The sequence below is a fragment of the Ekhidna sp. genome (assembly GCF_965228795.1).
In the GTDB taxonomy this organism is placed as follows: domain Bacteria; phylum Bacteroidota; class Bacteroidia; order Cytophagales; family Cyclobacteriaceae; genus Ekhidna.
Genome location: NZ_OZ245839.1, coordinates 3,782,501 through 3,897,843, shown reverse-complemented (window position 1 = coordinate 3,897,843; position 115,343 = coordinate 3,782,501). Strand labels below are relative to the sequence as shown.

Annotated in this window: 101 protein-coding genes, 1 tRNA gene and 1 riboswitch (2 of these 103 running past the window's edge); of the genes, 54 read left to right on the top strand and 48 right to left on the bottom strand. The window is 39.3% G+C overall.

Annotated features, from left to right (window positions below; all coding sequences use genetic code 11):
- Window positions 1–197, bottom strand: the 5' portion of a protein-coding gene (locus ACQK2H_RS17560; RefSeq protein ID WP_425392683.1) for a CopD family protein. 337 nt of this gene lie to the left of the window's left edge; the window shows 197 of its 534 coding nt (coding positions 1–197); the start codon lies at window positions 195–197; its stop codon lies off the left edge, out of view.
- 75 nt (window positions 198–272) lie between these two features.
- Between ACQK2H_RS17560 and ACQK2H_RS17555 the strand changes: the two genes are divergently transcribed.
- The 5 genes from ACQK2H_RS17555 (at window position 273) to ACQK2H_RS17535 (ending at window position 6,238) form a co-directional block, all read left to right on the top strand.
- Complete coding sequence (locus tag ACQK2H_RS17555) at window positions 273–953, top strand: Crp/Fnr family transcriptional regulator (protein ID WP_425392682.1); 681 nt, start codon at window positions 273–275, stop codon at window positions 951–953.
- A gap of 116 nt (window positions 954–1,069) precedes the next feature.
- Window positions 1,070–1,405: a PadR family transcriptional regulator gene (locus tag ACQK2H_RS17550; RefSeq protein ID WP_350206709.1), complete on the top strand. Its 336-nt coding sequence runs from the start codon at window positions 1,070–1,072 to the stop codon at window positions 1,403–1,405.
- Window positions 1,402–4,074, top strand: a complete 2,673-nt coding sequence (locus tag ACQK2H_RS17545; protein WP_425392681.1) for an ABC transporter permease — start codon at window positions 1,402–1,404, stop codon at window positions 4,072–4,074. The genes ACQK2H_RS17550 and ACQK2H_RS17545 overlap by 4 nt, the downstream gene beginning before the upstream one ends.
- A 71-nt stretch (window positions 4,075–4,145) precedes the next feature.
- Complete coding sequence (locus tag ACQK2H_RS17540; protein ID WP_425392680.1) at window positions 4,146–4,997, top strand: hypothetical protein; 852 nt, start codon at window positions 4,146–4,148, stop codon at window positions 4,995–4,997.
- Window positions 4,994–6,238: a hypothetical protein gene (locus ACQK2H_RS17535; RefSeq protein WP_425392679.1), complete on the top strand. Its 1,245-nt coding sequence runs from the start codon at window positions 4,994–4,996 to the stop codon at window positions 6,236–6,238. The genes ACQK2H_RS17540 and ACQK2H_RS17535 overlap by 4 nt, the downstream gene beginning before the upstream one ends.
- Window positions 6,239–6,626: 388 nt before the next feature.
- On the opposite strand, the gene ACQK2H_RS17530 is transcribed toward ACQK2H_RS17535, so the two are convergent.
- From ACQK2H_RS17530 to ACQK2H_RS17455, 16 genes are all read right to left on the bottom strand, one after another.
- On the bottom strand, window positions 6,627–7,253 hold the full coding sequence (locus tag ACQK2H_RS17530; RefSeq protein WP_425393146.1) for a TIGR04282 family arsenosugar biosynthesis glycosyltransferase: 627 nt from the start codon (window positions 7,251–7,253) through the stop codon (window positions 6,627–6,629).
- A 33-nt stretch (window positions 7,254–7,286) separates the two neighbouring features.
- Complete coding sequence (locus ACQK2H_RS17525) at window positions 7,287–7,778, bottom strand: rhodanese-like domain-containing protein (protein WP_425392678.1); 492 nt, start codon at window positions 7,776–7,778, stop codon at window positions 7,287–7,289.
- 34 nt (window positions 7,779–7,812) lie between these two features.
- Window positions 7,813–9,054, bottom strand: a complete 1,242-nt coding sequence (locus ACQK2H_RS17520) for a hypothetical protein (RefSeq protein ID WP_425392677.1) — start codon at window positions 9,052–9,054, stop codon at window positions 7,813–7,815.
- 212 nt (window positions 9,055–9,266) lie between these two features.
- The gene (locus ACQK2H_RS17515; protein ID WP_425392676.1) at window positions 9,267–10,724 is read right to left on the bottom strand and encodes a cellulose synthase family protein; all 1,458 of its coding nucleotides are present in this window, start codon (window positions 10,722–10,724) and stop codon (window positions 9,267–9,269) included.
- A gap of 2 nt (window positions 10,725–10,726) precedes the next feature.
- A complete protein-coding gene (locus ACQK2H_RS17510; protein ID WP_425392675.1) occupies window positions 10,727–11,419 on the bottom strand; it encodes a glycosyltransferase family 2 protein in 693 nt (230 codons plus the stop codon).
- Between the two features lie 161 nt (window positions 11,420–11,580).
- Complete coding sequence (locus tag ACQK2H_RS17505) at window positions 11,581–12,024, bottom strand: DUF6265 family protein (protein WP_425392674.1); 444 nt, start codon at window positions 12,022–12,024, stop codon at window positions 11,581–11,583.
- Between the two features lie 59 nt (window positions 12,025–12,083).
- A complete protein-coding gene (locus ACQK2H_RS17500; RefSeq protein ID WP_425392673.1) occupies window positions 12,084–12,884 on the bottom strand; it encodes an AraC family transcriptional regulator in 801 nt (266 codons plus the stop codon).
- Window positions 12,885–12,902: 18 nt separating this feature from the next.
- Window positions 12,903–14,435 carry an alkaline phosphatase D family protein gene (locus ACQK2H_RS17495; RefSeq protein ID WP_425392672.1) on the bottom strand — a complete coding sequence of 511 codons (1,533 nt, stop codon included), beginning with the start codon at window positions 14,433–14,435 and terminating at the stop codon, window positions 12,903–12,905.
- A 77-nt stretch (window positions 14,436–14,512) separates the two neighbouring features.
- Window positions 14,513–14,830: a TfoX/Sxy family protein gene (locus tag ACQK2H_RS17490; protein ID WP_425392671.1), complete on the bottom strand. Its 318-nt coding sequence runs from the start codon at window positions 14,828–14,830 to the stop codon at window positions 14,513–14,515.
- Between the two features lie 42 nt (window positions 14,831–14,872).
- On the bottom strand, window positions 14,873–15,754 hold the full coding sequence (locus ACQK2H_RS17485) for a hypothetical protein (RefSeq protein WP_425392670.1): 882 nt from the start codon (window positions 15,752–15,754) through the stop codon (window positions 14,873–14,875).
- Complete coding sequence (locus ACQK2H_RS17480; RefSeq protein ID WP_425392669.1) at window positions 15,738–16,406, bottom strand: Ig-like domain-containing protein; 669 nt, start codon at window positions 16,404–16,406, stop codon at window positions 15,738–15,740. The genes ACQK2H_RS17485 and ACQK2H_RS17480 overlap by 17 nt, the downstream gene beginning before the upstream one ends.
- Before the next feature lies 1 nt (window position 16,407).
- A complete protein-coding gene (locus ACQK2H_RS17475) occupies window positions 16,408–18,177 on the bottom strand; it encodes a 4Fe-4S binding protein (protein ID WP_425392668.1) in 1,770 nt (589 codons plus the stop codon).
- A gap of 46 nt (window positions 18,178–18,223) precedes the next feature.
- Window positions 18,224–19,609, bottom strand: coding sequence for an NAD(P)/FAD-dependent oxidoreductase (locus ACQK2H_RS17470; RefSeq protein ID WP_425392667.1), 1,386 nt, complete (start codon window positions 19,607–19,609; stop codon window positions 18,224–18,226).
- A gap of 205 nt (window positions 19,610–19,814) precedes the next feature.
- A complete protein-coding gene (locus ACQK2H_RS17465) occupies window positions 19,815–20,552 on the bottom strand; it encodes an ABC transporter ATP-binding protein (RefSeq protein WP_425392666.1) in 738 nt (245 codons plus the stop codon).
- Window positions 20,552–21,607: an iron chelate uptake ABC transporter family permease subunit gene (locus tag ACQK2H_RS17460; RefSeq protein WP_425392665.1), complete on the bottom strand. Its 1,056-nt coding sequence runs from the start codon at window positions 21,605–21,607 to the stop codon at window positions 20,552–20,554. The genes ACQK2H_RS17465 and ACQK2H_RS17460 overlap by 1 nt, the downstream gene beginning before the upstream one ends.
- Window positions 21,604–22,677, bottom strand: coding sequence for an ABC transporter substrate-binding protein (locus tag ACQK2H_RS17455; protein ID WP_425392664.1), 1,074 nt, complete (start codon window positions 22,675–22,677; stop codon window positions 21,604–21,606). Before ACQK2H_RS17455 ends, ACQK2H_RS17460 begins: the two co-directional genes overlap by 4 nt.
- A gap of 36 nt (window positions 22,678–22,713) precedes the next feature.
- Window positions 22,714–22,942, top strand: a riboswitch (cobalamin riboswitch).
- 70 nt (window positions 22,943–23,012) lie between these two features.
- On the opposite strand from ACQK2H_RS17455, the gene ACQK2H_RS17450 reads away from it, so the two are divergent.
- A complete protein-coding gene (locus ACQK2H_RS17450; RefSeq protein WP_425392663.1) occupies window positions 23,013–24,854 on the top strand; it encodes a TonB-dependent receptor plug domain-containing protein in 1,842 nt (613 codons plus the stop codon).
- Here the strand turns inward: ACQK2H_RS17450 and meaB are convergent.
- Entirely contained in the window at window positions 24,847–25,836 is a 990-nt protein-coding gene (meaB, locus tag ACQK2H_RS17445; protein WP_425392662.1) for a methylmalonyl Co-A mutase-associated GTPase MeaB, read from the bottom strand. The two genes, ACQK2H_RS17450 and meaB, sit on opposite strands and share 8 nt — an antisense overlap.
- A gap of 137 nt (window positions 25,837–25,973) precedes the next feature.
- Between meaB and ACQK2H_RS17440 the strand changes: the two genes are divergently transcribed.
- The 3 genes from ACQK2H_RS17440 to ACQK2H_RS17430 all read left to right on the top strand — a co-directional run bounded on the left by ACQK2H_RS17440 (window position 25,974) and on the right by ACQK2H_RS17430 (window position 29,080).
- Window positions 25,974–27,221 carry a CHASE2 domain-containing protein gene (locus tag ACQK2H_RS17440; protein WP_425392661.1) on the top strand — a complete coding sequence of 416 codons (1,248 nt, stop codon included), beginning with the start codon at window positions 25,974–25,976 and terminating at the stop codon, window positions 27,219–27,221.
- Between the two features lie 36 nt (window positions 27,222–27,257).
- Window positions 27,258–28,202, top strand: coding sequence for a hypothetical protein (locus ACQK2H_RS17435; RefSeq protein WP_425392660.1), 945 nt, complete (start codon window positions 27,258–27,260; stop codon window positions 28,200–28,202).
- A 110-nt stretch (window positions 28,203–28,312) separates the two neighbouring features.
- Window positions 28,313–29,080, top strand: coding sequence for an SOS response-associated peptidase (locus ACQK2H_RS17430; RefSeq protein ID WP_425392659.1), 768 nt, complete (start codon window positions 28,313–28,315; stop codon window positions 29,078–29,080).
- 59 nt (window positions 29,081–29,139) lie between these two features.
- Here the strand turns inward: ACQK2H_RS17430 and ACQK2H_RS17425 are convergent, their stop codons facing one another.
- From ACQK2H_RS17425 to ACQK2H_RS17415, 3 genes are read right to left on the bottom strand one after another with little or no spacing between them, the layout of a single operon-like run.
- Window positions 29,140–33,342 carry a CHAT domain-containing protein gene (locus ACQK2H_RS17425; RefSeq protein WP_425392658.1) on the bottom strand — a complete coding sequence of 1,401 codons (4,203 nt, stop codon included), beginning with the start codon at window positions 33,340–33,342 and terminating at the stop codon, window positions 29,140–29,142.
- Between the two features lie 45 nt (window positions 33,343–33,387).
- A complete protein-coding gene (gene scpA, locus ACQK2H_RS17420; protein WP_425392657.1) occupies window positions 33,388–35,391 on the bottom strand; it encodes a methylmalonyl-CoA mutase in 2,004 nt (667 codons plus the stop codon).
- Window positions 35,391–36,263, bottom strand: a complete 873-nt coding sequence (locus ACQK2H_RS17415; RefSeq protein WP_425392656.1) for a methylmalonyl-CoA mutase family protein — start codon at window positions 36,261–36,263, stop codon at window positions 35,391–35,393. Before ACQK2H_RS17415 ends, scpA begins: the two co-directional genes overlap by 1 nt.
- Window positions 36,264–36,505: 242 nt before the next feature.
- On the opposite strand from ACQK2H_RS17415, the gene dnaA reads away from it, so the two are divergent.
- Window positions 36,506–37,894 (top strand): chromosomal replication initiator protein DnaA, encoded by a 1,389-nt coding sequence (dnaA, locus tag ACQK2H_RS17410; RefSeq protein WP_425392655.1) that lies wholly within the window; start codon window positions 36,506–36,508, stop codon window positions 37,892–37,894.
- On the opposite strand, the gene ACQK2H_RS17405 is transcribed toward dnaA, so the two are convergent.
- Window positions 37,891–39,327 (bottom strand): trypsin-like peptidase domain-containing protein, encoded by a 1,437-nt coding sequence (locus ACQK2H_RS17405; protein WP_425392654.1) that lies wholly within the window; start codon window positions 39,325–39,327, stop codon window positions 37,891–37,893. The genes dnaA and ACQK2H_RS17405 overlap by 4 nt on opposite strands.
- A 125-nt stretch (window positions 39,328–39,452) precedes the next feature.
- On the opposite strand from ACQK2H_RS17405, the gene ACQK2H_RS17400 reads away from it, so the two are divergent.
- Window positions 39,453–40,607 carry a 1-deoxy-D-xylulose-5-phosphate reductoisomerase gene (locus ACQK2H_RS17400; RefSeq protein ID WP_425392653.1) on the top strand — a complete coding sequence of 385 codons (1,155 nt, stop codon included), beginning with the start codon at window positions 39,453–39,455 and terminating at the stop codon, window positions 40,605–40,607.
- Window positions 40,607–41,920: an RIP metalloprotease RseP gene (rseP, locus tag ACQK2H_RS17395; protein WP_425392652.1), complete on the top strand. Its 1,314-nt coding sequence runs from the start codon at window positions 40,607–40,609 to the stop codon at window positions 41,918–41,920. Before ACQK2H_RS17400 ends, rseP begins: the two co-directional genes overlap by 1 nt.
- Here rseP and ACQK2H_RS17390 read toward each other — a convergent pair.
- On the bottom strand, window positions 41,917–43,917 hold the full coding sequence (locus ACQK2H_RS17390; RefSeq protein WP_425392651.1) for an OmpA family protein: 2,001 nt from the start codon (window positions 43,915–43,917) through the stop codon (window positions 41,917–41,919). The genes rseP and ACQK2H_RS17390 overlap by 4 nt on opposite strands.
- Before the next feature lie 422 nt (window positions 43,918–44,339).
- Here ACQK2H_RS17390 and lon point away from each other — a divergent pair, with 422 nt between their 5' ends.
- From lon to hslU, 3 genes are read left to right on the top strand one after another with little or no spacing between them, the layout of a single operon-like run.
- Window positions 44,340–46,808 (top strand): endopeptidase La, encoded by a 2,469-nt coding sequence (gene lon, locus ACQK2H_RS17385; RefSeq protein ID WP_425392650.1) that lies wholly within the window; start codon window positions 44,340–44,342, stop codon window positions 46,806–46,808.
- Complete coding sequence (porQ, locus tag ACQK2H_RS17380; RefSeq protein ID WP_425392649.1) at window positions 46,805–47,797, top strand: type IX secretion system protein PorQ; 993 nt, start codon at window positions 46,805–46,807, stop codon at window positions 47,795–47,797. The genes lon and porQ overlap by 4 nt, the downstream gene beginning before the upstream one ends.
- On the top strand, window positions 47,794–49,182 hold the full coding sequence (gene hslU / locus ACQK2H_RS17375) for an ATP-dependent protease ATPase subunit HslU (RefSeq protein ID WP_425392648.1): 1,389 nt from the start codon (window positions 47,794–47,796) through the stop codon (window positions 49,180–49,182). Before porQ ends, hslU begins: the two co-directional genes overlap by 4 nt.
- Here the strand turns inward: hslU and ACQK2H_RS17370 are convergent.
- Genes ACQK2H_RS17370 through ACQK2H_RS17360 form a run of 3 tightly spaced genes read right to left on the bottom strand, consistent with a single transcriptional unit; the run spans window position 49,179 to window position 51,046 of the window.
- Complete coding sequence (locus ACQK2H_RS17370; protein WP_425392647.1) at window positions 49,179–49,547, bottom strand: VOC family protein; 369 nt, start codon at window positions 49,545–49,547, stop codon at window positions 49,179–49,181. The genes hslU and ACQK2H_RS17370 overlap by 4 nt on opposite strands.
- Before the next feature lie 24 nt (window positions 49,548–49,571).
- On the bottom strand, window positions 49,572–50,057 hold the full coding sequence (locus ACQK2H_RS17365; protein WP_425392646.1) for a SixA phosphatase family protein: 486 nt from the start codon (window positions 50,055–50,057) through the stop codon (window positions 49,572–49,574).
- On the bottom strand, window positions 50,057–51,046 hold the full coding sequence (locus ACQK2H_RS17360) for a glycosyltransferase family 9 protein (protein WP_425392645.1): 990 nt from the start codon (window positions 51,044–51,046) through the stop codon (window positions 50,057–50,059). The genes ACQK2H_RS17365 and ACQK2H_RS17360 overlap by 1 nt, the downstream gene beginning before the upstream one ends.
- Window positions 51,047–51,149: 103 nt before the next feature.
- On the opposite strand from ACQK2H_RS17360, the gene ACQK2H_RS17355 reads away from it, so the two are divergent.
- The 5 genes from ACQK2H_RS17355 (at window position 51,150) to ACQK2H_RS17335 (ending at window position 55,058) form a co-directional block, all read left to right on the top strand.
- A complete protein-coding gene (locus ACQK2H_RS17355) occupies window positions 51,150–51,557 on the top strand; it encodes an EVE domain-containing protein (protein ID WP_425392644.1) in 408 nt (135 codons plus the stop codon).
- A 31-nt stretch (window positions 51,558–51,588) separates the two neighbouring features.
- A complete protein-coding gene (locus ACQK2H_RS17350; protein WP_425392643.1) occupies window positions 51,589–53,154 on the top strand; it encodes a hypothetical protein in 1,566 nt (521 codons plus the stop codon).
- Between the two features lie 34 nt (window positions 53,155–53,188).
- Window positions 53,189–53,731 (top strand): bifunctional pyr operon transcriptional regulator/uracil phosphoribosyltransferase PyrR, encoded by a 543-nt coding sequence (gene pyrR, locus ACQK2H_RS17345; RefSeq protein ID WP_425392642.1) that lies wholly within the window; start codon window positions 53,189–53,191, stop codon window positions 53,729–53,731.
- The gene (locus tag ACQK2H_RS17340; protein ID WP_425392641.1) at window positions 53,728–54,651 is read left to right on the top strand and encodes an aspartate carbamoyltransferase catalytic subunit; all 924 of its coding nucleotides are present in this window, start codon (window positions 53,728–53,730) and stop codon (window positions 54,649–54,651) included. Before pyrR ends, ACQK2H_RS17340 begins: the two co-directional genes overlap by 4 nt.
- A gap of 92 nt (window positions 54,652–54,743) precedes the next feature.
- Complete coding sequence (locus ACQK2H_RS17335) at window positions 54,744–55,058, top strand: hypothetical protein (RefSeq protein ID WP_425392640.1); 315 nt, start codon at window positions 54,744–54,746, stop codon at window positions 55,056–55,058.
- Window positions 55,059–55,101: 43 nt separating this feature from the next.
- On the opposite strand, the gene purB is transcribed toward ACQK2H_RS17335, so the two are convergent.
- Window positions 55,102–56,445 (bottom strand): adenylosuccinate lyase, encoded by a 1,344-nt coding sequence (gene purB / locus ACQK2H_RS17330; protein ID WP_425392639.1) that lies wholly within the window; start codon window positions 56,443–56,445, stop codon window positions 55,102–55,104.
- A 131-nt stretch (window positions 56,446–56,576) separates the two neighbouring features.
- On the opposite strand from purB, the gene ACQK2H_RS17325 reads away from it, so the two are divergent.
- Complete coding sequence (locus ACQK2H_RS17325; protein WP_425392638.1) at window positions 56,577–57,647, top strand: 2Fe-2S iron-sulfur cluster-binding protein; 1,071 nt, start codon at window positions 56,577–56,579, stop codon at window positions 57,645–57,647.
- Here ACQK2H_RS17325 and ACQK2H_RS17320 read toward each other — a convergent pair.
- The 6 genes from ACQK2H_RS17320 to ACQK2H_RS17295 all read right to left on the bottom strand — a co-directional run bounded on the left by ACQK2H_RS17320 (window position 57,644) and on the right by ACQK2H_RS17295 (window position 62,912).
- Window positions 57,644–59,863, bottom strand: coding sequence for a tetratricopeptide repeat-containing sensor histidine kinase (locus ACQK2H_RS17320; protein ID WP_425392637.1), 2,220 nt, complete (start codon window positions 59,861–59,863; stop codon window positions 57,644–57,646). The genes ACQK2H_RS17325 and ACQK2H_RS17320 overlap by 4 nt on opposite strands.
- A 426-nt stretch (window positions 59,864–60,289) precedes the next feature.
- Complete coding sequence (locus ACQK2H_RS17315) at window positions 60,290–60,448, bottom strand: Arc family DNA binding domain-containing protein (RefSeq protein WP_425392636.1); 159 nt, start codon at window positions 60,446–60,448, stop codon at window positions 60,290–60,292.
- A complete protein-coding gene (locus ACQK2H_RS17310) occupies window positions 60,441–60,950 on the bottom strand; it encodes a hypothetical protein (RefSeq protein WP_425392635.1) in 510 nt (169 codons plus the stop codon). The genes ACQK2H_RS17315 and ACQK2H_RS17310 overlap by 8 nt, the downstream gene beginning before the upstream one ends.
- Window positions 60,951–60,959: 9 nt before the next feature.
- Entirely contained in the window at window positions 60,960–61,112 is a 153-nt protein-coding gene (locus ACQK2H_RS17305; protein ID WP_425392634.1) for a hypothetical protein, read from the bottom strand.
- 2 nt (window positions 61,113–61,114) lie between these two features.
- Window positions 61,115–61,972 carry an SPFH domain-containing protein gene (locus ACQK2H_RS17300; RefSeq protein ID WP_425392633.1) on the bottom strand — a complete coding sequence of 286 codons (858 nt, stop codon included), beginning with the start codon at window positions 61,970–61,972 and terminating at the stop codon, window positions 61,115–61,117.
- A 4-nt stretch (window positions 61,973–61,976) separates the two neighbouring features.
- A complete protein-coding gene (locus tag ACQK2H_RS17295) occupies window positions 61,977–62,912 on the bottom strand; it encodes an alpha/beta hydrolase (protein WP_425392632.1) in 936 nt (311 codons plus the stop codon).
- Window positions 62,913–63,008: 96 nt separating this feature from the next.
- Between ACQK2H_RS17295 and ACQK2H_RS17290 the strand changes: the two genes are divergently transcribed.
- Entirely contained in the window at window positions 63,009–63,497 is a 489-nt protein-coding gene (locus ACQK2H_RS17290) for a hypothetical protein (RefSeq protein WP_425392631.1), read from the top strand.
- Between the two features lie 49 nt (window positions 63,498–63,546).
- Here the strand turns inward: ACQK2H_RS17290 and ACQK2H_RS17285 are convergent, their stop codons facing one another.
- The 4 genes from ACQK2H_RS17285 to ACQK2H_RS17270 all read right to left on the bottom strand — a co-directional run bounded on the left by ACQK2H_RS17285 (window position 63,547) and on the right by ACQK2H_RS17270 (window position 66,241).
- Window positions 63,547–64,683: a hypothetical protein gene (locus ACQK2H_RS17285; protein WP_425392630.1), complete on the bottom strand. Its 1,137-nt coding sequence runs from the start codon at window positions 64,681–64,683 to the stop codon at window positions 63,547–63,549.
- Window positions 64,684–64,694: 11 nt separating this feature from the next.
- Entirely contained in the window at window positions 64,695–65,402 is a 708-nt protein-coding gene (locus ACQK2H_RS17280) for a hypothetical protein (RefSeq protein WP_425392629.1), read from the bottom strand.
- Window positions 65,383–65,970: an RNA polymerase sigma factor gene (locus ACQK2H_RS17275; protein WP_425392628.1), complete on the bottom strand. Its 588-nt coding sequence runs from the start codon at window positions 65,968–65,970 to the stop codon at window positions 65,383–65,385. Before ACQK2H_RS17275 ends, ACQK2H_RS17280 begins: the two co-directional genes overlap by 20 nt.
- Before the next feature lie 121 nt (window positions 65,971–66,091).
- The gene (locus tag ACQK2H_RS17270; RefSeq protein WP_425392627.1) at window positions 66,092–66,241 is read right to left on the bottom strand and encodes a hypothetical protein; all 150 of its coding nucleotides are present in this window, start codon (window positions 66,239–66,241) and stop codon (window positions 66,092–66,094) included.
- A 327-nt stretch (window positions 66,242–66,568) separates the two neighbouring features.
- Here ACQK2H_RS17270 and ACQK2H_RS17265 point away from each other — a divergent pair, with 327 nt between their 5' ends.
- Together ACQK2H_RS17265 and ACQK2H_RS17260 are read left to right on the top strand one after the other, a co-directional pair.
- On the top strand, window positions 66,569–67,030 hold the full coding sequence (locus tag ACQK2H_RS17265; RefSeq protein WP_425392626.1) for a helix-turn-helix domain-containing protein: 462 nt from the start codon (window positions 66,569–66,571) through the stop codon (window positions 67,028–67,030).
- A 129-nt stretch (window positions 67,031–67,159) separates the two neighbouring features.
- Window positions 67,160–67,933, top strand: coding sequence for a helix-turn-helix domain-containing protein (locus ACQK2H_RS17260; protein WP_425392625.1), 774 nt, complete (start codon window positions 67,160–67,162; stop codon window positions 67,931–67,933).
- 102 nt (window positions 67,934–68,035) lie between these two features.
- Here ACQK2H_RS17260 and ACQK2H_RS17255 read toward each other — a convergent pair whose 3' ends face one another.
- The 4 genes from ACQK2H_RS17255 to ACQK2H_RS17240 form a co-directional block, all read right to left on the bottom strand.
- Window positions 68,036–69,685, bottom strand: coding sequence for a RagB/SusD family nutrient uptake outer membrane protein (locus ACQK2H_RS17255; RefSeq protein ID WP_425392624.1), 1,650 nt, complete (start codon window positions 69,683–69,685; stop codon window positions 68,036–68,038).
- Window positions 69,686–69,705: 20 nt separating this feature from the next.
- Complete coding sequence (locus tag ACQK2H_RS17250) at window positions 69,706–72,822, bottom strand: SusC/RagA family TonB-linked outer membrane protein (protein WP_425392623.1); 3,117 nt, start codon at window positions 72,820–72,822, stop codon at window positions 69,706–69,708.
- A gap of 162 nt (window positions 72,823–72,984) precedes the next feature.
- Window positions 72,985–73,251 (bottom strand): hypothetical protein, encoded by a 267-nt coding sequence (locus tag ACQK2H_RS17245; protein WP_425392622.1) that lies wholly within the window; start codon window positions 73,249–73,251, stop codon window positions 72,985–72,987.
- A 72-nt stretch (window positions 73,252–73,323) separates the two neighbouring features.
- A complete protein-coding gene (locus tag ACQK2H_RS17240) occupies window positions 73,324–76,071 on the bottom strand; it encodes a putative LPS assembly protein LptD (protein WP_425392621.1) in 2,748 nt (915 codons plus the stop codon).
- A 166-nt stretch (window positions 76,072–76,237) separates the two neighbouring features.
- On the opposite strand from ACQK2H_RS17240, the gene ACQK2H_RS17235 reads away from it, so the two are divergent.
- The 7 genes from ACQK2H_RS17235 (at window position 76,238) to ACQK2H_RS17205 (ending at window position 84,234) form a co-directional block, all read left to right on the top strand.
- Window positions 76,238–77,038, top strand: a complete 801-nt coding sequence (locus tag ACQK2H_RS17235; RefSeq protein WP_425392620.1) for an N-acetylmuramoyl-L-alanine amidase family protein — start codon at window positions 76,238–76,240, stop codon at window positions 77,036–77,038.
- Window positions 77,039–77,050: 12 nt separating this feature from the next.
- On the top strand, window positions 77,051–77,968 hold the full coding sequence (locus ACQK2H_RS17230; RefSeq protein WP_425392619.1) for an MlaD family protein: 918 nt from the start codon (window positions 77,051–77,053) through the stop codon (window positions 77,966–77,968).
- An 11-nt stretch (window positions 77,969–77,979) separates the two neighbouring features.
- The gene (locus tag ACQK2H_RS17225; RefSeq protein WP_425392618.1) at window positions 77,980–79,608 is read left to right on the top strand and encodes an acyl-CoA carboxylase subunit beta; all 1,629 of its coding nucleotides are present in this window, start codon (window positions 77,980–77,982) and stop codon (window positions 79,606–79,608) included.
- Between the two features lie 13 nt (window positions 79,609–79,621).
- On the top strand, window positions 79,622–80,473 hold the full coding sequence (locus ACQK2H_RS17220) for a transglutaminase-like domain-containing protein (protein WP_425392617.1): 852 nt from the start codon (window positions 79,622–79,624) through the stop codon (window positions 80,471–80,473).
- Between the two features lie 31 nt (window positions 80,474–80,504).
- On the top strand, window positions 80,505–81,185 hold the full coding sequence (locus ACQK2H_RS17215) for a DNA alkylation repair protein (RefSeq protein ID WP_425392616.1): 681 nt from the start codon (window positions 80,505–80,507) through the stop codon (window positions 81,183–81,185).
- A gap of 110 nt (window positions 81,186–81,295) precedes the next feature.
- The gene (locus ACQK2H_RS17210; protein WP_425392615.1) at window positions 81,296–81,634 is read left to right on the top strand and encodes a PadR family transcriptional regulator; all 339 of its coding nucleotides are present in this window, start codon (window positions 81,296–81,298) and stop codon (window positions 81,632–81,634) included.
- A complete protein-coding gene (locus ACQK2H_RS17205; RefSeq protein ID WP_425392614.1) occupies window positions 81,631–84,234 on the top strand; it encodes an ABC transporter permease in 2,604 nt (867 codons plus the stop codon). Before ACQK2H_RS17210 ends, ACQK2H_RS17205 begins: the two co-directional genes overlap by 4 nt.
- Here the strand turns inward: ACQK2H_RS17205 and ACQK2H_RS17200 are convergent, their stop codons facing one another.
- Window positions 84,235–84,840, bottom strand: coding sequence for a 4'-phosphopantetheinyl transferase family protein (locus ACQK2H_RS17200; protein ID WP_425392613.1), 606 nt, complete (start codon window positions 84,838–84,840; stop codon window positions 84,235–84,237).
- Between the two features lie 29 nt (window positions 84,841–84,869).
- On the opposite strand from ACQK2H_RS17200, the gene ACQK2H_RS17195 reads away from it, so the two are divergent.
- The 4 genes from ACQK2H_RS17195 to ACQK2H_RS17180 are packed head-to-tail and all read left to right on the top strand — an operon-like array spanning window position 84,870 to window position 87,535.
- The gene (locus ACQK2H_RS17195; protein ID WP_425392612.1) at window positions 84,870–85,775 is read left to right on the top strand and encodes a WD40 repeat domain-containing protein; all 906 of its coding nucleotides are present in this window, start codon (window positions 84,870–84,872) and stop codon (window positions 85,773–85,775) included.
- On the top strand, window positions 85,772–86,746 hold the full coding sequence (locus ACQK2H_RS17190; RefSeq protein ID WP_425392611.1) for a DivIVA domain-containing protein: 975 nt from the start codon (window positions 85,772–85,774) through the stop codon (window positions 86,744–86,746). Before ACQK2H_RS17195 ends, ACQK2H_RS17190 begins: the two co-directional genes overlap by 4 nt.
- Window positions 86,747–86,750: 4 nt before the next feature.
- Entirely contained in the window at window positions 86,751–87,101 is a 351-nt protein-coding gene (gene folB, locus ACQK2H_RS17185; RefSeq protein WP_425392610.1) for a dihydroneopterin aldolase, read from the top strand.
- A gap of 56 nt (window positions 87,102–87,157) precedes the next feature.
- Window positions 87,158–87,535 carry a hypothetical protein gene (locus ACQK2H_RS17180; RefSeq protein ID WP_425392609.1) on the top strand — a complete coding sequence of 126 codons (378 nt, stop codon included), beginning with the start codon at window positions 87,158–87,160 and terminating at the stop codon, window positions 87,533–87,535.
- Window position 87,536: 1 nt separating this feature from the next.
- Here ACQK2H_RS17180 and ACQK2H_RS17175 read toward each other — a convergent pair whose 3' ends face one another.
- On the bottom strand, window positions 87,537–87,818 hold the full coding sequence (locus tag ACQK2H_RS17175) for a HesB/IscA family protein (protein ID WP_425392608.1): 282 nt from the start codon (window positions 87,816–87,818) through the stop codon (window positions 87,537–87,539).
- A 170-nt stretch (window positions 87,819–87,988) separates the two neighbouring features.
- Here ACQK2H_RS17175 and ACQK2H_RS17170 point away from each other — a divergent pair, with 170 nt between their 5' ends.
- The 15 genes from ACQK2H_RS17170 to ACQK2H_RS17100 all read left to right on the top strand — a co-directional run bounded on the left by ACQK2H_RS17170 (window position 87,989) and on the right by ACQK2H_RS17100 (window position 105,518).
- Window positions 87,989–88,507, top strand: coding sequence for a hypothetical protein (locus ACQK2H_RS17170; protein WP_425392607.1), 519 nt, complete (start codon window positions 87,989–87,991; stop codon window positions 88,505–88,507).
- A 3-nt stretch (window positions 88,508–88,510) separates the two neighbouring features.
- Entirely contained in the window at window positions 88,511–88,906 is a 396-nt protein-coding gene (locus ACQK2H_RS17165) for a YkvA family protein (RefSeq protein ID WP_425392606.1), read from the top strand.
- A gap of 34 nt (window positions 88,907–88,940) precedes the next feature.
- Window positions 88,941–89,612: an NAD-dependent epimerase/dehydratase family protein gene (locus tag ACQK2H_RS17160; protein WP_425392605.1), complete on the top strand. Its 672-nt coding sequence runs from the start codon at window positions 88,941–88,943 to the stop codon at window positions 89,610–89,612.
- Entirely contained in the window at window positions 89,609–90,061 is a 453-nt protein-coding gene (gene dtd / locus ACQK2H_RS17155; RefSeq protein ID WP_425392604.1) for a D-aminoacyl-tRNA deacylase, read from the top strand. The genes ACQK2H_RS17160 and dtd overlap by 4 nt, the downstream gene beginning before the upstream one ends.
- A gap of 119 nt (window positions 90,062–90,180) precedes the next feature.
- A complete protein-coding gene (gene lepA, locus ACQK2H_RS17150) occupies window positions 90,181–91,968 on the top strand; it encodes a translation elongation factor 4 (RefSeq protein ID WP_425392603.1) in 1,788 nt (595 codons plus the stop codon).
- Window positions 91,969–91,982: 14 nt separating this feature from the next.
- Window positions 91,983–92,351: a four helix bundle protein gene (locus ACQK2H_RS17145; protein WP_425392602.1), complete on the top strand. Its 369-nt coding sequence runs from the start codon at window positions 91,983–91,985 to the stop codon at window positions 92,349–92,351.
- A gap of 4 nt (window positions 92,352–92,355) precedes the next feature.
- The gene (locus tag ACQK2H_RS17140; RefSeq protein ID WP_425392601.1) at window positions 92,356–93,258 is read left to right on the top strand and encodes a bifunctional 5,10-methylenetetrahydrofolate dehydrogenase/5,10-methenyltetrahydrofolate cyclohydrolase; all 903 of its coding nucleotides are present in this window, start codon (window positions 92,356–92,358) and stop codon (window positions 93,256–93,258) included.
- Window positions 93,242–93,859, top strand: coding sequence for a 7-carboxy-7-deazaguanine synthase QueE (locus ACQK2H_RS17135; RefSeq protein ID WP_425392600.1), 618 nt, complete (start codon window positions 93,242–93,244; stop codon window positions 93,857–93,859). Before ACQK2H_RS17140 ends, ACQK2H_RS17135 begins: the two co-directional genes overlap by 17 nt.
- Window positions 93,814–95,808 (top strand): OmpA family protein, encoded by a 1,995-nt coding sequence (locus ACQK2H_RS17130; RefSeq protein WP_425392599.1) that lies wholly within the window; start codon window positions 93,814–93,816, stop codon window positions 95,806–95,808. The genes ACQK2H_RS17135 and ACQK2H_RS17130 overlap by 46 nt, the downstream gene beginning before the upstream one ends.
- A gap of 246 nt (window positions 95,809–96,054) precedes the next feature.
- Window positions 96,055–99,153 carry a SusC/RagA family TonB-linked outer membrane protein gene (locus ACQK2H_RS17125; protein WP_425392598.1) on the top strand — a complete coding sequence of 1,033 codons (3,099 nt, stop codon included), beginning with the start codon at window positions 96,055–96,057 and terminating at the stop codon, window positions 99,151–99,153.
- 18 nt (window positions 99,154–99,171) lie between these two features.
- Window positions 99,172–100,623: a RagB/SusD family nutrient uptake outer membrane protein gene (locus ACQK2H_RS17120; protein WP_425392597.1), complete on the top strand. Its 1,452-nt coding sequence runs from the start codon at window positions 99,172–99,174 to the stop codon at window positions 100,621–100,623.
- A 12-nt stretch (window positions 100,624–100,635) separates the two neighbouring features.
- Window positions 100,636–101,487 (top strand): hypothetical protein, encoded by an 852-nt coding sequence (locus tag ACQK2H_RS17115; RefSeq protein ID WP_425392596.1) that lies wholly within the window; start codon window positions 100,636–100,638, stop codon window positions 101,485–101,487.
- A gap of 98 nt (window positions 101,488–101,585) precedes the next feature.
- The gene (locus ACQK2H_RS17110) at window positions 101,586–102,458 is read left to right on the top strand and encodes a hypothetical protein (RefSeq protein WP_425392595.1); all 873 of its coding nucleotides are present in this window, start codon (window positions 101,586–101,588) and stop codon (window positions 102,456–102,458) included.
- 69 nt (window positions 102,459–102,527) lie between these two features.
- Window positions 102,528–103,211: a hypothetical protein gene (locus ACQK2H_RS17105; protein WP_425392594.1), complete on the top strand. Its 684-nt coding sequence runs from the start codon at window positions 102,528–102,530 to the stop codon at window positions 103,209–103,211.
- A gap of 3 nt (window positions 103,212–103,214) precedes the next feature.
- Window positions 103,215–105,518 carry a T9SS type A sorting domain-containing protein gene (locus tag ACQK2H_RS17100; RefSeq protein WP_425392593.1) on the top strand — a complete coding sequence of 768 codons (2,304 nt, stop codon included), beginning with the start codon at window positions 103,215–103,217 and terminating at the stop codon, window positions 105,516–105,518.
- Between the two features lie 9 nt (window positions 105,519–105,527).
- Here the strand turns inward: ACQK2H_RS17100 and ACQK2H_RS17095 are convergent, their stop codons facing one another.
- Window positions 105,528–105,863, bottom strand: a complete 336-nt coding sequence (locus ACQK2H_RS17095) for a hypothetical protein (RefSeq protein WP_425392592.1) — start codon at window positions 105,861–105,863, stop codon at window positions 105,528–105,530.
- Between the two features lie 52 nt (window positions 105,864–105,915).
- Between ACQK2H_RS17095 and ACQK2H_RS17090 the strand changes: the two genes are divergently transcribed.
- From ACQK2H_RS17090 to ACQK2H_RS17080, 3 genes are read left to right on the top strand one after another with little or no spacing between them, the layout of a single operon-like run.
- The gene (locus tag ACQK2H_RS17090; RefSeq protein ID WP_425392591.1) at window positions 105,916–108,351 is read left to right on the top strand and encodes a T9SS type A sorting domain-containing protein; all 2,436 of its coding nucleotides are present in this window, start codon (window positions 105,916–105,918) and stop codon (window positions 108,349–108,351) included.
- Between the two features lie 4 nt (window positions 108,352–108,355).
- The gene (locus tag ACQK2H_RS17085; protein WP_425392590.1) at window positions 108,356–108,775 is read left to right on the top strand and encodes a 6-pyruvoyl trahydropterin synthase family protein; all 420 of its coding nucleotides are present in this window, start codon (window positions 108,356–108,358) and stop codon (window positions 108,773–108,775) included.
- Complete coding sequence (locus ACQK2H_RS17080) at window positions 108,772–109,641, top strand: hypothetical protein (RefSeq protein WP_425392589.1); 870 nt, start codon at window positions 108,772–108,774, stop codon at window positions 109,639–109,641. The genes ACQK2H_RS17085 and ACQK2H_RS17080 overlap by 4 nt, the downstream gene beginning before the upstream one ends.
- Before the next feature lies 1 nt (window position 109,642).
- Here ACQK2H_RS17080 and clpX read toward each other — a convergent pair whose 3' ends face one another.
- The 4 genes from clpX to ACQK2H_RS17060 all read right to left on the bottom strand — a co-directional run bounded on the left by clpX (window position 109,643) and on the right by ACQK2H_RS17060 (window position 113,150).
- Window positions 109,643–110,872 carry an ATP-dependent Clp protease ATP-binding subunit ClpX gene (gene clpX / locus ACQK2H_RS17075; RefSeq protein WP_425392588.1) on the bottom strand — a complete coding sequence of 410 codons (1,230 nt, stop codon included), beginning with the start codon at window positions 110,870–110,872 and terminating at the stop codon, window positions 109,643–109,645.
- 3 nt (window positions 110,873–110,875) lie between these two features.
- Entirely contained in the window at window positions 110,876–111,544 is a 669-nt protein-coding gene (locus ACQK2H_RS17070; protein WP_425392587.1) for a ClpP family protease, read from the bottom strand.
- 112 nt (window positions 111,545–111,656) lie between these two features.
- Window positions 111,657–112,973, bottom strand: a complete 1,317-nt coding sequence (gene tig / locus ACQK2H_RS17065; protein ID WP_425392586.1) for a trigger factor — start codon at window positions 112,971–112,973, stop codon at window positions 111,657–111,659.
- A 95-nt stretch (window positions 112,974–113,068) separates the two neighbouring features.
- Window positions 113,069–113,150 (bottom strand) — tRNA-Leu (locus ACQK2H_RS17060).
- A 97-nt stretch (window positions 113,151–113,247) separates the two neighbouring features.
- On the opposite strand from ACQK2H_RS17060, the gene ACQK2H_RS17055 reads away from it, so the two are divergent.
- A protein-coding gene (locus tag ACQK2H_RS17055; RefSeq protein WP_425392585.1) for a RelA/SpoT family protein crosses the window boundary here: on the top strand, window positions 113,248–115,343 show its 5' portion. The gene runs 106 nt beyond the window's last position; only the first 2,096 of its 2,202 coding nucleotides appear in the window; it begins with the start codon at window positions 113,248–113,250; its stop codon lies beyond the right edge, outside the window.

The window sequence follows — 115,343 nt, the reverse complement described above, 5'->3', positions numbered from 1 at the left end:
ACTGCTGAAGGCCAGGTAATGATGAACCACAGCTTCTTGCTCATTAAGGCGAGCTGATCAGAAAGAATGGTGCGATCCGGCTCTCCCTTTTCCAATGCTTCCGTATGATAAATAAATAAGCGAACGATATAAAACAATCCGGCGAACCAGGTAATTACGAATATGATATGAAGAGCTTTCAGATATAAATAGTCCATCAAGGGAGCTTTTTAATTATAATTGTTGTTGATCAGTGTTGTTTACAAATTTGCTTTAAAACCTGATACCCATTCATGAGCGCCGAAAGAAATCTATGGTATTTTGAAGATGTGGACCTGTTTAAGGTGCTGTGTCCATCCAAAACCCCGACAATGGAAGATAAGCACACACCAGGGGTTTATAAAAAGGATGAATTTGTCTATTTCAAAGATCAATCTTCCGAAAATATTTACATGGTCTCTAATGGTCGTGTGAAAATAGGTACTTATGGTCCCGATGGGAAAGAGATTGTTAAAGCCATCCTCACGAAAGGAGAATTGTTTGGTGAAATGGCCTTAGCAGGCGAAGAAAAAAGACAGGATTTTGCTCAAGCCATGGATAATGACACGCGCGTTTGTGCAATGATGATTGAAGATCTCCAAAACTTAATGGTTGATAATAAAGAACTCAGCTTTAAGATTTTGAAAATTGTAGGGTTCCGTTTAAGAAAAATGGAGCGTAAAATTGAATCACTCGTATTTAAAGATGCAAGAACGCGCATTGTGGAGTTTCTCAAAGAAATGGCTCAGGAGAAAGGTCAGAAAGTAGGATTTGAAACAATGATCAAAAATCACCTCACTCATAAAGACATTGCCAGCCTCACCGGAACATCTCGACAGACAGTGACTACTGTCATGAATGAACTGCGAGACAAGAATCTCATCACATTTGACAGGCGAAGAATCCTGATTAGGGATTTGGAGAAGTTATCTTGAAAAATAAAAAAGAGAAGAACGCAACCTTCTCTTTCTTTTTTAGTATAAAACTTACAAATACGAAATTAACTATTTAATTTTACTTACATTTACGAAATTAATGTTCGAAAAGGATTATGAAAGGAACGAATTTAGGAGAGTTTGAGGAGCTTGTATTGCTGACTGTCGGTATCCTCTATGATAATGCGTATAGTGTCGCCATTCAGCAGGAGCTAAATAGGCAAACGGATCGAAAGGTAAGCATCAGTTCTGTGCATGCTGCTGTTTATCGTCTTGAAGAAAAGGGACTATTAGATTCCAGGATGGGTGAAATGTCAAGCGAAAGAGGAGGCAAGCGCAAGCGCATATTTACGATCTCGCAAGCCGGGAAAGAGGCGCTGGAAAAAGCCAATGAGCTTCGCAACAGAATGAGAAATCAAATTCCAGAGATCGCATTTGAACATTTAAGATGAAAGGAATTCAGCCACCTAAGCTTCCATTGAAACTATTTCGCTCCTACTGTAGCGAAGAACGCTTAGAAGAATTGGAAGGAGACCTCTATGAAGTTTTTCAGGAGAGGATCGCAGAAAAGGGGACGCGATTTGCATCGCTTTTTTATTGGTGGTTGGTCATCCGAAGTTTTAGATCATTCGCACTGAAAAGGACAAAAATGGATAATCAAGGACAACTACTCTCAATTGCTTCTCTGTCGCACAACATCAAGATTGCATGGAGAAATATCATTCGAAGGAAAACCACTACGGCCATCAATGTGATTGGCCTAGCTATTGGTATTGGCGGGTTTGTGGCGATTTATAGCCTTGTTTCATACGAACTAAGCTTCAACAAGCATCTTCCTGATAGAGATAAAATATACCGAATACATACAGCGTTTGGTGGAGCTTTTTCAGGCACGAATCCGGCAGTAGCCATTCCTATACCCGACTATTTAGAGGAAAACGCCAGCATTATCGAGTCGCTTGCCCGGGTTTATACTTTCCAGGCAAAGGTAAAAGCAGAAGGGGTCGATAGTAGGGTTAAGAAATTTGATCTGAATAATGGAATAGCATTTGTCGATGAGCGATATTTTAATGTGATCGATCAATATGATTGGCTGGCAGGCACACCAAAAACATCCCTTGATAAACCAAACAAGCTTGTACTTACCCAAGAGCAAGGGGAAAAGTATTTCGGAAAAATATCACCTCTTGATATGATTGGGAGAGAGGTGGTCTATCGAGATTCGCTTAATGTCACTGTTTCAGGAGTTGTCTTACTGAAATCCGAAAGAACTGATTTTGATTTTACAGACCTCATTTCTTTCAGCACCATTTACACCACATGGGTTAAAGATCAATACCCAAAAGATGAATGGACAAGTGTTAACAGTGCCTGGCAGGTCTTTGTAAAGTTGCACGACAATGTTACCCAGTCTCAAATAGCAGCAATGAATGATGACTTGAATAGGGAAATGTCTGAGCACGAATCAGATAGCGAAACATGGCATACCGAGTTAATTATTCAGCCTTTAGATGAGATCCATTACAGCTTAGATGTTGGAATTTTTGATCATTCCGGTGCTCCTACAGATTTAAAGACACTAAACATCCTGTTAGCCGTGGCTATCGCTTTGCTTTCCATAGCAATTTTTAATTTCATCAATTTAGAAACAGCCCAGGCCATTAATAAATCAAAGGAGGTAGGACTCAGGAAATCACTGGGTGTCTCTAAGCCATCTTTAATTGCGAGGTTTTTGACCGAAAGCATTTTGGTGACCTTTTTAGCTGCACTGGTCTCACTTCCAATTTCATATTACGGAGTAACCCTTTTCTCTGAGCTTGTGCCTGATGGTTTTTCAATCGAGTGGTCCAATCCATTATTTTGGTTCTACCTCTTTAGCTTGGTAGTGATTGTGGGATCCCTGGCAGGTCTATACCCGGCATTTGTTGCTTCTTCTTACTCTCCCGTGCAGGCGTTAAAATCGACCATAAAGTTTTCCGGAAAATCAGGAGGGAGTCAGGTCATAAGAAAAGTGTTGATTACCTCGCAGTTTGTTTTTTCGCAGCTATTGGTCATCTGCACGCTGGCTATTGTGTGGCAGATATCTTACATGCTGGACAAAGAATTAGGTTTTAAGGATGACGGTGTTATCTATTTTAGAACACCTACCCTTGATAAAATCGAAAAGCTGCAAGTATTGGTAAACGAAATAAAAAGCATCCCTCAAATTCCGGAAGTAACCGTACATCAGAATCCACCGGCAAGGAATGGGTGGTCTACTTCTACCATGAAGTTTTATGATAAAGATTCAACCGAGTCTGTAGAATCTGTGCACCAAAAGAAAGGAGATGAGCATTATTTCGATGTGTACCAGCTTGAGCTAATAGCTGGCAGAAATGTGAGAAAAAAGGAAGGGAAGCTTGAAACGGTGATCAATGAAACGTATGCTAAAACGCTTGGATATGAGAATGTGGAGGCTGCAATTGGAGCACAGGTATCCAATGGTGATCGGGTGTACGAAGTGGTGGGAATCCTTAAAGATTTCCACTTTCAGTCGCTTCATGTGGCTATTGAGCCATTGATGTATACGTACGATGAAGATTACTCAAAATGTATTGGTCTATCCGTTCCTACAAAGGACTTAAACATGACCATTAACAAACTGACGGATGTCTGGAATCAAGTGTATCCTGATGATCCACTTGAAGTGAAGTTTATGGATGAGACGGTAGAGAGCTTTTATGAAGCGGAAAAGCGCACGTCGAAAGTGGCTGGAGTGGCTACTGTTGTAGCAATTTTGATTTCTTGTTTAGGATTGTTCGGGCTTATTTCCTACAACATTTTACAGAAGTCTAAGGAAGTGGGTATTCGAAAAGTACTTGGAGCATCCATCGTAAATATTGGGACGATTTTATCAAAAGAATTCTTAATGCTTATCCTGGTAGCATTTTTAATCGCTATACCGGTGGCCTATTTTCTCATCAATAACTGGATGGAAGACTTCACCTATAAAACAAACATTTCCTGGTGGATTTATGGGCTTGGCGGTTTCATCTCCATTGCCATTGCCTTATTGTCAATAGGGCTGAAAATATGGAAGGCTTCTGATGCAAACCCTGTGGATTCCTTGCGTTACGAATAGGGATTGTCTGCTAGTTGACCCTTGATTTAGGGTGATTCGCCGTTTCTTTATACTGAATTAAAATAGCGTATATGCGAGCCACCCTCCTTCCCTTTTTTATGCTGACTGTCTTTCTAAGCTTCAGTCAAAACAATCTGCAGAATTATACCCCATCCATTCTTTTCAAAAAAGGTGATTGGGAATACAAGACATTCCAAAACCTGTACACGCAGACCAAACAGTTTGATGCTGATGGTGGGAAAGTGGACACAGGTCAGAGAGAAACTTTTTTCACCTCTATCAATCAATTTTTATATGGATTGAATGATCAGATAAATGTTGGATTGGATGTTTGGGTAAAAGCATCTAATAATTCAGCAGACAATTTTAGCACCACCTCCGGGCTTACAGGTATTGGTCCAAAAATTAAGATTGCGCCATTCAAAAATATCCCTCGCCTTTCCATCCAAAGTACTTTTTTGTTCAACACCGTGGATGATCCTGAGGGTGCAAATGGTTCCAGGTATTTTCTGGAATGGGATGCCAACCTTTGGTTGAATCAAATCTATTTTGATCTTCCCCTGAATGAAAAATCACAGCTTTTCTTTCAGCAGGCTTTTTGGTATCGAATGACTAAAGAGAGTACCTCTGCAGAGAATAATTTTATGGAAACACAGACCAGTGTTTTCTATAGCTATTTCCCTACCTCCAGGTGGACCATCTATGGAATGACAGAATATTTCCCTACCCACTATGATTTTGGAGGCGATCGACCAGAGGCGTTTTTTGCCTACTTTTTACAGTCTGGTCTGGGGCTCAAATACCAGTTGATTCCTAACTTAATTGAACTGGAGGCACTTTATACCAACTTCTGGAATGGTAGTGAATTCAAAGGTGCAGGAGAAACGATAAATTTGGGTATCCGAGTGATACGCCAAAAGTGAAGCATTTAAGTCTTTTTTTTCTATTTCTTACATCTATCTGCTGTTACAGTCAGCGCATTCAGTCCATATCTTTTGAAGGACTCAAGAAGACAAAGAGTGATTATGTAGAACAATTTCTGACGATTTCAGCAGGCGATCGGCTCGATTCCACCCTGCTTTTTATGAACAAGCAGCGGTTGGCAAATTTGGAAATGTTTGCGGATGTTGATTTTGCGGTTTTGCAAGAAGGAGGGGGAGTGGCAGTAGTTTTTCAATGCAAAGAAGTCTACACACTTTTACCGATTTTTAGCTTTGGGGGAATTGAGGAAAATTTCTGGATTCAGGCAGGCGCATCGGAGGTAAACCTTGGAGGCAGAGGAAATAAAATCACCAGTTATTATCAATATTATGATCGAAGTTCATTTGCAGCGCACCTTACGTTTGATCGAATCCGCAAGAGCAATTGGGGGGTGAATATCAATCTGATTAAATGGTCAACACTTGAACCACTTTTTTTTGATAATCACACGGTAGAGTATGAGTATGATAATTATACAATTGGCCTGGACCTCATCAGGCATTTAAATTTCAACGACCGTATTCAAATAGGAGGAGCATTTTTTACAGAAGACTACATGAAGTTCACTGAAGGAATGTTTGAAGGTGCTCCTGAGAAAGTCAGTAAACAGAAAGCACTGGCGAAAGTAATTCTCATTCATAACCGAATTGATTATCATTACTTCTACCTGGATGGATGGCACAATCAGCTGAATATTGAATCTGTTCACTCCTTTGATGAAGACCCTAATTTCTATATCGTTTTCAATGATGTAAAAAGGTTTATTCGAATGGGTGCAAAAGGTAACCTGGCTGCTCGTCTGCGATTGGGTTTAAGTCGAAATCAGGAAAGTCCTTTTGCGCCATTTGTACTGGATAGCTACCTGAACATCCGTGGAGTAGGCAATCGGGTGGATAGGGGAACGGGCGCCATCATTTTAAATGCCGAGTACAGGCATGCGTTTATCGAAAGGGCCAATGTTGCTATACAGGGAGTGATTTTCTCAGATTCCGGTTCGTGGAGGAATCCGGGTGGTGATTTTTCTGACTTTTCTAATGATGAAAACTTCGTACTTTTTGCCGGAGGAGGATTTCGTTTTATTCACAAGAAATTCTACAATGCCATTCTCAGAATAGACTATGGCTTCAACCTTCAAGAACCGGCCGTCAATGGTTTTGTGCTTGGAATCGGGCAGTATTTCTAACCCAAATTCAATGCCGTTTAGTTAAGACTTTCTTACCCTCAGTCCCTAAAGGGATGACTTACAGGTTTAAGTCATTTCCCCTTAAGGGGTCAGGGGTTACGATCAACTTGCTGAAAATTTTTCTTAACTCACATACATTGAAAACCGCAACTTATTGATATTGAAAAGTTTACGGTCGTTTTCAAGTGTCTCTTTTTAATTCGACCCCATCGCATGGGCTAAACGGCATTGAACCTAAATCATGCAATAAGCATAATTATTTAATAGTCAGAGCTTTTCGGAGATCTTCATTCACTTCCATTGCTAAAAGTTTGCAATCAAAATTCTGCAATATTTATTGCTAAAAAATTGCAACAGAGATTGAAGCCAATTATGATAAGAAAGAATGCTAATAAGCACCCTCATCATCTGAATCCACCTCAGCATCAGCACCTAGCTTAGTCCAGTCGATGTTTGTTTCCTTCAGGTCTTCCAGGGTGTCGATATCATTAAGTACAGGTAGTTTGTATACCGATAGCTCTAGCTCTTCAGCTTCCTCTAAAAGCTCTTTGAGCACTTTATCTGTGCTGTATTCTTTGTCCTGAAAGAGCTGTGGAAAGTATTCACTCATGCCCAGCAGGTAATATCCGCCATCTTTCGCCGGTCCAACTACTACATCGTTTTCTTCCAACATTTCAAAAGCGAGCTTGATATGCTTGGAAGACAGATCATAGCAATCGCTACCGATGATTATCACTTTGTTGTAAGAATCAAATCCCTCATCAAAGGCATTTGACATTTTCTCACCAAGTGTAAACCCTTTTTGTGAGGTGAGTTTAAAATCACCATTGTCCCAGATGTCTTCTATTTCCACATATTCCGAATAAAAAACAGATTTATCTACTTCAAGTTTTTTGGTGATTTTATGGGTGTGATGAACCAATTCCTGGTATACATCTAATGCTTTATCTATTCCAATATCCTCAGCCAGGCGTGTTTTTACCATGCCCGGAATTAAGTTCTTAACGAATATCATTAACAAACTATCACTCATAAACTTCTCTCTTTCTTAGTAAACTTTAGTTCCCTTGTATAACCACTTGCCCCACAATCTGTTATAGGCATGGACACTATCAGTAGGTTGATTTTTGGGTCCATACACCTTATACCCCTCATTTTTCCAGCCAAAAATACCTCCGTAGAGATTCTTGACATTGGAATATCCTGCCTTTTGTAGTTTTTCGCCTACTCTTTCGCTTCTGTATCCCACTGAGCAGTAGACAATTATTTCTTGATCTTTTGGGATGTCACTGACTTCCTCTATCTCAAAATCATCATAGTCTACAAAGCGCGCTCCCTGAATGTGGCTCACCTGATACTCTTCCTCCGATCTGGTATCTAACATGATAACTTCCGAAAGTCTGGGTTTTAAGGAATCCGCTTTGATCAAAGGGACTGTGTTCTTATACAGACTTTGCATCTTTTCATCAAACGTCTTTTGTCCACATGAAGTGAAAGTGGAAATAATGATTAGTATAAATGGTGGAAGGTACTTTTTCACGCTTTGATTTTCATTTACTTACAAAAATAACATCCTATCCCCCTTCAAAGGGGGATTTCCCTTCGTTGCTATTAGTGGAATGTCCCCTTGAGCCGTCCGCGGAAGCGGGGACTATAGGGGTGTTTCCACATTCGATAATCATGGTTGATAAAACAACCACATACTCGATAACAACGATATACATTGGAAGTTCAAATCCATTTTGATCATATCCGATATATGTAAGAAAAATAAGGAACGACCATATGATTGGGTACCAATAACCAGACAGTATTCCAAATGCAATCAATGGTAAAATATACCAGGGATGCATGGTAGTTGCGAATAGCAAGTATGCGGTCAATACGAATAAGAATGTCTTCGGAAGGCTCCATTTTTTGGAGTAACCTACTATGGATATGGAAAGAATCGACAGCAACGAAAGTACGGACAGAAGTGGGCCAATTACAGCTATGTTATTGTACCCGTAAATCAAAAACCCAATCTGTCGCGCAATGAAGTAAATGCTGGCATTAAATTCAAAGGAACGAAAATAAAGATCCAGACTTTCAGTCATCCCAGCTACGAACGATTGACTCAACATTGGAAGTAGTGTACCTATTGCAATGACTCCTGCGAGGATGGAGACCCAACATGTTCGATTTTTCAGGCCTTTCAAAAAGAGGAAGGGGAGATAAATCAGAGGGAGCAGCTTGGCTCCAACTGCAAATCCAAATCCCATGGCTGATGCAATATTTTTTCCTTTCTGAAATGCATATATTCCTAATAATAGGAAGAAAATGACTAATCCCTCAAAATGCAGATTTCCTACAACTTCAAGAATAACCAGCGGGTTAAGCCAATACCAATAGGCCAGGAATGACGATTTGTCGTTCCTTTTTAGAATGGCTTTCAAAAGGAAGAAGGAACCAACATCCGCTCCATACAAAATCAATCGAATCACATTGGCTGAAACCAGCCAATCACCATTGCCAATCACTGCACCTAACCAAAATATAGCTTGGTTGAGGGGCGGGTAAATGGTAAAATAATTGGGTGAGTTTAGCGCCGAGAAAAGCTCTTCTGATATTCCGCCTATGTTTTTATCTAAATAGTATTCGGGTAGTGCTGCGAAAGGATGAATGCCATTTTTTAATAATGTACCATCCCAAATAAATCGGTAGAGGTCGTCAGAGAGGGTAGGTAAATTCAGGAATAAAAGCACGCGAATAATGATACCGGCGTTGAAAAGCAATTTTTGATTTTCTTGCCGCTGAAGCAAAAAAATGTACGCCATAAACGCACTGGTATATGCCAAAATCAATGGCAATGATTGGTACCTTTCAATCCAGCTGCCAATGGAGAAAATGGCCAATAGAAAGATTACCAAAAAAGTATAATAGCCTGTTTTCACTTATTTAACTCTCATGGTTCATTAAAAAATCCTTCTCAGACTTATTAAACACATTTTCTTCAATAAAATAAATTTAGTCCCTGAATTTACTCAGGTTAGGCATTGTTTATCGGTTTCACCGACAAGATAAAAACGTATGCGAAACCAATGGCTAGCATGGCATGGAAAAGCATGAGGCCGTAATCTTCCAATTTGAACCCTGAGAAAATCCCGTAAATAAAATATATAGATAACAGGCCTTCCATAAGAGTCACCGGGGTAAGGACATTTTTTAGGTAAATGTTGCCTTTCCAGGAGTCTCCTTTGGATTGCACATTAAATTTAGGAGTTCGAACAAATGGCGTTTTAATGCCTAAGTATCCTTCAATTACCGCGATGGAATTGTGCAATGCCATTCCCATGGAGAAAGCCAGAAAGACCGGAAAGTTTTTAATGAAATAGCGAAAGGTATACTCCGGATGCGTCGCTTTTGCCGCCACCCAATAGAAAAAGCCCATAGCTAAAAAACCAATAATGAAGATGCTTCCCAGATCAAAGACCAGTGCAAGATCCGGGTTGTATTCTTTGATGTAAAGCATTGGGATGCTCAAAACTGCAGCAATTAAAAGCAACAAGAATACCGAGCTGTTTAGCAAATGCAAAACCGCCCTTACCTTATGTTTCCATCCAATGTTAGAAGTTAAGACTTTTCCTAAGGTCTTGCGAGCAGTTTCCGCTGCTCCTTTGTTCCATCGGTATTGCTGGGATTTTACTGCAGGAATAACCACGGGAAGTTCTGCCGGTGATTCGATTTCTTCGCGATAAACAAATTTCCACCCTTTGAGCTGCGCTCGGTAACTCAAATCAAGATCTTCAGTAATCGTATCATATTGCCAGCCTCCAGCATCCTCAATGCATGCTTTTCGCCACACTCCGGCTGTGCCATTAAAATTGATGAAACTACCTGCATGTTCACGTCCCTTTTGCTCTACAGTGAAGTGTGCATCCAGCCAAAATGCCTGAATTTTTGTTAGCCATCCATAGTCTGTATTCAGGTGACTCCACTTGGTCTGCACCATGCCTACTTTTTCATGCTTAAATTTTGGCAAGGTACGGATCAGGAATTCAGGGTTTGGAACAAAATCTGCATCAAAAATAGCGATGTACTCACCTATAGCTTTCTCTAAGCCATAAGCAAGTGCGCCTGCTTTATAACCCACTCGATCCGGTCTCCTCACATGCTGAATATTCCAGCCAGTTTTAGCATGCTCTTGAACTTTGTTTGCTATGATCTGAATGGTCTCGTCTGAGGAATCATCCAATACCTGTATCTCAAGTTTATCTTTTGGATATTGCATCTGGCAGACTGCATCGATAAGGCGCTCCACCACATATTTTTCATTATATACAGGAAGCTGAACAGTAACAAAGGGGTATTCGCTGAGTTCCTGGTGTTCATCTTGTCTAAGCTTCCGCGATTTCAGGTAGTGCCAGGTTAGATTGAATTGGCCTAAGCTGAATAGGCAAATAATCATCAAGGTGAGTCCGTAAAGTGTAATTACCAACCACTCCATTCTTATAGGTATTTAAAAATTGTATAGATGATTTTATAGCCCGCACCTAGTGTGCCTTTGATCGTACCGCTGACTTTCGAAACCCCGATTCTTTGTCTGTAGTTCACAGGTATGTCTTTCGTCTGCAAATTTAGTTTAGCTGCTTTTAATTGCATCTCTACCGTCCACCCATAGGTTCTATCCTTCATATTTATTGCTAGTAAACTCTCATACCGAATGGCGCGAAAGGGACCCAAATCCGTGTACTTCTTTCTGTAAAAAATTTTGATCAGGGTGGTTGCAAGCCAGTTTCCAAATACCTGCTGAGGGGTCATACTACCTTTTTCTTTTTGGCCTAGTGCCCTAGATCCTATTACCAGATCAACATTTTCTTCTAAAATAGGTTTGACCAGATCAGTCAACTGTTCAGGATAATCCGAGTGATCTCCGTCGAGAAACACCACAATATCCGGCTGAGTGGGAGAGGAGGCTATATGTGCCATTCCTTTCAGGCAGGCATTGCCATATCCACGATTAGGTTCCTTAAGGGCGGTAGCTCCCCTGTTTTTGGCTTGATCGAATGTGTCATCTGTGGAGCCATTATCCACTACTATGACCTCAGACACCCATTCTTTTGGAATTTCATCGATGACTAATCCAACGGCGTTTTGCTCATTAAATGCAGGGATAATTACACGTATGTCTGGCTTACTCAAGATGCACTTCTATTGTGAGCGCAAAGGTAGGTTTATGGGAGCACTAAAAATGACTTAGTCATGACAGAGGCATAGATTCTCTTTATAGATCTATGCACACATGAATCATTTGTCAAAATTGTATCATTCTGACATAAATCCTGCTCCGAATGCATTTGAACTTATTCAATCTTCTCAAAGACAAATCCCATCTTTTGTTCTCCAGCTGAAATGATTGCAGTCATTCGATTTCCTTCAAGTATATATTCAATTTTTTTGGGAAAATCATGCTGTGGATTTTCACTTACGAATCCATTTGTAGATACGGACATAATTTTAAAGTAGGTGGGTGATGCATTCGAGCTCACATCAGCAACATAATACATACTTCCGTCTTTCTTTATAATTTTTAGTTTTTCAGTAAAGGTGGTATCGGTACCTTTCATGGAGACACCCATGCCTGTCAATTCGCCCCCTGTCTTTCCCCAAATTTCAAAAGCAGATGTGCCTGGCTTAACATTGTGACGCTCCCACTTTCCAACAAGCCATTTGAAATCTTCGAGTGATTGAGCAAGTGAAAGTTGAGCAATTATCAGTAATGTTAGTGTGAGAGTGATCTTTTTCATGGTTTTTTTGAAACAATGATAGATCAGGGAAATATTGAGGTATTGTAAAAAAACGACACCTACTTTTTCAGAAAGGAATTAGCAAGGTTTTTCTCATTAAAACCATAGTTCGAGGGCTCTTCTCCAGTGAATTCCTTGAAGTTTTTGATGAAATGTGATTGATCAAAATAGCCGGATTGCAATGCGGTTCTAATCCATGAATCTTTATGATCTTTCATCACTTCAAAAATGTAGTTGAATCGAATAATCCGGCAATAGAACTTTGGAGTGACCCCAATCACTTTTTTAAATAATCGTTCCAATTGGCGCGTGCTAAGACCCAATGTGTCTGCTAAATGTTCAATTTCAATCATTCCTTTTTTCTCTAAAATGGTTGCAATGCATTGATCAATTTTGATTTGCTGTTTATGCAATGGTAATTGTTTAATTAGCCACTCTTCCGCTACAGAAATTTTCTTATTAGGACCTGAATCATTCCTTTTGATTTCATGAAGCTCATAAAGGTCTTGTGAAAGAATTTGTTCCAAAGGAAGAACCTTGTCCACCGTAGCACTCATGTTTTGTTGAAAAAGTGAATAAAATGCTGAAGGGTAGAGTTTAATTCCTAGCATTTTAGAACTCCCTGAATTTTTCAGGAAGAAGTATTTACTAATCTGACTAGAGAAAAGAATGCCGGATTGTAACTCCCATTCTCCATGCAAGTTGATGAGGTATGCATCTCCATAATGAATGATAATCTCACTAAATCCGTCTGGAATTATTTTTTGTTCAACTGGAGTCGAATTTTCATCCTCATAGATCCAGTATTCCTTTACAAGGGTTTTTAAGGTGTCAGAAGGTTCAAAACGTTCGAAATGCATGAAGTTCAAACATTAAAATCAATATTCTCTTAGTTTCACTTCATCACTCTTTACATATAAAGTTTTGGTATCTTTTATAGCCAGATTCGGTTCTCTCAATGTTTCCATGAACTTCCAGGTGGCGCTAGCTTTTTCTGCATTTAAGTTTAAGATCATATATCCATGATCTCTCATGTTGCCCCACTTTAAATGCGGATTGACGCTTGAATTAATGATTTTCTGTTCATGAAGGAATACCAGGCTATCAGAGAATCGTTCATTGGAATTCGCAGAGTTGATAGAAGTAGTGCCAAATTCTACAGCAAAAGCACCTTCTCCGGTTTTTTGATTGTATACTTCGAACGGTTTGTTTGTAGCCTCAAAAGCCCAGGCAGTATGTGTGTCTCCGGTAATAAAGATTACATTATCCAATTCCTGAATTACATCTGCAATCATTTGTTGCTCGATCGGATATCCATCCCAGGAGTCCAGGTTTATGTTAAAAGACTCATGACCCCAGTTTAGATAGGAAAAGATTACCTGGTTGCCGATCACCTTCCATTGTGCATCAGAACTTCTAAGCTGAGCAATTAACCAGTTGCGTTGTTCCTTACCCAACATAGTTCTTGAAGAGTCAGCCAGTGAAGGATCTCCTAAACTATCCGCAATAAAAGTTCTGCCCTCAAGTCGTTCGTCCAGCATAACGAGATCTACCATATCGCCGTATCCAAATTTTCTATAATGCTTACCTTCCTCTCGAATAGGTATCCATTCGTAGAATACTTGCCTGGCAATATTCTTACGATCTTCATAGCTGCCTTCATTTTCCTGGTGATTTTGTGCGCCATCTTTGTAGGAATTGTTCGCGATCTCATGATCATCCCAGATATTAATGAATGGATGATTGGCGTGAGCCGCAATTAAGTCTTTGTCAAGCCTATATTGTGAGTATCTCAAGCGATAATCATGTAGCGTAATAATCTCTTTTGCTGGAATGTGTTTCCTGTTTAGTGAAGTGTCTCCGTATCCACCAGGGGCATATTCATAAATGTAGTCACCAAGATGAATGACAGCATCCAACTCTTCCTTTGCGATTGCGCCATATGCATTAAAGTATCCCCATTCGTAATTGCTGCAGCTAACAACACCAAACTGGACTTCTTCTGGGGTCAATGATGCTGTTTTTGTTCGACCAATTATTGAGCTTTTACCTAGCGCATGAAACCGATAGAAATAGCCGGTTCCTGCATCAAGTCCATCCACATCTACTTTCACTGTAAAGTCCCTTTCCGGGCTTGTTGATATTGTTCCATTTTTAACAATTTCCTGAAAGCTGTCATCAGTTGCTATTTCCCAAACAACATCAACACTGGGTAAAGAATCTTGCGGAGTAACCCTTGTCCAAATAATCACACGATCATATAAAGGGTCTCCCGATGCAACTCCATGATAGAATGGAGCCATTGAGCTGTCTCTTAAGTGAGAGGTGTCTTCCGATAATTTAGGGTATTCAACCGGCTGACTGCAGTTGAAGATTAAGAACAGTAAAGCAATGAGGTGTAAATATTTCATAAGCAAAATCGTTATCACGAAGATATCAAGAAGCTTTATGAAATTCTTAACCTTAAGTGTTATTCAATTATTAACGCTTAGGCAATAGCAATGGACTTTTTCGCCCAATCAATAAATTCATCGGAATTGAAAATTTCATTGGGAACGGCATAGTAAGGCATTTTTCCATGTTTAGTGCTTGCCATTTTAATGTATTTTTTCTCCAATTCTTCATCAACTTTAAGGGCAGGATTTCCTTTCGAATCAATCATTCCGAACATTTTCTCATCATGGAAAATGCCATGACCACCAAACATTTTCTTAGAAGTAATTCCACCTATCTCTGATAATTTCTTAATAATCAGTTCAGCTGAAAGCTGTGCTTCATTGGTGTGCTTATCTCCTTTTTGTCCCATGTTTTTTTATTTATGACGAGAAGATAGCCAATTAATGGGCAGCTATTTTAAATCGAGAAACACTCCAACAGAATATGAAGGAGCAGCAAAAATGAGCTTAGCGCTAAATGCTCCACTATAAGATGCGGAGAACCCTAGTTTTTCAGTAGCATAATAAGCTGCTTCATAAGTATAAGCTACAAATTCCGTGTTATTTGCGAAAATAGTTGCCCCACTGCTTCCCTCAGCGGAACTTAATCCATTTTGTAATGATTCGACCATGTCTACTCTAAAAATGCCCCAAAGCTTGTTGTTTAGAAAAGCACCTCCCACTTCTCCACCGGCTCTAAATTCATCGGAGAAGTTTTTTGTTCTGTTGTTAAAGCCACTGTAAATGTTCGCATAGGCATTTATTTTTCCAACTGAAAATGACTTACTTAAATCGAAACGAATCATTTGATTGAATTCTCCATCGCCTGTCTGTAATGATCCATCGCTTCCCCCGGAATCATTTCCTAAGGGTAGGCCAAATAACAACGTGCCAGCAAAAACGAACTTGCTTCCCGGCTTACTAATTCCATACTTAATTGCTATGTCGGTATCACCAATTGAGTTCACTGATTCTCCGGGTGATGTTACCATTCCATTTGTCCCTGAAACTTGTTCATTCCGATAAGTTCTTGAGAAAAATGGGAAGTAGACAATACCAGTAATGCGATCTGTGATTCCATACTCTCCGTAAATGGAGCTATTGAATATACCGGTAGTAATATTAGGATCTGTACCTCCGGTTCCCGTGTAATGTTTTGCAGCAACCACCCACCATTGCGAAACTTTGTAATAGGCTTCACCTTTGGGTTTTGTCCATCCTCCCCCTGCAAAGGAGAGCATTGGTAAAGCAAGCAGCGCAATCAAAAAGATTTTTAAACTATTCAATTTCTCCATGTCCAACTTTGACTTTAAATGGTTTACAATAGTAGAATAGGTAATCATATTCAAAGATGTCTACCTCAGGAATCACATATTGATGAGCTCCGGAAAAAACCTGCACCGGCCCTATTTCATACCCTCCACTGGGGGAATTAGGATTATTTGTTAAATAGACATACAGGCCAGGTAGATTATCATCCGCTCTATAGTTCTCATTGATATCAATGATCAGATCTTCTCCATCTTCAGAAAGAACGAAATCCCCTTCCAAAACATAGCTGCTTGTTGTTGCAATTGTCCCGGAGCGATCACCCTCCAACATCATGGTAGGGTCACCAGTAATTTCAAATGTAATAGAGGTATCAGCTTCTAATTCTCCAGTGGAGGCAAAAACTGATACTGTCACCATTCCATTGTCTAAAGCCTGTGCCAAGCCAGTATTGTCAATGGTTAGTTTCGACATATCAGATGTTGTCCACAAAACAGATGATGGTTCTGTTTCCATTCCTACATTATCCAGGAACATGTGTTCAAACTGATAGCTTGTATTCACCTCCATGGTGCTGATTGGGTTGGTTATTCGAACCTCTGGGGGTACCTCATCCAGTAAAACATCCTGACCAACACATCCGGCTACTATCAAGGCAAAGGGAATAATCTTCTTCATACTAATTATTTACGGAGATACTATCGTTTCCAAGCAAAATAGGTTGGTTAAATCGCCCTTCTTCATCACGGTTTTCGAGGTTAAGGACGCCTCGCGGACAAACGGCAGAACAAACGCCACAGCCTACACATGATGATCGTATGATGTTTTGACCTCTCTGCGCATACCATCGAACGTCTATTCCCATTTCACAATATGTGGAACAGTTGCCACATGAAATGCATTGACCTCCATTGGTTGTTATTCTGAATTTTGATTTAAATCGCTGAACCAATCCCAAGTATGCTGCAAGTGGACACCCAAACCGGCACCAGACCCGGTTACCCATCAATGGATAAAATCCGGTTCCCACCACTCCGGAGAAAATGGATCCTATCATGAATCCATAAACTGTTCGGATATTCCCACTTGAAAATCCAAAATTATCACCATCCACAGGCATGTATTTAGCAAAAACTGAAACCTCACTCAGGATGATGCCGATTGCAAAAAATCCAGCTATCCCAACAACCACATTTCTGACTTTTTTGCCTGACATTGATGGATAGTATTTTCTATGAAGAAGGAAAAGTGCTGCACCAATTGTGGCTACTGCTCCAAGCACAATCCACTTATTGAATGCCAGATAAAAATCTCCACCAAAGAAATTATAGAGAACCAGCCCGGTCATTATCACTGCAAAAACCAACACTCCATGTACCAGATACCGCTCGATTTGCCATGCTTCAGTGGACTTATCAGAAAGTTGCCTGAAAGGATCGCCGGCTGTTTCGGCCAGTCCACCACATCCGCATACCCAGCTGCAGTACCATCTTTTCCCAAAGAAATAAACGAATACAGGCACACCGACTACAAATAATGTGATTCCCCAAACAAACATGAATATTCCTAATCCGCCTGCTGAAGTGAGCGTATTGATATGCCAGGCATCAAAGAAATCGTAATCTAGTGGCCACATATTTTTGAAATCGAAATAGGGCTGATTTAGTCTTACGAGTATTTCAGGGATTAAAAATGCAAATGCAAGCTGAAAGAACATGACTGAGCAAGTTCTAAATACCTGGTATTTACTATGCCGATATTTGATGATCATTCGAACCCCCATCACAACTACGGCAAACGTGTAAAGAAATCCATACAGGAACCATTGACTAGAGGAAGCTGATGGATTGATCAATTTCTGGAGTGGGTCAACAATAATAATCCAGTTAGTGATGTAGGCCGGGAAGAAATAAAGTAAAATGTAAAAGCCAATGAGTAGTGCTCCGGTTAGTATACCCATCCAGCCTCTGTTGTTGAGCGCATGATGAAAAATGTGATTGTTTTTGATTCCCGGAGGCTCATTTAATTGTGCTTGAGGTACGATGAACATCAGTGCTCCAATGGCACCCACCACGTAAATCAGTAAAAAAAACAATAATTTGTTATTCGGAACGGCCCCTTTTGCCGATGCTCGGGCAAGCGACCCTGCATAATCATCGTAGATGACTTTATCCCATTCCTGATTGGCTCTGGCTTCTTGGTTTACTGTCTCAACAGCTCGCTTTATATCTTTTACAAATGGAATGCTGATGCTGTATTCTTTTCCAAATAAAGGCTCAATTTCAGGCTTCAATTTCTCTTTGTGCTCGTCCTTGACAATAGCCTCAAATGTCTCTTCACTTAGTGTGAAATTGGACATAAAGAAGCTACCTAGAAATAACCCCAGCGAAAAGAGGAATAAAATAAGTCCGGTATATAAAATAAGTCCGGTATATCTGATTGCTTTCATATTTTTAATTTTAGACCTTTTAGGTTTTGAAAACCTGAAAGGTCTTTTAGCCAAAAATCTTTTCCAGGAACCCTTTCTTCCTCACTTCAACACTCTTTTCCGGGAATTCCTCATTAAACTTCTCCTGTATCTCACCTTCCCAATGTTTATAAAACTCCGGGTCAAAGTTTGCTTCTGGGAGACGGGCAATAATATAGTCTAATGATCGCTTTTCATTTAGCCATTTATCCCACACTTCATGCCTGTTTCTGATTCCAAAAAGATTTACACCTTGTACTTCGAGTGAATCCTTTTTGTAAATGATTTTCATGCACTTTTCATGATCATCGCACTCCCAATAAAAAGAGGAGGAATCATCAGGACACTGAGGAAGAACAGTGCCGTAGTTTTGATACTCAATATCAAAAAACTTGGCAGAATTGAACCAAATGCCTGGTTTGTATTCCGTTTTTTTGCCAACGACCGTTCTAGCCACGGTCTCACCCATCATTCTTCCTGCGTACCATACGGCCTCTATCGCTCTTCTGTGATTAGGTGGATTTCTTAATTGCGCACAATCGCCTATTGCATAGACATCCGGAATGTTCGTTTGTAGATACTCATCAACTAAAATCCCTCTATCAGTTTCTACTTTTGATTCTTTTACCAAATCTATGTTTGGGTGGACACCTACTGTAAGACCCACAAACTGACATTCGATTACTTCTCCGGATTTCGTTTTAATTGCTTTTACTTTTCCATTGCCATCATCCAAAATCTCTTCCAGTTCGGTTTCTTGTCGGAGATCAATGCCGTGCTTGTATAAATGACCATCAATTAATGTGGCTTCTTCTTTCGGAAGCATATTGTCCCAGAAATGTTTTTCTCTAATGAGATAGGTGACAGTAATATGTCTGGAGTGAAGCATTTCTGCCATTTCCACTCCAATCAGGCCTCCACCGAGGATGATAGCACGATCAATGTTTTGGGTGTTTTTTTCCATCAGTTCCAGGTCTTGATACGAATAAAGCCCTTGAACCCCCTCTAAATCTTGACCCGGCCAACCGAATTTGTTTGACTGACTACCTGTTGCCAGAATTAGCTTGTCATACATTTGAGTCTCTCCGCTTTCAAACTTTATCTTCTTATCATCGAAATCAATTGATTTCACCCATGCTCGTTTCAGATTGATATTGTTTTTATCCCAAAACCAGTCCTCATAGGGTTTGGTGTTTTCATAGGTCATATGACCCATATAGATATACATGAGAGCCGTTCTTGAGAAGAAATGATCTGTTTCTCCGGAGATTACCGTTATTTCATGATCAGAAAGTTTTCTTATATGTCTTGCCGCTGTAATACCGGCAATTCCATTACCAATGATGACTATTTTCTGCATGTAGAATTTATATAAAGCCAATAATACGGTGATATTGGCGGGTTGATTCTTCAAGTTAGGCAGATAGTCAACCGTTTGTCAATCACTTGACAAAAAAATATTTAAACCTTCCCAATCATTTTTCTGTTATTTACGTACCACATATTGGTGATTAGGTGAAATGGGTGGGTTTAACGTGCAAAGGCACGTTTCTATTCGGTTAGGTTAGGTTACGATTATTCTCACCCATATATAGGGGCCCGCCAGGGCCCCTTCTTTTTTACCCTAATGTTGCTTTTGGGATGTGAAGGTATTTTTGAAGCTCCCCTGAATCAATCAATTTTTTTGGTTCTCCAATCAGCATATTCTGACCAAAGTCCATACACCAAAACAGGTCACAGACTTGTGCAGACAGCTGAATTTCATGGGTTGAAATCAATACACCCTTTCCGGATTTAGCAATCTTTTTTAACAAGTGCAGCACATCAATTTTGTTCTTTAAATCGAGGTGGGAGGTAGGCTCATCCAAAATGATAAGATCCGTTTCCTGTGCTAAGGCCCTTGCAATCATTACTTTTTGCAACTGTCCATCGCTTAGTTCAAACAAGCGTTTTTTGGCCAGGTAATTGATTTCCATCGTGGAAATAGCTTCTTCTATTTTCTCCTTATCCATCTTTTTCAGATTTCCCAGCCAACCGGAATAAGGATGTCTTCCTAATGCGACCAGTTCAAGCACTGAAAGATTTAAAGATTCAGGTCGTCCGGTAAGTACAACGCTGATGTTTTTAGCTATATCTTTTCCATGAATATTTTTGATCGGTCTTTTATTGAGAAACACCTGACCGTTAATTTCAGGTTGCAATCCACATATGGTTCGTATGAAGGTGGATTTACCGACTCCATTTTGTCCAACTAATCCGATAAGATTACCCGATTCAATCACCAGGTTAATCGACTCCATGAGTACTTTATCTGCACCATATCCAATACTAAGGTTTTTGGTTTCAAGCAAAGCCATCAGAATCGGTAATTAAGGTTAGACTTTTTCAGAATTAGCCAAATCACAAATGGTGCTCCAAAAAGTGAAGTAACCGCATTGATAGGCAATGTTTCCTGCAACCCTGGCAGTTGGGCTAAAATGTCGAACAACAATAGTAGAATTCCTCCAACAAGAACAACCAGTGGTGTAAGCAATAAATGATTCCCGGTATTGAAGAGCATTCGCGCAATATGGGGAACCGCTAATCCGATAAACGCAATGGGACCACAAAAAGCTGTCACAGTCCCTGCTAGTAAGCTGGTATTAATGATGATCAGCATTCGTGCTCTTTTAAGGTTCAACCCTAATGATTCGGCATAATTTTCACCTAGTAAAAGTGCGTTGAGAGGTTTTGAGAGTAAAAATGATAAGCCTAATGAAAAAGTAATCACAGGTATCATCACCCTTAATTCCTCCCAGGATAAGCTTCCTAGACTGCCAAATGTCCAGATTACATATGCCTGAATGTTCTCTGCCTGGCTAAAATATTGGAGAATGCTCACTAATGCACTCACGGCTGATCCGAACATAAGGCCTATAATTAGTAATGATACGCCTGACCTGATTCTAAAAGAAGCGATTAACACGATTGATAAAACTAAAAATGAGCCAAGTCCAGAAGCTCCTACCAAAAGCCAACTTCTTCCTATTCCGGTCATTTCTATAAAGCCACCAATCCACACACCAAGAAAGATTACCAAAGCAACCCCAAGTCCTGCTCCGGAACTAATGCCCAAAATAAATGGACCTGCAAGTGGGTTTCTAAATAATGTTTGCATCTGCAAACCACTAATTGCTAGCGCACTTCCGGCTAAAAGGGCAGTTAATGCTTTGGGAATTCTGAAGTTGGTGATAATGTTCGACCAGACTTCATTTTGAGAATTCCCCAAAAAGTGATCGATGATAGAGCCTAATGGGATCTTTACTGAACCCAGGGAAATGCTTGAAATAAAGAAAAGCACTACTAGAATAGTCAGTACTAGAAATGTAATCTTCCATTTCTTACTTGATTCATCCAGGTGTGATTCAATCATGGCAATTTTTGAAAGTATACAGTTTCGTAGTTAGGTAGTAATTCAGGATGAATGATTTTGATTAAATCTGCAAGAACAATATCTGGTCTGGAATATCCGGACTCAAAGAAGTCATAGCCACCATTAGGCCCGATTCGCTTGTTGTAGTTATATACTTCATCTGCTTTAAATGCCTTAAATGAAGCATATCTGGCATCCTGTCCAAGCATCTCTTTTCTAGAGTTTAGGGTAGAAGTTCCGATCCATTTATCAGCTTTATTACCTTTTTCATAAACCGATTCAAAACTCAGCTCCATCCATCCGGATGTAGAATCACTATCCCATAAATATTCACCTCCTGCGTTATTAAAAAAAGTGGCAGCCCAGTTGTTCCCGCCGGGAAGAAACCATGTATCCCCATAGACCACACCACTTAGAATTTTAGGTTTGATTTTTTCATTTTCAGCCAAATCTTTTAGCGTTAGGTATTCGTTTTCGATGGCACTGAAAATGGAGTCAGCTTCTGCCTGCTTTCCTAGCAAAGCACCGAAAAACTTGATCCACTCTGCTCTACCTAGCGGCGACTGTTCCAAAAAATCGGAGTTGTAGTATACAGGAATACCCGCTTCTTTGATTTTATCGAGCGTTTGAGATTCTCCTCCCATATCAAAAGCAATCACTGCATCCGGGTTAATACCAAGTAGCAATTCCATATTCATACTGCCATCAGGACCTAAGTCAGTAAGTAGACCATCTTCGGCTCTTGCAATAAATGTCTCTGAAGAGATGTAGTTGAGGTTTGGGAATCCTACAACCAGATCTTCAGCATCTAAAAGCTCCAAAAAAGGCAGGTGAGAGGTAGAAGTGCAAACAATTCTTTTAGGCCTTTGATCAAGTTGATACCTGATTGCTTGCGAAGCATTTGGCCAGGGTTCATCAATTACCAGGTATTCTGATCCATCACTATCGCTTTCAAAGTGAAAGCCCTTTGCATATTCTACCCCTTTATGGGTCGAAATCGAAGATTGATCCTTGTTAGGCGCAGAACAGGCACATGCAACCGTGATTATTCCGAAAATGAATCGATTCATGTCTCAAAAGTAGCCCATCAACATGGGAAGTTGCTTAGTTTTGTGATAGACTATGGTTTTGAATAGGTATTACTTACCTGTTTGAATTAAAATGGGAATCTCGTGATCTGCCTTGCTGCTGAAAATCGAGAGCTGTCCCCGCAACTGTAATTCTGTAGAATGTTTTGGTCTAATCGAAATCCACTGCAGTGACTTATGTACGTCACTGTGGGAAGGAAGCCAAAACCAGATAAGCCAGGAGACCTGCCAAAGTCATTTTATTCGAAGCTTCGGGTGAAAGCAGAGGAAGGGGTAATCTCCATTCTTTCTACGAGGCTCATAGTAACTAAAAATCTATGAGGAAACTACAATTAATCATTGCATTAACATGCATGGGATGGACTGTCAAGGCACAGGACTCCCTCAAGGCCGTCCAATTGGATGAAGTGGTGGTAACTGGCACCAAAAGTGAAATACCTGTTGAAAAATCCGGTAAATCAATCGTTAAATTCACCAGAAATCAAATTGAAAACAGCGGGGCAAATACAGTAGCGGAAGTACTGAATCAGGTTCCTGGCGTTCAAATGGATGGAAATTTTGGTGCACCAGGTACAAACATTGGCTATTTTGTAAGGGGTGCTTCCAGTAAGCGTACCCTTGTACTTATTGATGGAGTACCATTTAATGATGCCTCGGGAATTGATCAAACGTATGATTTGAGATTGTTGGATCTGGATCAAGTAAAATCAATTGAAATTCTTAAAGGAGGGCTTAGTACTCTCTATGGTACAGGTGCCGCTGCTGGGGTGATCAACATTCAGTTGAGAAAGCCTGAAGAACAGCAGATTGGGGGGTATACCAAGTTAGAGTATGGAAGTTTCAATACTTTCAATGCCAATACCGGACTCTCCGGAACAATTGGCAAAATCTCTTATTTAGCCAATGCCGGATTGAAAAAGTCTGATGGTTTTTCGGCTGCAAAAGATGAGTCTGGAACAGGGAATTTTGATGATGATGGGTTTGAGGGATACAATTTTCTAGGGAAATTGGACTATCAGTTTAGCAGCTCATTCACTCTTGGGTTTACAACAGGATTTGATCAATTCGAAAACGACTTTGATACAGGCGCATTTACAGATTCCGAAACAAATTTTTCCGAGTATAAGCAAGTTCGTTTTGGTTTAAGACCATCCATTAAATGGACGGATGGTAGTTTAAAGGGTAATCTCTTTGTGAATAATCTAGATCGAATGTTTGATTCCTTTGGAACACAAACTGAATATGATGCAAAAAACTACCAGGTTGATTTGGTGATTGATCAAAACATAACAGATCAAATTAAGCTAATTGGAGGCATTAACTATCAGCAGCTAGCTTATAGTCAACCTGATGCTGAAGAGCAGAGCTTCAATATGTTAGATCCGTATGCGACACTAATCTATGACAAGAATGATTTCAATATTCAGGTTGGTGGTCGTCTGAACGTGCACAGTGACTATGGATCTAACTTCGTTTACAATGTAAATCCATCTTATATTTTTGATCTAGATGAAGTAGATGTAAAGGTATACGGGTCTTATGCCACCGCATTTATTACACCTAGTTTATTTCAGTTATTTGGACCATTTGGTGCAAATCCAGATCTGAAGCCGGAAGATTCAGAATCTGCAGAAATTGGAACTACATCTTACTTCAATGGACTCCAGCTTGACGTAGTTTATTTCTATCGAAACGATGAGAATCTCATCATTTTTACCGATCGATATCAAAATTCAGAAGAGCGAATAGAAACAGATGGGCTGGAACTAATCTCAACCCTTAAAGTATCAGAAAAATTTTCGGTAAGTGCTAACTATACATACACACGGAGGCTCAATGATGAAGTGATGTACAGAATTCCTGCTCATAAATATGGTGCGACTGTGACGCTCACTCCAATTAAAAACTTGACAACTTCAATTAATTACCTCCACACAGGAGATCGGCCGTTGAGGTACTTCGATAATACAACATTTACTACTCAGGAAGTAAATGGAGATTCGTTTGATCTGGTTGACTTGAACACTTCTTACCACTGGAAGGATTTTACTTTTTCAGGCGCTGTTAGAAATCTATTCGATACAGATTATCAGGCGATAGCAGGATTTAATAGTGTTGGAAGAAACTACACAGCGGGGATAAAGTATCAGTTCAATTAAACAACTCATCCACCGCTTTTCTTACTGAAAGCTTTTGGGAGGAGATCAGCTCCTCCCTTTTTTGTATTTCTATTTTAATATTCGGTTTTGAGTAAAATGTCTCTTCAAGCCTCGCCTGTATACGCTCATGAAACCATTTAATGGCCTGTTTCTGACGATTTTCAGCAAACCATCCATTTTTTTCCGTATGGGTTTGATATTTATCAATTTCCATCCATACATCTTTGATTCCGGATTTCTCAGTTGAAGAACAAACACCTACCGGAATGATCCAATCTGCCTCATTAGGAGGGAACAAGTGAACGGCATTTTTATAATCATCTCGAGCCTTTTTTGCAGATTTAATGTTCGCACCGTCAGCCTTGTTGATGACAATATGGTCGGCCATTTCCATAATTCCTCGCTTAATTCCCTGAAGTTCATCGCCACCACCGGCTAGCATCAAAAGGAGAAAATAATCTACCATGTCCCTAACTACCGTTTCACTCTGACCTACACCTACTGTCTCCACTATAATGATCTCAAATCCTGCTGCTTCACATAATAACATGGCTTCTCTGGTGCTGGATGCAACACCTCCAAGACTGGATCCGGAAGCTGACGGACGTATAAAAGCATTAGGATCTTTTGAAAGCTCATCCATTCGTGTTTTATCTCCAAGGATGCTTCCTTTGGTGCGACTGCTACTCGGGTCAATGGATAATACAGCTACTTTTTTCCCGGCATCAGTTAGTAGTTTACCAAAAGCCTCTATGAATGTACTTTTCCCAACACCAGGCACTCCGGTTATCCCAATGCGTAAACTTTTGCCGGTATTACTGATAATTCGATCGATTAATTCTGCTCCCTCTTTTTTGTCATCAACTCTTTTACTTTCGATTAAAGTGATAGCCCTGCTTAGAAAAACCCTATTTCCGCTCGTCAGGCCATCTATTAAGTCTTGTAGATGAATATTAGGTGTTCGCCGAAAAGTTGAATCCATAGGCCGATTATTAAAGTTTTTATTGCGTAATTTGAAGAAAAAATTGAACTCTTCTAATAGGGTGATTATGAACGTTGATGATAAATGTTTTAATTGCATATATAATCTTAACTGACTAACTCACCAACGAATAGACAATGTTTAGAAGATTCTGGCGGGATGTAATCCTGGGAACGTTTTTTATCATAGCGCTGATGGCGACTTTCGCATCGGTATCAGCATTTAAGGTCTTTGACATATTTGATCCAATTGGAGATGCTTTCGGCGACATGGAGTTTACCGACATCTACTTTTCACAATTATTGGATGATCCAATAGCTGATGAAAATGTGGTGCTTGTGAATATGGGCCTTGAGTCTAGAGCCGGTATTGCAATGATGATTGATTCAATCAGTCAGCATAATCCGGCAGTGATCGGAGTGGATTCATTCTTTGATTTACCCAAAGAAGATACTTTGGGAGATATGATGCTAATGGATGCGCTGAGTAGGGTAGAGAATCTGGTAATGGTTACCAAGGTTTTATATAACCCTGACACTGAAAAGTTAGATTCAGTTCACATGTCATGGCCGTGGTTTACGTTCAATGCTGAACCGGCTTTCGCTAATCTGATTACAGACGCGGAAGTACAGGAGGATTTAAAAATGTGCAGAACATTTAATCCAACCCTTACGACTACTGATTCAGTTACGCACACTGCCTTTGCAGTCAAGCTCGCTTCTTACATGTCTCCTGAAAATGCACAGGAGTTCATAGATAGAGGAAATGAGGAGGAAGTAATCAATTACAGGGGAAACGTACTTGATTATGGTGCTACAAAGTTTGGGAATAAATACTATGCTTTGGATGTGGGAGATGTTTTTGGTGCAAATTATACACCAGATATCATTGAAGGTAAAATTGTTATTTTCTGTTTTTTAGGTGAATATTTAGGAGACAGAGAAAATTTTGAAGACAAGTTTTTTACTCCTTTGAATGAAAAATATATTGGAAGGGCATTTCCGGATATGTATGGAGGAGTAATCCATGCAAATATTGTATCCATGATTCTCAATGAGAATTACATATTTTATTTGAAAGAATGGCAAAAAATTACGGTAGCATTTATCATGCTATTCTTGAACATCATGGCCTTCTCCTGGATATACAAAAAACTACCAAAATGGTACGATGGTATTACCAAAGTAATCCAGCTGGTAGAGTTTGTAGGGATTATTTATATCATGATTTACTTCATGGATATATTTAGTTTTAAATTGGATCTGACATTGTTATTATTTGCTGTCGCCTTATCGGGTGACGGACTGGAAGTATTTTACGGTGTGGTGAAGAATTCACTCACCAGAGAAGGAAGAAAGGAATTATTTAAAGTATCACGATTATAAATTTTTAGAAAACGCCAAATTATTATTGGAACTATTATGAGAAAGTTTGTTTCTATCGCAATTACCACTATGCTTGTTTTTGCTGTTGGAGTAGCCAACGGACAAGGATATACATTTAGAGTTTTGGCCAACAAGGGTCAGAATCAAGTTAAAAAAGAAGGTGCATCCACAGCTGTTGCACTTAAAACAGGAGCTACGCTTAGCGAAGGTGATGAATTGATTGCCTCGCAGGGAGCTTACATTGGATTGATGCACAAATCCGGTAAGACACTTGAAGTAAGAACTCCTGGCACTAAGAAAGTATCAGAGCTTGCTAAAATGGTTAATACTAAAGCATCTAGCGTGTCTAGTAGATATGCCAATTTCTTAGCGAACAAGATGAATGAAAAAGAAAAGCCAAACTACCGAGCTAGATTGAACGCCACAGGAGCGGTTTCAAGAGCTTTGGCGGGTGATGAGCAAATTCAAGTATTGATTCCTGCAGAGGATGCTAGTGTACTTGGAGATAATGCAATTCTAAACTGGGATACCCCGGAAGGAATGGAAGAAAATACATTCATCGTTACAGTTAAAAACATCTTCGATGAGGAGATCATGAAAGAAGAAGTTTCCGGTAACGCTATCGAGCTTGACTTCACACAAGAGCAAATGCAAAACGAAGAAGGTCTTTGGATCATCAACGTAAAAGCAAAAGAAAATCAGGATGTTTCTTCAGGGGACATTGCTATTAAGCGACCTGAAAATCCGTCACAATACGAAGAAGGATTAAACAGCCTAAAAGCTGAGGTAGATGAGTCAAGCCCACTTAATAAAGTGATTTATGCTTCTTTCTATGAGGAAAATGGGTTGATCGTAGATGCCCTTACTGCGATAGAAGAAGCGATTAAAATGAATCCTGAAGTAGATGATTTCAAAATCCTTAAAAAGGATATCATCGAGAGAAATGGAATCAAAGTCTACAAACAAGAAGGAGAAGAATAAGTAGTTTTAGAATAGAAACAATTTTCAAAAACCCTGGCTCGATATCGAGCCAGGGTTTTTTATTTCGATTTGATTGAGGCTGAGACGTACAATAATCGATATTTTTAGATATGTGCTATGATGTTGCTACAATGACCAAAAAGGCTAAGCACTATGCAAAGCGATATGGGTATCCTGCTGTATGGGAACAAGCCAAATTGAAATACCCTGAGATGTATCATTTAAATGGTTTTGATGAGCCCGATCTTCCGGTTATTACCAATGAAAAACCAGACATTGTGAGTTTTCATCACTGGGCGTTCGTTCCGCTGGTTTACGCTCCAAAGATTAATGGCAGACCTATGACCACACTGAACGCCAGAGACGACAAAATCTTCTCAGATAAAAGTGTTTATAAGCCTTCAGCCGAAAACAAGAGATGTCTTGTGATGTTAGATGGATTTTATGATCATCGCAAGAAGGATGGCGTGGCATATCCATACTTTATTCAATTAAAGACGAAGGAACCATTTCTGGTCGGTGGTCTGTGGCAAACATTTCACGACCCAACGGATAACATTTCTATTAATACAGTGACTCTGGTGACTGGACCAGCAAATAAAGAAATGGCCTGGATTCACAATGAACCGGCTTATTCGCCCGATTCACGGATGATATACATTGTAGATTCCGGGGATGATGATACCTGGCTTCATGGTTCTGAAGAAGATGCAAAATCACTTATAAAACCACTCCCTGATGGAATGCTGGATTATTATCCCTGCCAGCCAATAAAGGCAAATAAGAAACTAAATCGGACATATTTAGGAAACACACCCGATATTCAAGCACGTAAATATTATCCAGAGTTGGAGGAAGTGCAAGGGGGGTTGTTTTGAAAACATAAAAAAAGGACACCTGAATCAGATGTCCTTTGAAAGTTCTAATTGATAATAAATTAATCTAACCCAATCATTACGAAAGGTCCCCAGTATATTGGGTCTCTGTATTCATTTCGAATTTCTTTCTTCGCATCGATAAATGCTTGACGCTTATTGCCGGTTTCAATCCATTTACGATAAAACTTAATCATAAGCTGCTGAGTGGCTTCATCACTTACTTTAAAAAGGGACATGATGATTGTTCGTGCTCCAGCTACAAGGAATGCTCTCTGCAACCCGTAAACTCCCTCTCCGGCCTGCACCTCACCTAAACCTGTTTCACATGCTGAGAGCACTACCAGGTCCGTCTGGTCAAGGTTCAGATTCATGGCCTCATAGGCTGTCAGAATTCCATTATCAACATTGTAGTTGTATTGAGTCTGATTGAGAATGTCACCCGCGCCTGCCAGTAATAGTCCGGTTTTTAGAAGCGGATTTTCATAAGCAGCTGTCTGATTATATTCTTGATCCAAGGTTGATGCCTTTGGTGCAGCTTCTTTAAAGAATCCATGCGTAGCTACGTGAAATACTCTTGGGTTTGAAACCTGCTTGATGGAGGATTCATCTGCATTTTTCTCAGTAAACTTGTCGGTGGTCCAACCCTTTCTATCAAGTAAATCGTTCAATTCCTCAATTTCTGCTTTGGTACCTGGTAGTGGACTAACCACCTCCGCTGTAGACCTGGTTAACCCTGAGCTTGCCAAAGGTTTACCCGGTTGTGTTTGAATATAAAATTCAGGGTTGCCAAACATCATAGCGTATTCTTTCTCTGCTACCACCTTGGTTCTGATTTTGTTGATGAACAAATCCTTGGTATTACTAATCAATAAAATGTTGGAGTTATCAAGCACGTATTTTCCATCAGGTGTTGGTATCGCTTCCAGATTTATTTGGTTATAAACTCCATCCGGAGATAGATAAAGCGTTGACACCACGCCTAATTCCTGCTCAATTGGCTTCCAGTATTGATCATATGAATACTTATCCTGAATCTTGAATTTGATACTGTTTCGGTACGTTTTGAGGTATTTACTTTCCAGCTCTTTTCCATTTTCAAGTAAGATCATTTTTGGTTCTGAGCGCTTGTCTCCTTTGACATAGAGAAGCGCGTACATCACAGAATCTGTGAATACATGATCAAATACCCGGAAACGGACCATTTCAATAGCAACCTCATTTTCTCCTAAGGCATTTTTAACATCCTCCCAAAGGATTTGCCGGCTATCAGCACTTTGTGAGAATAGCTCTGATTTTAAACTGATATTCTTTTCAAGAAGCTCCAGATCATTCGATAGTTTAACCGGATCAATTCCATTTTCTTCTAAATCTTGGGTACTCATAGATAGAGCCGCAGTAAGGAGTTCTTTGTCTTCAATCCATTTGGTATACATGCTTATCAGTTCCTCATCATTACTATTCATGATTCGCTGACGAACCTTAATAGAGGAGTTTAGAAGTAAGGCTTTTGTAAGCAATGCATTATTGTAAAGTTCTCCTATGTATCTGGTGCTTCTGTTTCTACTGATGATTAAAGTGTTGTAAAATTCATAGTCACCTTTAATGGTATTCCAGAATTTGGCTTTCTCTCTCTCACTAAGTGCAGGGAAGTACTCCTGAATAAAGATTTTATAGTTAGCCAATACTTCCTCCATCTCATTTTGAGAGTCCTTATATCTAGCCTGCATGAAATATGTCTTGGCAAGCTTCGATTGAACCTTTACATATTCGGGGTGTGTATCATTGAATACCCGTTGATATTGTTTTTGAGCATCTCCATAATACTTTTCAGCTTCTGAGTAGTTACGCTGCTTGTAGAAGATATCCCCTTTCAGTACAAGTGAAGTTGCAGCATTGATATTATTTCTCTTTCCAATTTTAGCTTTCCAGATGCTCTCAGCTTGATTTAAGTAGGTAAAAGCAAGCGAGTAATTACCCGCAGCAATATTGGCAATGGCCATATTTTTTAATATTTCTGCATAGGCCGGATTGTTTGACCCCAGCTTCTTGCCGATGATTTTTTCGGCCTCCTGGAAGAGTGACTGAATCTGTGGGAGCGGCTTATCTTGGTAGAAATAAACAAGCGCAAGCTTTGATGTGGAGTTTCCAACATCAACGTGTTCCGGTCCGAACTTGTCTTTTTGAACCCTTATAGCATTCTTAAGCAGTGTCTCAGCCTTATCATAATCACCTATTGTTGTGTAGACATCAGCAAGTTGTAACATAGAAGGGACGATTTTGGTAGAAGACTCACCAAAGATTGATGTCGCTAATGTATTAGCTCTTCTGGCCTGCTGTTCAGCTTCTGTATAATCACCCTTAATAAGATTAAGGCGGGCATTTAGCACCAATGTTCTATTTAAGTGCCTACTGGTTGCTCCGAATTGTTTGCTTTTATCTTTGAGAGATTCAGTTAGCAGTTTGGTAGCATCAGCATAGCGACCAATGTTTATATAAAGTCCACCAAGATCGTCCTGAAACCCTAACCCCGCTCCATCAGCTGTCAATGCGCCTGAGGTACGTAAGTCTTCGGAATCATAAATATGCTCTTCAGCCTCATCATATTCTCCTCTTATAGAGAGTAGTTTGGCATTCGTAATGTAAGCTGATGATAAATAGCTTTTAGCTTCATCTGTTTTGGTATTGCTTATGATCCGAATGGCATTCTTAATATTTTCAGAAGCCTTTTCGTACTCACCAATGTTGATTTGAAGGCTGGCAATTTTATCAAGTTCACGTCCATACTCTATGTCTTGATTGTCATATTTAATCCGAGCCGTCAGAAGGGCTTCATCAAGAATTTCAGAAGCCTTAGCGTAATTGTCAGTTTCCTCGTAAAACTTGGCCAGGTGATTCATAATTTCAAGGTAATCGACATGACCTTTCGTTATTTCCGGTTCTACAATCCCGTGAAAACTTTCATCATAGATTTTTTTAGCCTCGGTGAACTTATCGGTAAAGTCAACATAGTAGTTGGCTAGCTTCACTTTCGTAAGATGATACTCCGGAGCATCAGTTCCTAGAAGAAATTCTTTGATTCTTAGAATCTCACTGTCATAAGCCTCTGTGTTTTTATGATTTCCAGCGAATAGTGACACCTTTTTCGCTAATTCAAGCAATTCAACTCGCTCAGAATGAAATTCCGGGATGGTAGGACTACTTAACATTTCATTGATGTCACTCTCCATCCTTTTAATGTCCTGGTTTGCTAAATCAAACGTGAGATCCATCTTATCCTCTGCTAGGTTGAAGATACTGGAACGATCAAATTCCCTTAGTGATTTCTTGAAATCAGCTTGAGTGATTTTCAATCGAGCTTTCTGTCCATTTTGGTAATATGCTCGCATTAAGTTGGCTTGCACAGTCATCACCGTATTATGAGATAGGTCATACTTCCGCACGGCCCATATATATGCATCTTCATAAAGCTTGGCTTGTGCATCTATAGCCAATCCATTTTCTTCGAGAAGCTTTGCATTGAGAAAGGCATTTTTAGCCCATAAAAGGTGACTTTTTTTCAAATTTTCATCCACCCATTGAAGATTGGAGATAAATGCTGAATCAGCGGATTGGTAATCTCCCATGCGGCGCAATGAATTTGCTTTAACAATCATCATTTCAGCAAACTCCTCTTTTCGATCTTCCTGTTGATCTTTATCTCCCTCTTCGGATAGTGCACGTTGCAAATAATAGTTTTCTTGATTGTTTACAAGTTTGATTGCCTGACTGTAAAATCCTTTACCTGAAAGAACTTGGGCGCGTTGTACATCCAGTTTGGCAGTGATATCTTCTATCAATGATCCCGATGCTTCAAAAGCTGATGTAGCTTTTTCAATAAACTCCCCAGCCAGGAGGAAATTACCATAGGATATAAGCACATCTGCAGCTTCCATCAAAACAAATCCATGCTCGGCACTTTGATCTCCATTAACCTCTTGGCTCATAGCAACGGCCTCTTGAAGTGGTTTCATCACGCTTACGAGCTCACCAAGTCCAACATTGATTTTAGCCTGCTTCACCAAGCCAATTGCATTGTACGGGTTGTTATACCCCAGGCTTTTTGTCGCTTTTTTCTCGAGTTTCTCTATTTGCTTCCTGGCTTTCGAGTAATCTCCAGATTCATATTTTTCCTCTGCCTTGTCGATGTACTTTTGATACTGAGCATCAACGGCGGTGAAACATAGTGTTAGCAACACCAGTAGTACTGATTGAAAATATTTCATTTTATACAGGATTTATAAAGAATAAAGTTATGGAAATTGCTTCAACTATGAACCCATCAGCTTGTTAAGAATTCTTTGTGCGGACTTAGATATGATTGTTCCCGGGCCGAAAATGTCTGTAACACCTTTTTCAAAGAGATCTTTATGATCATTTTCCGGAATAATACCACCTGCCACTACTAAAATATCTTCTCTTCCTTGCTTTCTAAGCTCTTCAATAAGTTCAGGAATTAGCGTTTTATGACCACCAGCCAGTGATGAAGCCCCTACGATATGAACGTCATTTTCAATCGCTTGCTTGGCCACTTCTTCAGGAGTTTGGAAGAGTGGTCCTATATCCACATCAAAACCTAAATCTGCGAAGGATGTAGCGATAACTTTTGCACCTCTGTCATGGCCATCCTGACCCATTTTTGCAATCATAATACGGGGACGCCTGCCATCATACTCTTCGAATTTATCTGAAAGAGCTAGTGCTTTCTTAAAGTCTTCATTGTTTTTGATTGCTGATGAATACACTCCGGAAATGGTTCGGTTTGTTGCCTGAAATCTACCAAAAACTTTTTCCATTGCCATTGAAATTTCTCCTAACGTGGCTCGTTCCCTGGCTGCTTCAATTGCTAATTCTAGTAGGTTTCCGTCATTTCCTGCCGCTTCTTCCAGGCTTTTCAGGCATTGCTGAACGCGATCTTCGTTTCTTGTGGATTTGATTTTATTGATGCGCTCAATCTGCTTTCTGCGGACTTCATTATTATCAACCTCCAGCAGTTCAATTTCTGTTTTTTCATCAGTTATGAATTTGTTGACACCAATAATCGATTCAGCTCCTGAGTCTATCCTCGCTTGTTTTTGAGCGGCAGCTTCTTCGATTTTCATTTTTGGATAGCCTTCTTCAATCGCTTTCGACATACCACCCATTTCTTCCACTTCCTGAATGATTTCCCATCCTCTTTTGATAAGGTCATTCGTCAAACGCTCAACATGTTTGGAGCCACCCATTGGATCAACCACTTTGGTGATGTTGGTCTCTTCTTGCAGGTAGATTTGCGTATTTCTGGCAATTTTTGCTGAAAAATCAGTGGGCAGTGCTATTGCTTCATCAAGTGCGTTGGTATGTAAGGATTGTGTGTGTCCAAGAGCAGCTGCCAGGGCTTCAATGGTCGTTCGAGCTACGTTATTGTAAGGATCCTGGGCAGTAAGACTATAGCCGGAAGTTTGGCTATGTGTTCTCAGTGCCATTGATTTTTCATTCTTTGGATCAAACTCTTTGATTATTCGAGCCCAAAGTACTCTCGCAGCTCTCATTTTTGCGATTTCCGTGAAGAAGTTCATTCCAATTCCCCAGAAGAATGATAATCTAGGGGCAAAAGAATCAATATCAATACCAGCCCTTATTCCTGTGCGCACATATTCCAATCCGTCTGCAAGTGTGAAAGCCATTTCCAATTCAGCCGTTGCACCAGCCTCATGCATATGATACCCACTGATACTTATTGAATTAAACTTCGGCATGTTTTGTGAAGTAAACTTGAATATGTCGGCGATGATCCGCATTGACTGTGCTGGAGGATATATATACGTATTCCTTACCATGAACTCCTTGAGGATGTCGTTCTGAATGGTACCGGTTAGTAAATCAGGTGATACACCTTGTTCTTCAGCTGCCACGATAAAAAACGCCATAACGGGTATTACGGCACCATTCATAGTCATTGAAACAGACATTTTATCAAGAGGAATTTGATCAAAAAGGATCTTCATATCCTCTACTGAATCAATCGCAACTCCTGCCTTTCCTACATCCCCCTTCACTCGTGGGTTGTCACTATCATATCCTCTATGAGTTGCAAGGTCAAAAGCAACGGAAAGCCCTTTTTGACCAGCGGCTAAATTCCGTCTGTAGAATGCATTCGATTCCTCCGCAGTACTGAATCCGGCATATTGTCGAATAGTCCATGGTCTTGATGTGTACATGGTAGCATATGGACCTCTTAAGAATGGTGGTGTGCCAGCTGAAAATCCGTCTTGTATAAATTGTTCCTTTCCCATTATTTCAGCTTTTCTTTTACGCTTTTAATGATTTTATCGGTCAACACTTCGATGTAATATGATCCTCTGCATTGATCCGTATATTCTTCAATGCCGCTTTCTTCTCTGATCAGGTTGCCTGTATTCCTGCTTATTCTTGGGTCGCCAATGGCTGTGGTAAAATCAATCGAATGACTACCCCCTAAAACACTTGCCAGCCCTGCGGTGGTATTCAGAAACCATTGATGTTCTTGAGATGGGTGGTTAGGGATGTGCGTGTGAATATGAACGTCCCCACCGTTTGATTCATGTAATAAATAGTTTAGGGCCCTGACTGATGCGATCTCTAAAAAGAAATCCGAATTCGATGACCGGTAGATGAATGGGAGGGGCTTTTCACCTAAAATTTCCAGTAATTGTTCGATCGGGTTTGTAGAGCGAACGACTAAGCAATTCCCATCAGGAATCATCTTCATTCCGGACGAATTCTTAACGTCTAATTTTTTACTTGACCTAATTGCTATATCGCAAATGGACCTATCCACATCATTAAGTGCTCTTTCAATGTAATTTTCATCTTCTACATTTAGAATTATTCCATCACATCCTCCCATTAATGCTTTTAGTACTTGCTTGTTAGCGTCTTTGGGTTCGTCAACTTTGACCTCTTCATAGAGTTTCCATCTATGTGATGGAAGGCTTGCAAAATATTCATCCAGATATTGAAGGTCACTCACGTCACTGTGGTCATAATAGCCTTCGAGCGTCATTCGGCTATCATTTTCCCATTTTAATTGCTCGTCAGGATTTTGACCTTTGAGTTGCTTTTCGGCCAATTTTTTCCATTGATCCTTATTAGTATCGGGAAAAATATTCAGGTTTAAATCTTTCAAAATTTTATATGTTGAGATGAATCTTTCACGAAATTAGACCAGAAATAGGATGTTAAGAAAAATTGCATTTTTTAAAGAATTTTCAATTGAAAATGCGGTTATGAGAACATATGAAACTATTTGAAATAATCAAGTTTAAAATCCATTTTTTTATGAAAATTATTTGAGACATATTTGATGCCCTTTCGAAAAAAAGAAGGGCCACCTAAGCCAAAATAAACCACTTATAACGCTAATCGAAAATGCACGAGAATATATGGAAAAACTGCCTTGAGTATATTAAAGAGCGCATTCCTAACCAAAGTTTTAGCACCTGGTTTGAGCCTATAACCCCCTTAAAGACAGAGGGTAACGTTCTTACTATTCAAGTTCCCAGTCAGTTTTTCTATGAGTGGCTTGAAGAACACTACGTTCACATCTTGAAAGAAGCCATTGCTAAGGAAATGGATGAGGGTGCAAGATTGGAATATTCTGTTGTGGTTGAAAATGAAAAATCACCAAAAAATTCCTCCACTTCCCTGAAAATCAACAACCTAACTGATCGTAATGGAAGTAATGCTAAGGGGATTAATACTGCATTTATCGATGATTTAAAGAGTGAGAATAATTTAAATCCAACCTATACTTTTGAGAATTTCATTGAAGGAGACTGCAACCGTTTAGGACGCTCTGCGGGATATGCAGTAGCTAAAAAGCCTGGTATAACTTCATTCAATCCACTTATGATATACGGGGGTGTTGGACTTGGAAAGACACACTTAGTACAGGCAATAGGGAATCATATTAAAAAGGATAACCCTAACAAGAAAATTATTTATGTAGCTTCTGAGAAATTTACAAATCAATTCATTGATTCTTTGAAGAACAATAATGTTCAGAGCTTTATCTCTTACTATCGGGAAGTTGATATTTTGATTCTTGATGATGTTCAATTTCTTCGAGACAAAGAAAAAACTCAAGAAATATTCTTCCATATTTTTAATCACCTTCATCAGTCCGGAAAACAGATTGTGATGACGAGTGATTGTGCTCCGAAAGACCTGAAAGGGCTGCAAGAGCGCTTAGTATCTCGATTCAAATGGGGGTTGACAGCAGATCTTCAACAACCTGCTTTTGAAACACGGATGGCGATCATTCAACGAAAAATTCAGGAAGATGGAATACACATCCCTGAAGAAGTGATTGAATACATTGCCTACACAGTTGATACCAATATCAGGGAGCTTGAAGGAGTGGTGGTGTCACTCATTGCTCATGCTTCATTAATGCAAGTGGATGTTGATCTGGAGTTGGCCAAGAAGGTGCTCAAAAACATCGTGAAGGAAATTGATTCCGAGGTTGGTATCGACTATATACAGAAAACTGTTTCTGATTACTTCCACGTTGGCCAGGATGACCTGAAAGCGAAAACTCGTAAAAAAGAAATTGTCATAGCACGTCAGGTGGCAATGTATTTCTCTAAAGACTATACCAACCATTCTTTAAAATCCATCGGATACCATTTCGGTGGAAGGGATCATAGCACTGTCATCCATGCATTGCAGTCTGTTAATGATATGATGGATACTGATTCCAAATTTCGCTACTCAGTGGATGAGCTAAAGAAGAAACTGAAAATGCGTACTGCCTAACGTCTAAACGGATAGTACACTTTTCTTCCTCGTTCATCGATTCCTATAATATCAAATCGTCCTCTAATATTTTCGAGAATTTTTGCTAATTCTTCCGGAGTATCGATTGCTCGGTTATTTATTTGGGTGATTATAAACCCCTTTGGAATACCCAGGCTGGCAAAAAAACCATTGCCTTGATAATCCACTACTTTCACTCCACTGTTGATTCCCAGTAGGTCACGCTCCACCTTTGAAACACTTTCGAAACTGGCATCTAAATCATCTGCATGATAGATATCTCTGGTAATAATGCTGGTAGTACCTTCTCTATTGGTCAGAATCATTTTCTTTGAAATCATTTCACTATCGCGTTCAGCTACAATGTTCAATTCATCCCCCGGATAACTTTTTGCGATCAATTCTTCCAGATTAGCTTTATTGGTGATCTGCCTACCATTAATTTTTCTAATGACATCTCGTTTCTTCAAACCGGCTTTATCTGCAGCACTTCCATCTTTTACATCGGTGATAATGACGCCATCCAAATCTTCAATTCCAATTCGTGTGGCTAACTCACTATCGATATCAATAAATTCTGCCCCTGTAAATGCTTTTTGAACTTCCCCGTACTTCACCAGATCATTAAAGACTTTCTTGACAATATTGACAGGAATAGCAAACCCATATCCGGCGTACGAGCCAGTCCTTGAAAGTATTGCAGTATTGATACCTATCAGTTTTCCTTGAGCGTTTACGAGTGCGCCACCACTATTACCAGGGTTAATTGCAGCATCTGTTTGAATAAAGCTTTCTATTGGAAATTTGTCCCTTAAGATATTGATGTTGCGTCCCTTGGCACTTACAATACCTGCAGTCACGGTTGAAGTAAGGTTGAATGGATTTCCGACTGCCAATACCCATTCACCAACTTTTACTTGTTCTGAATTAGCTTTTTCAATGACCGGCAGATCATTGGAATTTATTTTTATTACCGCAAGGTCAGTACTGGGATCACGACCTACCAGCTCTGCCTGATAGCTTCTTTTACCTGCTATTACCGTAATCTCATCTGCATCCATGATTACGTGGTTATTCGTTACAATGTATCCGTCATTCGAAAAAACCACTCCAGATCCACTCCCGATACGTTGTGAAGATCTTGGCTCGAAAAACCAATCCATCCAACCACCAGATTCTACTTCGCTCAATGTTTGTATGAATACGACACTCCCCGTACTTTTCTCAGAGGCTTCAATAAAATTCTCGTTGGGAATGATTGATCCGTATGAAACCTGACTAATAGGCATTGATGGTTCTTGCTGATGGATGGATTCCGGCTGCTGTAATTGCTGAGAGAGTTGAATGTTGTCACTATCATCAATGCTAGTGATAATCAATGCGCCAATCATCCCAGCGATTAAACCAATGCAAATAGTCTTGATCGTATTCATATCCTTGTAATTACCTGTAATGAAGTAAACTACAATACCTCAAAATTTATTCCATAAGGTTGTTAAAAAATGCAAACTCTTACCTTTGCCGACTGTTCTTATAAAAAAGAGAGGAACTGAATTGCATGAAGAAAAGAAATATTGCCATTCTTGGCTCTACTGGCTCAATAGGCACGCAGGCTTTGGATGTAATCAAAAAGCACCCGGAAAGCTTTGAAGTGGAAGTGCTTACGGCACAAAACAGTTCGGACTTACTGATAACACAGGCTCTTGAATTCAAACCAAATGTTGTAGTTATTGCAAATGAAGGGTTGTATCAAAAGGTTTTTGATGCCTTAGATCCGCAGGGCATAAAAGTGTATGCAGGAACAAATGCACTTGCCTCCGTTGTTGAAATGGATAGCATCGACATGGTATTGACTGCATTGGTTGGATATTCGGGTTTATTGCCAACCATTAGGGCGATTAACGCCGGTAAGGCTATTGCATTGGCAAATAAGGAAACCCTGGTAGTTGCCGGTGAACTCATTACCAAGTTAGCCCAGGAGAAAGGAGTGAATATTCTACCGGTAGATTCTGAACATTCTGCAATTTTTCAATGCATTGTGGGGGAATTCCATAATCCAATAGAAAAACTGGTATTAACTGCTTCAGGTGGTCCTTTTCGAGGAAAAAATCGAGAGTTGCTCGCTTCGGTTACGAAAGAACAAGCACTAAAGCATCCCAACTGGGATATGGGAGCCAAAATCACCATAGATTCTGCGACCATGATGAATAAAGGACTAGAGGTGATTGAAGCGAAATGGTTGTTTGGCGTGTCTTTGGATCAAATTGATGTGATTGTTCACCCTCAGTCAATCATACATTCGATCGTTCAGTTTGAAGACGGGTCAATGAAGGCTCAAATGGGCTTACCGGATATGCGTGTGCCTATTCAGTTTGCCATGACATATCCCGGAAGGTTAAAGTCAGATTTTCCAAGATTTGACTTTCTGGACTATCCGGAACTGACATTTGAAAAACCGGATGTGGAAACTTTCCGTAATCTAAAGTTAGCTTTTGATGTTGCTAAAGAAGGTGGCAATCAGCCATGCATATTGAACGCAGCAAACGAAATCGCTGTTCAAGGTTTTCTGGAAGACAAGGTAGGATTTCTTGAGATTTCAGATGTGATCGAAAATTGCCTCAAAAAGGTGAGCTATATTCGCAATCCCGAATTGGAAGATTTTATACAAACAGACAAAGAAACAAGAGCCAGAGCGCTCGAATTGATTAAATAATGGAAACTTTAATAATGGTAGGACAGCTGCTTCTCGGGCTGTCAATTTTAGTGGGAGTGCATGAGTGGGGACACATGGTAGCAGCCAAATCGTTTGGTATGCGCGTCGAGAAATTTTCAATAGGCTTCCCACCAAAAATTTGGGGGAAACAAATAGGAGAGACAGAATACTCCATTGGAGCCATTCCACTGGGTGGATTCGTAAAGATCACAGGGATGATCGACGAATCTCTGGATACAAAAACATTGAATGCAGAGCCGGAACCATACGAGTTTAGAGCTAAGCCTGCATGGCAGAGGTTAATCGTGATGATGGGAGGGATTATCGTTAATGTGGTCACCGGGATCATCATTTTCATCGGACTGGCTTTAGCAAATGGTGAGGCATACATACCAAAAGAAGAACTAAACGAACATGGAATTGTGGCTTATGATCTTGGCGAGCAGCTGGGATTTAAAACCGGAGACCGAGTTCTAGCTATTAATGGTCAAGATTATGATCGCTTTTCTGATATCCTTAGTCCGGATCTACTTCTTGGAACTGACTCTTATTATACGGTACTGAGAAATGGGAAAGAGATTCGAGTAGATATGCCGAATGATTTCATAGACAAGTTTGCGGATAAGCGCAATCGTGTCGATGTTATTAGCCCAAGAATTCCATTCTCCATTCAGTCTGTTGTGCCGGGTTCGAGTGCGGCAAAGGCAGGCCTGGAAGCTGGAGATGTTATCGTCGCAATAAATGGAAAGGATATAAAGTATTTTGATCAACTAAGTGCCACGCTGGATTCCCTTAAAGGGCAAGAAATTGCTTTTAAAACGAATAGGGACAATGAAATCATTGACATGGAAGCAACCGTAAATGATGATGGTACGCTTGGTTTTGTTGCACAATACGAAATTGATTATGTGACCAGAAAGTTTGGTTTTACGGAAGCAATTGGAGAAGGAACGTACAATGCATTTGCAGTTGTATGGCTTAATATCAAGGGCTTTCAAAAAATGATTGCAGGAGATGTGGACGTTCGCAAGTCTCTTTCAGGTCCAATTAAGATAGCTACATTTTTTGGAGGAACATGGGACTGGAATAATTTCTGGAGAATCGTAGGACTTCTTTCAATGGTTTTGGCATTTATGAATTTTCTACCAATACCAGCATTAGATGGTGGTCATGTGGTATTCTTAACCTGGGAAATCGTTACCGGCAGAAAACCATCAGATCGTTTTTTAGAAAATGCTCAAAAGGTAGGAATGGTCATTCTTTTGTCATTAATGGCATTTGTGATCATCAACGATACGATCAGTCTGTTCTAGAAATCATTTGAAGTTTCCTCTGACTCTTCTGTTGGGGGAGCTTCTCTGTAAATTTCAAATTCTACCCTTCGGTTTATTTTTCGGTCCTCTTCGGTGACTTCATTTTCTACGATCGGACGTGTGTCACCATAGCCTTCGGCCTGTACCCGCTCTTTTATAATCCCGGCAAAAATGACAATGTAGTCTCGAATATTCTGCGCTCTTTCTTTCGATAGTTTCAGGTTTTTTTCCGGGTCACCAACTGAGTCTGTATGGCCGGAAATTTTAAGCTTGAATTCAGGATTATCATAAAGGAAATTGACCACCTTATTCAGGTCGGCATACATTTCGGTTTTTAACTCAGCTTTGCCCACATCAAACTCGATGGATTCAAATTTCATTTTGGATACCAATGGTTCGGTAACTGTATTTAACTCCATTGGTCCATCCAGGTAAAATACTTCTTCAATTCTGAAAAAATCATCTCCCTGAAGAACAAGTAAATAATTCGTTTGATTAATTAATTCAAACTCAAAAGACCCATCCGGCTTTAAATACCTTGGCGCCACCTCACGCCCATTGTCTAAGTCTATGATAGAAACAATCCCTTGGAATGGTGCTCCGGTAAGAGAATCAGTAAGTGATCCAGTAACAGTAGTGGTCGCTTCAGGTTGTGCACCCATCGGTAGTGGGAACGAATAAATATCCTGCTTATTTAAGTCTCTGGTAGAGGACCTGGCATAAAAAAGAAGCTCAGATTCAGAGTCGATTGTGAAATAAAATTCACTTCCTCTTCCATTGACAAGAGGGCCTATATTCTGAGGTTCCGTCCAGTAACCATCTACATTGAATGCTTTATAGATGTCAAACTCACCGAAATTATAGAGCTGTCCATTGGAGCTGAAGTAAAGCACTTCATATACCGGATGGTAAAAAGGACTCACATCGTTTTGACGTGTATTGATTACAGGCCCCATATTTAATGCAGGTGACCATTTTCCCTTATCATTTTTAGTAGTGTAATAGATGTCTGCCAAACCAAACCCACCTAATCGATCTGATGAAAAGAAAAGTGTGTCTCCGGTATGAGATAATGCTGGATGGGAATCCCAGGCAAGAGAATTAACTGTAACCCCCAGATTTGCAGGCCTGGTCCAGGTGCTATCTTCCTGCAGTGTTGCTATAAACAAATCACAATCCCCATAGGAATCAGGAGAATCACATCTGGAAAAAACCAATGTAGTGCCATCTCCACTAATACACGGCGATCCTTCGTTATACTGAGTGTTGAGTTTTTCTATCGGCTTGGCTTTAGACCAGGTGCCATACGGGTCTTTTCGGCTAAAGTAGAGATCTTCGTCTTCTCTGAAACGAATGGTTTCATCTACTTTTTTTCGCTTAGAGGTAAAAACAAGAATGTCATTGTGGATATTGAGTGAAGGCCCATAATCTGCACTTGCACTATTTACAAGCATCCCCATATTCAATAGTACACCTCTGGGTGGGCGTAGTGTATCAATTAGCTTTCTGTGCTCCACCAATTCATAGTAATAATCAATGGGCACAAATTGTTCGGCAGCTTGTCGGTTCAATGAATCGTAGTAGAGCTCAATTTCTTTAATACTAATACCCTGGTAGTGGTGTCTTAGGACCATTCGGTACAGCGTCATTGCTTCATCTGGATCACCAAGCAGTTCTGTTAGCTTAGCCAGCTTCCAGATTAGCTTTGTGTCTTTATAAAAATTTTGAATACCAAACCTGCTGACATAATCTTTTAACGCATCATACAGCTCTTCCCACTTTTCTTCCTTATCCAACTTTATGATTCGTTGCAGCTTTTGTTTGTTGAAATATTCAGGATATTTATTAATTCCTTTAAAATCGTAGACATTAAAAACCACATCTTTAGGGACAGAATCAGTCACTAGCTGCACTTCTTTTCTGCCTCGCTGAGCACCAGCAGTGAGGCAAAGAATAACTAGGAAAAGTCCAATATGGCGATGAAAATTATGGCGCATGCTGTCGATTCGTCAGTAAAAATTAAAATTAAACCCAAATTTAATGCCGTTTAGTTAAGAAAATTTTCAGCAATTTGATTGAAACCCCTGACCCCTAAAGGGGGAATGACTGAAATCGGTAAGTCATCCCTTTAGGGACTGAGGGTGAGAAAGTCTTAACTAAACGGCATAGAACCCAAATTATGCAATAAACATAATTTGCACTGACGCCTTGGTCAGTACCAAAGACCCAAACGAAGTGAAACTTGTCTGACTGTGACCGCAAGCGTCATCACCTGATAAAAATTCTATTGAATAATTCGAGTTAAATTAAAGTTAGCACTATTTGTTATGAGCTGCTACTTTGGCATAGCGATTGACTATTATGTACCTTTCCCTCAATCGAGGGTATGTGCACAAAATATCTGACACATTGGCATTTTATGAATGACACTAATTTCAAATCAATTTTTATACCTGAATTTGTAGACGAAGACTCAGAAGAGCTTATTCAGATTGTCTCACCTGAAGATAATCAGATGTCTGAGGCTGATCTTCCGGAGAATCTGCCGATTCTTCCTATTAGAAATACTGTGCTTTTTCCGGGGGTGGTTCTTCCAATTACCGTAGGAAGAACAAAGTCAATTCGTCTGGTTAAGAAGGCTTACAAAGGTGACCGGATCATTGGAGTAATTGCTCAGACAAATGTGAAAACTGAAGAGCCGGAGTTTACTGACCTATATGAAATAGGAACCATTGCAAAAATCTTGAAAATGATTGTGCTGCCAGATGGTAACACAACAATTATTATTCAAGGTCAGAAAAGATTTAAGGTTACGGATAAGGTGCAGGAAGATCCGCATCATATAGTGAAATATGAAGCGCTACCTGATAAACCAAATCCCCTTTCTAAAAAGGAGCAAAAAGCAATTATCCAGTCCTTGAAAGATACGGCGACTAAGATTATGGGCTTGAGTCCGGAAATTCCGAAGGAGGCAAGGGTCGCAGTGGATAACATTGATAACTTCAATTTTCTAACGCATTTTCTTTCTTCCAATATCAATGCTGAGGTGAGTGATAAGCAGTCGCTTTTAGAGATTGATGATCCGAAAGAACGGTCAGAGAAGCTCCTTCAGTTTATGTTGAAGGACTTGCAAATGCTTGAATTGAAGCAGGAGATACAGGAAAAGGTGCATACTGATATTGATCAGCAGCAGCGAGACTATTTTTTGAGGCAGCAGATCAGAATTTTACAAGATGAGCTAGGGCAGGATGGACCTGATCAGGAGGTGAAGGCTCTGCGTAAGCGCGGAAATAATAAAAACTGGCCTGATGAAGTGAAGGATCATTTTGAAAAAGAGCTGGACAAAATTACCCGCATGAATCCTGCTGCTGCAGAGTTTCCTGTAGCCATGAGTTATGTTGAGCTTTTAGTTGATCTACCATGGAATGAAGTTACTGAAGACAACTTTGACTTGAAGAATGCACGAAAAGTGCTTGATAGGGATCACTTTGGACTTGAAAAAGTAAAAGATCGAATCATTGAATATCTAGCTGTAAGAAAGCTAAAACAAGATCTAAAAGGACCAATTCTTTGCCTGTATGGCCCTCCGGGAGTCGGAAAAACTTCCCTCGGAAAATCCATTGCTGATTCATTGAATAGGAAGTATGTAAGAATGTCACTTGGTGGTGTTCATGATGAAGCAGAGGTTAGAGGTCATCGGAAAACATACATAGGCGCCATGCCGGGCAAGATCATTCAAAACCTTAATCGCGCTAAGTCCTCAAACCCGGTCTTTATTTTAGATGAGATAGATAAGGTAAGCTCCGATTTTAGGGGTGATCCATCGTCTGCGCTACTTGAAGTCCTTGATCCTGAGCAGAATTCAACCTTTAAGGACAACTACCTTGAGGTCGATTATGACCTTTCAAAAGTGTTATTCATTGCAACGGCAAACTCACTTGACACCATTCAGCCGGCTCTTAGAGACCGAATGGAAATCATAGACATTAGCGGGTATACATTAGAGGAAAAGGTAGAAATAGCTAAAAAGCATTTAATACCTAAACAAAGAAAAGAACACGGCCTAAAGGCAACTGACATCTCCTTTGATAAGTCAGCAATCGCCAAGCTTATCAATGATTATACCAGAGAGTCAGGTGTAAGGAGCCTTGAGCGAAAGATAGCGTCAGTGATCCGTTCAGTCGCGAAATCTGTTGCGATGGAAGAAGAATACGAATCTAAAATCAACGCAGAGCGCGTACGGGAGATATTAGGCCCTGAAATTTTCGATAAGGATAACTACGAAGATAACTCAGTGCCTGGGGTAGTAACCGGCCTGGCATGGACCCCTTCAGGTGGAGATATCTTATTCATTGAATCGTCTTTGAGTCGTGGTAAAGGAAAGCTTACGTTATCCGGCCAGTTAGGAGATGTAATGAAAGAGTCGGCGGTAGCTGCACTATCCTATTTACGTTCTCATTCTGAATCTATTGGTATAGACCACCGGGTGTTTGATCACTATGACTTGCATGTCCATGTTCCGGCAGGAGCCATTCCAAAAGATGGCCCTTCAGCAGGAATTACAATGCTTACTTCTCTTGCGTCAGTATTTACGCAAAGGAAAGTTAAGAAGCAGATAGCAATGACCGGAGAAATCACGCTTAGAGGCAAAGTGCTTCCGGTGGGAGGCATCAAGGAAAAAATCCTTGCGGCGAGAAGAGCAGGTATCAAAGAGATTATTATGTGTAAGCGTAATCAAAAGGATCTTGAAGAAATCAATGAGAAGTATTTGAAGGGACTAAAAATCCATTTCGTAGAATATGTACCGCAAGTGTTGGATATAGCGTTAACAAATCAAAAGGCGAGTAATCCCATCGAATTTATTCTCCCTGAAGAAAACAAAGGTTGAAGGTAGTCATAGCTATAGTATGTTTAATTCCACTGGTTGGTTTTTCCCAGATTGGAGGTCAGTTTGGGTATCAGTCATTGAATTTAAGTACCAATCCTCGATCTGCCGCATTGGGTGGGTCGAGTGTATCATTGGCTGATGAAGATATTTCTCAATTTTTTGAAAACCCGGCTACTTTGGATTCGGTTGGCACAAAGAATCTTTTTTTTCACATAAATCCATATTTTGCTGATGTATTCGTCTACTCAGGAGCATACTCATTTGATGTGGGTAATATGGGAACATTTGCTGCCGGGATTCATTACGTAAACTTTGGTGAGTTTAATCTAATTGACCAAACCGGGAATGGATTGGGGACTTTCAATGCGCAGGATTATACCTTTTGGGTGGGTAAATCACAGGTTTTGGGACCTTTCACCTTAGGGGCTAACTTGAAGCTGGCTCATTCTTCCATAGACTCATATGGTTCTACTGCTATGATGATGGATTTGGGAGGTGTTTTCCGGGTGTCCAAAAGTTGGACCGTGGGGATGGTATTCAGAAATTTCGGGACAACCATTTCTAACAGTACTACATTGTCCAGACCGAGTGTACCATTTGATGTAATGATAGGCACGTCTTTCAAACCGGAATATATGCCTATTCGCTTTACGGTTACGTCAAATAGCCTCGTTGAAGACAATTTTGTAGAACAAGAGGATACAGGTGGTAGAAATAATAGCGCGGTTGACAAAGTATGGAAGCGAGTAAACCTTGGGGCAGAAGTATTGTTAAGTAAAAACTTTCAGTTTCTTTTAGGGTATAATCATAAAAGAAAACAAGAATTGAGGTTGGAAGACAGAGGGGGAGGTGCCGGTTTTTCTTACGGCATCATGCTAAAAGTAAAGCAAGTTGAGTTCAGGTTTTCAAGAGCAACCTATCATGTAGCAGGTGGGAGTAGTTTCATCAGTTTGAGAACCGATTTAAATGATTTCAAGAGAATTTTATGAGTGAGATAAAAAACGATTTAACACCGAAACAGATAGTAGAGGAACTGGATAAGTACATCATTGGCCAAAAGGATGCAAAACGCAATGTCGCAATTGCCTTGAGAAACCGATGGAGGAGAATGAATGTGAAAGAGGAGATCCAGGGAGAAATAGTACCTAATAATATTCTGCTAATAGGTTCCACAGGAGTAGGAAAAACAGAAATCGCCAGGCGACTTGCTAAGATTGCCGATGCACCATTTACGAAAGTTGAAGCTTCCAAATTCACAGAAGTGGGATATGTTGGAAGGGATGTTGAGAGCATGGTGCGTGACTTAGTGGAGCAGGCAGTCAACATGGTGAAAGTTGCTAAAAAAGAGGAAGTAAAAGAGAAAGCTGCAGAGGTAGTAGAAGGGTTAATCCTGGACGCTTTGATTCCGCCACTAAAGGGTAGCCCCAATGCTTATGCCACCAAAATAGGAAGTGATGAACCAGAAAGTGAGGTGGAGCTTAATGAGCAAACTAGGGCACGATTTAGAGATAAAATAAGAAATGGGGAGTTGGATGATCGAAAGATCGAAATCGATGTGACTGCTAATCCTAGTGGGAATGTGGGAATGGTTGGGGGAGGTATGGATGAAGCATCCATGATCAACATCCAGGAGATGATTGGTAATATGATGCCCAAAAAGAAGAAAAAGCGAAAAGTCACAATTGCGGAAGCTCGTAAAATTTTACTTGAGGAGGAAGCTTCCAAGATGATTGATATGGATGAGGTAAAGGAAGAAGCGATCTTTAAGGCAGAAAATACAGGTATCATCTTCATTGATGAAGTGGATAAAATCGCAAAGGGCGGAGAATCCGGAAAAGGCGGTCCTGATGTGAGTAGAGAGGGTGTGCAGCGTGATATGCTACCAATTGTAGAAGGAAGTGCTGTAAACACTAAATACGGTATCATTAATACAGATCATATTTTGTTTGTAGCAGCAGGAGCTTTCCATTTCAGCAAGCCATCGGACTTGATCCCAGAATTGCAAGGACGTTTTCCGATCCGTGTAGAATTGGATAACCTTACTAAGGAAGATTTTCTAAGGATTCTAACAGAGCCTAAGAATGCACTAACCAAGCAATATGAGGCATTGGTAGCCTCTGAGGAAGTGAAGCTCACTTTTCAAAATGAGGCATTGGAAGAAATTGCCGAAATGGCATTTCAGATAAACGAGGAAGTGGAGAATATCGGAGCGAGAAGGTTGCATACAGTGATGAGCAAATTGTTAAATGAAATTTTATTCGATATTCCGGATACAATAGGGCCAAATGCGCAGATTGTGATAGATAAGAATATGGTCCAGGAGAAATTAGCCGGATTAGTGAAGGATAAAGATTTAAGCAGGTATATACTCTAATTTTCTAGTCGCTGCTTAATGACTAACGAGTTGTTATCCGGGTCTTTAATTCCAACCTGAATATGATTGGAGTCTTGGGTGGGTTCACCCATAATTGATCCGTGATATTTTTCTACAGTGGAGATGGTTTCATTCAAGTTGCTTATTTCAAAATCCAATTGATGTCTATTCTGCTTGGCGGTATTTTGAGCGATCTCAGCAGGGCAGAATAATACCTCAATTTGACCTATACGGGTTTTAAACAACTTGGATCCGTACATTTCGAGTTCTTCAAAGGTTAGCTGTAATACTTGAGAATAAAACGTGACCATTTTATCCATTTCGGTTACTGCAATGGTCATTCCTGTAATTGTTGGCTTGTTCATAATTAATGGTAGGCTTCTCTTAAACTAAATCTCCTTAGGAAAGTAAAAGAATGACAGCATTCCTGAACCAAATTCCACATCTTTCCAATATTTCACATTGAAGTTGATGCCGACCATTCCACAAGTGGGCACATTATCAAAATCTAAATTTGCAAGTGCATTCGCAGCGCTTGTGAAACCCGGATTATGCCCAAACAGTGCAAGTCGATCACAATTCGGTGCTTCCTTAATTTTCTTTAATATTTCAGCAGCCCCTGCATGGTAGAGGTTTTTATCTAGTCGGATATGACCCTCATCTATCCCTATTTGATCACAGATGTGAAGTGCTGTGTAAAATGCTCGACTAGCGGTGCTGGATATCAAAACCTCCGGTTTTGGCTGGTGTTCTCCAAGATGCTTTCCCATCTTAATGACATCTTTTCTGCCTCGTTTTCCAAGAGGGCGGTCATGATCATTCAAATCAAACGACCAGGAAGATTTGGCATGGCGGATGAGGTATACTGTCTTCATCAATCTGGTAAATAGAAGTCAAAAGTTAAATCATTCATGCATTTAAAATGTCCTTTTGGACAATTAGTAAATCCTTTGGATGAGCAAGGTCTGCATCGAAGCTTATTGTTTTCAAAAATGGTGAACTGTGCCCTGTACGGATATTTGCCAAATAAAGGGGTTGTATTACCCCAAATAGTGTACAACTTCTTTTTGAATGAAGCAGCTATATGCATCATGACATTGTCATGTGAGAACACCCAATTCGCTTGATTGATCAAGGATGCAGACTGGTTGAAGTTAAACTTCCCACAGGCATTGAATATGATGGCATTTTTGTTAAGATTTTCAATAGCTTCTTCCTCGGCCTCTGTGCCCCTTTTAAAAAACGCTTCAATTTCATTTGCCTGCGATGTATCGTCCTTATTCCCAATTAGAACAATTGGCTTATTGATTCTATCACACAGTTCGATAAGACGATTTACAGGAAGTTTTCTGGTGGAATGAGAAGCACTTAAAACAACAGCTGCATATCCTTCATGGTGTGATCCGGGCAACCAGTCCTTTTCAACCTCATCCTTTTCAGGTATGTAAAAGTCGAGTCCCAATTGATCAGGCTTTGCTCCTAAAGGCGCTATCAAATCAAAATAACGGTCTACAAGATGTTTTTTGCTCAGAAGATTGATCTTCGTTTTGCTATAAAGCCATTGTCTAAATTTTTGAGACTTAAAAGCTTTTGTGTTTTTCCCAACTCCAAGTCTTATGATTTTGGTTTTAAGTGAGTTGTGAAAGTCAAATACCCACTCAAATTCCAATCCCTTGATTGCTTTTTTACCTTGCTCCAACTGGTGGAAATGGTCTAAATAAGGATTTTCTTCAAACAACACACGGTGATTACCATCCGAAAGAAGGTGGATTTTGGCGTCAAGTTCTGTTTTCAATGACCGAATGATTGGAGTAATCAATAAAGCATTCTCTAAAGAACCAGACTGGATTAGAAGTATATTCATGTCAGGTAAAAATGGAACAAACCTAAATTGTTTAAAAACATTTTAGATTAATTAAATCAATTCGATATTTCGTTTTGTATAGTTTTAATTCAAAAAATTAGCAATGAACTATTGGCTGATAAAAAGTGAGCCCAATACCTATTCGTGGGATGATTTGGTGAAATTGGGAAGGGATCACTGGGATGGAGTAAGAAATTTTAAGGCCCGAAACAATATCAAACAAATGAAGGTTGGAGATTTATGCCTTTTCTATCATAGCGTTAAAGAAAAAGCCATTGTTGGAATTGCAGAAGTAGTCAAGGAGTTTTACAATGACCCTACTACGGATGATCACAGGTGGTATGTGATGGATGTTGTTCCTTTAAGAAGGCTAAAGAGGTCAGTGACATTAGCTGAAGTGAAGGCTGATGACAGGCTGCAGGAAATGCAGTTGGTTAAATATTCAAGACTTTCAGTACAGTCTGTGAAAAAGGAGGAATTTGATATTATTATTGAGTTGAGTGAACGATAGGGGCAGTCGTTCCGTAATTGTTATACAAGCCATGAATAAACTTGTTATTATCCTATTGTTATTACCCCTTGTAACGTTCTCCCAACGTAAGAAGGATAGAGATACCAGTGCGGTCATTCTTCAGCCCAATAGAATCGAATTTGAAAAGCAGAGAGATGTCTCAGAATTCTACATTGTCCCTGGCGATAAAGATGGCATCCTTGTCGTTGAAGAAACGCAAGATGCTGCTAAAGGAGGAGGATATCAATGGAAGCTGCATATGGTTGACACTTCGCTTCAGGTTATTTGGGCGAGCACACTTGTAATCCCGGTAGACGGCTCAATCATTGGCTATGAGTATTTTGAAGGGAGGTTCTACTTGTTGTTCAGCAAAAGTAGATATCGAGTGGAGGATTTAGTGGTTTATCAGTTCAATAATAAGACTACAGACTTTGAAACGTATGAAATCACAACTGTTTTCCCAATAGGAATAACACATTTTGAATCAGTAGGGGAAACGCTTTTAATTGCAGGATATGCTAATTATCGCCCGGTAGTTATCACCTACAACATCAATGATCGCATCCCGAGAGTAGTCCCCGGATTTTATGATAACAGGAATGAAATCCTGGATATCGTAGTAGAGGAAACGTCTGAACTGTTTACGGTTATTCTTCAAGAAAAAATGCGGAATAAAAAATACACTGTGCGTGTTAAGACTTTCACATCTAAAGGAGATATCATTCAGGACAACCTTGTAAATCCCGGTGAAAAGAAAAGTTTGTTAGACGCAGCGAGTACCACCTTCGCCGGAGGGTTGCAATATCTTGCCGGAACGCATTCCAAAAAATCGTTGCAATACAGTCAGGGCTTCTACTTGAGTAAATTTATTAACGGACAACAGCAGTTCAATAAATTTTATCCATTTGCAGATCTAAATAACTTTTTTGGCCACCTGAAGCCAAAACGAGAAGAACGGATTATGAATCGAATTGAACGAAAAAAAGCGAAGGGAAAAACCAAGAAATTTAACTACAGATTATTGGTTCATGATATACTGGAGCGTGATGGAGAGTACATTATGATTGGAGAAGCCTATTATCCACGATATAATTATTCAACTACAGGTACTGCTCTTGGGGGTTATGGAGCTTTTCGTCAAGATGGTTTCGGTAGAAATAATCCTTATTTTTTGGGATACAAGTACACACACGCTGTTGTGATTGCGTTTGATCCGAATTGTAACTTATTATGGGATCAGACTTTTAAAATTGAGGATATACAAACCTTTTCTCTGGAAGAGAATGTAGTGGTAAGTGGGTCTGGTGACCGTGTTATTTTAATGTATCTGGAAGAAAATGAGATACGATCAAAGGTCGTCGAGGGAAATAATATCGTAGAAGGAAGAACTTTTAGTCCAGTCAAATTATCGTTTGAACAAGATGAGCTAAAAACGAAAGATCCGAATGTAGAGGGGCTTAAGAAATGGTATGATGAAACACTCTTTGCTTACGGCGAGCAAAATATCAAAAACCAAAATGGAGTTGGTGGAAAAACAAGCAGAAGAGTTTTCTACATAAATAAAATTCAATACGATTTAGATATTGAGCCAAATTAGTGCTAACACATTACTTTTGCAGTAAGAATTACTCATGCAAAAGCGACTGCTTTTCGATAGCCCACTCCTAAAAGTCACGATCAGCCGATTGTGCCAACAACTCATTGAAGTTCATGAAGATTTTTCCCAGTCGGTAATCATAGGGATGCAACCGCGAGGGATATTTCTGGCTGAACGTGTTAAAACACAGCTGGAAAAACTAATCAAGAAAGATATCCACCTGGGATATTTAGATACTACTTTTCATAGAGATGACTTTAGGAGAAGAGACGAACCCATCACTCCGAGTCAGACAAAAATTCCATTTTTGATAGAAAATAAAAATGTAATCCTGGTGGATGATGTGTTATTCACCGGGCGAACAGTGCGAGCAGCTCTTGATGCTATGAATACTTTCGGGAGGCCGGCTAAGGTGGAATTACTGGTGCTCATTGATCGATTGTATAGTAGGCATATCCCGGTAGAGGCTAACTATGTTGGGAGAAAAGTAAATACCATTCAATCGCAAAAAGTATTGGTAGAATTGGATGCCAAGCAAACTGAAGATCGTATTTGGTTAATCACAAAAGAAGAATGAGTCAACTAAAAACAAAACATCTACTTGGAATTAAAAACCTTGATAGAGAGGAAATAGAACTCATTTTTCAAACCGCAACCAATTTTAAAGAAGTAATTAACCGGCCGATTAAAAAGGTACCTTCCTTGAGGGATGTCACGGTTGCTAACATATTCTTTGAGAACTCGACCCGTACTAAGCTATCTTTTGAGCTGGCGGAGAAGAGACTATCCGCAGATGTTGTCAATTTTTCAGCTTCAGGTAGTTCTGTTAAAAAGGGTGAGACTCTACTAGATACCGTCAATAACATTTTGGCGATGAAGGTAGACATGGTGGTGATGAGACACTCCAGCCCCGGAGCTCCACACTTTCTCTCAAAACATATTGATGCTAATATCATTAATGCAGGAGATGGAACGCACGAGCACCCCACACAGGCACTGTTAGATACCTTTTCAATACAGGAAAAATGCGGTGCGGTAGAGGGAAAGAAAGTCGTAATCGTAGGAGATATTCTTCACTCGAGAGTGGCACTATCAAACATTTTTGCTCTTCAAACGCTGGGTGCTGAAGTGATGGTTTGTGGGCCCGCCACACTATTACCCAAGCACATTGGAGAGTTGGGAGTTAAAGTGGAAACAAGCATTAGAAAAGCACTTGAGTGGTGTGATATAGCGAATATTCTACGAATTCAGCTTGAACGACAACAGATGAGATACTTTCCTTCGCTTAGAGAATATTCTCAGTATTTTGGAGTAAACAAGCAACTGCTTGATTCCTTGAATAAAGAAATCACCATTATGCATCCCGGGCCAATTAATCGTGGTGTGGAAATAACCAGCGATGTAGCTGACTCTGAGCACTCGATCATTCTACAGCAGGTTGAAAATGGGGTAGCAGTAAGAATGGCCGTGCTTTATCTTTTAGCAGGTGTGGCCTAGTTCAAAAGATTTGACACTAATCTGAAATTATTTTTCGTAAGTTTATTATTTGTGTTTTATTTTTATTTTGCAAATAACTAACCTGTAATCGAATGATACGAATTTTACCAATGCTATGCATTTTGCTGGTTTCTTGTGGTCAAAAAGTGAGCAGAGAAATGAGTGTTACTGCTGAATCACCTGTTCAGTTTGAGATGATAACGAGTGGGTCTAGCGCTGAAACATTTAAAACACCGTACTATTTAGAAATTGATGATAAAAGGCTTGAAGCTCAATTCAAATCTTTAAATCCGATTGTGCCGATTAAGGTTACCGTAACAGAAAATGGAAACGAAGCACTGGTTTCGGATGGCATTAAAATAGAATTACTTGTCGATGGGACATACATGTCTACCGCTGGTGAGTAAAAATGGAATCTTGATCAAAATTTGTGTTGAACAGATATAGTTGTTATTTCCCTGTGTAGTTATACGGTGTAATCACCTTGAGTTCTGCCTTAACTTCTTCCGATACATTCAAGCCGTCAATGAATACACTAATGGATTCTTGGGTGATGGCTTCATTGGTTCGTGTTAATGCCTTTAATGCTTCATAAGGTTTAGGATAGCCTTCCCTCCTCAATATGGTTTGAATGGCTTCTGCAACTACCGCCCAGTTCTCTTCAAGGTCAGCACGAATGGCTTTTTCATTCGCATGGATTTTAGAAAGTCCCTTTTCCAGCGAAAGAATGGCAATGAATGAATGGGCGATTGGAGTACCGATATTTCTCAAAACAGTCGAGTCTGTTAAATCTCTTTGCAGCCTTGAAATAGGTAATTTGGCACTCAGATGTTCAAAAATCGCGTTAGCCATTCCGAGATTACCTTCTGCATTCTCAAAGTCAATTGGGTTGACCTTATGAGGCATAGCTGATGAACCCACCTCATTTTTAGCGATGGTTTGAGTGAAATAATTCATGGAGATGTATTGCCACACATCCCTTGAAAAATCAATCAAGATGGTATTTATCCGCTTTAAGGCATCAAACAATGCGGCTAAGTGATCGTAATGCTCGATTTGTGTGGTAGGGTGACTTCTTTTAAGTCCCAGTTTTTCTTTCACAAACTGATCACCAAACGCATGCCAGTCGTAATTAGGATATGCCACTGTATGCGCATTAAAATTACCTGTGGCGCCACCAAACTTCGCTGCAAATGGCACCTGATTCAAAAGGTCGAGTTGCTCTTTAAGCCTAACTGCAAATACATTTATTTCTTTGCCTAATCTGGTCGGTGAGGCCGGCTGTCCATGTGTCTTTGCCAACATTGGTATTTCACTCCACTCATCCGATTTACTTTCCAGAGATGATACCAGACTCAATAATTTTGGTACAAACACCTCATTTAGGGCTTCTTTTAGTGAAAGAGGTATGGAGGTGTTGTTGATATCCTGGGAGGTCAGTCCAAAGTGAATGAATTCTTTAAAATCTGAAAGACCTAACTCATCAAATTTTTCCTTTAGAAAATATTCAACCGCTTTTACATCATGGTTGGTCGTTTTCTCAATTTCTTTGATTGCCTCTGCATCTTCCAGTGAAAACGTCTCGTAGATCTTTTTCAAGGCTTCATTCTTGTCTGCATTGTAGGCGGCTAATTGTGGGATGCCACTTTCATATAATGCGATAAAATACAGCACCTCTACCTTGACCCGGTATTGGATTAATGCTTTTTCAGAGAAATAATCAGAAAGTAGTGATACTTTAGATCTATATCTTCCGTCGATAGGGGAGATCCCTTCAAGTGGATTAAAATTCATTCAAATATGTGATTGTAAAAACGAACACAAAAGTACCTCATCATGTTTACTTGCCGAAGTTGATTGATAAATCAAGTTTGCTTTGCTTGACTTGATTCGAGAACTATCTTTGCGCCCTTAAAATTCAAATTATGGCATTCTCATTATTCAAGAAAAAGAAAAAACAAAAAGACGATAGGTATCAAATGCTGACGATCAAGGAAGTTGTCAACGTGGCAAAGGATGCTGTAAATCTTGTTTTTGAAAAACCAGAGTCGTTTGAATATGAGCCGGGACAGTTTATCACATTGATTAAAGATGTGAACGGAAAAAAAATAAGAAGAGCATACTCTCTATGTACAACGCCATTTGAAGATGAAAATCCGGCTGTTACGGTTAAGCGAGTGGATGGAGGGGCCATGTCGAATGATTTGAATGATCATGCCAAGGCAGGTGATCAAATACAGATCATGGAACCGATGGGTATGTTTACGACTGCCTATGACGAGGGAAATAATAGAGATGCTGTGTTCTTCGGAGGAGGAAGTGGTATAACTCCATTGATGTCAATTATTCGCTCAATACTTCTTAAAGAATCAAATAGTAAGACAACACTTATCTACGGGAATAGGAAAGAAGAGTATGTCATTTTTAAAGAATTGATCGCTGAACTAGAGCAGAAATATCCTGCAAGGTTTAGAGCTATACACATTTTGGAAGAAGGTGAGGCAGAATATCAGGGTAGACCTACCCCAAATATGATAGGGGATATCTGTAAGGCAATTAAAGTAAGTGACAAAACCGAATACTATATATGTGGACCACAGCCAATGATGGATGTTGTTTCTGAAGGTCTGGATAAAATAGGAGTGAAGGCAGGAAAAATCAGAATGGAAAGTTTTGAAGCCGGTAAAACTTCACCTACTGAAATTATTGATAAGGACACCACGGAAAGTGAGGTAACCATTTTATTAGATGGCGAGGAGTACTCAATTACGATGAAAAAGAGTGCCGCCATCTTGGAAACTGCTCTTGATAACGATCTGGATATGCCATATTCTTGCCAGAGTGGGTTGTGTACCGCTTGTCGAGGAAAGTGTGTGGAAGGTCAAATTAGTATAGATGAGGCAGAAGGACTCTCCCAAGAGGAACTTGATGACGGATACGTACTTACATGTGTAGGGAAACCACTTACTGATAGGGTTCGAGTAGAAATCGGTTAAGCTTTTTTAAATCTTAGATTGAAAGAGGTGCCCTCACCGGGCGTACTATCCACTTTAATTTCTCCTCCCATTGCTTTGATGAATTTATAAGCGATTGATAGACCTAATCCGGTTGAGCGTTCTTGACCGGTGGGTTTCGAACTTAGTGTGGTATACGCTTTGAATAGGTTTTTTTGATCTTTCTCTGGAATTCCAGGCCCCTCGTCTTTCACTTTAATTTCGTAGTGTTCATTTTCAGATATGAGAGAGACTTCTATTTGTTTTCCTTTATCTGAAAATTTGATTGCATTTGAAAGAAGATTATCAATAACCTGCACCAGATAATTCGGGTCTACAACTGAGAATCGCTCCTCAGATTTGTCAATATCATCTACGATTTTGATCTTCTTTTGAGCAGCAATCACGTCAAAATTATGGATAGACTCATAAGTAAGAGTGGTAAGGTCGGTTTTCTCAAGTTTGAGATTGACTTTCATGTTTTCAATAGCACTGATATCAAGCACCCGGTCAATCATATCTCGCATACGCTCAGAGGAAGCCTCCATGAGCTCTACATATTTTTCCAGGTGTGGATCTTTGTTCTGGCTTAAATGATCTTTAAATAATGGAATGAGCCCGATAATCATGTTTAAGGGATTCCGAAGATCATGGGCAACAATCCCCATTAGTTTGTTCTTTTCATCATTGAGCCAGCGGAGTTTCTTGTTTCTTTTCTGGATTACGTAGTATGACCTGCCCAGAGAAATTGCCAATAAAAAGAATAATACCAGGGCTAGTAAAATCAATCGGTTTTCACTCTTCTTTGCCTCAATCTCTTGTGCCAGTTTTTGCTCAGACTGAAGTCGCTCATTTTCCATTTCAGCGACCTGTTTTCTGAAATCGTATTCAGCGGCTAGTTGCGTAGCTTTTTCTACGTTTTTAGCCTCATAAATGGAGTCAACGAGTGTTTGATAAGACTCCAAATAATCCATCGCCAGGGTGGTGTTGTTATTCTTTTTGTAAAACTTATACAGTTCGTAAAGTATCTCTTTTGTTTCTACAATCAGATTAGATGTTGAGCTAACATCCAGCGCTTTTCTAAAGGCCTCTTTTGCTTTGTTGTTTTGACCGATTTTAGCATAAAGCATTCCTAAATCCTTATAAACAGATGATAGGACAGCCACATCTTCACATTTTATTCCTCGCTCCAGTGATTTTTTCAGCAGATATTCAGCCGAGTCAACCTTTCCCTGAGCAATAAATATTGATCCAAGACCTTCGAGAGGGTAGCTTTCAAAGCACGGATAAATCTCTGAAAGGTCAATATCTAATGAACGCTTTAGTAAAGATATAGCCTGTGAAGTATCTCCATTTTTTAAGTGGATATAGGAAAGGTTATTTAAAAGAGTCGCTTCGCTATCTTCAAGGCCATTTATACGGGCTTTTTCAAGTGCATCTCCGTAGTATTGTAGCGCTTTGTCAGAGTCATTCATGTTATCATAAATGACCCCCATGTTATTGTTGATTAAAATCTCTCCGTTAATGTCTTTAGTTTGGATGGCAATATCTCTTGCCTGAAGGTAGTTTTCAAGGGCCTCAGAGTATAATCCTTTCTGATCATATATAATACCTATTTGATTCAAGGTCTGTCCGATTTCACGGGTGAATTCACCATTTTGGAATGCATCCTTTGCTTTAAGAGCAAGCTCAAGCGCTTCGACGTTTCTTCCTCTTATGTTATAAATATTGGCCAGGGCATAGGCTGCATCTCCCAACTCTTTAAAATGATCGTTTGCTTCACTTATTTCTACCGTTTTTTCATAGGAGCGTACTGCTTCGTCAGTGAGTTCATTGACTTCTTGCAAGATTCCCTTGATATAAAAAGCATTAGCAGCTCTACTTGTGAGATCATTTTCTAGGTATCTATTGGCACCTTGGGTTATGTAAAAAAGACCTGAATCAAGGTTATAGCTAGATAGAAATAGTCCGTATACGGCCTCTGATCTTCCACGATATTTAGGAAAAGTAACATTTTTTCCCAGTTGGAAGGCTTCTCTGGCTACATCGAGACTGCTGGAATCATTTAGTTCGTAAGCTAAATCTATTAATAAGCTGATCTTAGTTGTATCGTAATCCGAATTGGTTATTTCGGTGCGTAGACTATCTATAGTGGATACTTGTCCTAACAACGGAATAGAAAGTGCGCATAAAGCAAATAGGAGGTTGATTTTATACATTTTTGAAAATAGCCAGTCATCCAAATATAAACTTTTGATAAACTGGAAAGAAATGTTTCCCCTATTTGAATGTACTTATGCTATCAATGAAGGATATTAATCGATCAATTAATTGAAATCACTTTTGCATTTTGTTTGAAGATATATGTGCCAAGGGCTAGAATAATTATGCTAATAATTAATAGGCCTAAAAACTTAATGACTAAGTTGTAATTCCTGAGCAGGACTAGTGCGGTAAAAGTACCCAAAGCTCCAACTGATCCACCAATCCATGCCCCAAAGGTCTGATATTGAATTTTATCTAAAATGAGCTTTGAATCGCAACTTAAACACTTGAAAGGCTTGTTTTGCTTAAAAATCAGTCGGGTAAGTGAGAGCTTACTTTGGCAATTTGGACACATGAATTTGCTCATATTACTAAAGTAATTACTCTTCTTTTTTTAGTTTTCCATTTTCCTTTAATGCTTTATGAATAATCCACTCAATCTGGCCGTTGGTAGAGCGAAATTCGTCTGCTGCCCATTTCTCCAGGGCTTTCATAGTGTCTTCATTTAACCGTAGCGCAAATGGTTTTTTCTTAGCCATCTAATCCCCAATTTTCTTTCAATCTCCTCACTGCCTGCTTCATTGCCTCTGGTTTTTGAGTGCCTAAAAGGATCTTTTTGCCATTTGATAATTCTAATTGAAGCCCTTGATTACCGGAGACATTCAGTGCTCTTCCTTTACCGGGCCTTATTCGATACCCCCATCCTCCATATTCCCAAATCGGGTTATACTCTCTGACATATACTTCTTTAATGTCTGTCTGGGTGAGTTTATGTTCGGAATTGACAAAAGGCGGATATCTATAATAAATGGCACGATCATCTATGGTGACGTATAACTTAGAATAAATAAATAATACGACAACTCCACCGCATACAACTCCGGCAATGATTAACCCAATGATACCCTCTTCTTTGGTTTCATTTAACCAAATGGTTATTGATGCACCTATAAAAGAAAGCGTAGTAATGCCGATCACCAGGTAAAACATCCATGTTCCTATAAAACTCTGTTCTTCTTTGAATTGAATTTTTCCTTTCATGACATAATATTATCGTTCTCTTTCAAGCAATACTACCAACGAACCATGGTCAGAGGTGAAGCTATTGACCTTCCATCCCTGACTCATAGACTCCTGCATTCTTTTCTCGAAGCGTTCCACTTTTTCAAATGCTTTTTGCTTTAAAAACTTATAGTTATTCATGATTAGTGATTTAGGGTTCCTGAATTAACAACCGGTGAAACATCTTTGTCTGCACATAAGACAACCATAAGATTGCTGACCATAGCAGCTCGTCTTTCATCATCCAGATCAATTACATCTTTCTCTTTCAGCTGATCCAGAGCCATTTCTACCATGCTGACTGCACCTTCTACAATCTTATGCCTTGCTGCCACTATAGCTGTCGCTTGCTGTCTTCTCAGCATTGCGCTTGCTATCTCTTGAGCATAAGCCAGGTAGCCTATTCTAGCTTCCAATATTTCAATACCCGCGATAGCAAGTCTCTCATCCAGCTCTTTTTCAAGATCCTCGTTTACTTCTTTAATGCCGGATCTTAGCGTTACCTCAGCTTGCTCATCATCAAAGTTGTCATATGGATAAGTACCTGCAAGCTTTCTTACTGCTGCATCTGTCTGTACCCTAACGAAATTTTCATAGTCGTCGACCTCAAATGCTGCTGAAAAGGTATCTCTTACGCGCCATACCAGGATCACTGAGATCATTATCGGATTGCCAATGCTGTCATTTACTTTGATTCGCTCACTATCAAAGTTTCTGGCCCGGAGACTGATCTTTTTCTTTGCATAAAAAGGATTCACCCAATAGAACCCGTTTTTTTTCACTGTACCGATATACTTACCAAATAGAACCAACACTCTGGATCCATTTGGGTTGACGTAAAAGAATCCGGGTATCATTAATATCCATGGTAGAAAAAGCAGAGTCCAAACCGGATTGTCTGTGATGCCAATCATAGCGATGGCAGCTCCTAGTATGACCACATTGACAAACAAGCCAAGGTAGCCGGAGGCGGGGGTATACGTTTTTTCTTGTGATTGCATGATTTTATTTGTTAAGGTTTTGAATGAATTGAACGATTCCTGAGACTAAATTTTCACTTAGTGGTAATTCAGGATTATTGTATGCGGCCGCATTTAACGCCACATCATCTGAAGCGATGCTCTTTAGGACATGATTCATATCCTCAATGATCAAAAGATTTGCATTTGGATAAGCATCCTTGAGTGCTTCCGCCTGATCCACTCCAATTTGCAAGTCCTTGGTCCCATTGATAAGAAGCACTGGCACTCCAAGTTTTTTTAACTCTTCTGTAGGATTATATGAAATATATGATTTCAGAAATGGCTGAATAGCAGGACCGAAAATTGAAATAAGGTATGGGTTAAATTTCTTTACCGTATGTCCAGCCTTCATTGAGTCGATATTTATTCGGGCATCTTCAGCTAAAGCAGGAGACTGGCTACCAAGTTGTCTAACTATTGCTTCACCGGCATCCTCACTGAGTCCTGAAATGGAAATGAATGCAATGACATCTTCTGCATTTTGAGCTGCCAACATCCCAACTAAGGATCCCTGACTATGTCCTGCAACTATTAATTTGTTATATCCTTCTTCTTTGAGTTTAGAAAGCCATCTTACCGCATCTTCTACAAAATGTTCAAACCTCAAATCTTGCTGATCTGATACCGCTTCACTGCTTTCCGCAATGCCTCTTTTGTCATATCTAAGCACTGCATAACCGGCTTGGGTTAGCTCGGTTGCAAGCATTTTTAATGAATTATTATTAAGTCCCATTGCACTATTACCATTTCGATCTGTTGGACCGGATCCGGCAATTATCAGGATGGCAGTGTCTGTCTTTATCTTAGGAGTAGTCAATGTACCCTTTAGATCTCCTATTTCTACCTGCTTCTCATTGGGTTGCTGAGCAGTAGTCGAAAGGCTGAGAAAGAATATTAAAGGTATAATTAATCGTTTCATGTGTTATAATATTAGGTGATATTAAAATGATATCATAGTAATATACGACATTATTATCAAAATGGTTATGAGTTAATAATTTCATTCCTTTGCATTATGAATAAAGAGGACTTTAGCTGGAAGGATTATCACCATCAGATTTACCAGATTTATCATGGGATCATTGCCATTACTTTGGTGCCTTTTGCGCTTCTTTTTTTGCAGTGGGATTCTGAGAGTTTGGTAGCGCCCGTAGATTATTCCAGTTTGTTATTTATCCTGGTCATTCAATCACTTTGGATTATTGGTTATCTATCTTGGTATGCTTGGAAAGGTGGGAAGGTTCAATATGACCTTATTGACGGTCTTGACTTGTTGGAAAAACTAAAAGAGTTTAGAAAGAAAAATCTATTTAAGTATGCCTTGTTGGCTCTTGGCGGAGCGATTGCTTCCTTCGCAATGTGGGTTCAACCTTCTTTTATTTTTGTTATTGCTTATCTATTGATACTCGTGCAATTTTCGTTTCTACGACCCTCTGAAGATAAAATCGTTCGCGATATGCGACTCACCAAAAATGACAGAAAAGCTTTGCATGAAAGCGCATAAAAAAAGCACTGCCGAATTGCAGTGCTTTCATTCTGGTTCTAAGTGATAATTACAGCGTTATTCCGAAACTTACCGCATTTAGAGCGGCACTTTGATTATCAGCGTTTAAAGGTCCGCGATTTGGAGAGAATACTTCGTTTAGATCATAGGTTGCAAATAGTTCTACACCTTTCCAACCGACTTGAGCTCTTATTCCGTAACGAAAGTTTTCCAGGAAGAAGTTATCTCGCTCTTTGTCTTTTTCATTGCTGCCATTTTCCTTGAATTTGTATTTGGTATGGCTTCCAATACGGTATCCCGCATATCCGCCAACTCCAAAGCGGAATCCTTTTCTTGAGTATTTCTTGATCCTTACACCTCCTGATTCAATACTGGTGATCTTTCTTCTACCTCTGGAAAAGTCAAACATTGGTACCACTGTGGCATTGATGTACGAAGCTGTAAGCTTGCTTTTTTGTCCGTTAATTGTGTTAGGTACTTCATTAAATTCAATTCTTTCAGAACCTTCTTCTATGATATAGTCAGTGTCTTCCAGCTTCCAGTTGTACCAGTTGATTCCAAGTCCCCACTCAAGGAATAGTGGCCCGCCAACCCAGGTTCTATTTGTGCTGTTAAGCCCGACATACCACGAACCGAAAGGTTTTATCGAATATGGAGAATTGTTAGCATCCGGGAATGTACCATCCTCCAGCCAGTTATTCAAACCAATATCTATGTTAAAGTGATGAGTGGTCCTGTCAGCTCGACCTGCTTCATAAGTGACTTTTTTGCGATCATTCCAATCATCATCATCCCAGTCATCTACTTCATCAGGATCTACATCCACTTCTACACCACCAAGTTTAATCCTCACTTCATCATCATTGATTTTCCAGTCCTTCATTTCCACTTCATCATCGTCATTAACGTAAGCTTTTCCGTCACTTATTTCAAGATACTCAACACTGTCTGACAATTGAGCATTTAGATCTTTGATCATTTGATTGATGTCATAATTCTCTAAGGATGCTAAGTCTGACCTATTCTTTGTAATGATTACGATCTTACTGTTACTATCCAGTTCGATGATTACAGTATCCTGCTTAGGGTCAGTGTCACTAAATGCTGCCGCAGGAAATATGAGTGCAAGCATCAGTATGGCTACTATTGATTTCATCCGTGTTTCTATTTTCATTTGATTTTTCATGTCCGTCCTTTTTATAATGAGTTTCTGTCCTTTTTACTTTTCAATCCACCATTTAGTAGATTGTCTTTAGCCGTTTTAATGTCGGCCAACACATCTCCCGGGTCTATTTTTTCTGCAAAAGCGATAAACTTCTTAATCACCCCTGTAGAATCAGTTTTTTGAGTACTTGCGCTTGCATCTGCACTGCTTGATGAAGCGATATAAGTGATTTTCACTTGTCTAAAAGCCGGCTTTTCCACAGTCCCTTTCACACCTTCCAAAATGTCAGGATTATCAACATCCTCTATGGCCACCATGGTTTTTGATTCGACATCAATTACTGGCATTTCTACCACCGGATCTTTCAAGACTTCCTGTGGTTCATTTTTAGCGAATTGAGGCTGAACCGGTTGACGTTTTTGAAGTGCTTTTATTTGCTTTTGCACTTCCTCTTTCTTTCTATCTTTTATGGTTGGGATTACAAATTCAGGCATCTCAGATTGCACAGGGTGATCAATGCCTGATGCAATTGGACTAAATGATTGAGTCTGAGAAGGAGCTTCAGGCCACACCATCCATGATATTAGCAATAACGATACTGAAGCAGCCACCCAATAAATTACAGGTGTTTTTTGAGGTCGAATTTGTTTTTCAACCTGAGACCATGCGTTGCTAGAAGGTGTAACCTCTAGCTGGTCTAGCTTCTCTCTAAATAACCGATCAATGTTTTGTTGATCCATTGGTAATCTTGTTTTCTAGTTCATTTTCAATTTCTGCAAGTCTTGCTTGCAACCATTTTCTGGCTCTGCTCAACTGAGATTTTGAAGTGTTTTCACTGATATCCAGTTGCTTCGCAATCTCTGCGTGATTATATCCCTCTATTGCATAAAGGTTAAAAACTGTCCTATACCCAACAGGGAGTTCATTTATCAGTTTCAGAAGATCTTCTTGTCTTAATGAATCTTCCATTACGCTCAGGTTCGGATTGTTTGATGCAGTTTCAATGTCTGTTTGCAATGACATATTCCGGTTTTTTCGGATATACATCAGGCAATCATTGACAATAATTCTACGCACCCAACCCTCAAAGCTTCCTTCGCTTTTAAACTGATCCAGTTTGTCAAATACTTTTACTATGCCTCCGATCATTACGTGTTCCGCTTCTTCACGGTCTTTGATGTATCTGAGGCAAACCCCTAACATTTTAGGAGCCAATCTGTCATACATACCACGCTGTGCTGAGGCTTTGCCTTTTCGGCAGCCTTCAAGCAATTCTTCTTCGGTTAGTGACTTATTAATTCGCAGCATGGTTTTGACCTTCATGGGGTAGATGCAGCTATTCAGCTAATGGTTGCGTGAGGGTGAAATTATTTAAAAACAAAAAAAGCTGACATATAGCCAGCTTTTTAAAAAGTCTTTTTTGTTAAGCTCAATCATTTTCATGATGAGCGTGATGCCTATGGAAACGATTCTGCCTTTTTAAGAGAAAGCGCCACATGCTTGTCCACATGTCATCAAAAGCATAATGAATGATGTTTTTGAAGTTTAGCCAGTTGTCCCTTTTCTTTTTCTTTTCCATGATTGACAGTTTAGCTGATTGATTAAGTAAATCTACATTTTTTAACGAAAAAAATGTACAAGATGTTATTAAGTTCAAAATAACACTGAATTATGAAATGCTAATCTTGGAATAATTCTATAAGTCTATTTGACCACTTATATAAAAGAGGGGCCAGATAGCAACCCGGTACCCCCCTATTGAGTATGAAGAGGAATACAAGATTAGAGCAGGGTATATGCCGAAGATTGTAAAAAAGGCTGAAACTAATCAACTGTAAAAAAGAAGATTGTTGCTCACCAATGAGGGTTGTTAGCTCCATTACTTGTTGTATAAAAAGGACTCAAAATGAATTGGATTATGATTGCCATAGGCATGACATTATTAGGAATAGCCTTGATTTGGTATACCCGCTTCAGACTAAAGCACACTCAAGTTGCTAACAGGGAAGTAGACGAACATGAATTAGAGGTGATTTTTAATAAGACGATTGATTTAATCCAAAGTGAAAAGTACTTCTTAAATAAGAACTTGAAACTGTCCAATTTGGCTAGTGAACTTTCTTGTAATGAAAGGCAGCTATCCCGCTCAATAAACAAGTATGGAAATGGAAACTTTAACAAGTTTATTAACTCTTTCAGAATAGAGTATGCGAAGGAAATATTGATTGGAGGACAATTCGATCATTATACAATCGAGGCAATTGCAGAAGATTGCGGATTCGCTAATAAAGTTTCATTCTATAATGCTTTTAAGAGCTGTACAGGAATGTCTCCAACAGAATTTAGAGCATTAAAACAATCATCTTAAAAAAGCTTTCAATTAATGGTATGACAGGATTTTTAATATAAACAATCGCGATTATTTACAACAACGGCAGACAATGGATAGGTGATAGGACCTTTAAACACGTTGTAGGCTGAAACAACAATCACCTATATGTATACTCAAGAACTAGGACTAAAAGAAGAATATGCAATAGTTGACGAAATTCAGCTACTGCGAATTAAGGATGCAAATCAAGAAATTATGATGGTGCCGGATAATAAAGCAGAAATCTACATTGCTTTGACCGGTAAGATGAGTTTTAAATCTTTAGGTAGTATTCGACCGCTTATTATTGAAAAGGGGAAGGGGTATTTTATGATGCCAAGAAGGAGAGGGGCTGAGGTGAACCTTACTAATGGAATGAAATGCCTGATTTTAAAGGTGAATCCCATTTATTCAAAAAAAATATCTGAAAGTCTTGCGGAAACATCAAATGGAATTTTTGAGTTCTCAATTTCTAGTGAGCTCTGTAGCAAACTAATTGAATCATATCATAATGCTGACGTTTATGAGGCTAGTGATTTGATACGTGATATTTGTGTGTCTGGCATTGATTGGTTCGATTACAATCTCACAATTTTAGAATCCATTGATAGAATTAGGCATTCATGTGGCACAATTTCTGTTAAAGAGATTTATAAATCTTTGAATGTAAGTAAATCCAAGCTGGAGCAGCATTTCAATAGAGAAATTGGCTTAACGCCAAAGGAGTTCTGTAAAATTGAAAAGATTAATTGCTTTATCAATCTATATTATAATAACTCGGATCAAAGCTTTACCGAACTAACCTATCAATGTGGATATTATGATCAATCACATCTCATAAAAGATTTTAAGTATTTCCTTGATACAAGCCCAAAAAAATATTTCTGCAATTACAGGTAAGTAGTTTTAGATTAAAATCCTGTGATAAAGCTCCATAACACACTTTAAACAACAAAAGCTGCCTCTTTTGAGACAGCTTTTGCATTAATTACTTCTTTGTTATCAATTCTGATCAGAAGACGAAAGATTTGGATTTGCGTCGATCTCAGCCTGAGGAATCTTGAAGATCCAATCATCATTAGTCGATGGACTTGCTATTTGCCATCCATCTTGATATAAGACTTGAGATGCACCTGAACCACCATTTGCTGCGTGATCTACACCATCATCCCATCGAATGTAATTGGTATATCCGAAACCCTCTCCCCACATTTCCAAATGCCACTGAAACTTGATTTCATCCATTAGGTCAGCTTGTGTTGAAAAGGCAGTTGCATCATATGCTGAATCCCTCGTGCCAACTAACGCTTGCAATGCAGCTTGGGCTGCACCGATGTTCCCTTGCATAGCCTCTGCCTCTGCTTCAATTAGATACATCTCTGCGGAACGCATATAAACCACATCATCTGGATCTATAGTCCCAGGATTTGCCTGCTTTAACTTAAAAGCTTGGTAAGGATGTGTATTATGTCCTGATGCAAGACCGTATTTTGCTTTTAATGCAGCTACTGCATCATCAAACTCAGCTTCGGTTGTATATAAAGGATTGGTATTGTTTGCCCAACCGCCTTCACCATTCGCTGCTGAAGTATTGGAATTTGGTGCATCGACTTCAAATACTTGCCCTCTATAATCAGAAGCAGGTATGGCATCAACCATTCTTCTATCTGCTATTTTAGGATTATTTCTTATCTGGCTACCGTTGAAGGTATTGCTTGCCAAATAGAAATAAGAGCGGAAGAATGTGGTCTCTGCTGCTATCACGTTACTTCCCCAGATAAATTCGGAAAGGTCATTACTATTAAATCCACTGAGCCATGCGGTCTCATCCATCAATGGAAATCCACTTCTGGCTTCTATTGCGGATGAAGCAGCAAGTGTCCATCTTCCTTGCGATAATGCCATTCTCGCCATCAATCCATGCGCGACATTAATATTCAATTGAGATTTGGCTGCTCTACCAGAACCAGTTCTCCCTGTACCTGATCCAAAAGCAGTAATAGCTGCATTCAAATCTGATTCAACCTGATCATAGATTTCCTGTACCGTTGATCTTGGTTGACTAGTAAAAGGTGCATCTGAAGAAAACAACAACGGAACTCCTGGGTCTGTGCTTGGATTACCAATTAAGTATCCTCTTGCAAAATGTTGAACCAATGATAAATATGCGTAAGCTCTATAAGCATAGGCTTGGCCTAAAATCTCATTGAGTTCAGGAGTTTCCGTAAAACCACCTTCTGCCACACCATTTATCAAAAGATTCGCATGCGCAATGATATTGTATCTATGGTACCACATTAACTCTACAGTAAGTGAAGTAGGTACAGTATGTTCATTCCATTGCATGACATCCCTCCAGCTTAGATTATTTGCATTGGCCGAATGAATAAGTATTCCTACCAAATTATCTCCCATTGGTACCCAGTAGTGATTATTAGCTCTAGCTGTATTACCACCAGGAAAAACTGTCTGAGATTGAGAGTACAATCCCCTATGTATACCATTGAGTACAAGCTGCATATTCTCAACACTGGCAAGTGCATCAGCTGCTGAGATTGCATCCGTTGGTGTTCTTTCTAGAAAATCCTCATCACACGATGTAAGAAAGAATATAAAAAACACCAAAAACGAAGTTTTTAATTTATATGACATAATAAATATTTTTAAATGTATTAAAATGACAAATTCACTCCTAGAGATACGATTCTTCCAGGAACAAAATCATCTCCTGGAGCAGTACCTGCCAAATTGTATTGAGGATCCAATCCGTCTCTTTTACTTCGAAGCAATAAATTCTCTCCGATTACAGAAACTCTCAAACTGTTAAGACCTATCTTATCAAGGATTGCAGAACTGAAATTGTATCCTAAACTAGCATTACGAATAGCCATAAATGACGCGTCAGTTATAAATCGATCTGATTGAGTCTGAACCAATTCAACATTTCCAGCTTCCAATCTTGGTACATCTGTCACATCACCTGCTTGTCTCCAGGCTCGTAAAATATCTGGGTGCAATGCGCGACCGTATGCACTAGAAAGCATTAACCCAGCGTAAGCATTATCCAAAACGCTTCCGCCAATTCCATAAGTAACGAGTACATTGAAATCAAATCCTTTGTAGCTAACGCTATTTGAGATTGAACCCAAAAAGTCAGGAACTGCTGAATCGCCAGTATAACCTCTTTGAGTGCTAGACCAGTCAGTAGTAGTTAAATGATTTCCTTCAGAATCAAGTACAGGTACGCTATTGTTGTTTTCATCGAAATCATACTGGTAATATAACTGGTCGCCTGTTTCAGGGTCTACACCAGCAGTACGATATAGGAAGAAATCAAATCTTGAACGTCCTTCTGTCCATCTCTTGCTGCCGTCTACAAATGGAGATGGTAGGCTGGTTATTTCATTTTTGAAAGTAGTACCAAGAAGTGTTACATCCCATCTCAAATCATCTTTATCAATCACATGGGTTGTAAGTGCGATTTCTATACCTTGATTAAACATGTCCCCAGCATTAACAGCTACTTCGTTTATGCCGTTACTTGGAGCTATTGGAAGGAAATAAAGTAAATCTGTTGAGTTTCTTCTGTAAAACTCTATTGAACCTTCAACAAAATCATCAAATAAGCCAAACTCAAGCGCTACATCGTAGTTTGCAGAAGTTTCCCATTTTAAAGCGGAGTTACCAATTGCATCTATCAAAATCGCAGGACTTGCTGCATTTGAAGTTATGCCGAATAATGCCTGGGATAAATACCAATCTGGAAAACCAAGGTTGTCATTACCAACTTCACCATAGGAAGCTCTAATCTTTAATTGACTTATGGCAGGAATGTTTTGAATAAACGATTCTTGATCCAAAAGCCAAGAAGCACCAACAGAATAGAAATTACCCCATCTATTTTCAGAATCAAATGTGGAAGACCCATCTCTTCTAAAAGATGCACTCAAGAAATACTTAGTTTTAAAATTGTAAACTGTTCTGAAAAAATAACCTTCAAGAGCTCTGTCAAACGTTCTGCCGGTAAGGCTTACAATGTTTGAAAAATTATCAAACTCATAGATTCCGCCAGCTGTTTGTATAGTAGCTAGACCATTTAAATCCGACACTTTTCGTTCATAACTTTCATGTCCTGCAGTTAGGTCAAGATTATGATCTCCAAAGCTCTTTTTATAAGTCAAAATTTGATTAAAGGTTATGGCTGTTTGGCGTTCCCTTTCTTGGCTTAGCCTGCCGTCAGGCTGAGCATCTCCAATCACAGGGTTTTCATATTCACTTTCAAAAAAATCAGTGAAATCACCACCATAACTTAACCTGAGGTTAAGACCGTCAATTATTTCAATATCACCAAAGAGTCTGAAACCATATGTATTATCATCATCGAATTCATTATTTAATACCAGCTCTTGAATGGCGTGACGTCCCTGGTTTCTTGGCCTTGAGCCAATACCATACTCAGGAAAACCTTCTCCATTATCCCAAACAGGTTTACCTTCAGCATCTCTAACAATATTTCCATCTCTGTCATTTACAAAGACAGGGTAAATAGCACCCATGTTTTGCGAAAAACCAAAAGGGTTCACAATGCTTCCTGTACCAGCTGAACTAGGCCCACGGGTTTCGGTAAGTGAGACATTACCACTACCACCAATTTTTAGTCGTTCACTCACATCAAACTCTGCGCTCAGTCGAGAGGTTAACCGTTCAAAACCGGAACGAATTACATAGCTCTCATCCGAAAGATGCGATACGGAGAAAAATACAGAATGATCTTCACCACCTGCAGATACGTTCACATTGTTATTGGTTCTTATTCCAGTTCTTTGCATTTGATCAAACCAATCCAGGCTTTGGTAGATTACATCAGCGTTCGGGTTTATATTACCATCAACTCCAACTATTTGATCATCTGGGACATTAAAAGGATTATATCCTAGCTGACCAAAAATATTTGCGGAGGCGAAAGCTGGATCCCCACCAGCTGCACTCGTATTCCTAAGCGCTTCCCAATAGGTTTCATAATACTGCCCTGGAGTTACTTGATCATAAAATGGGACTGCTCGAGTAACTCTACCAATTTGAGAGGAAGCATTTACTTTTATATCACCTTTACTTCCTTTTTTGGTAGTAATTATCACTACACCATTTGCTGCTCTTGATCCATAAAGTGAAGTTGAGGCGGCATCTTTAAGAATTGTAAATGATTCAATATCATCCTGATTCAAGGTATTTAGGGGTGCAGTAAACTGAATGCCATCAACAATATAAAGGGGTGCAGTAGAGCCATTTAATGTCCCGACTCCTCTAATGACAATTCCAGGTGCTGCACCCGGACCAGCAGGAGAAGTGAATTGAACACCAGTTGCGTTTCCTTCTATCGCAGAAAGAGCATTTGTCACTTGTCTACTTGCAAGCTCTCTTGACCCGACGGTTTGGGCTGATCCTGTAAATTCTCTCTTGGAGGAAGTACCATATGCTGTAACTACTACTTCCTGTAATTCAGTTGCTCCTCCAAGGGTTACATCGACAACCGACCTGGTGCCAACATTAATCTCTTGTGGCTCAAAGCCTACATAAGAGAAGACCAGAACATCACCATCATTGACTTGTAACCGATAGTTACCATCAATATCTGTAGTGACTCCCGTAGTGGTGCCTTTTATCACCACATTCACTCCGGGTAGGGACACACCTTCATCATCGGTGACCGTTCCGGATACTGTCCTTTGAGCCATGACTTGCGTCAAAGCCAAAAGACACGCAATTAATGAAAAGTAAAACTTTTTCATAAGCATGAATTGTTTGTTTAAAAATGATTTAAACAAGTAAGATTAGCTTTGAAAAAGTCTGAAAAATTGTAAAAAAGAAGCACCCAATATGTAGGGAAAATACGCTCAGGGGTAGTTAAAGCAGTATTCCAACCACAAATTAATTAAGCGGGTCTTTTAAAATCAGGACTTGTACCACACACGAATCAGTTGGTACCAATGCGATGAGCTCTCGCGACCTGTACCTAACATAGTGTCCTCACTTCCTTCTTCGTCGGAATCATGAATATTAGGTAATACTACTGTCTCGACACTCACTATTTCGTTACCTGTAGAATCGATCCACTCATTCATTTCATTCATAATATCAGTGAAGCTTTCGATTTGAGCAGACTTAAAAAGACCACCTTTTTTTGTGACCTTAGGAGTAAAATCGATATGCTGAATCATGGTGATTAGGGTTTAATTGATCATATGAGCAATTAATTTACAAACTTTAACGTAGTTGTTCCTAATGTTTGATTAATTAAAAAAGTCAAAGAAGCTCCTCCTTTTTTCAAGTTTCAAGTCTTGTAGTACTGCTGATTTAACCCTAATAGAGAGAAAATAGGACTGGTACCTTCCGAATGGAACCCAGTCAAAATTCATTGTCCAGCAGTGAAGATCTCTTGAAACACCTATTCGTGTAGTGGTAAAGTCTTTTGCTTCAAAATCATAACCCGAATTGAAAGTGATTTGCGTCTTGTCTGTTAAACCCAGTGTGCCACTAAACTGAAAGCTTTGATTGATCTTGGCTTCTTCAAAGCCTCTTTTGTTTCTATTTATGGAGTAATTCATCCTCAAGCTCCAGGGGACACTGAAGTCAACATACATTTCGGGATTATTTTGAATATGATCCACCTGCTGTCTTTCAAAATCAGTGTAGCCATCAAATCCTACCTGCTCATCTGGAGGGTTTATGCCTCTGGTTGTATTTGTCGGATCAGAAGAATTCTCATTTTTACCTTGTGAGCGCTTTCCTGTAAAGTTTAGACCAATCGCAGTGGTCATACGAGATAATTGACCAAGTCCATTTCCATTATTCCAGGCATACCGATCTAGTCGGCGTTGATCTACTACGCGCTCCCCTCTGGAATTGACTTCTTCTGAGATTAGAAGGTATTCATAGGGGTCAATTCCTCCAGTAAAGTTGATCGAGACTAAACCATTGAAAAGACTTGTTCTGGCATTGACACTTATATCACTTAGTTTAAAAGAGTCTGCTGCTAAATTATACCCTGTGCTGAGCCCTAGATTTTCAAAAAGTTTGATTTTTTGAGATCCGGTCACGGTATCCTTTTTACTGGCTACCTTCATCTCAATATTGTTAGAAAGAGAGAAACCGATTGTTTTACTTTCTCTACCTGTTGGTGATCCATATGCAAAACCTTGGTATTTGCTTACTCGCTGGGTATTGCCTGTCGAATCAATCTGAACATCACTATAGACCCCATATTTAGTGTCAGAGAAGTCAGGATTATAATTGAATGAAAGGCTTGGAGTCATTACATGACGTATGGCCTGTATTTTATTGCTATTAAAAGCCGCATAACCATAAATTCGAGTATTAAGCGATGCTCCGGATGTCCAGCTACCTGCTCTGCTAAATCCATCTACAGTATCAACTACAACACCGTTTTCTTCCGGAACATATTCATATTGAAGTTCCTTTGTGTACCAAAGTTCCTGATAGTTAAATGAAGGGTTTAAAGTGAAATACTTTAGAATGCTAATGGAGGTTGAAATAGGGATGGAGTGCTTACCCCCCAATTGCGATCGTTTTAAAATTTCAGAAAAATTATCCTGATTAAATGTAATAATGGAGTCAGACTTGGCATCTCTGTTTAAGACATTAAATCGAAAATTATCCCTAACCACATCGTTTGATAGCTCATTTTTAGCTACAAAATTGTGACTAAAATTCAATTTACTAAGTGGTGAATTGCTCGATTTTACCACATTCTTAAATGGATAAATTCGATTCATATTTAAGGTAAAATCGGGAAGAGTCAAGTTAACTACGCCTGTTTGAATATTTTGACTATGTCTAAGGTTGGAAGACATATTAAAAGGAGTACCTACAAAAGTTTTTCGATAGCTCACATTAGAGGTGAACTGTGAATTAATACTTCTGGTAAAATCCTGATTGACAAGGTTGTTATTATTGTTGTAAGAGGAGGTTCCTGCAGAAACAGAAGCTGAAATAGATGAGTTTCCTCTGGATTCCGGAGTGTGATTCCATCGCACCCAGTAGTCGTTGGTTTCAAGAGGGTTTTCAAGATCGTCAGACACAGATTTATTATATGAAAAATCAAATGTTCCTCTAAAAGAGTATCGTTTGTAGTAGTTGGAAACAGCGTTTACTGCATTGCCACCTTTAGAGTAAATATCGCCTGTCAGCCTTAGATCCACATAATCGCTTATTGCAAAATAGTACCCGCCATTTCGTAAAAAGAATCCTCTTCGACGTTCTTCTCCGTAAGAAGGCACAATTATGCCTGATGATTTTTCTTTAGGTTGAGGAAACATTCCAAACGGAAAGAACAGGGGGGTAGGAACATCTCTGAAGCGCATATTAAATGGTCCGGACACTACCTTATTATTTGGGATTACTTTCAATCTGGAAGACCTGATTGAAAAATGGGGGTCTTCCAGATTACAGGTTGTGTATTCAGCTCCTCTAATAAACAATTCATCTTCTGCATTTTTCTTTACATCTTCTCCATGCATGAAACCACCTTGCTGCTCAGTCACAACTCCTTTGATAAGTGCTCGTTCACTCTTGAAGTTGTAAATGATATTGTCGGTCACATACGTATCCGGTCCTTCAGTAAAAACAGGTTTACCTATCTTCTTGCCCGTAGAGTCTGTTATATACTTTGCTTTGAGAGTTCGTTTATCCCAATTGACATCAGTTCGCTCGGCATCCAAGGCAATTTTTCCATAGTCAATGTGGGTTTCACCATAAAGAAATAATTCTCTTGTTTTGATGTCGAAAAATAGTGAATCCTTCGCGTGATAATTGATCGTGGTTTCAATGTCACTTCTCGCTACAGATTGTTGCGGTTCAACCACCGTGGAATCCGTAATTAAGGTATCAACTAAATCGACATCTAAGGAGTCTGCAATTCCTCCGATCTGAATGTTTTCAGCCGAATCCAGCGGTGCTGTTTCCTGTGTAAAGGCACAGAAAGCAGAGATAAAACAGAAAAGTAAAATGAGACACCTCAATCCAACTCGCTTTTTTGAAAATGAATGATGACCAAACTATCTTTGAGATGTTTAATTGTTAGCAATGTTGGCAGATTTTTTGCAAATGGAAGCAATTGAAAACTGCAATAATTGCTGCTTTTTCTAACTTTTGTGTAAAAGTATTTCATTTTAGACAATAAAGGGCGTGAGAAACCTAGTACTACTGATTGGATTAACAAGTTTTTTTGTTCTGGCATCATTTCATCCGGTTGGTGAAAAGAATTTTGCCGTAACAAAGATTGTAATTGACGCGGGTCATGGAGGAAAAGATCCGGGGACACTGGGTACCTATACCAAAGAAAAAGATGTTGCTTTACAAGTAGCATTAAAAGTGGGTGAGTATGTTGAGAAATATGTTCCGGGAGTAGAGGTGATTTTTACCCGTAAGGATGACACGTTTATTGACTTGAAAAAAAGATCTGAAATCGCAAATAATCATAGTGCTGACTTGTTTGTGTCGATCCATGCAAACTCCTTACCAAAAACAACGCCATACTCAAGAAAGAAGGCTATCAAAGGCTCTGAGGTTTATGTAATGGGAGCCCAAAATACAGATAGAGCCTTAGAAGTAGCAAAAAGAGAAAACTCCGTAATCTTACTGGAGGAAGATTATGAGAAGAACTATGATTTTGATCCGCAATCAGAAGAATCATACATTCTGTTCAACTTAACTCAGTCTGCTTATCAGGATAATAGTTTGATGCTTGCTAGCTTTATAGATGATCAGCTAAAGAACAGAGCAGGTAGAAGAAGTTATGGAGTGAAACAGTCAAGTCTCTACGTAATGTGGAGCACAGCCATGCCAAGTGTGTTGGTAGAAATTGGCTACCTTTCCAACCCTGACGAAGAAAAAGAATTAAATAACCCGGATGTGCAGTCGTACATAGCCTCCGGCATCTATCGAGCTATAAAAGAATACAAAGAAGCATTTGATGCTCAGAATTAAAAATTAAGAACTGTGTCAAAAGAATTCAAGATTGGTCTTATTACAATTATTGCAGGTGCTCTCCTTTATTATGGTTTCAACTTCTTAAGAGGGTCAGACCTGTTCTCTCCTTCCAATCGATATTATGCTACTTACACCAATGTATCAGGATTAAACGTGTCCAATCCGGTCTATTTCAATGGACTTCCGGTAGGAAGAGTGAGTGGTTTTGACCTGGTACAGAATAAGGGGTATATCGTCGTGTCTATTGACATAGATGAAGGTCTTAAGATTGGTAAGGATGCATCCGCAACTCTGGCCAATGATGGACTATTTGGTGGAAAGGCGATTGTTTTGGATGTTGGAAAGTCTACTGAATTAATGCAGCCAGGAGATACGTTGGGTTCCGAAATGGATGGAGGTTTAATGTCTCAATTTGAGCCGGTAGCTGATAACTTAAATACAACTATTACCAAGCTAAATGACCTGTTAGACGAGCTCAATGCTACTGATATTCGAGGGACGGTAGATACTTTGAAGTATTCTATTGGAACTCTAACCAATAAAGCAAACAACCTGAAAATTGAGCGGGTAGTGGCCTCCACAGATTCCCTGATGAATAGTTTGAAAGATCGATCAGATGAATTGGAGGGATTATTGACAAGCTCCACTAAACTAATGGATTCATTGAATCAAGTTCCATTATCTGCAACATTGAAAAAAGTTAACGAATCATTGGATCAAGTGAATCAGTTATTATTAGCCATTCAATCAGAGGAAGGAACCGTTGGGAAAATGCTCAAAAATGACTCTGTTTATAACAATCTCAATAAGCTTTTAGTAGATATGGATGAGTTAATTATTCACTTCAATAATTACCCAAAAGATTTCATGTCACCTTTAGGTCGTAAAAGCAAAAAGCTTAAAGGTGTTTCACAGGAAGGAAAGTAGAGAAAAATTTCATGGATATTCAATTCAACAAAAATGAAGACGCCAACAAGCAGTTGGTGTATAAGCTAAACGAGCGTTTAAAAAAGGTGAAACTTGGAGGTGGCGAGAAGAAAATCGAGTCCCACCACAAGAAGGGAAAGCTTACCGCCAGAGAACGAATAGAATACCTTCTGGATGATCCCAAGGAATTTTTGGAAGTAGGAGCTTTTGCGGCAGATGGAATGTATAAAGAGGTAGGTGGGTGCCCTTCTGCCGGTGTAGTTACTGGAATTGGGAAGGTATCAGGAAGGCAGTGCATGATCGTTGCAAATGATGCTACTGTAAAAGCGGGTGCCTGGTTTCCGATGACAGCCAAAAAGAATCTAAGAGCTCAGGAAATTTCCATTGAAAATAACCTGCCAATCATCTATTTGGTCGATAGCGCTGGAGTTTTTCTTCCAATGCAGGATGAGATTTTCCCTGACAAGGAGCACTTTGGACGACAGTTCAGAAATAATGCTGTAATGTCGTCAAAGGGTATTATTCAAATAGCAGCTATCATGGGTAGCTGTGTTGCCGGCGGTGCTTACTTACCGATCATGGCGGATGAAGCTCTGATTGTTGATGGTACTGGGTCAGTATTTTTAGCAGGTAGTTACCTGGTGAAATCCGCCATTGGCGAGGATATAGACAATGAAACCCTTGGTGGAGCTACTACTCACTGTGAAATTTCCGGAGTAACCGATAATAAATTCCCGGATGATAAAGCAGCTCTTGATGCAATCAAGAAGATTTTCGATAAAACCGGAAATCCGGAAACAGCAGGTTTTAATAGAGCAGAGAGTAAACTTCCTAAGAAAAAACTGGAAGACATTTATGGGGAGTTTCCTGCTAATCGGGGCATTCAGTATGATGCTGTCGATGTGATCAAATGCCTGGTGGATGATTCAGAATTTGATCAGTACAAAGAGCTTTACGGAAAGTCAATCGTCTGCGGGTATGGCCGAATAGATGGTTGGAGTGTAGGTATTGTAGCCAATCAACGAAAAGTAGTGAAGACCAAGAAAGGTGAAATGCAGATGGGTGGGGTGATCTACTCTGATTCAGCGGACAAAGCTGCACGCTTCATTATGAACTGCAATCAACGAAAAATTCCATTGGTCTTCCTTCATGACGTAAATGGTTTTATGGTAGGGTCGCGTTCAGAGCATGGAGGAATTATTAAAGACGGAGCGAAGATGGTAAATGCCGTTTCTAACTCTGTCGTTCCGAAATTTAGCATTGTGATGGGAAGCTCTTATGGCGCAGGGAATTATGCCATGTGTGGTAAAGCGTATGATCCTCGTCTCATCTATGCATGGCCAACTGCCGAAATAGCAGTAATGAGTGGAGGCTCAGCAGCTAAGACATTACTTCAAATTGAGATTGCTTCTGCTAAGTCAAAAGGCAAAGAACTAACTGAAGAAGATAAGAAAGAACAGTTGAAAAAGATTGAAGACTCCTATAAAGAAAAATTGAGCCCATACTATGCAGCTTCAAGGTTGTGGGTAGATGGGATTATCGATCCGAAAGAAACTCGGAACGTTATCTCGAGAGGTATAGAGATGGCTAATCATGCGCCAATTGAGGAGCGCATGAATGTTGGTGTCATTCAAACTTAATACCTTTATATAGGTGTTAAAAGAATCCGAAATAAAGGCATTAGTCGTCCTGTTGGACGATGAAGACCATGAGGTGGTAACTCATGTAGAGGAAAAAATCATGTCCATTGGGACAAGTGTGATTCCGCTGCTCGAGCAAGAGTGGGAAAGCACGTTCAATCCAATCATTCAAAGTAAAATCGAAGACCTTGTTCATGAGCTTCAGTTTGAGCTCTTAAAGGAGAGGTTTTTAGATTGGAAAGAGTCAGGTGCAGAAAACCTCCTGGAAGGGCTATGGATCGTTGCTACCTATCTGTATCCTGATATTGAAATCGAAGAATTAAGTGAATCTATTGATCAATTGTATCATGAGCTTTGGCGACACATGGAAGATAGCATGATGCCTTATGACAGGATTCGGGTGTTTAATGAAGTTTTTTTCAGCAAGTTTAAATTTAGAGCAAACACTAAAAACTTTCACTCTCCGGCCAATTCCATGATCAATGCTGTTCTGGAAACCAAAAAAGGAAATCCGATTTCATTATGTGCAGTTTACTTATTACTGGCACAGAAAATGGATTTGCCCATTTATGGAGTAAACCTTCCTAATCTTTTCATTCTAACCTATCAGATAGGAGATGAATCCTTTTATATCAATGTTTTCAACCGGGGACTGATTTTTACGCGATCGGATATTGACAATTACCTGGAAAGCCTGCAATTAGAAAAACAGGATATTTTTTATGATCCATGTTCAAATCTGGATATTATACTTCGTGCACTCCGAAACCTTATTGTGTCTTTTGAGAAGTTGGGCGACTATCACAAAGCAGATGAGATTAAGTTGATACTTCAAAAAATGGATGATCAATATTTTAGTCTATAAGCCATCGCTTCGAAATGGTTAATTTGATCATGTGAAAAGTGTCGAAGAAATATTGGACGATCTCCAAAGGCTAGCTGATCCAAAATATGTCAGTCAGATGGAGTATTTTGGTATAAGAGGGGGGAAGGCTCTTGGGATCAAAAATGCAGTTTTAAAGCCCTATGCAAAGGAAATCGGTAAAAGTCAGAACTTAGCAAACAACCTTTGGGATCAACCGATTCATGAATGCAAGCATTTAGCCATTCTGCTTTCAGAACCAAAACTTTTTACTGAGGAAGTTGCGGAAAAGTGGACCAGTGAATGCTATTCCTGGGATTTAGTAGATGGAATTGGGATGAAAATTTTACCAAGAACGGCATTTGCCTTCAAAAAAATTAGAGAATGGAGTAGGCGAGAGCCTGAATTTGAAAAACGAATGGCGTTTGCAACTATGGTAGGTCTTGCATTGAAAGGGGCTAAGCAAACAGATGAAAAGATTGTCCAATTTTTCCCGATCATAGAAAGAGAAGCCTGCGATGATCGCAACTTTGTGAAAAAGGCAGTGAATTGGGCACTTCGTCAAATCGGTAAACGAAATCTGAATCTTAATGCTCAGGCTACCGAAGTAGCTGAGCGCATAAAACTTCAAGATTCAAAAGCAGCAAAATGGATTGCTGCGGATGCTCTCAGAGAATTAACTAGCACCAGAGTTCAGGAGCGATTGAGAGGCTAAAATCATAATTCGAATGGCTTTCATGTAACCTTTATATTCTGATTAAGTATTAAGATTACAATTAAGACTTAAATATTTTGACTACATTTAGGATTTAAAATAAAAATTCTATGGGAAAATATTCGATTGGAGAGTTTGAGGAGGTTGTCATGCTAACGGTGGCCATCCTTTTTAATGATGCATATGGAATCTCAATTAAAGAAGAAATAGAAAACCGTCTAAAGCGAAAAGTGAGTGTGGGCGCCATGCGTACAGCTCTCAATAGACTCGAAAAAAAAGGGTTTTTAGAATCTGAATTTGGAGAAGCTACAGCTGTCAGAGGTGGAAAACGAAAGCGTTACTTCAAAGTAACGCCTTTAGGAAAGAAAGTATTGGAAGAGGTAATGGAAACGCGCAAGCAGCTTTGGGATTCCATTCCTTCGGTGGCATTTGACTTCAAATTTACATGAGCAAACGCCAAAGCATATCGCCTCCAAAATTTCCAACCAAATTTCTTAGATGGTTTTGCAATGCAGACCTCCTGGAAGATGTAGAGGGTGATTTGTCGGAGCTCTTCGCAGAGCGAGCGGAGAAAAACAGAAAAACCGCCAGCCTCATATACTTACGAGATGTACTGTTCCTGTTCCGCCCCGGAATAATTAAAAATATCGAACTCAAAAACGGACTAATAAATACTGTTATGATCAAAAACTATTTAAAAATCGCATTTAGAAATGCAAAAAGATACAAAGGGTTTACAGCGTTGAACCTTTTAGGACTAGTTGTCGGATTGGTATCTTCAATGCTCATACTTTTATGGGTTAATAATGAAATACAGGTGGATAAATTCCATGCAAATGGCGATAAGATTCATCAGGTATTTCGAAACATGAAACAATCCGGTGGTATGGTTAATACTACATGGACAATACCTAAGCCGGTAGCCGACCTGATGAGAGCTGAATACCCCGAAGTTGATGAGGTGGTCCAGGTCAGTTGGCCTATAGAGATGCGGTTTCAGAAGGGTGATGATGCTTCAAATGAACAGGGGTATTTCGCGACTCCTAATTTCCTAACCCTATTTTCATTTGAGTGGCTGGCGGGTGATAAGGAGACCGCTTTGGATGACTTGAGTGGGGTTGTTATTTCAAGAACGATTGCTGAAAAGTATTTCGGGTCGCAGTGGAAATCGAAAGCAATAGGAAACTCCTTAGAAATCGATGGAGAACGAGAAGCAATTGTAACCGGAGTTATTGAAAATGTTGCGCCAAATTCCTCTCTGCAGTTTGACTGGCTACTGCCTGCAGAGTTCTTTTTTAATCGCAATGAGTGGGTAGATGACTGGGGGAACGGAAGCTTTAGGATTTATTTTACTACGAATAGTGAAGGCGATGAAAAGGCAGTTGCCGATAGGTTATATGATGAGATCATTACCCATGCGGCAGGTCAGGATAATTCAGGTGAAGAGTATCTAGTAACTCATAAATTTCAGGATTACTACCTCTATTCAAATTTTGAAAACGGGACTGTTTCCGGTGGACGGATTGAATATGTTAGAATAATGAGTGCGGTAGCCATATTCGTCCTTTTGATTGCTTCAATTAATTTTATGAACCTGGCTACTGCCCGATCAGGAAGAAGGTCAAAAGAGATTGGATTAAGGAAAGTGATGGGAGCTTATAAGTCTTCCATCAGCTTCCAATTTTTAATAGAATCAATTCTGCTTTGTTTTTTCGCGATGATGGTCTCAGTACTCATTGTTATGCTACTGATGCCTTACTTCAATCAGCTGGTTGATAAACAATTATTTATTGATTTCTCACTTCCACTTACATGGTATATTTTGATTGGAATACCTGTAGTTGTTGGATTTTTTTCAGGTTTATACCCAGCGCTGCTCTTACCAACTTTTGGAATAATTAATTCTCTTAAAGGAACTGTTAGGCAGTCTAATGGCGCTGCATATTTCAGGAAAGGGTTGGTCGTATTTCAGTTTGCCATTTCCACGCTTTTAATCATTGGGACTGGTGTTATCTATATGCAACTGGACTATGTGTTGAACAAAGATCTAGGAGTGGAGAAGGAAAATCTGGTTGCACTGAGTATTGGAGAGCGCTTTGGAGAAAGGCTTGAAACTTATCGGAATGAGTTAAAAAACATTCCAGAAGTAATTTCTGTGACAGCCTCATCTGGAAATCCCATTTCATATGGTCGATCCACAAGCTCTGCGCGATGGGAGGGTATGAATGAGGAAGGGTATGAAATCAATGTTTTGCTGACAGATGAACGCTTCATTGAAACCATGGGAATGGAAATGAGAACCGGTAGAGCATTTGATGATCAGCTATCCGACTCCACTAATTTTATAATCAATGAAGTGATGGCTGAACTTATGGGGTTTGAAGATCCGATAAATAAGAGACTGACATTCTGGGGAATTGAAGGTCGGGTAGTTGGAGTAGTAAAAAACTTCCATATGCGGAATCTTCACGAACCTATTGCTCCGCTGATCATTAGTTGTATTGACCCTGCAGGTACCAGCCTGGCATTGGTGAGAATTCAGGGAGATCCGAATAATGCACTTAAGTCAATGGAAAATGTCTTGACTACTTTAAATCCTGAAAGTGAATTTGATTATGAATTTGTCGATCAGGCATATGCAGAGAGCTATCAGGCAGAAATGACTGTTGGCACTCTTGCGCGAATCTTTGCTGGAATTTCCATTTTCATATCCTGCTTAGGGCTTTTTGGGCTCTCAGCATTTACTGCAGAGCAGCGTTCGAAAGAAATAGGTGTTCGTAAAGTGCACGGAGCAAGCATCAATCAACTAATCCTATTACTATCAAAGGATTATACGGTATTGATGATCATTGCATTTATCCTTTCAGTTCCATTTGCCTACTATTATTCACAGCAATGGCTGGAGGGATTTGAATATAGAACCAATCTGAAACCAGTACTTTTCATCGTTGCTGGAATCCTAACGTTTGTGATTGGAGCTGTTACGGTAAGTTTTAAATCCTACCAGGCTGCTAAAGCAAATCCGGTTGGTACTTTGAGAGATGAGTAATCAGGTACCAAAAGCAAGAAGGTATTCTTTCACCCACTCATAATGAATGTGATGCACTTCTTCGTGACCCGGCTTAAGAATTTCTCCTTTGATCAGGCTGTCAGATTCAAAAGACAGCTTGATCTCATCTTTTAAGCTGAGAAACTTTCGACCAAATATTTTATAGATCACCTCCTTTGCACACCAGATGGTGCAAAGTTTATGGAGGTCTTCTTGATATTGCATTTCCGATTCATGCAGAAATTTATGCTTTACATATTCATGCTTATCCCTTGGCCGCTCCATGTCGATACCGCAAGGCTTCTCCAAATGAATCATCGCTGCTGCAATAGGGAACGAATGTGAGATAGAGATGTTAGCATCACTACCATTAAGGTAAGGTTTGCCTTTATCTTGTTTGCTGATGCCCTGGTATTCAATGTTGAATTTTTCGCAGAGACTTTTAACAAGCATACGCCCAATGATCCACTCTGCTTGCCTTACTGGGTGCAATTCAGCGGGAAATGGTTCCGGAGATAAATAGGGAAGTTCTAAGAATGTTTCCTGAATATTCCAAACAGCATAGGCAGATTGATCGTCAATCTCCTTGTTCAATAGCAAAGGCATGTAGCAATTGTAATAATTTTGTATACCAAATGAGCAAAATCGAAGTAAAAAAACTCCACACCTTTCTGGGGCATAATGATAGCATCTACACCCTTCAGGTAGTGGATGATAAACGATTCATTTCTGCCGGAGGTGATGGAATGATAGTCCTATGGGACCTTGAGTCACCCGATGAAGGGGAAGTCATTGTTAAAATTCCCAACTCTGTTTATGCATTAACTTATGATCCTGACGAAGGCTATTTGTACGTAGGTCAGAATAATGAGGGCATCCACAAAATTGACTTGCAAGGTAAAAAAGAGGTAAAGTCAATCCACTTAGGGGATCATCAAATATTTGACCTGCAGTTGGTTGATGACAAAGTAAGTGTAGGTCTTTCCAATGGAGAAGTAATTACACTATCAAAGAGTTTGTCAATTGAAAACAGAAAAAAGTATGCGAGCGATCGCATTCGATGCATTGATCAGTTTGAAAATCAAATCGCACTGGGCTGTAGTGATAATATTACAAGGATAATTGATCGAAGTTCAGACGAGGTATTGTTCGAATTAAAGGGTCATAAGAACTCTGTTTTTGCATCAAAATTTCACCCATCGGGAAAATATTTGATAACTGCCGGAAGAGATGCCCAATTGAAGGTGTGGGACACGCAAGTTGATTATGTGCTTCGTGAATCAATTGCAGCTCACCTTTATACAATTAATGATGTGATTTTTAGAGCTGATGGTCGATATTTTGTAACGGCTAGCATGGATAAATCAATAAAATTATGGGATGCTCATAATTTCAAACTCTTAAAAGTGTTGGATAAACACAGGCACGCTGGACATGGAAATAGCGTTAATAAGTTGCTTTGGATGAATTATCGCGACTTGTTAGTAACTTGTAGCGATGATCGCTCGATCTCCGTTTGGGAAATTAAATTTGCAGAATGAAGATAACACCGCTGGAAATTCGTCAGAAAGATTTTGAAAAGAAGCTGCGAGGGTACGATAAAGATGAAGTAAACGCTTTTTTACAGTCACTCTCGAACGAGTGGGAGCGTATGCTTGAAGAAAATAAGGAGCTCACTCTCAAATTAAAGCAAGCTGAAAAAGAAGTTGAAAAACTACGTGAGGTAGAAAGCTCGCTTTATAAAACACTGAAAACCGCCGAGGATACTGGGGCTAATGTGATAGAGCAGGCAAATAAAGCCGCAGAGCTTCACATGAAGGAAACCAAGATGAATGCGGAGGCACTTCTTAGCGAATCTAAAAATAAAGCGCGCGCAATGATCGAGCAGGCTGAAATGGAAGCTCGCCAAATCATTGAAGAATTACAGGATGCTGTAAAAAGCATAGAGCAAAATCATCGAGACATTGAAAATCATCGTCAAAATGCACTCCAGGAACTGAAAAATCTTTCAGTAACACTTATTGAAAAAGTGGAGAAGAATACTGGAGCTAATAAAGAATTCAAGTTTGATGATTATGTAAAACGAGTGAAAAAACTGGCTCGTGAAAGTGAAGAACGAATCAAGTCAGAAAAGACAGAAGTTCATGCAGAAAGCAAAAAACTCGAGGCTCCTCCCATTGACGTAGAAGCTCCTAAAGCGGAAATCCCGCAACCAACGATCAAGGACGAGCCAAAGCAAGTGGAAAGCGAACCACCAAAAACGGAGGAACTTAAGGAGCGAATTACTCAACGTGCTGAAACAAAGGTTGAGCCTGAACAGGCTAAAGAGGAATTGAATATTAAAAAGCCCGAAGAGACTCCAAAGGGGGAAGTTACTGAAAGGAAAGACGAAGCGCGCAGAGCTGATCCTAAAGCCGAACAAAAGCAGACAGAGGAAAAACCTGCTGAAGAGAAAAAAGGGCCTAGAGTCTCTAAAACCGTTTCATTCTTTGACGAACTAGATACTGATTGATCGTATGGGAAAGGTTTCTTTGGAGGGTATGGAATTCTATGCTCGTCACGGGTATTATGAAGAAGAGCGTGTGATTGGCAACAAGTACAGTGTTGACGTCACGTTGGATGTTGATTTTACTGAAGCAGCCTCAGACGATAAACTGGAAGGCACAGTCAATTATGAGAAGGTATACGAGATTGTTCAGAATGTAATGAGCATTGATGCGAACCTACTGGAACATCTGGCAGGTAAAATGATCAAAGCCTTAAAGGAAAACTTCTCTCAAGTCAATCATGTGCAGGTTCGAATCAGTAAGTACAACCCACCGATTAAAGGATTGTGCCATAAGGCTACAGTGGAACTAAATGGTTGAAAAGAAGAAGCAACCCTTTTAAGCGAATTAGCATCATGCATAAAAAACTTAATCAAATGAAATTTTCACTAACAATCACTTTCCTCTTCATTTCCTTTTTTTCGTTTGCTCAAGATTTAGAACCAAAAATTGTTGAATCCATATTTAATCAATCTGAGGTACGTGAGGTAATCAACAAGGTGTATGAGGGGGAACCTGATGTTATTTTTAATCATGAGGATCAATTGTATCGATTCGTTCAAAATGAGAATTCGAATTCAGAAATAGAAGTTGCGCTTAAAAAGATTACTTTGAAAAAAGGTATATACAAAGTAAAGCTTAAAGTCCATGATCTTTCAATTGCTTCTGCCCTAGAAAAGGATTTAAATGAACCCAAGGTGATTTCAATGCTAATAAAGGGAAGTGGAATAGTCCATTATTCAAAAAATCTTTAAGTCATACAAACACAAACCCTCTCCCATCAGATTCATCGTAAAATTCAATTTTTTTTCCTACTAAAAACATCATTTCACTTTTTCGGATGAGCACCTGTACGCCATCCAGGTCGTATACATCATCCGTTTCCTTCTTTTTATCAAAGCCCAGTTTAAAGCCTACGCCACAGCCCATTCCTTTCGTGGCGATACGTAATCCATATCCTTCAGGTATACCTTTATTTTTTAAGATATTCTTAACCTCTTCCAGCGCTTTATTCGTTATTTCCACAGGTGGTTTCATCACTTTATGATTTACTTATTGCCTCCGTGTAAAAGTATTATTTTTGACGTTTATCATTGTCATCAAGATAAGCAACGAAATCTCCCTCTCTGGAGAGGGTGTAGGGAGAGGACAAGGTAAAAAACGCTTAGCTTGATGAAGCTAATTTTAAACAACTAACAATCCAATCAATGGAAATGGTTTACGACCTTCTGAAAATTACAATCCCTGCCGGCCTGGTATTATATCTCGCATATCTGCTAGTCCGGTCATTTCTTCAAAAGCAATTGGATGAGATTGCCTTTAGCGTCCGTCAAAAAAATCAGGAGATCGTAGTTCCTATTCGGCTGCAAGCATATGAACGAATCGTCCTTCTCCTCGAACGAATTACGCCTGCAAACTTAGTTTCCAGATTAAGCAGTTCGGATTACAGTGCTGAAGAGTTTCAGCATATATTAATCCATGAAATCAGAAATGAATTCAATCATAACCTCTCTCAGCAGGTTTATATGTCTGACAGTGCCTGGACGTATGTCACCACGGCTGTAGAGCAGACGATCTCGGTTATCAATTCTGCAGCTAATTCGTTAGATAAAGAAGCCAAAGGATTTGACTTGGCCAGAAACATATTAGAAAGTACCGCAGGAGAAGAGGATACATCCAAGCAGGCAATAAGATATATTAAAGAAGAAATTCAGGACGTTTTTTAAGCAATGGAAAAAACGGAGAAAATATGGGAAAAAGCAAAAAAAACAGCCACTGACAAGGAGGCAATGAAATCCACTTTATCCAAAGCTGGAAATAAATTGAAGCGCCTTGCCCAAAACTCCAATGAGCTCCAGGAATTAAAATCTAAACTTGAGATTTTATTACGCATGTTTCGCTCACATCTCGATGGCGAATACCGAGCATTTCCGGTTTCCACGATAGTTTTGATTGTGTTTGCGCTGGTTTATTTCATTACTCCAACAGACCTTATTCCCGATTTCATTCCCGCTATTGGATTCACAGATGATGCTTCCGTAGTTCTTCTGATTGTTAAGAAGCTTAATCGAGACATTAAGAAGTTCCATCAATGGGAGGAGGAACAATGGGAACAAGCAGACTGAATTTCGTGTAGTACATGTTCTAAAAACAGTAGAAATGTCAGACAGGAAAGCAGTGGTCATTGGAGCAACGGGATTGATAGGGACACAACTTGTCCGGTTAATGGTTAAGGATGATCGGTATCATACAATAACTATAATCACGAGGAGGCCCTTTGAAATCAATGATCCAAAGCTGGTTGAGTTAAGGATTAAGGATTTTGGTGAATTGGGAAATTACAGTTCCAATATGGATGGTCATGATTTCTATTGTGCACTTGGAACCACCCGCAAAAAGGCAGGATCTAAAGAAGCATTTTTAAAGGTGGATGTTGAGTATCCTCTCGCCTTTGCAGAAATCGCGAAAAAGCAAAAGAATTTCCAACAGTTACTGGTTGTTTCAGCTTTAGGCGCTAATAGCAGTTCATTTCTATTATATAATAAAGCAAAGGGGGAGTTGGAGGATAGATTACAAGAACTTAAACTCCGATCATTAAAAATATTCCAACCTTCATTGCTATTGGGTGACCGTAAGGAGTTTCGGTTATTTGAGGAAGTAGCCAAGACGATTAGTAAGATTGCTTCTTTTTTTGTGCCGGGATCGAAAAAGATAGGAGCCATTTGTGATGAAGAAGTGGCTACAGCTATGATTGAACTGGCTCATAAAAACGAGTCAGGTTTCAAACGCTTCAAGCCAAAAGAAATGATAGAAATTGCGCATTCAGCATGAGAGCAGTAATCCAACGTGTTTCAGAAGCATCTGTAACCATCGATGCTCATGTAAAATCTAAAATAGGAGTGGGACTGATGATCCTTCTGGGGATTGAAGACGCTGACACCAGGGAAGATATTGACTGGCTATGCAGAAAAATCAGCAATATGCGCATCTTCCCTGATGAAGATGGGGTAATGAATAAGAGTCTTCTTGATATCAACGGAGATGCTTTGGTGGTTAGTCAATTCACATTACATGCCAGCACTAAAAAAGGAAATCGTCCTAGCTATATTCAGGCAGCAAAACCGGATATTGCAATACCTTTATACGAAGCGTTTGTGGACGAACTTTCTACCAACATTGGCAAGCGTGTAGAGACCGGCGAATTTGGTGCTGACATGAAAGTCGCACTAGTTAATGATGGACCGGTAACTATTTTGGTTGACACTAAAAACAAGCAGTAATTTATTTTTAGCCAAATACCTGGTCACACCTTTGAAGGTGGTTGACAGCATGTTACCTTTGCGCCTAATTTTCAAAGAGTTGGGCGATTTGTGATGATCCCGACTCACTTAAATACACTATGAAGAACATAAGAAACTTCTGCATCATTGCCCACATCGATCATGGTAAAAGTACCCTGGCTGATAGGCTTTTGGAGTTCACTCAGACAGTGAATGAGCGTGATATGCAGGCTCAGCTTTTAGATAATATGGATCTTGAGCGTGAGCGAGGCATTACAATTAAAAGTCATGCCATTCAAATGGACTATGAGTTAAATGGTGAGAAATACACCTTAAATCTGATAGACACTCCTGGACACGTAGATTTTTCTTACGAAGTTTCACGATCAATAGCGGCATGCGAAGGTGCCCTTTTAGTAGTTGACGCTGCACAGGGAATTGAAGCTCAAACAATCTCAAACCTATACTTAGCGCTTGAGCACGACCTGGAAATTATCCCGGTACTCAACAAAATCGACCTCCCTGGAGCCATGCCAGATGAAGTATCAGATCAGATCATTGATTTGATCGGGTGTGATAAGGAAGACATCATTCATGCCAGTGCAAAGGAAGGCATTGGGATCACAGAAATTCTGGAAGCAATTGTAAGTAGAGTATCAGCTCCTAAAGGAGATGCGGATGAGCCGCTTCAGGCCATGATTTTTGACTCTGTTTTCAATCCTTACAGAGGCATTGAAGTATTTTTTAGAGTATTTAATGGTACGCTCAATAAAGGAGACAAAGTAAAATTTGTCAACACAGGCAAGACATACGAAGCTGATGAGATTGGAGTTCTCAGATTAGAGCACCAGCCTCAAAAATCCATTGCAGCGGGCAATGTGGGCTACCTTATTTCCGGAATCAAGGTAGCGAAGGAGGTAAAAGTAGGAGATACAATCACGCATGTGGAACGACCTACTCAACGACAAGTCAAAGGCTTTGAAGATGTGAAGCCGATGGTTTTTGCAGGAATTTACCCGGTAGACACCAGTGAATTCGAAGAGTTGAGGGCCTCAATGGAAAAGCTTCAACTCAATGATGCCTCTCTTATATGGGAACCGGAGACATCAGCAGCACTTGGATTCGGATTTAGATGTGGATTCCTGGGCATGCTTCACATGGAGATTGTGCAAGAGCGATTAGAGCGAGAGTTTGATATGACGGTGATCACTACCGTACCGTCCGTGCAGTTTCACGCAATAGAAAGTGATGGAGAGATATTAAAAGTAAGTGCTCCTTCAGAGCTTCCAGAGCCAAATATGATCGATCATATCGAAGAACCATTCATTCGGGCTCAGATTATCACCAAATCTGAATTTATCGGACCTATCATAGCGCTTTGTATGGATAAGCGGGGGGAAATCAAGAATCAAGTTTACTTAACCTCTGATCGAGTAGAGCTTACATTCGAAATTCCACTCGCTGAAATTGTATTTGACTTCTTTGATAAGCTCAAGACACTTTCTCGTGGATATGCTTCATTGGATTATGAATTGATCGGTTACCGAAGATCAAACATGGTGAAGCTTGATATTATGCTCAATGGAGACACAGTAGATGCACTTTCAGCAATCGTGCATCGTGATAAGGCCTACGAGTGGGGGAAAAGACTTTGTGAAAAGCTTAAAGAACTGATCCCACGTCAAATGTTTGAAATTGCCGTTCAGGCAGCTATCGGAACCAAGATTATTGCAAGAGAGACCGTAAAGGCCATGCGGAAGAACGTTTTGGCTAAATGTTACGGAGGAGATATCTCTCGTAAAAGAAAGCTATTAGAAAAACAGAAAAAAGGAAAGAAACGAATGCGACAGGTAGGTAATGTTGAGATACCGCAAGAAGCATTTATGGCTGTTTTAAAGTTGGATTAGCTGGTAGCCGGAAGATGGAAGAATTAAAGCATAAATTCAAATTTGAGAAACTTAGAATATGGAATGATTCAATGGATCTTGCTGAAAATATCCATCAATCAAGCTCTAAATTTCCGAAAGATGAAATGTATAACTTAATTTCTCAAATTAGAAGAGCATCAGATTCAATAGCATTAAATATTTCAGAGGGTGCTATTTTGCAATCAAATCCTGAATACCGCCGATTTCTAGGATACTCAATAAGATCTATTGCTGAAGTAGTTACTTGTCTTCATAAGGCTCATAGAAGAAAATATCTTGATAAAGAGGAATTTAATTGCTTTTACAAAAGATGCTTTGATTTGATGAATATGACCATTGCTTTTAGAAAAAAAATAAACTAAGAAAATGTCTAACTCCAAACTTCGAGCTTCAGACTCTAATCCTCTAATCATAGATGGGAGAAAAGTCTCCAAAGACATCAAAAACGAAATCGCCGAGAAAGTAGAAAAAATCAAGGCGGAAGGAAACAGAGTCCCTCATCTTGCGATTATTATTGTAGGTGATGATGGGGCTAGTCATTCATATGTGAATGGGAAGATCAATGCATGTAAGGCGGTTGGTTTTGACTTTACTTTGATGCATTTCGCAAGCACAATCTCTGAAGAAAAGCTCATCAAACACATCGAGCAACTCAATGATGACGATGATATCGATGGCTTTATCGTTCAGATTCCATTACCAGAGCACATTTCAGTAGAACATATTACCGAAAGAATAGCTCCGCGGAAGGATGTCGATGGCTTCACGAATCAAAACTTCGGAAGTATCATGTCGCATCATCAATTACTACTCCCGGCTACACCTTTTGGAGTGATGGAGCTTATCCGTAGGTATGATATACCAACAGAGGGGAAGCATTGTGTTGTCGTGGGCGCTTCTAGAATTGCTGGTGCACCTTTGAGTTTAATGATGTTACAAGATGGAGGAGCTACGGTCACTGTTTGTCATAAATTAACTCAGGATCTTGCTCACCATACAAGAGAAGCAGACATTCTTGTGGTTGCAGTTGGTAAGCCCGGTCTCATCACTAAAGATATGGTGAAAGAGGGTGTAGTTGTGATCGATGTAGGTACTACACGTGTAGAAGATGCTTCGAAAAAGTCAGGATTTCGTCTTTCAGGTGATGTAGTGTACGATGATGTTGCCCCACTAGCTAGCCACATTACTCCGGTACCAGGGGGTGTAGGACCAATGACCATTGCGTCACTCTTATTAAATACGATCAAAGCTTATGAGCTCAATCACTGATCCGGAATACCTTCCGGTGATGGAGTCTTTTTTTACTATTCAGGGTGAGGGCTTCTATTCCGGTACTCCTGCTTATTTCATTCGATTGGGAGGGTGTGATGTTGGCTGTGTGTGGTGTGATGTCAAAGAATCATGGGATGCGTCTCAGTTTGATTGGTATTCAGTCCAAGAAATTACAAAAAAGGCTAAAGAATCTGGAGCCCACTTGGTGGTAGTTACAGGGGGTGAGCCTTTAATGTATGACCTTTCATTACTAACGAATGCGCTTAAAAGCGAAGGCCTACAAACCAATATTGAAACATCTGGAGCCTATCCATTGTCAGGAAGCTGGGATTGGATCTGCTTTTCCCCCAAGAAATTCAAAGCACCACTTCAGGAGTTTTATTCGTCCTCACATGAATTGAAAGTTGTCGCTTACAACAAAAGCGATTTCAAATGGGCTGCTAGCCATGGCAAACAAATGAATTCCAAAGCGCAATTATTCCTTCAACCCGAATGGTCAAAAGAAAAAGAAATGACACCTTTGATCGTTGATTTCGTGAAGGAAAACCCACAATGGAGAATTTCGCTACAGACCCACAAATACATGGATATACCTTAAGGGGACTACACCCTCGTGTAAAGACAAGTGGCGGGTTTTTTTCCTTTTGTATTTCATGCCTACTTATAATTAGCTTCTCCCACTTCTGCTTCGGACAGTCAAGCCTATCTACATCGAGTAAAAAAGCACGAAAACTCTATGAAAAAGCAGATAAGCAGTATAAGAACAGAGATTTTTATGCTGCGATAGATTACCTCGAACAATCCGTCCGGGAAGATCCTGACTTTTTTGAAGCTTATATACGAATGGGCAGTCTATATAATGCCATAGGACGAGAGGATTCTGTCTATTCAAAATTCACTTCTTACATAAGAACTGCACCGGACCCAATTGCATCAGTTATTGAAAGACTGGCATTTATGGCATTCGATCGAGGTGAGTATTACAGGTCGTCTTCCTACCTCTCTAAGTTTTTGGATAAAGTACCTGAGCGATCCAGTGACTTTGAAATCAATTTACTTTCACGAAGCATTGATTTTGCAATTAACCAGGTAACTAATTCTAAGGATTCAGTTCTAGTAGCCACCCTTCCCAAAGAAGTCAATCGATTTAGATTACAGTACTTGCCTTCGGTTACGATTGATGATGCAGCCATATTTTATACTAAAAGGGATAATGTCAGAGGGGATGAGGATATTGTAGTTAGTTATAAGAAGGACGGGGAGTGGCTTCCGGCGCAATCTGTCTCTTCACGGATCAACACACCATTGAATGAAGGTGCTTGCGCCGTTTCTGCGGATGGACGCACAATGATCTTTACTTCCTGTGATGGAAGAAATTCCTTGGGAAGCTGTGACCTATACATTTCAAAAAAAGTTGGAGATCAATGGTCATACCCGAAAAATCTAGGTAAGCCAGTGAATACGATGTACTGGGAATCACAACCATCACTATCTGCAGATGGAAAGACACTCTACTTTTCATCTAATCGACGAGGAGGCTTTGGAGGAAGGGATTTGTGGGTTTCCACCAACAAAAAAGGAAATTGGTCTAAACCCATAAATCTTGGTGAGAATGTCAATACCAGAAAGGACGAAACGACTCCATTCATTCATCCGAACGGGAGTAGTTTATATTTCTCAGCAAATGGTTACCCGGGAATGGGAGGGTACGATTTATATGTATCAGAAAGGCTTGACTCAACCTGGTCACAACCAAAAAATCTAGGTTATCCAATAAATACATATAAAGATGAGGTGTCTATTGTCATCAATGCGTCTGGTTCAGCAGCTTATTTTGCCAAGGAGCAACAAAAAAATTACGAGATTTTAGATAGTAAATTAGTTAGTATCCAATTACCTAAACAACTAGAGCCAAAAGCGGCATCATATATAATAGGTAAAATTATGGACGCTAACGATGAATCTCCTCTAAAAGCTGATATACAAGTTGTTTCCTTATTAAATAATGAAACAGTTTATAATAGCACTTCAGATTCCATCAGTGGATCGTATTACATGGTTCTTCCGGTTGGTCTGGATCTAGCAGCTTATGTGAAGAAAAAGGGATATCTATATTCGGATTTTCAGTTTACTACAGAAAATAATAGTCTTCATCGTCCGGATACAATAGATATTTACCTAACCCCTGTTAATGAAGGGAAAAAGTTGATATTGAAGAATATTTACTTCGAAGTTGATTCCTATAAACTTAATGACAGGTCACTTTCAGAACTTCAAAATGCGTATGAACTATTGAAAGAAAACCCTGATATAAAAGTGGAAATTGCTGGTCATACAGACAATACGGGTGATTATTTATACAATTTGTCTTTATCAGAGCTTAGAGCAAAGGCTGTTTATGAAAAAATGATTCTAAGAGGGATTTCTGATGATAGAATCTCGTATAAAGGGTATGCCGATACCCAGCCCACCGAATCAAATGAAACAGAAATGGGCAGAAAATCCAACCGTAGGATAGAATTTCGTGTCCTACGGATGATGCGCTGATAATGTTGCGTTTTTGACAAATTATTTACAAATAAGGAATCAAAATTTTATTGAAGAATAAAGGTAAGTTGTAAGGAAAAATTTGGTGATTAATTATTCTACGAATTTTTTGATCAAATTTCTTTTTTTTCCAACATTTCGACCATTTAACTATTGAAAACGCTGATTTTTAATTTGTTAAATAATCTTAAAAAAGCATATATTGCGCGTTTCAAATAATTAATGTTTAACGATTAACTAGTTAGTATGAAGAGGATTTTACTACTAAGTTTTGCGTTCTTAACTGTTATTGCCTTCAGTGCAATGGCGCAAAGGACGGTTTCTGGTAAGGTCACCGATGATACCGGTGAGGCATTACCAGGAGTGAATGTTGTGATTAAAGGCACAACAACTGGTGTTACTACTGATTTGGACGGAAATTACCGTTTATCAGTAGATGATGGCGCTACGCTTGTCTTTTCTTATGTTGGTTTTGAAACACAAGAGATTCAGGTTGGGGCAAGATCTACAATCGATGTAACTCTTGGTGGAGCTACTGAGCTTCAAGAGGTAGTTGTGACGGGTTATAGTAGTACGACGAAAGAGCGTTCTAGTATTTCTTCAGCTACTGTGACCAACAAGGACATTGCAAATAGACCAAACCCTTCATTTGTTCAGACACTTTCTGGACAGGTTGCGGGTGTGAATATTGTGACTAACTCTGGACAGCCTGGAGCTAATTCCACTTTCCAAATTAGAGGTGTATCATCCATTAATGGAGATACTGAGCCACTTTTTGTAATTGATGGAGCTCCTGTTGATGCAGATAACTTTAGAAGTATCAACCCAAATGATATTGAGTCAGTTTCAGTATTAAAAGATGCTGGTGCAACTGCTATTTATGGTAACAGAGGTGCAAATGGTGTGGTACTTATTACCACTAGATCTGGTAGCTACAACAGCCCACTTGATATCCAGTATACTTACCGAGTAGGTAAGTCAAGTCTACAGGATAACGATTACGATCTAATGAACGCCAGAGAGCAACTTGAGTTTGAAAGATCTTCTATTGGTCTTGGCGTAGGTGCAACTCCTATTTATTATCAAAACCGACCTAACACTCCTTACGGGCCTATTAATGGTCTAGCATCTCCAATAACAGATGCACAAATTGACTCTATGGTGGCTCGAGTTGATGGTGGTACTAGTTGGGAAGATTGGTTCTTTAGCCAGGGAACAGCTCAGCAGCATAACCTGTCCTTAACAAGAGGTACAGAGAATATGAGAATGGCCTTAAGTTTTGGTTACTTAAACCAGGAAGGTATTCTTCAAAGCAGTAGTCTTGAGAGAGGTAATATCAGAACAAATATTTCTGGAAGAAGTGATAATCAAAAATTCACCTATTCAGTAAATACTTCTGTTAACTACTCAACCAACGAAGAGCCAAATTCAATTGGTGGTAGTGGAATTAACAGAAACTATGTACTAGGTGCATATCAATCAGTTCAATACATATCTCCTAACGACTATTCAAATGGAGCTGATCTTTTATCTCCACTAGCGTTTGCTAATACTCCTTTATTCCTAATCGATAGATTAGAAACTTATACAAGGGTAGAGGATGAAGTGAAATTGATTGGTACAATCAGTGCAGGATATGAGATCATTGAAGGACTTTCTGTTAACTATCGAGTATCTGGAGATTTCCAGGAAGAGACATTAACGAGAGCTGAAGGACCAACATCTTTCAATGCATTACTTTTTGCTCAGACTGGTAATACAACGCCTGGATTCCAACAGCAAATGTTTACAAGAGAATTCAGATTTAACCAGGTAGCTAGTATCAATTACTCTAAATCTTTTGATGTTCATACAGTAACAGCAGGAGCATACGCCGAGGAGTTCAGAGCTAGATATGATCACTTCCGATTCTTCAGTGAAGGTCTTGATCCTAAGACATTCTTCCCTGGAGATGGTAGTGCATTCGTTCCTGATAACGCGTCAAACGACTGGTTCGTGGATCCAATTGCTGCTAACATCTTGAAAGCAGGATTGTTCTCTTACTTTGGAACGCTTGATTACGATTATGACAGCAAGTACGGTGCAGCCTTTGTAGTACGAAGAGATGCATCTTTCCGATTTGCTGAAAGTAACAGATGGGGTACTTTCTGGTCTGCATCGGCAAGATGGAATATCCACAATGAGGCATTCGCTTCAAACCTTCCTTTCGATGTTTTGAAGTTAAGAGCTTCCTATGGGGTTACTGGTAACCAAAACGTAAACGTTTTTGACACTGAATTCAATGAAAGTAGTGTATTCTCTGCACCTGATTTAACAAGAGCACTTTTTGCGACTGGAGCAGGATATGGAGGACAGAATTCACTTCAGCTTTCTCAAATTCCTAATAATGCATTAAGATGGGAAGAGGTAGCTCAGTGGAACATTGGTTTAGATGCTGAGGCATTTAACAACAAGTTGAGAGTAAAGTTTGACGTTTATAATAAGTTGACAAGTGGATTATTCCAATCTGTACCTGTATCAGCGATCAACTCTGTAACATCTCTTAACTCAAACTTTGGAGAGATGAAAAACTCTGGATTTGATTGGGAGGTAGCTTATGACATCTTAAGAGATCCTAATGGAGCTAACCTTACAGTTAGAACCGTAGGTAACTACAACAAAATCGAGCTACTTGAATTCCCTGGAGGTCTGCAAGAACAAGTAGGTACTGGCCGAATCGGAGGTCCTCTTAATGAGCAATTCCGATACAGGTATGCGGGTGTTAATCCAGCAAATGGTAACCTATTATTCTTAACTGCTGACGGAGAAGTAACAGAAAATCCGGATGCTGATACAGATCGAGTATGGTTAGGAAGAAACATCTACCCTGACTATATCGGTAGTTTCTCAGTCGACTTTGATTACAAAGGTTTCTTCGTTCAGGTTCAAATGAACTATACTTTAGGTGTTGATAGACTTGACTTTGACTACAGTGGTTTTGTTAACCCTGATAACATCGGTCAATTCAGACACTCAAGAGATATGTTGCGTGCTTGGACGCCAGAAAACAGATTTACAGATATTCCACGCTTGAACGCTCCTAACAGAAGCTTAGGTGGAGCATCTGACAGATTCCTGAGAAATGCTGATTACCTGAGACTAAGGTTTGCTACAGTGGGATATGACTTCCCTAAAGCAATGTTGGATCAGACCAATTTCTTTAAATCTGCCAGAGTGTTTGTAAATGGAGAGAACCTATTTACAATTACTGAGTGGAGAGGTTTTGACGCGGAGGCCCAGTCTAATACAAGTAGACTGTATCCTACACCAAGAACAGTTTCACTGGGTGTTGAACTAGGATTTTAATCATAACAATTTGACATTATGAAGAAAATATATAAATACATGGTATTGAGCATTGCGGCAGTCACTTTTAGCTGTAACGATGCGATAGAAATAGAGCAGGTCGGACGACTTGGTGCTGAGCAAGCATTTGAGACAGTTTCCGATCTTGAGTCAGGGATTTTAGGTACGTATAACAATTTTGACTATACACCTTCTATCCAATGGGAATCTAATTTTACAGATGAGATTGCAATCGGTCCAGATAACGGCGGACAGGGCATTGGTATATATCAATGGGTAGTTACTCCTCAGTCTGCTGCTTCTGTAGCACTATGGACTAATTATTACGCGGCTTTGAATTCAGCGAATAGAATTATTGAAGCTGCAGCTAATATTACACCTGAAACCGGTGAAGAAGCTGACTATAATAACGTGTTGGGTGAAGCTCATGCATTAAGGGCTTGGGCACACTTCGAACTTTGGAGTTATTTTACCCCGGACTATTTGGATGCTAATTCACCTTCTGTTTTATTGGTGAATTTTGTACCTGGTGTAAGTGATCAGTTGTCAAGAAGTACTAGTGCTGAAATTTTAGCACAAGTAACTTCAGACTTAGATCGAGCAGCTCAGTTGCTTCAAGTAACTTCAGATCCTACAAGAGTAAGTCAGGACTTTGTGACAGCACTAAGAGCTCGTGTAGCACTGTATACACAGGATTACACAACTGCAGATGCTGCAGCTGCTTCATTATTAGGTTCTTATAACCTTGCTAATCAAGCTCAGTTTACAGCAATGTGGGATGATGCTGACAATACTGAAGTTATTTTCAAGTTAGAGCGTTCTGTAGGTGATCCATACGATGGTCAAGGATCTACTGGAAGTGCTTTTGCTGGTGGATGGGCTGGTGCAAACTATGCATTCGTTAATCCAACGGTAGACGGTTCTCCTTACTTTGTAGCAAGCTCTGATTTGTTTGCATTGATGCCTGCTGGAGACATCAGAAGAGATGTTTACATCGATGAATCTGCTGCTCCTGCTTATGATGTATTACCTGTTGGTAAATACCCGGGATCAGGTGGTCAGCCACTTTTGAATGATCTAAAGATCTTCAGGGCTGCTGATATGCTATTGATAAGAGCTGAGGCTGCAGTTGCAAATAATAATTTAGCTGCTGCTGCTGGTTACATTGATCAATTGAGAGATGCTAGATATGGTTCTGATCAAGCAACACCTACAATAGCTAACCAAACAGCAGGGTATGCGCTTGTTCTTCAGGAAAGAAGAGTAGAGTTTGCTTTTGAGGGTCACAGATACAGAGATTTGAAAAGACTTGGATCAAGAGCAAGTGTTGGAATCAGCAGGCCTTCTGCTGAGTGTGATGTGTATGGAGCTTGTACGTTAGCTTCAACTGACTTTAGGTTTACGTTACCTATCCCGTTGGTTGAGTTGGATGCAAACCCTGCAATTACAGAGCAAAATCCTGGATACTAAGATGAACCTGATATGAAGATTATAAATAAACTCTTACCAGTTATTGCTTTCATTGCAGTGTTCGTATTTACGTCATGTAAGGATGAAGCATTGGTGGGACCAAGTAGTTTGAATAATGTTGTTTATCTGAGTGATACATCTGCTTCAGTTTCTGAAGCAGGTGGTTCAACAGCATTAGTTGTCGCGCGTACTACTAGTGATTACAGTTCTTCTCTCTCTGTTAGTGTTTCTGTTAGTGCAGTTTATGCTACTACTACAGAATTTGCTAATGCTGGAGATGACGCAACAGGATCGTATACAATCAATAAAACAACAGTAGAGTTTGCTTCAAATGTGTCACAAGACACAATTATTGTGACAGCTGTTGATGATTTGAATGCAAGCGGTCCAAAACTGGTTACTGTTACGCTGAGTGAAGCTAGTGGATACACAATAGGTACAGATGAGAAATCATCGTTCCATGCATTTACTACTGTGGAGATTGTGGATAATGATTGTCCGATTCCGTCAATCGTAGGAGAGTTCAGTGTTACAACTACTGATACAAGCCCTGCAGGTTGTGATGGAGTTACAAACGTAGTGACTATCACTAAAGTCTCTGATAATCCTGATGGTAGCACCACATACAGCATGTCTGATGTGACTGGTGGTCTATATGCAAACTGTTATGGTTCTGCAGACAACCCTGGAAACATTGTTGTAGCTGCTGATGGAACTACCGTGACAATGACGGCTCAGCCGGACGTTGTTTATGGTGGTGATCAGTTTGATGGTACTGGAGAGATTGATGCCTGCGCTTCTAAGATGATCATTGATTGGTCTAATGGATTCGGAGATAGCGGAACGACAGAGTTTCCTTTATAGTTTTTATATTAAAATAATAAGCTCCCACATCAGAAAATGTGGGAGCTAAATTTATCTGTTAAACAGATAAATAAAATGTATAATAAAACTAAAGAGACATGAAGATCAATAAATTAATATTCCTATTTGCCATATTGATTGGCATAGGATTTACCTCTTGTAAAGAAGATGAATTAGTGGGGGCATCTAGCTTAGCAAATGTTGTGTACTTACAAGATACAACAACCACAATAGGAGAAAACGGTTCTTCTACTAGCATTGTTGTTTTTAGAACGACCTCTGATTTTTCCCAATCGTTGACGGTGGATTTAGAAGTTTCTGCTACATATGCGAGCACTACTCCATTATTTGATGCTGGTGATGCTGCTCCTGGTACATATACTTTGAGCAAGACATCAGTTTCTTTTGATGCAAATGTGTCTTCTGATACGATTGTGATTACAAGTGTTGATGACCTTGCATCAAGTGGTGACAAGAATGTATCAATAACACTAACTAATCCATCTGTTAGTAGCTATTCTGTAGGGACTGCATCTAATGCTGGATTTTATGCAAGCGTAACTGCAGTTATTCAGGATGATGATTGTCCTATTGATTTAGCAGGAGATTGGGCAGGAGACTATGATATCAGTGAAGAGTTCACAGCAGGTGGTAACGCAGGACTATCCTTCGGTTTTACTGGACCGATATCCTTAGCTGCTGATGCATCTGATGCCGCAGGTATTACTGCATTGTTAGGAACTTCTTTCTTCCTTGATGATACTCCGGTTACATTCAATACTTGTCCTCAAACATTGAGCTTTGATGAAAATCCTTTATTGTTAGGATTCACAGTTAATGGAGAACAAGCTGCTTACGATATCTTTGAAGCTACTTTCACTAGTGGCAACCAGATTACAATCGTAGGTAATATGGGAAATGTTGCTGGAAGTAACTTTGGGGAATACACTGTGGTTCTCACGAAGCAATAAATAATTTCAATTTCATTAAACTCCCGCATGATTTATGTGGGAGTTTTTTATTTACAATCAATTTTAATTATGAAAAAGCTATTAATAAACTCACTTCTATTAATCACTATTTTAATATCGTTACCTATTTCTGCTCAACAAATAGGAGATGTTATTGATCCAAATTTCATGAACAGGCAGCTTTGGAAGGAAGAAAACAGTAACATAAAAGGATCTCCATTCTATTTTGATGAATGGTATAGCGGGGAAATAATGACCAAAATTGGTACATCATATCCCAACATGAAAATTAAATACGAAGCATACTCTGATCAATTGTTCTTCCTGTCTGAGGATAATATTGAGCGTGCATTGGCGCGAGAAAAAATAAATTGGTTTCAGTTTAATGATGCTGAAGGTAACAGCTACCTATTCAAGCATATTCCATATCATGGATTTCTGCAAGTGCTTTACGATGGAGATGTCTCACTTTATAAGAAAATCGCGAAGGAAATAAGAAAAGCACCTGAGGCTAATGGTTACAACGCTACCACCAAACAAGATGAATTTATAGAAAAACAAATCTATTTTGTTGCTTCTTCACCAGAGGCGACTATTGTACCAATTGATAAGCGCAATGAATATTTGGAGTTGTTTTCTTCTAATGAAGATAAAATCAAGAAGTTCATAAAAAAGAATAAGGTCAAATTCAAGGAGGATGCCAACATTATTGATTTAGTGAAGTTTACTGAACAGTTGAGATCTGAAGAATAACTCATGAAATACGTATTAGCTCTTATAGTTTTTTTTAAAACTATTACCTCATTTGCTCAGCATACCTGTGGAACAATAGCTACTGAGCATGATATCAAAGTAATGACCGAATTACTTGCCTCAGGATCTAAGGCAAGATCTAATAGTACTTATCCTACAGTCAACATTCCTTTAACAATTCATATTCTAAGGGAAGATGATGGCTCAGGTGGTTTAGCCGTTCAGGAATTGAATGAGGCGTTAATGATTCTAAATGATGCCTATAAGCCAATTAATTTTAATTTTTTTATAAACGAAGAGATTAAGTACATAGATAATTCAGGATTCTATGATTTTGATTCTTCCAGAGAAGCAGAGCTTACAGGTAACAACAATATAAGCAGTACGATAAATATTTATTTTTTCAACTCACTCACCTCCGGAGGATCTAATTTGTGTGGATACGCTTACTTCCCTTCTTCAGGGCGAGATCACATTATGATGGCAAATGGTTGTGCTGCCTCCTCTACATTGCCACATGAAGTTGGTCATTATTTTGCCTTATATCATACGCATGGGAAAACGAATACGGGAACAACAGATGAGCTGGTAGACGGATCAAATTGTTCTGTTGCTGGGGATGACGTTTGTGATACTCCTGCTGACCCTAATTTATCTGGGAATGTTGATGGATTGTGTTCTTACACAGGTGGCGAAGCAGACGAAAATGGAGATTTTTTTGATCCATTTCCTAAAAACATCATGTCTTACTCAATCAGTAGCTGTCGTGAGCAATTCACATCAGGACAATATGATAGAGTCATTAATGCCTTTCAGACATTTAAAACATATCTTTCTCGTGATATCCTTAATCCGGAATTAACCCTTTCTAATCGATTTGCATGCACAGGTTCAAAGGTACAATTTGAAAACATATCAAATAATTACTCATCCATTCAATGGGAGTTTGAGGGGGGAGAACCCTCAACAAGTTTGGATGAAAATGTATCTGTCACTTATAATGAGGCCGGAAGATTTGATGTTAAATTGACACTTTTTGATGATCAGAATAATCAAGAAGAACTTCTTTTAGAAGATTACATTGTTGTAGAAAATGAATTTGTGGAACTAAGAGAAGGTATTATTCGAAGCTCCTTTGAGGACTCAGAATTTGTGGAAGAAATTCTAAATCCGGATAATGACATTACATTTACTTCAACTGGTAGAGCTTCATTTGATGGTAACAAATCACTATTCATCGAGCTATATGGATATCGATCAAGGGGACAAAAAGATCAGGTTTTATTGTCAACAATCAATTCTGATCTCAATAAAATATATGAGGTAGAGTTTAGTTATGCCAATGCTCAATATGGTTCATCTAATGATGGTTTGAGGTTAGTTTACAGAGATCAATGTGGAGATTGGGTAACCGTATGGGAGAAGTATGGGGAAGAGCTTAGTACTGCGGGTGATCTCCGATATTATTTCGTTCCAGAGGATGATCAATGGGAGAACGAGATTGTTCAATTTGAAGTCCCTGATAATGTAGATCGTTTTGAGTTGGCATTCGAATCCGTCAATGATTTTGGTAACAACATATATATAGATGATTACAAAATCCAAAGTGTTGACCCGACATTTACAGTCGATGAGATAATTGTAACACCTTCTACGTGCAATGATTCTAATGACGGGCAAATAGTTGTAAATACTTCCGGGGAAGGCACGTTTGAATACGCTATTGAAAGTGAAGATGTGGTCTACCGCTCGTCTAACACATTCGAAAATTTAGCACCAGGAGATTACAGAGTTCTAATCAAGAAAATTGAGAATGGAAGTGTAAAGGATGAGGTAGTAAATGTATCATTCATTGATACGAGACCTAATAAACCAGAGATTAGACAAATTGGGGATTTTCTTCAAATCAACGCAGGTGTAGGGCAAACTATTGTATGGTATTTGGATGGTGAGGTGATTGATGGAGAGACCTCAGCAAGTTTATTAAATCCTTCCTCTGGTACTTATGAAGCTGAGTTGATTTCAGGCCCGTGCTCATCTATTTCAGATCCATTTGTGATTCTATCAGCTGAGAAATCAATTAATATCACGTTATCTCCAAACCCTGCTGAGGATTACATATCGATAAACTTTGGAACGAGTAATATCAGCAGGTTTTCAGTGAACCTGCTCGATGTTTCTGGTAGGTCAATTACAAGATATGAAAACCAAAAGCTTATTGACCTGTCCTATCTTCCTAAAGGAGTCTATTTGGTAAAAATCATGGATGAAGGAAGATCCATTACAAGAAGAATTATAAAGAAATAGCTATTTAATTCAAGTTTTATATTTCTTTATTAATTCATTTAAATATTTAAATATTTCCTGTGTTGGAGGATAGATAGTTTCTAGTCTATCCTCCAGCTCATTCTCGCCACTTATGGAAATATAGTAAGTATTAAAATCTTTGGTCATTAGTTTCTCCTTATCTGACTTAGAATAGCTTCTTGCGAAGGAAAGAAGTTGTTCTACTTCCTTTCTGGTTAATTCTTTATCAAACATTGAAGTGTTCTCACCCTCGATGGAATAGGAAATCGAACCTTTGTTATTACTATTAACCTCAACTGAATAAGTGCCGCAGGACGGCACACAGGTGCTTTTTTTAAGAATCATACTAGCTGAGTCTTTAAGGTTATTTACTTTGCAACTTGTTAGCACTAATACTATGATAAGGAGAGCATTTTTCATCGGGTTGTCTTTTATATTTTTAGCAAGTTCGCTTAAGGGACAAGAAAGTATAAAGCTGGATAAAGATAAAATTCATGAAATTATAATTTGTAATTATCATGAAAGAGATGAAAATGTTTTTATCCCTTATCAAAATCATAAAGCAAGAAATAGTGCAAAACAAAATTCGACAATAGAAGTCGAATACATTGGTTTCTCTTCACAAGCAGAGGCTGCCTTCCAATATGCAGTTGATATTTGGGAAGATTTAATAATCTCTGATGTCCCAATTAAAATCCAAGCCAATTGGGTTTCATTAGACGATGGAGTTTTAGGTTCGGCCGGCCCAACTACTGTATTTAGAAATTTTAATGGAGCGCAGCACGTAAACGCGTGGTATCCAATTGCCCTTGCCGAAAAGATTTCTGGCCAGGAGTTAAACGATGCGAATGAGTTCGAAATAGTAGCACAATTCAACAAAGATGTAAATTGGTATTTCGGGACAAATGCTCAACCGCCTTCAGGAAACTTTGATCTGGTATCTGTGGTCCTTCATGAAATAGGTCATGGACTTGGTTTTTTTACTACTGCTGATGTAGAGAATAACGAAGGATCAATCGGCTTAGGAGATTTTCCTTTTGAATTTGATTTCTATATGGAGAATGGAGATGGAGAACTCTTGATTGATTCTGAAATTTTCGATAATCCATCATCTGATCTAGCCACTCAGTTAACTGGTGGTGATCTATTCTTTGTGAGTAATCTGATAAGAAATGTGAATGGGAATAATAATGCAGAGTTGTATGCTCCCTCGAACTTCGATGGAGGGTCTAGTATTTCTCATTTAGATGAGGGTAGGTATGCTAATACACTCAATTCATTGATGACACCATCAATTGGTTCTGCTGAAGCAAATCATAATATTGGGCCGATTACTACACGTTTATTTGCTCAATTAGGATGGCTGAGCTCAAGAATTGATCATGAGCCAATTGTTGATTCCGAAAATGTTGACTTACCTGTTGATTTTGAAATAGCTGTTGTAAGTGACTCATCGATTGTTGCTGATTCTGTCTTTATAAATATTGATATCAATGAGGAAGGTTTTAATAGAATTTTAATGACCGATAATTCGAATAATAATTTCACTTACAAGACAGATACGATAAGAGATGGAACCAGTGTTAGGTACTATTTTGAGGTAGAGGATGTGGTTGAGAAAAAGACGTTTTTAAGGTCCGAGGACGTTCCATTTAGCTTTTATATTGGTATTGACACAATAAAGCCAACACTTATTCATAATGAAATAGTCAGTATTGTTGCTAATGAAGATGTTGAATTTGAGGTGAATGCATCAGATAATCTAGGTCTTGACTCTGTTTTCATAGACCTGATTCTGAAAGAGGGAGATACGTTACGTATTTCAATGGATAATAATGCAATCAATCAGTATAGTTATTTATTAGTTTCTGATTCACTACAGGACATTACAGCTTTTCAATATCGAATTGGAGCCAGAGATTCATCTACACAGTTGAATTTTGCATATCTACCATCTGAGTCTGAGTATTTTAATGTTTCAGTAAACTCAATTGCAAGTGCAGAAGAAGTCTTTATCGAGGATTTTGATTCTGAAATCACAGTTATAAGCGGTGATTTCAGCATTGAACTTGAATCAGGCTTTGACTCTAAAGCCCTTCATTCAGATCATCCATATGCAAATGGATCTGATGAAAACTTTGAATCTGACTTCATCACAACGCTGCTGAAACCAATAGTTATACGAGAAGGTGATGGCGAGATTCAGTTCGATGAGGTTGTTTTGGTTGAGCCGGGTACAGCAGGATCTACTTTCGGCTCAGAAGAGTTTTTTGATTATGTAATCGTAGAAGGTTCTAAAGACGAAGGTATTACATGGTCACCAATCGAGGATGGTTATGACAGCAGAAGGTTTAGTGTATGGGAAAACAAATTTAATAGCAGTACAGATGCAGATAATAACGGAAGTTCTCTAGCGCTGGGAGATGCAACCTTATACAAAAAACATAAGATGAATTTACTGGATCGGTTTGATGCAGGAGATACAGTATTACTTAGATTTAGATTGCACACTGATCAGTTATTAAATGGATGGGGTTGGGCTATTGATAATTTAATTGTTCAAGACCTACCACTAGGTTTTGAAGAAACAGAAACTATATCCATTAAATCATATCCTAATCCGTTCACATCGTCAATTTATTTAAGCTCAGATAAAAATATCCGAGAGATTCAATTGTTAGCAATGGACGGTCGCCTTTTAAATAAATTAGCGTTTGATATAGATGGCGCAAAAGATGTCAAGGTAGAGCTTTTGAGCATTGAATCAGGAACATACCTAATGAAGATAGTTACTACGGAAGGAACAGTATTTCGGAGAGTTGTGAAAAAATAGTTCTATGCTTTTAGTCAATCGAAAAGAACACTTTAACGCAGCACATAAGCTCTATAATCCCAACTGGTCAAAAGAAAAAAATCTTGAGGTGTTCGGTCCTTGCGCCAATGAAAACTGGCATGGACACAACTTTGAGTTGATTACTTCTGTAAAGGGAGAGGTTGATCCCGATACAGGATTTGTTATTGATTTAAAAAAATTGAAAGACATCATAAGATCAGAGATCATTGAAAAAGTGGATCATAAAAATATTAATCTGGATGTGCCATTTATGAAAGGAAAAATTGGAAGTTGCGAAAATCTAATCGTAGAATTTTGGAAAATTTTAGAACCGAAGATTAATGCAATTACACCTAAAGCCAGACTATATCGATTGAGACTTATTGAGACACCCCGTAATTTTGTGGACTACTACGGGACGTGAAGTATCTTATAATAACTGAAGGTAAAATCTGTCAACAGCTTGCCTCTAATTTCATTCCTGAATTAGAGAGGTTTGACATTCGTAATGATATTGAGGTCTTTAACACACCACTCAAGAATTTTACAGCTACGCTGAAAAAAAGTGTACCGGATTTAATCATTGTTTTTGGTGGAAGTTCATCTCATAAGATTGTCAGGTTAGCTAGAAAGAATGGAGTTAAATCCTGTTTTTTTTATCAATCGTTGCTAAGTCCTAATCAAATACCTGAAGAAGAGAATTCACACAATCATAAGTTATATCCTGATTTACCACCAATTAAAACGAATCAACCTTTAGATGGAAGTTTGTTGATTGATGTATTAAGAAAGACGAACAGAGTTGATACGTACGATTCTACTACAGTTTCATTAGCATCCTTACGTGAAAGCAAGTGGATAACAAAAGTTTGTGAAAGACTTTCTCAAATGAATGAGAATATAAACTTTAAAAAAGTAGTCGTTTCGTCAGGTTTGGAAGAAGCAATCATTGAAATACAAAAATCCCACGCAGTAATTGCAGTAGATCAATTTTCAAATATCCTTGCCGCTCTCTCTAATAGTCCGTTGATCAACGTCTACCAAGAAAAAATATTCACTAAAGCTCAAAATCGGTTATCTAAAGTGAATGAGATGTTGGATAAAAATGTAGTTGGAAATTATTCGAACAAGAACATTGCTTTAATTTCTGAGCAACTCGATAGAATTCTAAATGACTATAATTATAGTGCAGGAATGATGGACGACTTTCAACAGTTAAAGTCTATCATAGGTACACAACCTTTTTCCAGGGTTGTTGCTCAAGAAGTTGTTAATTGGTTGGAAACCTAAATTATGCAGCTCTAAGCTTATTGAACTTAGATTTTTCGAATTTTTCAGCTGCGTAATCTCTATCGATCATCATTTCTTTGATATCCTTATTTGAAGGAAGCTCAAACATAGCATCCGTTACAATGGCTTCACAAATGGATCGTAAACCTCTAGCTCCCAGTTTAAATTCCATTGCCTTTTCAACAATATACTCTAAAGCATCTTCTTGCAATTCAAGTTTGACATCTTCCATTTCAAACAACTTGGTGTATTGCTTTACGAGTGCATTCTTTGGTTCGGTAAGGATTCGTTTCAGTGCATCTGCATTTAATGGATCCAGATGTGTTAGCACCGGCAATCTTCCAATTAATTCAGGAATTAAACCAAAGCTTTTAATGTCTTGTGCTGTGATATACTGAAGTAGATTGTCCTTATCTATAGCACCTGATTTAAATTCATTGTCATTGGCAAACCCAATTGGTCGAGTATTCAATCGATTGGCAATGTGTCTTTCAATTCCATCAAAAGCGCCACCGCAGATAAATAGAATATTTTCCGTATTGACATTGATCATTTTTTGATCAGGGTGCTTTCTGCCACCTTGAGGCGGAACATTTACTGTTGTCCCCTCCAAAAGTTTGAGCAATGCTTGCTGAACACCTTCACCACTCACATCTCGTGTGATGGAAGGGTTATCAGACTTACGAGCAATCTTATCAATTTCATCAATGTAGACAATACCTCGTTCTGCCGCTTCTACGTCATAATTGGCAGACTGCAACAGTCGTGTCAAAATACTTTCAACGTCTTCTCCAACATATCCGGCTTCAGTCAATACCGTGGCATCAGCAATACAAAATGGGACTTGTAAGATTTTGGCCAAAGTTCTGGCTAGGTAAGTCTTACCTGTTCCAGTTTGTCCCACCATGATTATGTTTGATTTTTCAATCACAACATCATCTTTATCGATGGCTTGCATTAGCCTTTTATAGTGGTTGTATACTGCTACCGAGATATATTTCTTCGCTTCATCTTGTCCAATAACAAACTCATCAAGGTGAGACTTCATGTCAGCCGGCTTGATGAGTTTGAAATTCGGACTTTCATTGTCAGATGTAGTTTTTAGCTCTTCATTCAAAATCTGCTGAGCCTGAGCAATACACTTATCGCAAATGTGCGCATGTATGCCAGAGATCATCAGATCTACATCTTTTTTATTTCTACCACAAAAACTACAAGTTACCTGAGCCATGATTTATTTTTTTTCTAAAACCTCATCTATGAGGCCATATTCTTTTGCTTCTGATGCTCTCATCCAGTAATCTCGATCAGAGTCTTTTTCAATATCCTTATAAGATTTACCTGAATGCTTTGCTAAGATATTGTATAGATCTTTTCTCAGCTCCAGAGTTTGCTTAAGTGTGATTTCCATATCTCTAGATTGACCCTGCATACCGCCGCTTGGTTGGTGGATCATAACTCGAGCATGTGGAAGTGCTGATCGTTTTCCTTTAGCACCTCCAGATAATAATACAGCTCCCATTGAAGCTGCCATTCCTGTACAAATAGTAGCCACATCTGGGCTAACGTACTGCATAGTGTCATACATACCTAAACCTGCATAAACAGAACCTCCTGGACTATTTACGTACAAAAGAATATCCTTTTTGGCATCTACAGATTCAAGGAATAGCAATTGAGCAGTAATAATATTAGCAATGTTTTCTTCTACTTGCATGCCCAGGAAAATGATCCTATCCATAATAAGTCTCGAGAAAACATCAATTTCGCGGAAATTAGTAGGTCGTTCTTCAATAACCGCCCTGGTCATATTTTCAACGTGATGAACATAGTCATCAACTGCTGTTCCGCTAATATTTTGGCCTTTTACGGCATATTTTCTGAATTCCTCAGTGTTTATCATTTCTATAATTTAAGGTATAAGAATGTAAAAATAAAAAAGTCCCGTGTACAGGACTTCTTCAAAACTTAAAATGATGCTGTATGGTTCAGATTAGATGACCAACTGCTCAAAATCAAAGTTTTCTGAATTCATCCAGTGAAACAGTCTTTTCCTTCACGGTGATCTCACCTTTTATATAATCAAGTACTTTCTTAGATTGAACCTGATTGAATACTTTCATATAATTCTCTCCATTTTCACCCTGGAGATAGTTGTTAGCGAAAGTATCTAATTGATCATCCATTTGACTGCCAATCCCTGATCCGGCAAACTGTTTTTTGATCAGTTCCTTAGCTTCATTAATCACATCCTCATGCTCCACCTTAATATCATTGTTTTTCACTATTTCATTTCTGATTAGCGACCATTTCAACTCTTTCGCATAAGAAGTATACTCCAGCTCCATAAGCTCAGGAGTGATGTTTTCGTTGGTTTTAATCAACCATTTTTTCAAAAACTCATCTGGTAGATTGATTTTTGCGTTTTCTGTAAGTTTTTCTCTGACCTGGTGATCAAAAAACTGCTCAGATTCACCCTCATAATTCTGAGAAACGATCTCTTTTACTCGATCTCTAAATCCTGCTTCATCTTTTACTGTATCCTTGCCAAAAGTTTTATCAAATAACTCCTGATCAACTGGCGCCAACTTGTAATGGTTGATCGCTTCAACAGTAAAAGTCAGTTTTTTCAACTTTTTGTACTCTTCATCATCTAATCGAAGTTGATTTTTGAGAGCATTTTCATGCTTAAAGCTTTTCTTAGGATCAACTTCTACCTCGGTTCCAATCTTAACTCCCGTAAACTTTTTCAAGGCTCCTTTTTCAAGATCTCTTAAATCAATGTTTATTTCTTGGTCGATTGAACCATCCTTAGATTTGATTGTACCGTAAACCGTGTCTTTTTCAGATGTGGTGTCTGGGTTTTCCATTTCGCCAAACTGTCTTTGGAGATTTTCGATGGTTTCATCGATCACCTTATCATCCACTTTTATGAAATGCTTGTCAAGCTTAAGCTTTTTGTCCACTTTTATTTCAAAAGGCTCGGCAAAACCAATTTCATATTTGAATTCAAAGCTGTCCTGATTTTCCCAATCAAACTCTTGATCGGTTTCAGACGGAAGTGGTTCTCCCAGGAATTGCGTATCACTTTCTTTCAGGTAAGTATTCAGCTTATCCGAAACCAATTTGTTGATTTCTTCTACAATAAGAGCATTTCCATACATCTTTCGGATCATACCTGGAGGCACTTTTCCTTGACGGAATCCTTTGATGTTAGCTGTCTTGCTGTACTCTTTGATTTTTTGATCTACACCGGGTTGAAAATCAGCTCGGTTTACGCTAATTTTAATTACACCTTGTGTTTTTTCGTTTTTGTCAAAAGTTATATCCAACGTACTATTGTTTGGTATTTATAAAATAAAAACCCTCTTACACGACCCTGTCCCGATAGCTATCGGGAGGTTTCGGAAAGAGGGTTGTTTTTCAGTGCGGATGGAGGGACTCGAACCCCCATGCCTCGCGGCGCTAGATCCTAAGTCTAGTGCGTCTACCAATTTCGCCACATCCGCAGTTTTCATCTCAAGAACTTTTTCTTGCTCTGAAAATTGGAAGGCAAAAGTAGGTAATATTTTTGATTCAACAAGGGATTAATTTTGTAAAATTATTATGGTAGTAGAGGAAGATTTAGAATCAGAAAAAAAAGAGATCATTAGGCGTTACAGACGCCTGCTTCGAAAAGCGAAACCAATCCTAAAAGATGGTGATGCTAAAATCATCAAAAAGGCATTCAACACTTCGATGGAAGCACATAGTGGTATGCGTCGGAGATCTGGCGAGCCTTATATTTTTCATCCTTTAGAGGTTGCAGAAATATGCGTTGCAGAAATTGGATTAGGAACCACTTCTATTGTTGCTGCACTATTGCACGACGTTGTTGAAGATACAGACTATGAGTTGGACGATATCGAGAGGCTTTTCGGTAAAAAGGTGGCCATTATTATTGATGGCCTCACGAAAATATCCGGAGTATTTGATCATGGAAGCTCACAGCAGGCGGAGAATTTTAGAAAGATGCTTCTTACGCTATCGGATGATGTAAGAGTAATTTTGATCAAACTAGCTGACCGACTGCATAATATGCGTACCCTCGAGAGCATGCCTAGAAATAAGCAGCTCAAGATTGCAAATGAAACCATATATCTATATGCACCATTGGCTCACCGTTTGGGACTTTACGCTTTCAAATCCGAACTAGAAGATTTGTACCTCAAATACAGCGAAACGGAAGTTTACAATGAGATTTCAGGTAAAATCAATGAAACAAAAGAGGCCAGAAATAAATTTATTAGAAATTTCATTCGGCCGATTAAAGACAAGCTCAACTCATTGGGGGTAGACTATGAAATAAAAGGTAGACCAAAATCAATCCATTCTATATGGAATAAGATGAAGAAGCAGAATGTGCCTTTTGAAGAGGTGTATGATTTATTTGCTATAAGAATAATCCTGGACGTTTCATATAGAGATGAGAAAGCTTTTTGCTGGCAGGTCTATTCGATGGTCACTGATTATTATCAGCCAAATCCGGATAGGTTAAGGGACTGGATAAGTATTCCCAAGGCAAATGGCTATGAGTCACTTCATACTACGGTAATGAGTGATACAGGAAAATGGGTGGAAGTTCAAATCAGAACCACTCGCATGGATGAAATAGCTGAAAAAGGATATGCGGCTCACTGGAAATACAAAGATGGAAAATCAAAAGATGAGACAGGTTTGGAAATGTGGATTTCAAAAGTTAGGGAAATCCTTGAGCAAAATGATGGGAACGCAATAGAGTTCGTCGACGACTTCAGATCGAATTTATATAGTGATGAAGTGTTCGTCTTTACACCTAAAGGAGATTTGCGTACCCTGCCACAAGGAGCTACTGCATTGGACTTTGCATTCGATATCCATACAGAAATTGGAGAACACTGCCTGGGAGCCAAAGTGAATCAAAAGCTGGTTCCTTTAAACTTTGAGTTAAAAAATGGAGATCAGGTCGAAATACTAACATCAACAAAACAAAAACCCAATGAGAGTTGGCTACAGTATGTTGTTAGTTCAAAAGCAAAATCCAAAATTAAGGATGCACTCAAGGAAGAGAAGAAGGTATTCATTGATGAGGGAAGAGAAATAGTTAAAAGAAAGCTGAAGCAACTAAAGGTTGAATATAAACAATCAGTACTGGAAGAAATTGCTTCCTATTTCAACGTTAAAAGTGCATCTGACTTACTATACCTTGTTGGTACAGGTAAAATTGACCACTCGCTAATAAAGTCTTTCGCCAAGTCATCGTCACAAGAGCCACCCAAGTCAAGTGTTAGAGGTGCGAAAGATGTTGAAGAAAAGCTGAGTCGGGTAAGAAAAACCGATAGCGACCTTCTTTTATTAGGAGAAGACCTAGATATAATAGATTATAAATTCGCCAAATGCTGTAACCCAATTGCTGGGGATGATGTGTTTGGTTTTGTCACTGTTAGTGATGGCATTAAAATCCACAGAACCACCTGTCCAAATGCGGCCGAGCTACTATCGAATTATGGATATAGAATAATAAAGGCAAAATGGGCATCCTCTCGTAAACATTCATTCGAAGCAACCCTTTCTATTATAGGCACTGATAGGATGGGCTTGGTTAGTGATGTTTCTAATATTATATCAGAAGAACTAAAAGTAAATATGCGATCACTTTCAATAAATACCGAAGGTGGAATCTT

Coding starts and splice junctions, on each gene's coding strand:
- ACQK2H_RS17555 (WP_425392682.1), top strand. CDS start 273: ATGAGCGCCGAAAGAAATCTATGGTATTTTGAAGATGTGGACCTGTTT.
- ACQK2H_RS17550 (WP_350206709.1), top strand. CDS start 1,070: ATGAAAGGAACGAATTTAGGAGAGTTTGAGGAGCTTGTATTGCTGACT.
- ACQK2H_RS17545 (WP_425392681.1), top strand. CDS start 1,402: ATGAAAGGAATTCAGCCACCTAAGCTTCCATTGAAACTATTTCGCTCC.
- ACQK2H_RS17540 (WP_425392680.1), top strand. CDS start 4,146: ATGCGAGCCACCCTCCTTCCCTTTTTTATGCTGACTGTCTTTCTAAGC.
- ACQK2H_RS17530 (WP_425393146.1), bottom strand. CDS start 7,253: ATGATATTCGTTAAGAACTTAATTCCGGGCATGGTAAAAACACGCCTG.
- ACQK2H_RS17520 (WP_425392677.1), bottom strand. CDS start 9,054: ATGGCGTACATTTTTTTGCTTCAGCGGCAAGAAAATCAAAAATTGCTT.
- ACQK2H_RS17515 (WP_425392676.1), bottom strand. CDS start 10,724: ATGGAGTGGTTGGTAATTACACTTTACGGACTCACCTTGATGATTATT.
- ACQK2H_RS17505 (WP_425392674.1), bottom strand. CDS start 12,024: ATGAAAAAGATCACTCTCACACTAACATTACTGATAATTGCTCAACTT.
- ACQK2H_RS17500 (WP_425392673.1), bottom strand. CDS start 12,884: ATGCATTTCGAACGTTTTGAACCTTCTGACACCTTAAAAACCCTTGTA.
- ACQK2H_RS17495 (WP_425392672.1), bottom strand. CDS start 14,435: ATGAAATATTTACACCTCATTGCTTTACTGTTCTTAATCTTCAACTGC.
- ACQK2H_RS17490 (WP_425392671.1), bottom strand. CDS start 14,830: ATGGGACAAAAAGGAGATAAGCACACCAATGAAGCACAGCTTTCAGCT.
- ACQK2H_RS17485 (WP_425392670.1), bottom strand. CDS start 15,754: ATGGAGAAATTGAATAGTTTAAAAATCTTTTTGATTGCGCTGCTTGCT.
- ACQK2H_RS17480 (WP_425392669.1), bottom strand. CDS start 16,406: ATGAAGAAGATTATTCCCTTTGCCTTGATAGTAGCCGGATGTGTTGGT.
- ACQK2H_RS17475 (WP_425392668.1), bottom strand. CDS start 18,177: ATGAAAGCAATCAGATATACCGGACTTATTTTATATACCGGACTTATT.
- ACQK2H_RS17465 (WP_425392666.1), bottom strand. CDS start 20,552: ATGGCTTTGCTTGAAACCAAAAACCTTAGTATTGGATATGGTGCAGAT.
- ACQK2H_RS17460 (WP_425392665.1), bottom strand. CDS start 21,607: ATGATTGAATCACACCTGGATGAATCAAGTAAGAAATGGAAGATTACA.
- ACQK2H_RS17455 (WP_425392664.1), bottom strand. CDS start 22,677: ATGAATCGATTCATTTTCGGAATAATCACGGTTGCATGTGCCTGTTCT.
- ACQK2H_RS17450 (WP_425392663.1), top strand. CDS start 23,013: ATGAGGAAACTACAATTAATCATTGCATTAACATGCATGGGATGGACT.
- meaB (WP_425392662.1), bottom strand. CDS start 25,836: ATGGATTCAACTTTTCGGCGAACACCTAATATTCATCTACAAGACTTA.
- ACQK2H_RS17440 (WP_425392661.1), top strand. CDS start 25,974: ATGTTTAGAAGATTCTGGCGGGATGTAATCCTGGGAACGTTTTTTATC.
- ACQK2H_RS17435 (WP_425392660.1), top strand. CDS start 27,258: ATGAGAAAGTTTGTTTCTATCGCAATTACCACTATGCTTGTTTTTGCT.
- ACQK2H_RS17430 (WP_425392659.1), top strand. CDS start 28,313: ATGTGCTATGATGTTGCTACAATGACCAAAAAGGCTAAGCACTATGCA.
- ACQK2H_RS17425 (WP_425392658.1), bottom strand. CDS start 33,342: ATGAAATATTTTCAATCAGTACTACTGGTGTTGCTAACACTATGTTTC.
- scpA (WP_425392657.1), bottom strand. CDS start 35,391: ATGGGAAAGGAACAATTTATACAAGACGGATTTTCAGCTGGCACACCA.
- dnaA (WP_425392655.1), top strand. CDS start 36,506: ATGCACGAGAATATATGGAAAAACTGCCTTGAGTATATTAAAGAGCGC.
- ACQK2H_RS17405 (WP_425392654.1), bottom strand. CDS start 39,327: ATGAATACGATCAAGACTATTTGCATTGGTTTAATCGCTGGGATGATT.
- ACQK2H_RS17400 (WP_425392653.1), top strand. CDS start 39,453: ATGAAGAAAAGAAATATTGCCATTCTTGGCTCTACTGGCTCAATAGGC.
- rseP (WP_425392652.1), top strand. CDS start 40,607: ATGGAAACTTTAATAATGGTAGGACAGCTGCTTCTCGGGCTGTCAATT.
- ACQK2H_RS17390 (WP_425392651.1), bottom strand. CDS start 43,917: ATGCGCCATAATTTTCATCGCCATATTGGACTTTTCCTAGTTATTCTT.
- lon (WP_425392650.1), top strand. CDS start 44,340: ATGAATGACACTAATTTCAAATCAATTTTTATACCTGAATTTGTAGAC.
- hslU (WP_425392648.1), top strand. CDS start 47,794: ATGAGTGAGATAAAAAACGATTTAACACCGAAACAGATAGTAGAGGAA.
- ACQK2H_RS17370 (WP_425392647.1), bottom strand. CDS start 49,547: ATGAACAAGCCAACAATTACAGGAATGACCATTGCAGTAACCGAAATG.
- ACQK2H_RS17365 (WP_425392646.1), bottom strand. CDS start 50,057: ATGAAGACAGTATACCTCATCCGCCATGCCAAATCTTCCTGGTCGTTT.
- ACQK2H_RS17360 (WP_425392645.1), bottom strand. CDS start 51,046: ATGAATATACTTCTAATCCAGTCTGGTTCTTTAGAGAATGCTTTATTG.
- ACQK2H_RS17355 (WP_425392644.1), top strand. CDS start 51,150: ATGAACTATTGGCTGATAAAAAGTGAGCCCAATACCTATTCGTGGGAT.
- ACQK2H_RS17350 (WP_425392643.1), top strand. CDS start 51,589: ATGAATAAACTTGTTATTATCCTATTGTTATTACCCCTTGTAACGTTC.
- pyrR (WP_425392642.1), top strand. CDS start 53,189: ATGCAAAAGCGACTGCTTTTCGATAGCCCACTCCTAAAAGTCACGATC.
- ACQK2H_RS17340 (WP_425392641.1), top strand. CDS start 53,728: ATGAGTCAACTAAAAACAAAACATCTACTTGGAATTAAAAACCTTGAT.
- ACQK2H_RS17335 (WP_425392640.1), top strand. CDS start 54,744: ATGATACGAATTTTACCAATGCTATGCATTTTGCTGGTTTCTTGTGGT.
- purB (WP_425392639.1), bottom strand. CDS start 56,445: ATGAATTTTAATCCACTTGAAGGGATCTCCCCTATCGACGGAAGATAT.
- ACQK2H_RS17325 (WP_425392638.1), top strand. CDS start 56,577: ATGGCATTCTCATTATTCAAGAAAAAGAAAAAACAAAAAGACGATAGG.
- ACQK2H_RS17320 (WP_425392637.1), bottom strand. CDS start 59,863: ATGTATAAAATCAACCTCCTATTTGCTTTATGCGCACTTTCTATTCCG.
- ACQK2H_RS17315 (WP_425392636.1), bottom strand. CDS start 60,448: ATGGCTAAGAAAAAACCATTTGCGCTACGGTTAAATGAAGACACTATG.
- ACQK2H_RS17310 (WP_425392635.1), bottom strand. CDS start 60,950: ATGAAAGGAAAAATTCAATTCAAAGAAGAACAGAGTTTTATAGGAACA.
- ACQK2H_RS17305 (WP_425392634.1), bottom strand. CDS start 61,112: ATGAATAACTATAAGTTTTTAAAGCAAAAAGCATTTGAAAAAGTGGAA.
- ACQK2H_RS17300 (WP_425392633.1), bottom strand. CDS start 61,972: ATGCAATCACAAGAAAAAACGTATACCCCCGCCTCCGGCTACCTTGGC.
- ACQK2H_RS17295 (WP_425392632.1), bottom strand. CDS start 62,912: ATGAAACGATTAATTATACCTTTAATATTCTTTCTCAGCCTTTCGACT.
- ACQK2H_RS17290 (WP_425392631.1), top strand. CDS start 63,009: ATGAATAAAGAGGACTTTAGCTGGAAGGATTATCACCATCAGATTTAC.
- ACQK2H_RS17285 (WP_425392630.1), bottom strand. CDS start 64,683: ATGAAAAATCAAATGAAAATAGAAACACGGATGAAATCAATAGTAGCC.
- ACQK2H_RS17280 (WP_425392629.1), bottom strand. CDS start 65,402: ATGGATCAACAAAACATTGATCGGTTATTTAGAGAGAAGCTAGACCAG.
- ACQK2H_RS17275 (WP_425392628.1), bottom strand. CDS start 65,970: ATGCTGCGAATTAATAAGTCACTAACCGAAGAAGAATTGCTTGAAGGC.
- ACQK2H_RS17270 (WP_425392627.1), bottom strand. CDS start 66,241: ATGGAAAAGAAAAAGAAAAGGGACAACTGGCTAAACTTCAAAAACATC.
- ACQK2H_RS17265 (WP_425392626.1), top strand. CDS start 66,569: ATGAATTGGATTATGATTGCCATAGGCATGACATTATTAGGAATAGCC.
- ACQK2H_RS17260 (WP_425392625.1), top strand. CDS start 67,160: ATGTATACTCAAGAACTAGGACTAAAAGAAGAATATGCAATAGTTGAC.
- ACQK2H_RS17255 (WP_425392624.1), bottom strand. CDS start 69,685: ATGTCATATAAATTAAAAACTTCGTTTTTGGTGTTTTTTATATTCTTT.
- ACQK2H_RS17250 (WP_425392623.1), bottom strand. CDS start 72,822: ATGAAAAAGTTTTACTTTTCATTAATTGCGTGTCTTTTGGCTTTGACG.
- ACQK2H_RS17245 (WP_425392622.1), bottom strand. CDS start 73,251: ATGATTCAGCATATCGATTTTACTCCTAAGGTCACAAAAAAAGGTGGT.
- ACQK2H_RS17225 (WP_425392618.1), top strand. CDS start 77,980: ATGGATATTCAATTCAACAAAAATGAAGACGCCAACAAGCAGTTGGTG.
- ACQK2H_RS17210 (WP_425392615.1), top strand. CDS start 81,296: ATGGGAAAATATTCGATTGGAGAGTTTGAGGAGGTTGTCATGCTAACG.
- ACQK2H_RS17205 (WP_425392614.1), top strand. CDS start 81,631: ATGAGCAAACGCCAAAGCATATCGCCTCCAAAATTTCCAACCAAATTT.
- ACQK2H_RS17200 (WP_425392613.1), bottom strand. CDS start 84,840: ATGCCTTTGCTATTGAACAAGGAGATTGACGATCAATCTGCCTATGCT.
- ACQK2H_RS17195 (WP_425392612.1), top strand. CDS start 84,870: ATGAGCAAAATCGAAGTAAAAAAACTCCACACCTTTCTGGGGCATAAT.
- ACQK2H_RS17190 (WP_425392611.1), top strand. CDS start 85,772: ATGAAGATAACACCGCTGGAAATTCGTCAGAAAGATTTTGAAAAGAAG.
- folB (WP_425392610.1), top strand. CDS start 86,751: ATGGGAAAGGTTTCTTTGGAGGGTATGGAATTCTATGCTCGTCACGGG.
- ACQK2H_RS17180 (WP_425392609.1), top strand. CDS start 87,158: ATGAAATTTTCACTAACAATCACTTTCCTCTTCATTTCCTTTTTTTCG.
- ACQK2H_RS17175 (WP_425392608.1), bottom strand. CDS start 87,818: ATGAAACCACCTGTGGAAATAACGAATAAAGCGCTGGAAGAGGTTAAG.
- ACQK2H_RS17170 (WP_425392607.1), top strand. CDS start 87,989: ATGGAAATGGTTTACGACCTTCTGAAAATTACAATCCCTGCCGGCCTG.
- ACQK2H_RS17165 (WP_425392606.1), top strand. CDS start 88,511: ATGGAAAAAACGGAGAAAATATGGGAAAAAGCAAAAAAAACAGCCACT.
- ACQK2H_RS17160 (WP_425392605.1), top strand. CDS start 88,941: ATGTCAGACAGGAAAGCAGTGGTCATTGGAGCAACGGGATTGATAGGG.
- dtd (WP_425392604.1), top strand. CDS start 89,609: ATGAGAGCAGTAATCCAACGTGTTTCAGAAGCATCTGTAACCATCGAT.
- lepA (WP_425392603.1), top strand. CDS start 90,181: ATGAAGAACATAAGAAACTTCTGCATCATTGCCCACATCGATCATGGT.
- ACQK2H_RS17145 (WP_425392602.1), top strand. CDS start 91,983: ATGGAAGAATTAAAGCATAAATTCAAATTTGAGAAACTTAGAATATGG.
- ACQK2H_RS17140 (WP_425392601.1), top strand. CDS start 92,356: ATGTCTAACTCCAAACTTCGAGCTTCAGACTCTAATCCTCTAATCATA.
- ACQK2H_RS17135 (WP_425392600.1), top strand. CDS start 93,242: ATGAGCTCAATCACTGATCCGGAATACCTTCCGGTGATGGAGTCTTTT.
- ACQK2H_RS17130 (WP_425392599.1), top strand. CDS start 93,814: ATGGAGAATTTCGCTACAGACCCACAAATACATGGATATACCTTAAGG.
- ACQK2H_RS17125 (WP_425392598.1), top strand. CDS start 96,055: ATGAAGAGGATTTTACTACTAAGTTTTGCGTTCTTAACTGTTATTGCC.
- ACQK2H_RS17120 (WP_425392597.1), top strand. CDS start 99,172: ATGAAGAAAATATATAAATACATGGTATTGAGCATTGCGGCAGTCACT.
- ACQK2H_RS17115 (WP_425392596.1), top strand. CDS start 100,636: ATGAAGATTATAAATAAACTCTTACCAGTTATTGCTTTCATTGCAGTG.
- ACQK2H_RS17110 (WP_425392595.1), top strand. CDS start 101,586: ATGAAGATCAATAAATTAATATTCCTATTTGCCATATTGATTGGCATA.
- ACQK2H_RS17105 (WP_425392594.1), top strand. CDS start 102,528: ATGAAAAAGCTATTAATAAACTCACTTCTATTAATCACTATTTTAATA.
- ACQK2H_RS17100 (WP_425392593.1), top strand. CDS start 103,215: ATGAAATACGTATTAGCTCTTATAGTTTTTTTTAAAACTATTACCTCA.
- ACQK2H_RS17095 (WP_425392592.1), bottom strand. CDS start 105,863: ATGATTCTTAAAAAAAGCACCTGTGTGCCGTCCTGCGGCACTTATTCA.
- ACQK2H_RS17090 (WP_425392591.1), top strand. CDS start 105,916: ATGATAAGGAGAGCATTTTTCATCGGGTTGTCTTTTATATTTTTAGCA.
- ACQK2H_RS17085 (WP_425392590.1), top strand. CDS start 108,356: ATGCTTTTAGTCAATCGAAAAGAACACTTTAACGCAGCACATAAGCTC.
- clpX (WP_425392588.1), bottom strand. CDS start 110,872: ATGGCTCAGGTAACTTGTAGTTTTTGTGGTAGAAATAAAAAAGATGTA.
- ACQK2H_RS17070 (WP_425392587.1), bottom strand. CDS start 111,544: ATGATAAACACTGAGGAATTCAGAAAATATGCCGTAAAAGGCCAAAAT.